We start from the raw sequence: 100,960 nt of genomic DNA, 5'->3' as shown, positions 1-100,960 counted from the left end.
GCAGCCGCTAAAAAAACGGCAACTGCCACAAAAGCAGCACCAGCCAAAAAAGCAACAACTGCCACTAAAGCCGCCGCTCCTGCCAAAAAAGCAGCCGCCACTAAGGCAGCACCCGCCAAGAAAACAACCGCAACAGCCAAAAAAGCCGTTGCCTCTGAAGTGCCAAGCACAGAAACCACCGTTGCAGCCAAGGCAAGTACAAAAACAGCGACAAAAACTGGCACCAAGATAGCCGTCGCCAAAAAAGCACCTGCCGCCAAGAAAGCAGCCGTGAAAAAAACCGCAGCCAGCAAAAAAACGGCTGATGCGGTAGCCAAAACAGGCAGCAACAGCAACTCATCCTGGCCATTCCCAACCGGGAATCGACCATAATCGGTTGAAGTAATTATAAAAGCCGTCTAAATTAAACACTTAGACGGCTTTTTTTTCGGTTTTTTTTATATGATCAATTCAATACTTAGTTTTCTACTCGGCACCTTTTTTTCCCTGTTTGTATCTGCCCTATTGGTCAGGGCATGGATGTTCTGGACCAGACTCCATCCTTTCAATCCCTATGTCATGGTTATTTATAAAGCAACCGACTGGCTGGTTCAACCTGTTCGCAAAATAATCCCAACCAGCAACAAAATAGACTGGACCAGCCTGCTACTGGCATGGGCTTGTTCAACGCTGCACGTTTTTCTTGTTTTCTCGCTCACACCAGCCAATGTAATCATCCAGACTTCGCTGGCAACCCTGCCATTGGTCGGACTGTTCATGACCGTCAAATGGGCGTTAACTTTGGTGTTATGGCTGTGTATTTTGCAGGCCATCCTCTCATGGATCAGTCCTGCTTCTCCTCTGATGCCCGTACTAAGGGTCTTGCTAGACCCAATGCTGAACCCGATTCGCCGTTTTCTGCCCAGCACCGGCGCTTTTGATTTTTCTCCGCTGGTGCTGATCCTGATTACACAGGTGCTGCAAATTGTTTTACAGCACCTGATGCTTGGCTAACATTACAGGGCAGGCAATGCCGTGCCAAATGCACTCATAAGACGGGAAGAAATCTCTTCCCGGCTTAAAAAGTGATTCTGGGGGCCTTGCGAGGCGATCTTGATGGCCCCCATCAAACTGCCCAAACGACAGCAATCTTCCCATCCCCAGCCCAGCGACAGGCCGTACAGCAGCCCGGCACGATGCGAATCCCCACAGCCGGTAGGATCGGTAACCGCTTCTGCCTTCACCGCCTCAATCGAGATTTGTTGGCCATCATGGTACAGGTCTGAACCTTCCGCGCCACGGGTAACCACCACCGCTTCAAGGTGCCCGGCAATTTGCGCCATGCTTTTTTCCAGACGCTGCTCAATCACCGATGCCTCATAGTCATTGACGGTCAGCACATTGGCCAGACCCAGCATACGCTCAAGATCGGCCTTGTCGAATAAGGGCATGGCCTGGCCCAAGTCAAAAATGAAGGGGATTCCAGCCTTGTTCAGGTTCTCGGCATGGGTAAACATACCATCTTTTGAATCCGGCGCCACAATCGCCCATACGGCCTTTTCCCGGCTGATATCGTTTTCAGCCGACTGCATCATGGCACCGGGGTGAAAAGCGGCAATCTGGTTGCCATCCAGGTCGGTTGTAATATGGCATTGGGGTGTGAAGGCATCAGGCAACACCCGGATGGCCCGCGTATCAATGCCCATGTCACGCATGCGCTGCAAATATTCCCGGGCATCTTTGCCAACCGTTGCCACCGGCACCGGATTGCCACCCAGCATGCGCAGGTTATAAGCGATATTTCCTGCACATCCCCCATACTCTTTACGCATGGTAGGCACAAAAAAAGAAACGCTTAATGACTTTATGTGCTCAGCAAGAATGTGATCCTTGAAGTGCCCCTCAAACAGGGTAATGGTATCAAACGCAACTGAACCGCATACCAGTACATCATTACTCATGACAATTAAACCTTATGGATAAACTAAACTAAGTTCGAAACCGGATACAGCCACATTAAAGACGGCAAGCGGCACATTGATGAAAACCTCGGTTCCTGGCTGAAACTTCTGTTCCAGCAAGTTGGGTTGCACATATTCCCGAGGCTCAAGAATTTTGGTAATTTCAATAAGACCCTGCTGGTTTTTCAAATTGATAACCAGCAAAGGCCATACCTGGGCACGGGCATCATTATTGCGCAGGATGAACTGAAGCCGCAAAGCCGTTACACCCTCCTGGGGCTTGGCCGCCAGATCAGGCTTGAGCACCCAGTTTTTAAGTTGCAGGCTGGCCAGGTTTTTATCGGAACCCAACTCACACCCAACAACCTGACAAATCTGCAACAAAGTGGGACGCAGGGAAGGCACCACATTGACCAGCTGATTTCGATATACCACCAGACTTTGCCCAATCAATAGCAGCAGTCCCAGGAAAATGCCAAGAATCCAGAACAAACTGGTATTGCGTCGTTCATAATCCGAAGCCGGATAGCTGTCCGTATCATCAGCACCCATCCGCAAGGGTTCATCATCATAAGTCACAGACGGCTCATGATGAACAATAATGGGATCGTCCTCCTGCCAGGACTGCCGACCTAAAACGGGCTCTTTCGGCTGTTCGTCATAAATGCCGGCATCATGCCCCACGTGAAAATCGGGCTCATCCTGCAAGCGGTGTTCATCGGGCATTTCATCCGGATCCGCCTTGATGTCATCATGATCATTATCAGAATCATCAGGATAAACATGACCGGTTTCCTGCCCCGCCATGACAGGCGCTTCAGGCCATACCGCCTGTTCATGCTCCAGCACCGGAAAGTCATCAACCTCTTCAGGCAACAGGGCCTCCCGGCCATTGAAAACATTCTTGCAGATACCGCAACGAACCAGACCATCCCGCAGGGCAAGCTGGTCTTCAGTAATGTTGAAAATGGTCTCACATTTCGTGCAACGGGTTTTCATCGGAATAATTCCTTGTTTTCATGCCCGCTGGCCATGCAGGCAAACCCAACCTTCATGGCTGCGCCAAACGCTCATTTTGATCCAGGGTTCATAAGCCATGGCCACCTCTTCAGCCTGCCTTTCCAGCACGCCAGACAGCACCAGATGACCGCCAGGGGCAACCCGACCGGCCAGCATGGGTGCCAGAACCTTGAGTGGATTTGACAGGATATTGGCCACGACCACATCAAAGGTACCAGCTGCCAGGCCATCGGGCAGGCAAACGTTTATATCCACCTCATTGGCCTGCGCATTATAACGGGCCGACTGAACCGCCTGTTCGTCAATATCGACACCCACTACCCGTGCCGCCCCCAGTTTTTTTGCCACAATGGCCAAAATCCCCGAGCCGCAGCCGTAATCAAGCACCTGCGTGTTGGCCGGCAGGCAGGCCTCAAGCCACTCGGTACAAAGGCGAGTGGTGGGATGACTGCCGGTTCCAAATGCCAGTCCTGGATCAAGTTCCACCAGAATGTTTTTCTGACTGTTTTCGGGTGCTTCCGGTGGCACGATGGGGTTATCCTTGTGCCAGCTGGGAACAATCCAGATGCGGCCTGCGATCTGGATAGGATCAAACTGCGATTGTGTCAGCCTTACCCAGTCTTCATCGGCCACTTCACGCAATTGGCTCTGGCTGGCGTAATCAATCCCGGTTTGCGTCTGCAATTGCGCCAGAAGGACTTCAGGCTCAATATCATCAGGCAACAGTGCCACAACCCGGTTATGCTTCCAGGCCTGCACGTCGGGCTCGGTACCCGGCTCACCAAACAAGGGTTGTTCCACATCGGTATCCCGATCGGCGTCTTCAACCGACACCGATAAAACACCCTCTTCAAGCAACAGATCCGACAGCTGCTCAGCGTCGTTTTCAGCACACATCAGCACCAGCTCACGCATCATTTTTCCTTATTATGAATTAAGCCGAGAATAAATCTCGGCCTATTTTTTCAAACCAGCATCAGTTTATGATTTACCACGTTCGCTAAGTCTTTCTTCCAGATAATGAATACTGGTTCCACCATCGGCAAAATTCGTATCGCTCATGAGATCACGATGCAATGGGATATTGGTTTGAATACCTTCCACCGCCATTTCCGACAACGCAATTTTCATGCGGGCAATGGCCTGCTCCCGTGTATCGCCATAGGTAATTAATTTGGCAATCATGGAGTCATAGTTGGGAGGTACTTTGTAACCGCTAAACACGTGAGAATCGAGCCTTACGCCAGGACCACCGGGTGTATGCCAGCTGGTGATAAGACCGGGGCATGGCATAAACGTATAAGGATCTTCGGCGTTAATCCGGCATTCAAGCGCATGGCCCCTGAACTGGATGTCTTTTTGTTTCAGTTTGAAGGGCTCTCCGGCAGCAATGAAAATTTGCTGTTGAACCAGATCAACGCCGGTAATGCATTCCGTTACGGTATGCTCAACCTGAATTCGGGTATTCATTTCGATGAAATAGAATTCACCGTTTTCATAAAGAAACTCGAATGTACCTGCTCCCCGATATGAAATACGACGGCAGGCATCGGCACAGCGCTCACCGATTTTTTCAATCAGCTTGCGTGGAATACCCGGTGCGGGGGCTTCCTCGATCACTTTCTGATGTCGACGCTGCATGGAGCAGTCACGCTCACCCAGCCAAATCGCTTCCTTGAAACCATCCGCCAATACCTGAATCTCGATGTGTCGTGGATTCTCGAGGTACTTTTCCATATAGACTTCAGGATTATTGAAAGCAGCCTGGGCCTCGGCCTTGGTCATTTGCACGGCGGTTAACAGGGCGGCTTCGGTGTGCACCACCCGCATGCCGCGTCCGCCACCACCACCGGCAGCCTTGATAATAACCGGATAGCCAATTTCACGGGCCGTTTTCAACACGTATTCGTTATCGTCAGGCAAAGCACCTTCCGAGCCGGGCACGACAGGCACACCCGCTTCAATCATGGCTTTTTTGGCACTGACTTTATCACCCATCATCCGAATGGTTTCAGGACGGGGGCCAATGAAAACAAAACCGCTACGCTCGACGCGCTGGGCAAAATCGGCGTTCTCAGCCAGAAAACCGTAACCGGGGTGAATGGCTTCGGCATCGGTCACTTCGGCAGCCGAAATAATGGCCGGCATGTGCAGATAACTTTGCTGGGGTGACGCGGGACCAATGCAGACTGACTCATCGGCCAGTCGCACGTATTTCGCATCGCGATCAGCTTCAGAGTGCACGACAACGGTTTTTATCCCCAGTTCCCGGCATGCCCGCTGGATTCGCAGTGCAATTTCACCACGATTCGCAATAAGAATTTTTTCAAACATATCAGGCAATCACGAAGAGAGGTTGACCAAATTCAACAGGTTCACCGTTTTCAACCAGGATTTCCTTGATCACCCCGGTTTTGTCCGCTTCAATTTCGTTAAGCAGTTTCATTGCTTCGATAATGCACAATGAGTCACCCTCTTTCACGCTGGTGCCCACTTCAACAAAAGCAGGTGCGTTGGGGTTGGGGGCACGGTAGAATGTGCCTACCATGGGAGCCTTGACAACATGACCGGTTACCACCGGTTCAGCACTGGCAGCAGGGGCTGCGGCTGGTGTGGCTGGCGCTGGTGCGACAGCTACGGTTGGCTCGGGAGCGGCAACGGGTGCAACAGGCTGCACTTGTGAGAATTTGACAATGCGAACTTTACCTTCGCCTTCTGTGATTTCCAATTCAGCGATTCCTGACTCGGCAACAAGGTCGATAAGGGTTTTTAGTTTTCTAAGATCCATAACATTTTCCGGTTGGAGGTGTTTAGTTAATTCAGTCTGCAAGGGTAATGCAAACGTCATTTAAAATAATGTTTTGCCGCATAATACATGGCTGCCGTGTACCCGTAAGCCCCCAACCCACAAATGACTGCGACAGCCTTGTCTGACAGATAAGAGTGGTGACGGAATGCTTCGCGCTGGTGCACATTTGAAATATGCACTTCGATGAACGGAATATTGACTCCGGCCAAAGCGTCGCGAATGGCTACACTGGTATGGGTATAGGCACCGGCATTGATAATAATGAAATCGATATTTCCCATGGCCTGCTGAATGCGATCAACAAGAGCGCCTTCATGGTTGCTTTGATAAAACTCACAGCAGACGTCCAGGCCAGCAGCTGTTTCCGCAAGTTCACGGTTGATGTCACCCAGGGTGTGACTGCCATAAATTTCAGGCTCGCGTGTGCCTAGCAAATTAAGGTTGGGCCCGTTAATGATGAGCAAATTTCGAGTCATTTAGCACATTATACAAACAAATAAACTCGTATTTAACGTCAAATTCACGTTTTTGTCTATTAAATTATCATATTCTTGCATATTCAAAATCAGCTTGAAAGCGTTTTAAGTATTTGTTCAAGCTCATCTTTTTCAACCTGGCCAAGGATTTTATGGCTAAGTTTACCACCTGCATCGAAGATCAGGGTAAACGGCAAACCACCCGTTTTATTACCCAGATTTTTCATTAGGCTGATGCTGCCCATGCCCGCCACCAGCAGGGGATAGGTCACCTTAACCTTTTCTTCGAATTTAAGCATATTGCGTTCGGTATCTGCGGCAAACCCGACAAAATTAACATTGGGATAAGTCTGGTGCAGGGCTTCGAGGTCAGGCATTTCCTTGACACAGGGTGGGCACCAGGTGGCCCAGAAATTCAGCACCAGCGGTTTATTGGTGTACTCCCGCACGGTATGTGACTGCCCCGACATATCAGGGACAGAAAGATCAAACAGTTTATCCAGGGCTTCCTGGGATACATCAGTAATGTCAGAAGAGCTGCCGGCCTTCAGTGCCCAGGCCCGGGCGCCCGACAACAACAGCAGGAGCCCACCTGCCATTTTAAGCATATTTCTACGTTTCATTAAAATCCCGCTTTTAAAACAATGACTGTTTTTAACACAAATCACCACTTGGCTCCATGAGCCACATCACCTTTTAATCTTTTCAACGTTTTTTCAACAAGCTTGGCAGCAGAAAACACTTAAAATACCCACAGGAGATTTTTATGCATATTCATATTCTAGGTATTTGCGGGACCTTCATGGGCGGTCTTGCCCTGATTGCCCGTTCGGCCGGACACAAAGTAACCGGTTGCGACGCCGGGGTTTATCCCCCCATGAGCACCCAATTGCAGGAACAGGGTATTGAGCTGATCGAAGGGTTCGATGCCAGCCAGACCGAACTGAATCCCGATCTGTTCATCATCGGTAACGTGATTAGCCGTGGCAATCCATTAATGGAAGCCATTTTAGACCAGGGCAAGCCATATATATCAGGCCCCCAGTGGCTGGGCGACCATGTCCTTCAGTCACAACACGTTCTTTCTGTGGCTGGCACCCATGGCAAAACCACCACCAGCTCCATGCTGGCCTGGATTCTTGAACACGCGGGCCTGCAGCCCAATTTCCTGATTGGCGGCATTGCCCATGACCTGCAGGTATCCGCCCGGTTCAATCCGGAAAACAAATATTTTGTGATTGAAGCCGATGAATATGACACCGCGTTCTTCGACAAGCGCTCAAAATTCGTGCATTATCACTCTCGCACCGCGGTCCTGAACAACCTGGAATTTGATCACGCCGATATTTTCCCCGACCTGGCCGCTATCGAAACCCAGTTTCATCACCTGGTTCGCACGGTGCCGGGTTCAGGCTGTATTATTTATCCATCCCGGGACGAAGCCCTGCAACGCGTACTGGCACGGGGCTGCTGGTCGGGCACCGACACCTTTGGTCCTGGTGCCCAATGGCAATACACCAACCACGATGCCGCCGGCACCCGTTTTGACGTGCTTTACCAAAACCGGGTTGTGGCGCACATCAACTGGCAGCACAATGGTGTTCATAATATGAACAATGCCCTGGCCGCGATTGCCGCCGCCCATCATGTTGGCATCAGCGCAGAACAATCTGCCCAGGCATTAAACTGTTTTCAGGGCATCCGGCGGCGCATGGAGTTGCGGGCAAGCGTGAATGATATTCACGTGTACGACGATTTTGCCCATCACCCCACAGCGATTGCCACTACCCTGGCAGGCCTGCGCAACCAGGTTGGCCCGCAACGCATCCTGGCCGTGCTCGAACCACGCTCCAACACCATGAAACTGGGCACCATGGCAGCGCGCCTGCCACAAGCCCTGGAACAGGCCGATCGGGTATTCTGTTTTGGTGCCAAAGAAGGCAAGCATGCGCTGGGCTGGGATCCAAAAACCGTTTTTGCCGGCCAGCAAGATCGCGTTGGCACCCATGACAACCTTGAAGCGCTAACCACAGCCGTCCTTCAGCAGGCTCGGCCAGGCGACCATATTCTTATCATGAGCAATGGTGGTTTTGGCGGATTTCACGATAAACTGATTGCCGCCCTGAAACAAAAATTCACTTGATTTTTTAGCGGCCCTTTATTATTTTTCATATGATTCTGTATTTACATGGTTTTCGGTCTTCGTCCCTGTCGGCCAAGTCACAGCTAATGCAACAGGCCATGGCCAACCGTGGACTGAGCCATGCTTTCGCTGGCCCCAACCTGCCTGTTTCGCCCAGACAGGCCATAGAATTGGCCCTTGCCACAGCCCACCAGCTCTGCCAGGGTCGGGACGTGCACCAGCTAACCGTGATTGGTTCGTCCCTGGGCGGATACTATGCAACCTGGCTGGCCAATGAAATGGGCTGCAAAGCGGTTCTTGTCAACCCGTGCATTTATGCCGCGCGTGACCTGTCCACCCAACTCGGCCCCATGACCTGCTTTCACAGCGATGAGCCGTTCGAACTGAAAGCGGAACATATCAAGGAACTGGCGGAACTGTTCGTACCGGCAATCAGGCACCCGGAAAAATTTTTCCTGCTGGCCCGCATGACTGACGAGGTGCTGGACTGGCGAGAAATGCAACATCGCTACGCTGGCGCAAAACAATTAATTATTCCCGGTGGGGATCACGGTTTTTCAGATTTTGAAGAATATATTCCCCAAGTCCTGGACTTTGCCTTAAACAATTAGGAAAAAAACTCAATGTACGTAGTTTTTGAAGACAACGGTCAATTTAAAGCCGAAAAAATCTTGTCTGAAGCCGACACCTCCCTGCAGGTGGAGTCGGCGTCCGGGAAAAGAAGCAAAATAAAACGCAACAACACGATTTTCTTCTTCGACAACCATAACCCGCTCACCCTGCTGGAAGAGGCTGGAAAACTGGCTGAAGACATTGATCTGGAGTTTCTGTGGGAATGTGCTCCTCAACAGGAATTCCAGGTGGAAGAACTGGCCCGTGACTACTTCGGCCATGAACCCGGCATCCTGGAAAAAACCGCCCTGTTGCTGCGCCTTCATGGTGCCCCGGTCTATTTTCATCGCAAAGGCAAGGGCCAATACCGCCCGGCGCCACCCGATATACTGAAAGCGGCACTGGCTGCTCTCGAAAAAAAACAGAAACAGGCCGAACAACAAGCCATCTGGATCGAACAGATCAAGCAGGGTATTGTGCCGGAAGCTTTTAAACCGGTCATTCATACCTTCCTGGCCAAACCCGACAAAAACACGCTTGAATGGAAAGCCTTTAACCAGGCCCTGAACGAAACCGGAGAAACCATCGAGCAGCTGTTGCTCCGACTCCGGGTTTATCCACACCCGCTGGCCATCCATCGTGAGAAATTCCTGGGCCTGAACTTCCCCAAAGGCACGCAATTCAAGGATATTACGCTACCTGCCGTACCCGATTTGCCACTGGCCGATGTTGAACCCTATTCCGTCGACGATCTGTTCACCACCGAGATTGACGATGCTTTCTCGGTACACCAGGAAAATGGCAGCATATACCGCATTGGCATCCATATTGCGGCTCCCGCCCTGATCGTTGAGCGCGACTCGGAACTGGACAAACTGGCCCGCGAGCGGATGTCCACCGTTTACATGCCCGGAGACAAGATCCCGATGCAACCGGAATCGGTCATCAACACCTTTTCACTGGTTGCCGGTAAAACCACGCCCGCCGTATCCCTGTACATCCGGGCCGATATCGAGACCGGAGAAATACTGTCATCAGAAACCCGGCTTGAACAGATTTGCGTACAGGAAAACCTGCGCACCAACCTGATCGACCACCTGATTACCGTCGAGTCCCTGGAAGACGAAAGCCTGCCCATGCCCTATCCGTTCCTGTTCAGACCACTCTGGAAACTGGGGCAGCACCTGAAAAAGGCCCGGGAAGTAATTCGCGGCAAACCTGAAAACAACTCCAGGGTGGAGTACACCTTTGTGCTGGATGGCCCGGCTGATGACCCTCATTCAGTTATCAACCTGGCACCCCGCCGTCGTGATGCACCGCTCGACCTGATTGTGGCCGAGTTCATGCTGCTGGCCAATACCCAATGGGCCGGTTTCCTGAATGGTAACGGCCTGCCCGGCATTTTCAGGTCACAGCAAGCCGGTCGCACCCGCATGTCCACCCATCCGCTTCCCCATGAAACCATTGGCGTTCCTCATTATGCATGGTGCACCTCACCCTTAAGGCGCTACGTCGACCTGATCAACCAGAGCCAGATTATTGCCGCCGCACAACATGGCATCTCGGCCCGTCTGGTGGCGCCTTTCAAACCCAAAGACGCCGACCTGTTCGCCATTATCGGGGCCTTTGAATCGCAATACACCCTGTGGGGAGAATTCCAAAACCGTCTTGAGCGTTTCTGGTGCCTGCGCTGGTTTGAGCAGCAACAAGTTACCCGCGTTGAAGCCACGGTATTGCGCGATAACCTGGTCCGCTTCAACAACGCCCCCTTTGTGACCGAAATCAATGGCATGCCCGAACTTGAACGCGGCAGCATTGTGGAAATCGAATTAATGGGCAACAACCTTCTTGAACTAACCCTGGACTGCCAGTACATCAGACACATTGAACCCGAAGAACCCGTCACTCATGCAACAGAGGCCAACCCGTCATGAACACTCCCTTGCATTTTGCCGTCATGGGCAATCCCATCCAGCACAGTTACTCACCCCTGCTGCATTCGCTCTTTGCCAAACAGGCAGGCCTGGACATCAACTATGAAAAAATGCTGGTTCCCCTTGAGGACTTTGAGTCTGCCGTACACACCTTTTTTGAACAAGGCGGCAAAGGCCTGAACATTACCATCCCCTTCAAGCTCAGGGCCCATGAACTGGCCAGGGGCAATCTGTCCCGGCGTGCCCAATCCGCCGGTTCGGTCAATACGCTCTGGATGGAAGAAGGGCAACTGCACGGCTGCAATACCGACGGCATTGGCATGGTCAACGATATCCGGCGCCAGGGCATTGCCCTTGAAGGTAAAAAAATCCTGCTGCTGGGTGCCGGTGGTGCCGCCCGGGGCGTTATTTTGCCACTGTTAGAATCCGGTTGCCAGCAATTGCAGGTGGTCAACCGTACCGCCGCCAAAGCCACGGAACTGGCCAGGCAATGCCAGACCAACCTGCCTCAATACGCCAACATCTTCAGGGCCGGTGGTTTTGAACACATCCAGGGCCAGTGGGATATTGTCATCAACGCTACCTCCAGCAGCTTGCAGCACCATACCCTGCCACTGCCGGCAGGCCTGTTCACCCAAGACAGCCTGGCCTACGACATGGTTTACACACCCGACAACAACACCCCCTTCCTGCAACAGGCCCGCAAAGATGGCGCCGGAATCACATCGGATGGTCTGGGAATGCTGGTTTACCAGGGCGCGGAAAGCTTCTTTATCTGGAACCATATCCGTGTCAATCCGGTTCCCGTTCTTGAAACCCTGCGTCAACAACTGATTTCGGGCTAATGACTGCATTGCCCCTGCTGCAATCCCTGTTGACCCGGTTACGCCAATATCCGCAAAAAATCCGGCAACAGTCGCTTGCCAGCACCTTGTGTCAACTGGCCGTTGCTGCTGCAGGTCTTGTTATGCTTTACCAGGTCTGGCTGTTCCTGTGGGTATGCTGGTATAGCATCTTCAACCCATGGGGCAGTGCCATAATGAGCCAGCAGGCATCAATCCTTTCCCAAAGAAACCCGCCCGTCGCCATTCGTTATGAGTGGGTCAGTTACGATCAGATTAGCGACAATCTGAAAAAAGCCGTGATTGCCTCTGAAGACGCCAACTTCGTCTCCCATGGCGGTATTGAATGGGACGCCATTGAGCAGGCCTGGCGCTACAATACGGCACAAAGCGAAAAAGGCAGGAATAAAATCCGCGGAGGCTCCACCATTTCCCAGCAACTGGCCAAAAACCTGTTCCTGTCCAATGATCGCAGCTATATCAGAAAAGGCCAGGAACTAATCATTACCTTTATGCTTGAAACGGTCATGTCCAAAGAACGCATTCTGGAACTGTACTTGAACCTGGCCGAATGGGGTACCGGTATTTTTGGTGCACAGGCAGCCAGCCAGCACTATTACAAAACCGATGCCAGCAAGCTCAGCCAAAAACAGGCAGCCCAGCTGGCCGTCTTGTTACCCAATCCCAGGGTTTACGGTGCCAACATTGGCAGCCGCTATGTGCAATCACGCACACGGACTATCCAGGCAAGAATGAAATCGGCAAAAATCCCCGAAACGCAATAAACCGGCTGTTGCCAGAAATTAACATTTTCACGTATTCAGGATGGGTTTGCCACTCATTTAAAAGTTACAATCCAAGGCAGTTGCTTACGATACGAACCCTCAGCATCACAACAATACCCTTATAATTTGTAAATAATTTTATTTTTTCCGCTTACATGCAAACTGCCCGTCGTTATCTTGCCAGTGAAATATACCGAGCCACTACTGCTGTCCTGCTGGTGTTGCTGGGTCTGTTTACTTTTTTTTCCCTCATCGACGAGCTGGATAAAGTCAACGATAATTTTTCCCTGCTGTCCCTTTTATACCTGGAATCCCTGCAAATACCCACCCGGCTGTATGACTTGCTGCCTATCGGGCTGCTAATTGGGGCCACCATGGCCCTGGCCGGCCTGGCGCAACGCAATGAACTGGTTATTTTGCGAGTGTCCGGTGTCAGCAGTGCCAAGCTGCTGCTCATGCTTTGGGTTATTTGCATCCCTATCATGGGCGGCGCCCTGGTGCTATCCGAATTTGCCGCACCGGCGGCCGAAATCAAAACCAGCGAACTCAGCCTGAAGTTCCTGGGCAAGGCCAAAGGTGGACGCATGAGCAGTGGTTACTGGTTTCGCGAACCCGATCCGGAAGGCAATGCCCGGGTCATCAATATTGGTACGCTGTCAGACAACGGCAACGTCCAGGACATCCGCATTATTACCTACGACAAAACCAACGGGCAATTCCTGCATTTCTCCCACGCCCAGAACGGTTTTTTCCAGGACAACACCCTGACCCTGAACGATGTGGCGCAAACCCAAAGCACCGTCAACATTGAAGAAGCCCTGGCCGACCCCAATGACCCGGTCAATGCGGTCGCGAAAATCGTGTCCCTCCCTTCTTTAACCCTGCAAACCACCCTGACGCCAGATCGCCTGCTGGCAGGTGAGTTACAGCCGGAAAAAATGTCCGTCATCTCGCTACTTGATTATATTAGCTACCTTGATGACAACAATTTGCAAACCAACCGGCAATTCGTGGCTTTATGGCGCAAAGGAAGTTATCCCTTTACCTTGCTGGTCATGATGACCATTGCCGCTCCCATCAGCTTCGTTCAAACCCGCAGCGGTGGCGTTGGTGCAAAAGTGTTCATAGGCATTTTGCTGGGTGTGGCGTTTTTCATGTTCAACCAGCTGTCCCTTAACCTAGGCATGTTGAACAACCTTCCCGCCTGGATAACCGCTTTGGCACCCAATCTGCTCGGTCTGGCTGTGGCCCTGATGGCGTTATACTTTATGGAAGCCAAACGAACCACAAAAAACCATACAACCGAAACTGACAAGAAAAAGTCAAAACAACAAGGTTAATCATGAATAAAAACGTTTGGGCTGTTGGTGACTTACAGGGCTGCTGTAAGGCACTTGATGCATTACTGGAACAACCTGAAATCAAAGACGATCCCAACTGTGAATTATGGTTTGCCGGTGACCTGACCAACCGCGGCCCGGAGTCATTGCGCACGCTAAGACGGCTGATTGAACTGGGTGACAGGGCCGTTTGCATCCTGGGCAACCATGACCTGCACTTGCTGGCTGTTTATGCCGGCATCCGGCGACAAAACAAATCAGATACCATCGACGATATCCTGAATGCCAAGGATGCCAGGGACCTGATCAATTGGCTCAGGCACCGCCCGCTGGCCCATTACGATTACGGACACCTGATGGTCCATGCAGGTGTCATGGCCAAGTGGGATCTGGCCACCACCTTGCGCCTGGCCAATGAGGCGGCAGAATCCCTGCGCTCCCGGGACTGGAAAAAAAACCTGCAGAACATGTATGGCAATGAACCCTCTCAATGGAAAGAATCCCTCGAAGGTTCAAAGCGCCTGCGGGTGATTATCAATGCGCTTACCCGCATCCGTTTATGCACCAGCAAAGGCCATATGGATTTTGCATCCAAGGAAGCGCCAGGCAGCGACAAGGGCCTGATCCCCTGGTTCGAGGTTCCCGGTCGTAAAACCGTCGATGACACCATTATTTTTGGCCATTGGTCCACACTGGGATTACTGCTGCGTGAGCACCTGATTGCCCTTGACACCGGCTGCGTATGGGGAGGCAAGTTAACCGCCATCCGTCTTAACGACAGAAAGCTGATACAAATCGCGGCTGTAAATTAACCCCACAATCATAAAGTCCACCTCATAAAAAAACCACTATTCCGCTCAAATTGGAATAGTGGTTTTTTTATTGCATACCCAGGATTTGCTCAGGCCAGCTCTTTTTTCAGTTCCTGAATAATAGCCGTACGAATTTCACCGGCAATTTCAGTCCGTGTGGCCTCTACCGGCACACCAGGCTGATTAAGCGGTTCAAGAAAACGGACATAAACCAGCACACCCCGTGAACTTAGCAAGTGCCAGATATTGTTCACCAGAGTCTGCTCACCCACAAAGGCCACCGCACCACTGCGCCGGCCATGCTGCGTGAAGACAAGCGCCACCGGCTGAATGGGCACCATCGCCCTGAGCGGTGGCTCAAACAGGCTGGTATGCAAGGAACGCATATCCATACCATCGGTGGTTGTCCCTTCAGGGAACAGGCCAACACAGGCCCCGTTGCCGAAAAGCCCAAGAATAGACTTGCTCACCCGGGAAATGGCATGACGCTGGCCCCGTTCGATAAAAATCGTGCCAACCGATGCCACCAGCCAGCCAATCACCGGCCAGCTCCTGATTTCACTTTTTGCAATAAATGAGGTCGTGCGACAACTGTTCAGGATAAAGATATCGATCCATGAAACATGGTTGGCCACCCACATGACCGCGCCTTTCAGGATAGGCTGCCCTTCAACCACAATACGCACGCCACAGACTTTCATCAAATGACGTGACCAGCAACGGGTGATAATGTCGCGTGAGGACTGCTTAAGCAATGGATACAGCAAGGAGGTGGTTACCAGGCCAAACGCCAGCATAAGGATCAGAAAAAAAACCCTTATGCTGAAAAGCATTATTCGCAGAATCAAGCCGACTCCCACACAACCCGTCCACTCACCAGGGTCATTTTGACCTTGGCCGGCAGTTCATAGCCAAAAAATGGCGTATGGCAGCTTTGGCTGAAAATGGTTTCACGGTTGACAACCCAGGCAGCGTCAAGATCCACCAGCGCCAAATCAGCAGGCGCACCAATATCCAGCTGACCGCAAGGTGGCAGTGCAGGCGCACCGGACAACAGAATGGAGGCCGGCTGTGTGGTGATTTTGGCCAATGCGTCCAATACCGGGGTTTTGGTTTCCAGGGCCCATTTATAAACCAGGGAGAATAACAGTTCCACACCGGTCGCACCCTGCTCCGCCTCGGAAAACGGCAGGAGCTTGCCATCATCGTCAACAGGCGTATGATCGGAACAAATGGCATCAATCGTGCCATCGGCCAGGCCCTGACGGATCGCATCACGGTCACGCTGTGAACGTAAAGGTGGATCCAGACGATAATTGCTGTCAAAAAAACCGATGTCCTGGTCGATCAGGTGAATCTGGTTGATAGACACATCACAACTGACCGGCAAGCCTTCGGCCTTGGCCTTGCGTACCAGATCCAGCCCGGCCGCACTTGAAACCCGGCACAAGTGCAAACGCACACCCGTGCTTTTTTGCAACTCGAACAGGGCATGCAAGGCAATGGTTTCAGCCTGCACAGGCACACCTGCCAGTCCCGTACGCGAAGCAAATGGCCCACTGGCGGCTACGCCCCCCTTGGACAAGCCCGCATCGAAGGGATATAGCCACAAGGTATAGTCGAAGGTTTTGGCATACTGCATGGTACGGAACAGCACACCGTAATCAATTAATGGACGCACCGCCTGAGAAAACGCCACACAGCCGGCTTCGGTCAGCTCAGCCATTTCAGTGATGATTTCTCCTTTCAGACCCTGCGTCATGGCACCCAATGGGTATAGATTGGCCTGATTAAGCTGTTTGGCGCGGTGTTTCAGCATTTCCACCAGCCCGGGCTCATCAAGTACCGGATCGGTATCCGGAGGAATGACCAGGCTGGTCACACCACCTGCCAGCGAGGCATGCATCTCGGACTCAAGGGTTGCGCGGTGCTCGAAACCGGGCTCACGCAAACGGACAGACAAATCGACCAGGCCAGGCACGACCGCCAGCCCTTGCGCATCAATAACGCGTTTGGCCTCGAACGAAGGATCCGCCTTGCCAATGCCCACCACGCGTCCGGAAGCAATTGAAATATCACATGTCTGGTCAATGCCGTTTTTGGGATCAAGCAAACGACCGTTTTTAATCAAGATTTTCACTGACTAGCTCCTGCCACAATACTCATAACAGCCATCCGGACTGCAATACCAAAATTCACCTGGTTCAGAATGACCGCCTGATCGCCATCGGCAACAGCAGAATCAATTTCAACCCCTCGGTTCATGGGGCCAGGATGCATGACGATGGCATCAGGTTTGGCATAAGCAAGTTTTTCCCGTGTTAAGCCATAATGCTTGAAATACTCTTGCGAAGAAGGCAATAGTGCCCCTTTCATGCGTTCATTTTGCAGACGCAGCATGATAATCACATCCACGTCTTTCAGACCCTGCTCCATATTCGTGAAGACACGAACCCCCATTTGCTCAAGTCCACCCGGCAACAGGGTTAGTGGGGCAATCGCACGAATTTCTGCCGCTCCCAGTGTAGTGAGTGCATGAATGTCGGAACGGGCCACGCGCGAATGCAAAATGTCACCCACAATGGCGACCGTTAAATTGGAAAAGTCTTTCTTGAAATGACGGATCGTGTACATATCAAGCAGACCCTGGGTGGGGTGTGCATGACGGCCATCACCCGCATTAACCACATGAATATGCGGTTCGACATGCTGGGCGATAAGATAAGGCGCACCGCTGGCTTCGTGCCTGACCACAAAAATATCGGCCTGCATGGCCGTCAAATTACTGATGGTGTCCAGCAGGGACTCGCCTTTGGCCGTAGATGAGGCATTGATATTCAGGTTGAATACATCTGCTGACAAACGCTTTGCCGCAATCTCGAACGTGGTTCTGGTACGTGTTGAGTTTTCAAAGAAAAGATTGAAAACGCTCTTGCCACGCAACAGCGGCACTTTCTTGACTTCCCGTTCCGCCAGGGGAACAAAAGTTTGTGCAGTATCCAGGATGTGAGTCAGAATATCTTTGGGCAATCCCTCTGTACTCAGTAAATGCGTTAACTCTCCGTGTCGATTAAGCTGAGGATTATGCACCGACGTTTTCCTTTTTTAAATCAATATCAAATAATCTTTGTTCATTTTGTGACAACACAAAATTGGTTCCTTTTTCCAGGGGAATCACGCCGCCGCATATATTGGGGGCTACCGGCAGCTCACGGCCACCACGGTCAATAAGTACGGCCAGGGAAATGGAAGCGGGACGCCCGTAATCGAAAAGCTCGTTGATGGCAGCCCTTGTGGTGCGACCGGTATACAAAATATCGTCCACCATGATGATATGCTTGCCATTGACCTCAAAGGGAATGGAGCTGGGCAGAACCTGCGAATGCAGGCCGATTTTATGAAAATCGTCCCGATACAGACTGGTGTTGATCACGCCGGAGGGATTTTTCAGCTTGAGGTCTTTTTGCAACCGTTCCACCAACCAGGCACCCCCCGAATAAATGCCAACCAGGTGCACCAAGTCAGGGTCAAGTTTCCCAAGAAGATCTTCAATGCCCGCTTTCATATGCGCATACAAGTCTTCCGCTCTAGGTAGAGTTAACTCCATTGTTTCTTCCTGTAATTGTCAAAATCATGTTTTGTCATTTTACGCCAGCTTATCCAGATAACGTTGCAAAATAATGGATGCGGCCACCGCATCATCATCATCGTTGTTGCCCAGGTACGACTGGGCCTCCAGACTGGAGCCCCGTTCATCGACCAGCTCAACCTTGACGGCGAATCGCCCGTTAAGCTGGTTGGCAAAACGCCGGCTTTGCAATGAGGCTGGCTGTTCCTGGCCCTCGAGCGTGAGCGGCAGGCCGACTATGACACAATCGGGCTGCCACTCGTTCAGTAGTTGAGCGATTTGCTCGAAACGGGCCTGTTTGGTGGCAGGCCTCAGGATACACAGCGGACGGGCGCTTTTGGTCAGGCTGTTGCCAATGGCAACGCCAATTTTCTTCAGGCCGAAATCAAAGGCCAGAAAAGTCTGCTCAGGCATGCCCGGATTCACCTGACAGGGCAGAAGGCTCAATGCCCAGCAGGGCCAGGGCCGCCACATAACGTTCGGCGGGTGCCTTGTCAAAAATCACCGACATGTCGGCATCGACATTCAGCCAGGCATTATCGGCAATTTCCTGTTCCAGCTGCCCGGCATTCCAACCCGAATAACCCAGTGATATAAACACTTTTTCAGGGCCGGTACCCTTGGCCACATCTTCAAGGACATCGCGTGACGTGGTTAAAGCCATATCACCCAAAACAACGCTTGAACGGTAGTTGCGAACCGGACTGTGCAACACAAAACCCCGGTCTGTCTGGACCGGACCACCATAAAAAACAATCCCTTTGGGGTCCGATTCCTGAACGTCAAGTTCCAGCCTTTCGAGCAAGGTTTTCACGGACAAGTCGGTGGGTCGGTTTAACAGCAGGCCCAGTGCGCCCTGCTCTGAATGCTCGCAAACATAAATAACCCCGCCTTCAAAAAGGTCTGAGTTATGTGAAGGCATGGCCATCAGGAACTGGTTGGCCATGCTCATGAAACCGGGCTCTGTTGGCGCTGGCTGTTCTTCCATGATTGACTCCCTGGATTATTTTGTTCTTACTGTTGATCAGATTTCCATCATCTCGAAATCTTCCTTGCGGGCACCGCATTCGGGACAGACCCAATTTGGCGGTACATCTTCCCATTTGGTACCCGGTGCAATACCCTCTTCGGGCAAGCCGGCTTCTTCGTCATAAACCCAACCACAAATCAAACACATCCAAGTGCGCATAGAGATACTTTCCAACAATAAATATAAATGAAACCTTAATTTTAGTTTGAAATCATTCCCGATATTTGATTTATCGAAAATGGCTACAATCCAATAATCCCAATAGTACAGAAACAAAGCCAGATTGTGTCCAATTCCTTACCCGCAACCGTATTATTTTTCAATGTTTTCGACCCCAGCGGACGGTTCGGTCTGCCCGCCGGAGCGATTACGGCCAACCGCCTGAAATGCCACCCGCTGGCCTCAATCACCGCCCTGGCCGTCCAGGACACCGCTGCCACCGAATCCATCCATCCAGTTGACCCGGAAATATTGAACAACCAGGCCCGCTGCCTGCTGGAAGACTGTGCCATCCAGGCCATCAAGGCCAATGGTTTTTGTTCGACCGAAACCGTCAGCATCATCGCGCAAATCGCTGCCGATTACGACACCGCGCCTTTGGTGGTGGATCTGGGCAAAACCTTTTTCAACACCCTTAACAGCCCTGACCCTGAAGATATTGAAGACATCATCAGCGCGGTCAAGGACTTGTTGCTGCCCCTGGCGCACACCGTGGTACTTGACCACACGTACGCCAATCAATGGGCCGGCGAAGACAACAGCAACACACAAGATCTCATCCCGTTCATCCTTGGGCAAGGTGCCCGCCATTGCCTGTTGCTGGGTCAACCACTTGAGGACAGAAAAAAAACCAACATCCTGTACAGCCCTGAAGGCACGGAGCTTGTGAGCGCTTATTTTCCCGACCGCCACCCCGAAGCCGGAGACATTGCCAGCACGGCCCTTTGCTGTTACCTGGCCAAAGGCATGCCCGTTTTGCAAGCCTCTGAAAAAGCAATACAATACACCCAATCAATACTTGAACAATGCTACCCCTTAGGCATGGGAAAACCCATGCCCAATCAATTTGACCATGACTGAAAAACTGCGTTTCCCCCGAGGGCTGTATGGCATTACCCCCGCCTGGGACGACATTGAAAAACTCTACAAAGCCATTGAACAAGCCTGTGAAGGCGGTATGACGGTACTGCAATGGCGTCGCAAAAACACGCCGTTTGAAACGGCCCTTGAGCAAGCCGCCAAGGTGGCCGACATCTGCCAACAGCACGGCACGCTTTTTTTCATTAATGACGACTGGAAACTGGCCCTGGCGATTGATGCGGACGGCGTTCACCTGGGTCGTGACGACGCAAACCCCGGGTTTGTCCGGCAACAGGCGGCCAGCCACCCACGTCAGACCCCCTTGCTGATTGGCGTGTCCTGCTACAATGAGCTGGACAAGGCCCGGCAGGCCATCGAACAGGACCTGGACTATGTCGCCTTTGGCGCACTGTTTGCCTCACAGGTCAAACCCGAGGCCGAAAAAGCGACCCTTGATCTTTTTCCCGCTGCCAGACTGCTGGTACAAAACCAATCTCCACGCCCCGCCCTGGTGGGTATTGGCGGCATAGACATCCATAATGCCCAAAGCGTCATCCAGGCCGGTGCGGACAGTATTTCCGTCATTTCCGGACTGTTTGAACAAACCGATATCCGCAGTACGGCCCAGGCCCTTTCCAACCTTTTTGAAAACTGAATCTCATGTCACGTAACGAAGAACTCTTTGCCCGCGCCGCACAATCCATTCCTGGCGGTGTCAACTCTCCCGTCCGCGCATTCCGCTCGGTAGGCGGCACCCCCCGCTTCATCAGCAAGGCACGCGATGCTCATATCTGGGATGCCGACGGCAAGCAATACATTGATTACCTGGGCTCATGGGGCCCTGCCATTGTGGGCCATGCCCACCCTGAAGTTGTCAAGGCCGTGCAAGACGCAGCGGTTAACGGTCTTTCGTTTGGCGCGCCCACCGAAGGTGAAACCCTGCTGGCCGAAGCCATCATCAAGCGCCTGCCCTCCATTGAGCAGGTTCGTCTGGTCAGTTCGGGCACCGAGGCCACCATGAGCGCCATTCGCCTGGCCCGTGGTGCCACCGGCCGCGCCAAAATCATTAAATTTGAAGGCTGCTACCATGGTCATGCCGACAGCCTGCTGGTCAAGGCCGGTTCGGGTCTGCTCACCTTTGGCAACCCCACTTCTGCCGGCGTGCCGCCCGAGTTCGTGACACACACCATCGTGCTTGACTACAACGACCTTGATGCCGTTAGTGAAGCCTTCAAACAGCATGGCGATGACATTGCCTGCATTATCGTTGAGCCCATTGCCGGCAACATGAACCTGATCAAGCCGGCCCCCGGCTTCCTGGAAGGCCTGCGTGAATTGTGCACACAATACGGTGCCCTGCTGATTTTTGATGAAGTGATGACCGGTTTTCGGGCTGGCCCACAAGGCGTGCAAGGTTTAAGCGGTGTTACCCCCGACCTGACCACCCTGGCCAAAGTAATTGGCGGTGGCATGCCGGTAGGCGCCTTTGGTGGCCGTGCCGATGTCATGAAACACATTGCCCCATTGGGCGCGGTGTACCAGGCAGGCACGCTTTCCGGCAACCCGGTCTCGGTTGCCGCCGGCCTGGCCACCCTGGACATCCTGGGTCGCCCCGGCTTTTATGAAAACCTGGCGGCGCAAACCCAGAAACTGGTCAATGGCCTAAGCGAGCGCGCCAAGGCCGCCGGTGTCACATTCTGCGCCGATTCGGTAGGCGGCATGTTCGGCCTGTATTTCCGCGAAAGCATTCCCACCAGCTTTGCTGAAGTGTCCGATGCCAATATAGAAGCCTTCAAAGTGTTTTTCCATGCCATGCTGGACCAGGGCGTTCATCTGGCACCGTCCGCGTTTGAGGCGGGCTTTGTATCGGCCAAACACGATGATGCCATCATTGCCCAAACGCTGGATGCGGCGGAAAAGGCTTTTGCGGCTATTTGATTGATGGTTGAATAGTAATAAACTTCTGTTCGGGCTTTTGAGCCTGTACCCCAAAATGACCGCATGGTTTTATGCGGTCATTTTCATTGCTTTGCGTTTTTATTATTCTGGCACTTGCTTTTGGGAAATTACCAACCGCTTTCGGGAGAGCTTTTAATTCCGTTACAAGCAAGCATATTTGAAAAACACATCAAAACTTTATACCACTCACCACATTTTTTTCAGCCCTACCACTTTTTATAGCATCTCCAGTTATTTACGGTTATTATTAAGGGTATTCCATAACCCCAGGGGCAGAAAAGCAGAATGGCTGTCAATCTTCATATTCCCAAAGAAACTGATATTTTTCCTGTCGCAGGCGTAGAAATCGGTGTGACCGAAGCTGGCATCAAAAAAGAAAACCGTAAAGATCTTACTGTTTTCAAATTCAGCCCAGGTACTGCCGTAGCGGGTGTTTTTACCAAAAACCGTTTCCGTGCCGCGCCTGTTCAAATCTGCGAATCTCGTTTGCAAGCCGGTCATGACATCCGTGCATTGCTCATCAACACAGGCAATGCCAACGCAGGCACTGGCGCTGATGGTCTTGAACGTGCGTATGCCACTTGCCATGCCCTGGCCAAAGAACTCGGTGTACTGGAAGAACAAATCCTTCCTTTTTCCACTGGCGTCATTCTTGAGCCCCTGCCTTGCGAAAAAATCATTGCCGCCCTGCCCCAGGCCATCAGTGCCTTGGGTAAAAACGAGTGGATGAAAGCCGCTTACGGCATCATGACCACCGATACCCAGCCAAAAATCTGCTCCAAACAAATCGAGATTGATGGCAGAACCGTGACCTTTACCGGTATCAGCAAAGGCGCTGGCATGATTCGCCCCAACATGGCAACCATGCTGGGCTTCCTGGCAACCGATGCCGATATCGAGCCCCAGCTGCTCAAGTCACTCACCCTGGACATTGCCAATCATTCTTTCAACCGTATCACGGTTGATGGCGACACCTCCACCAATGACTCTTTCATCGTAGCCGCCACCGGTCAAAGTGGCATTCAGGTAGACAACACCAGCAGCCCTCACTACGAAACCATCAAGAACGAACTGACTGCCATGGCTCGCGAGCTGGCACAAAAAATCGTACGCGATGCCGAAGGGGCCACCAAATTCATTACCGTTCGCATTGAAGACGCAGGCAATTCCGAAGAAGCACTTAAAGTTGCTTATGCCATTGCCCACTCACCACTGGTGAAAACCGCGTTTTATGCTTCCGATCCAAACCTGGGCCGCATTCTGGCTGCGGTGGGTTACGCGGGTATCGAAGACCTTGACGTGAACAAAACCCGCTTATGGCTGGGTGATGTGCTGGTAGCCGAAAACGGCGGCCGCTCCCCGGCTTACCAGGAAGAAGATGGCCAACGCGTCATGAACGAAGCCGAAATCCTGGTGCGCATTTCCCTGGGTCGCGGCGATGTGACCGAGACAGTTTACACCTGCGACTTCTCTCATGAGTACGTCACCATTAACGCAGATTACCGTTCCTGATACGACATGACTGTCCCACAAAAACCGGTCACGCCTGTCGTTGACCGGTTTTTTTCTGCCAAACAGCCCACATTACCCTGCCAGGCCTGGCGCGACCTGTACTGGCTGCTGCATACCCAACCCTTGCTGGCACCCGGCTTTGCCTCTTACCCCCCCGCCCGCTTTCCGGATCATTGCCTGCAACACATCATGCAATGGATGTACCAAGAGCAGCAACATCCGATGGCTTTGACGCCCCAAACGGAAACCCGCTTCAGGCGTCTGGGTCTATATGCCGAACACCTTCTGAAACTGGGGCTGGACCACTGCCAGGACACCCGGCTTTTACTGCACCACCACCCTATTCACCTGGAACCGGTTGCCCCGGAAAAAGGCCGTAAAACGCTGGGAGAAGTAGATTACATTTGGCAGGAAAACAAAACCGGAGCCATTCATCACTGGGAACTGGCCGTCAAGCTTTACCTTTACGTGCCCTTATCTGAAGCGCCCGATCTGCCTACTGACGGGCAGGCCAACAAGGAATTGCATCGTTTCGTTGGCACCCAGTTGCACGACACGCTATACAGAAAAACACAACGTCTGTTTAACCACCAATTGCAACTGTCCGCTCATGAGCAAATTACCACCCGGCTGGGCAGGCAGGTGGATGAATGGGGGATTTACCTGAAAGGCTGGCTGTTTTATCCCTTGCAAGGTAGCGATTGGGACAGCTATCTGTTCCCAGGAAAAACCACGCTTGACTGCCTGAATCCGGCTCATAATAAAGGCTGGTGGCTGCGTCTGCCCGATTTCCTGGCCCGCCTTGCCCGCCAGCCCGACAACATTCGCTGGCTTGTCCTGCCCCGGCTGAACTGGTTATCCGAAGCATGGGCGACATCCGGACAAACACTTGATGCCTCGCAGTTACAGCAACAGCTTGGCCTGCATTTCCTTGCCGATGACCACCCTGCCGAACCCCTCCTGCTTGCTGCCCTTCAGGAAGACCCGGCGCATCCCGGACTTTACCGGGAAAACCATCGCGGCTTTGTGACGGGCCATACCTGGGCACGTGCCTGAAAACCACACCCATCCCCCCAGGTACCCAACTTTATTTCATCAAGCAATTGATTTATTTGACTTTTCAGAAGCAAGCAGGATAAAATGCAAGGCTTAGCATAAATTTTGCTATGTTACTTAATTATTTTTGAGGTTAAACCATATGTACGCGGTCATAAAAACCGGTGGCAAACAGTATCGTGTTGCCGAAGGTCAAAAACTTAAGATAGAACAGATACCGGCTGACATTGGGCAAGAAATCTCGCTAGACCAGGTTCTGTCAGTAGGCGAAGGTGAATCAATCAAGGTTGGTACTCCTTTAGTTGCTGGTGCTGTGGTGAAAGCAAAGGTTCTTGCACAGGGTCGTCACGATAAAGTGAAAATTTTCAAAATGCGCCGTCGCAAGCACTATCAGCGTCACCAAGGCCATCGCCAAAATTACACACAAATCGTTATCGAAGCTATCACAGCTTAATTTCGACTTACCTTAATACAGCAGGAGCTAATCATGGCACAAAAGAAAGGCGGCGGCTCAACCCGCAACGGCCGCGACTCAGAATCCAAACGTCTGGGTGTTAAAGCGTACGGTGGTCAGGTAATCCCGGCAGGATCCATCATTGTTCGTCAGCGTGGCACTCGTTTCCACCCCGGAACCAACGTAGGTATCGGCAAAGACCACACTTTATTTGCATTGGTTGATGGCAGCGTACAGTTCTCTGTAAAAGGCGCACTCAACAAGCAAACCGTTTCTGTTATTGCTGCTGAATAAGCGCAGTTTCAAAAACAATCAATGCCGTTCACTCTATCAGGTGAGCGGCATTTTTATTTTTATCCCCTTCCGAAATGCAGCTAACGCAATTTGGATTTAGAATAACTGTTTATAAGCAGAAAAGCGAACCATGAAATTCGTAGACGAAGCCACCATCGAAGTGATCGCAGGAAAAGGCGGCAATGGCGCAGCCAGCTTCCGGCGTGAAAAATTTATTCCCAAAGGCGGCCCCGACGGCGGAGACGGCGGTCGTGGCGGTAGCATTTATGCCATCGCCGACCGCAATATCAATACCCTTATCGATTTTCGCTATGCCCGCCTGCACCGTGCCAAAAACGGTGAAAATGGCCGAGGCTCCGACCAGTACGGTGCAGCCGCACCCGATATTACCTTGCGGGTTCCCGTCGGCACGGTTATTTATGACTATGAAACAGGCGAGCAGCTGTTCGACCTGGATCGCCACGGTGAACAAGTCACCCTGGCAGCGGGCGGCCAGGGCGGCTTGGGTAACCTGCATTTCAAATCCAGCGTCAATCGCGCACCGCGCCAGTTTACCCATGGTACCGAAGGTGAACAGCGCAAACTGAGAATGGAATTGAAGGTACTGGCCGATGTGGGCCTGCTGGGCATGCCCAATGCCGGCAAATCCACCCTTATCACCAAAATTTCCAACGCCAAACCTAAAATTGCCGATTATCCGTTTACCACGCTGCACCCCAACCTGGGTGTGGTGCGCACCTCGGCGGCTCGCAGTTTTGTCGTGGCCGACATTCCCGGTTTAATTGAAGGGGCATCCGAAGGGGCTGGCCTGGGCCACCTGTTCCTGCGCCACCTTACCCGTACCCGGGTATTGCTGCACCTGGTCGATGTTTCCTCCCTTGATCCCGATGTCGATCCCGTCGAAAAAGCCGTGGCCGATGCCAGGGCCATTGTGGAAGAACTGCGCCTGTACGATGCGGAACTGTACAACAAGCCCCGCTGGCTGGTGCTTAACAAACTGGATATGCTTGAAAACCCGGAAGAAATCAAACAACGCTTCTGCCAGGAATTCGGATGGGATGGCCCGGTATTTGCCATTTCAGCCCTTAGCGGCGAAGGCACGCAAGAACTGGTCTGGGCTTTGCAAGAGTACCTCGACAAAGTCAAGGCTCAAGAACATCTCGAGCAGGATAAACAGCAGGAAAACTATACCCCTGAAGATCCGCGCTTTGATGATTCCCGTCATAACCTTTAATCAATCATTTATTTTTTGTTTCTCTCCCGATTCACATCATGAGCACCGTGCCCCAATCTGCCGTTCATTCAGCCCAACGTATTGTCATTAAAGTGGGCTCTTCTCTTGTTACCAATAATGGCAAGGGCCTGGATAACACCGCCATCCGGCAGTGGGCATCGCAAATTGCCGCGCTCAGGAAACAAAACAAGCAAGTGGTTCTGGTATCCAGCGGTTCAGTGGCCGAAGGCATGGCACGCCTTAACTGGCAAACCCGCCCCAAAGCCATGAACGAACTGCAGGCTGCCGCGGCAATCGGACAAATGGGACTGATTCAGGCCTATGAAACCGCATTTCATGAGCACAATCTGTGCGCCGCCCAGATTTTGTTAACCCATGAAGACCTGGCCGATCGCCACCGCTATCTGAATGCCCGTTCCACCCTGTTTACCCTGCTTGATCTGGGGGTCATTCCCATCGTTAACGAAAACGACACCGTGGTTACCGATGAAATCCGCCTGGGCGACAACGATACGCTGGGTGCCCTGGTCACCAATTTAATTGAGGCGGATGTTTTAATTATTTTGACTGACCAAAGCGGCCTGTATGACAGCGACCCACGCAAGAACCCACAGGCCAAACTCATCTCGGTGGCCACGGCAGGCGATCCTGCACTTGAGGAAATGGCCGGTGGCGCCGGCTCCAATATTGGTACCGGTGGCATGGCCACCAAAGTGCTGGCGGCCAAACGTGCAGCCAATAGCGGTGCACATACCGTCATTGCCTCGGGCCGTGAACCTAACGTACTTGAACGCTTAAGTCAGGGAGAATCCATTGGCAGCGAATTGCGTGCCTCGGTGGCGGTACGCTCTGCCCGTAAACAATGGCTGGCCGATCACCTGCGGCTGCGCGGCCAGATCACCCTGGATGAAGGTGCCCTCAAAGCCCTTACCCTGCAAGGAAAAAGCCTGCTGCCCGTGGGCGTTATCCGCGTCAATGGTGAGTTTGAACGGGGCGATGTCGTGGCCTGCATGGATGAAAACAATGTTGAATATGCACGCGGCCTGATCAACTATTCCTCCTCAGACACCCGCCGCATCATGCGCCAGCCCACCCATAAAATTGAAACCATTCTGGGCTCAATGACCGCCGCTGAACTGATGCACCGCAACAATATGGTGGTGCTGCGCAAGTTTGCCAAAGCCTGAGTTCATGCGCCGGTGCCTTCCGGTGCCCACGCTGGAGCATGGGCACCAATATAGCCAACAACCTTATATAACCTTCAGTTTTAAACATCAATGAAATAGTTATTTTTATTTATTAAATATTTCATATAGCATTCATCAGATCCCATCATTGTTTCTTATCGCTCCTGGTTTCTGATGTCTTCTTATTACCCCATCTTCACCAATCTCAACAAGCGCCCCGTCCTGGTTGTCGGTGGTGGCCACGTTGCCGCACGTAAAATTGCTTCCCTGCTCAAAGCCGGCGCCCAGGTGCGCATGGCTGCCCAGGCGCTTTGTGATGAAGTGGCCCAATGGGTCAAGGAAGACCGTATCAGCCATGTTGCAGACTCGTTTCAGGCAGAGCAATTAAATGATGTATTTCTGGTTATTGGTGCCACCGACAATGCAGCACTGAACCGCCAGATCGCCAGCGAAGCCGAGCGGCGCCAGAAACTGGTAAATATTGTGGATACCCAGGAGCTCTGCTCCTTCATCCTGCCCTCCGTCATTGACCGTGCCCCCATTCAAATTGCCATTTCAAGCCAGGGCACTTCTCCTGTCCTGATCCGGCTGCTGCGGGAAAAACTGGAAGCCCTGATTCCCCATCATTTAGGTGAAGTCGCCAGCCTGGCTGGCAAATGGCGCGAGCAGGTCAAAGCGCGCCTGAGCAACATCACGGAACGCCGCCGCTTCTGGGAGAACCTGTTTGCCAGCCGTTTTAACACCCTGATGGCAAACGGACAACCCCAACAGGCCGAAGAAGAACTGGAACAACAGCTGAATGGCCATACCCGCCAGCCCGGTGAAGTCACGCTGGTCGGTGCCGGCCCCGGTGACCCGGAGCTGCTTACCTTAAAAGCGCTGCAAGCCATTCAGCAGGCCGATATCGTATTGTACGATGCCCTGATCAGCGATGAAATCCTGGAACTGGTACGCCGTGATGCGATTCGGGAATCGGTGGGTAAACGGGCAGGCGCGCATTCGGTCGCCCAGGAAGACACCAACCAGCGCCTGATCAAATACGCCAAACAGGGCCTGCGCGTGGTGCGCCTGAAAGGAGGCGACCCGTTTGTCTTTGGCCGTGGAGCCGAAGAACTGGAAGCCCTGCGTGAAGAAAACATTGCTTACCGGGTGATTCCGGGCATTACCGCGGCACTGGGCGCAACCGCCTATGCCGGTATTCCGCTCACACACCGTGATCACGCTCAAACCGCCATGTTCATTACCGGCCACTGCCGCCCCGATGGTGATGAGCTGGAATGGAAAACCCTGGCCCGTGGCAAACAGACATTAGTGATTTACATGGGCACCATCAAGGCCGAGGAAATTTCACACCAGCTGATTGCCCATGGCCGCAAAGAAAACACACCCATTGCCATTATCAGCCATGGTACCCGCAAGAACCAGCAGGTTCAGACCGGTACCCTGGCACAACTGCCTGAACTGGCCAAACAGGCACAAGCCCCCGCCCTTATTGTGGTGGGTGAAACTGCCGGACTTCATTCAAGCTTGAAATGGTTTGGTGATTAGGCGTTCCTGTGCACAGATATGGCTGGGGGACCAGGCTGCGGTAGGCATTCCCACGCAGGAGCATGGGAACGAGCTGCGAGGGGAGACTGGGGTCACCACGCAGGAGCGTGGAGACTAGATGCTAACTTCTTGTTCCCATGCTCCCGCGTGGGAACCATCAGTCTTCCACCGCTTACGCCTGATGATAAATCTCGGCGCCCTTTTTCACGAATTCGATGGATTTTTCCTGCATGCCTTTTTGCAGGGCATCCTTGTCACTGATTCCCTGCTGTTCGGCATATTCACGCACATCCTGGGTGATTTTCATGCTGCAAAAATGCGGTCCGCACATGGAGCAGAAATGCGCCACTTTCATGGAATCTTTGGGCAGGGTTTCATCATGAAAATCCTTGGCCGTATCCGGGTCAAGCCCCAGGTTGAACTGGTCGTCCCAGCGGAACTCAAAACGTGCCTTGGACAGGGCATTGTCCCGAATGGCTGAGCCCGGATGCCCTTTGGCCAAATCAGCGGCATGAGCGGCAATTTTGTAGGTAATAATGCCATCTTTCACATCTTTCTTATTGGGCAGACCCAGGTGTTCTTTAGGGGTTACATAACAAAGCATGGCGGTACCGTACCAGCCAATCAGGGCGGCCCCAATGCCTGAAGTGATGTGATCGTAGCCGGGCGCAATATCGGTAGTGAGCGGGCCCAGCGTATAAAACGGTGCTTCATGGCAATGTTCCAGCTGCATGTCCATGTTTTCACGAATCAGGTGCATCGGTACATGACCGGGACCTTCAATCATGACCTGCACATCGTGCTTCCAGGCCACCTGGGTTAATTCGCCCAGGGTTTTCAGCTCGGCAAATTGGGCTTCGTCGTTGGCATCGTAACCCGAGCCCGGGCGCAAGCCGTCTCCCAGCGAGAAGCTCACATCATAAGCTTTCATGATGTCGCAAATATCTTCAAAATGCTCGTACAGGAAACTTTCCTTGTGATGCGCCAGGCACCATTTGGCCATAATCGAACCACCCCGCGACACAATACCCGTCATGCGATTGGCGGTCATGGGAATGAAAGGCAAACGCACACCGGCATGAATGGTGAAGTAATCCACACCCTGCTCGGCCTGTTCAATCAAGGTGTCCCGGAAAATTTCCCAAGTCAATTCTTCGGCCTTGCCATCGACTTTTTCCAGCGCCTGGTAAATGGGCACGGTGCCAATCGGCACCGGCGAATTGCGGATGATCCACTCGCGGGTTTCATGAATATTTTTACCCGTCGACAAATCCATCACCGTATCGCCACCCCAGCGGATGGCCCAGGTCATTTTCTCCACTTCTTCGTGAATGCCCGACCCCAAGGCCGAGTTGCCAATATTGGCATTGATCTTGACCAGGAAATTGCGGCCAATCACCATCGGTTCAATTTCAGGGTGGTTGATATTGGCCGGAATAATGGCACGGCCACGGGCAATTTCATCGCGCACGAATTCCGGCGTGATGCGCTGGGGAATGGATGCCCCAAACGACTGGCCCGGATGCTGGCGGCTGATGCGTGCGGCCAGTTTTTCCCCTTCGGGCCCACTTTGGCGCAGGCTTTCCAGGTACTGCTCCACCCGCATGTTTTCACGGATGGACACGAACTCCATTTCAGGGGTCACAATCCCTTTGCGCGCATAGTGCATTTGCGTGACGTTTTGCCCGGCCCTGGCGCGTCGTGGCGGGCGCTGCAATTCAAAACGCATGGCGGCCAGCTGCGGGTCTTGCAGGCGCTGCCGCCCGTATTCACTGCTGGGGCCACCCAGCACTTCGGTATCATTGCGCTCTTCAATCCAGGCGTTGCGCAATGCCGGCAAGCCTTTTCGAATATCAATCCGCACGGTGGGATCGGTATAAGGGCCGCTGGTATCGTAAACCGTCAGCGGTGGGTTCTTTTCACCACCAAACATAGTGGGGGTGTCATCTTGCGAGATTTCCCGAAAAGGCACGCGAATATCAGGGCGTGACCCCTGTTCATAAATTTTGCGTGACCGTGGCAATGACTGGACAGCCGCATTGTCAACCTGTGCAGTGGCTGCGGAAAAAATGGGTTTAGCGCTCATGATTGCTCCAAATGAAAAAATTGGAGCCGAATAGGGAATGACTTTCGAGGGATTCGAATGTTGAACTCCCAGCCTCGGCATTATCCGTACTGGTACAAAGGGTCTCTCTCAACCAAGCGAATGCTTAGTACCCCTGTTTGAAGCGTAAATTATACGTAGACGACTGTCTTGTGTCCAGATGATTCTTCAACCACAAAAAACAATCATTTTCCAAAACTAATTAACCGAATTCCATGGGAATAAATCGTATTTACGCAAATCTGTCATAAAATCTTGGCTTGCCTGGTATTTAAATAACCGCCCCAAAACACACCTACTGTTACCTCGAAGGAAAGATCATGTCTTTAATGAAAAAAGCATTGTTTGTCGGCCTGAGCCTGTGTTTTTCTACCGTATCCGCTACCGCCTCGGCCCAGGAAACCACCAAAGTGGTCATTGGCATGTCTGGCTGGACCGGATTTGCCCCCCTGACCCTGGCACAAAAAGCCGGCTTTTTCAAAAAACACGGTTTGGATGTCGACATCAAATTCCTGCCCGTTAAAGACCGTCTGCTGGCCTACGCTTCCGGCTCTTTGCAATGTGTGGCCACCACCATCGACAGCTTCATCGCCTGGAATGCCAACAATGTACCGGTCACCCAAATATTCATGCTGGATGCCTCCCATGGCGCCGATGGCATCGCGGTACGCAATGACGTTAATGACATCAAGGAACTGAAAGGTAAAACCATTGCCGTGGAAACAGCGGGTGCCTCTCCTTACTTTCTGTTGTCTTACATGATGCACAAAAACGGCATCAAAATGTCCGAAATCAAAACCAACACCCTGTCACCACAGGCTGCTGCCCAGGCATTCAATGCAGGTCAGGTTGATGTAGCCATGAGCTACGAACCCTACCTGTCCACCGTTCGTGAAAACGAAAAAGGCGGCAAAATCCTGGCAACAACCGTTGAATACCCTGCGATCATCGACTTTGTCGGCTGCAACCCCACCTGGCTCAAAGACAACCCCAAAGCCGGTTACGCACTTGTTGCCGGCTACTCTGATGCCCTTGAGATGATTAAAAATAATCCTAAGGAAGCCTATACCATCATGGGCGCCGAAGTTAAGCAGTCTGCTGAGCAATTCGAAAAATCCGCTTCATTCCTGACCTGGAAAACCAAGGAAGACAGTCGCGAATACTTCAAAAATGACATTATTCCCTTCATGAAAGAAGCCACCGACATCCTGATTGACACCAAAGTGATCCGCAAGGCGCCAGCAGACCTGAACGCCCTGTTTGATGCGACTTATGTTAATTAACTCATGCCGTCTTAAGTCTTGAATAACGCAGTAATGAAACCAACACAACACAAAATTTTTGAATTCAGGCCGTTGCATCCCGTTCACCCACGCTTCAAGTGGGTGCTGGGTCTGCTCTTTTTCATTGTATTCGTTGCCGTCTGGGCCGCTTTTACCCTGGGGGGATTTGTTTCCCCCACTTTCCTGGCCAGCCCGCTTACCATGCTTGAAGAGGGATACCTGCTTTTCACGGAATACAATTTTATTCATGATATTGGTATGACGGTCATGCGTGTGCTGGTTGGTTTCCTGCTGGCGTGTCTGGTTGCCGTGCCATTGGGAATTGCCATGGGGGCCTTCAAGTTTATCGAAGCGTTCCTGGAGCCCTTTGTTTCCTTCTGTCGCTATCTGCCAGCGTCAGCATTTATTCCCTTGCTGATTTTATGGGCAGGTGTTGATGAAGCACAAAAAATACTGGTGATTTTTATTGGCTCGGTCTTCCAGATTATTCTGATGGTTTCGGTCACGGTCAGTAATGCCCGCAAGGATCTGGTGGAAGCGGCCTATACGCTGGGCGCCAATAACAAGGGAATCATCCGTCGCGTGATACTGCCCGGTGCAGCACCGGAAATTGCAGAAATCCTGCGCTTGGTGCTGGGCTGGGCCTGGACCTATGTGATTGTGGCCGAATTGATCGGTGCCTCGTCCGGTATCGGTCACATGATTACCAATAGTCAATCCCTGATGAACACAGGCCAGATTATTTTTGGCATTATCACCATTGGTGTTATTGGCCTGATTTCCGACTTTGCCTTCAAGGCGGTCAACCGCCATTTATTTGCCTGGAGCAACCTGTAATGAGTCAGCTGGAAATACAAAACATCAGCCGTGTCTTTCCGGGTAAAAAAGGCACACAAACCCAAGCCCTGACCCCGATCAATTTCAACGTCCAGGAAAATGATTTTGTCACTATCCTGGGCCCTTCGGGCTGTGGCAAATCAACCATGCTGCGCATTATTGCCGGGCTTGATCACCCCACCACCGGCCAGGTGCTTCTGGATGGCCAGCGCATTACCGGTCCCGGTGCCGACCGCGGCATGGTGTTTCAAAGCTATACCCTGTTTCCGTGGCTCACGGTAGAACAAAACATTTGTTTTGGCCTGCGTGAAAAAGGCATGACTGCCGCCGAACAAAAGGAACGCAGCAGTTACTTCATTCACCGTGTTGGCCTGAAAGGTTTTGAACAGCACTTTCCCAAACAATTGTCTGGCGGCATGCAGCAACGTACTGCGATTGCCCGTGCCCTGGCCAATGACCCCAAGATTTTGCTGCTGGATGAACCGTTTGGCGCCCTCGACAACCAGACCCGCCTGCTCATGCAGGAGCTGTTGCTGGGCATTTGGGAGTCGGCCCAAAAAACCGTCCTGTTTGTGACTCATGATATTGATGAATCCATTTTCATGGCCAACCGGATTGCCGTTTTCAGTGCCCGCCCCGGACGCATCAAAACCGAAATCAAGGTTAACCTGCCCCACCCCCGACACTACACCGTCAAGACAACACCCGAATTCATGGAGCTGAAAGCACGCCTGACGGAAGAGATCAGGGCCGAAGCGATTGCGGCGGAACAGCGTTAGATTGTTTTTTCCTTAATCGACGAAAGCCTGTCTTTCAAAATTTTCAATTACCCTTTCTGACATTTGCCTCTACAATTGTTTTTTTCCAATTCATTAAAACGTAGAGACAAAGTGTGAAGAAGACAAAGAGCGAGCAACAGCAAGACATCCGTTTGCTGGGAAAAATCCTTGGACAAAGCATTCATGAGTCCGACGGCAAACCCATTTTTGATGTTATTGAAACCGTGCGGCGTTCTGCCGTCAGTTTTCGCAGAGAGGGCAATATCAATGACAGTGAGGTCCTGCTGGACAAAATCACCTCACTGTCTGATGATGAAGCCAATACCCTGTCAAGGGCGTTCAGTTACTTCCTGCACCTGGCGAACCTGGCCGAAGACCGTGACCAGAACAGGCGCCACCGCCGCATTCTGCTGGAAAACAGTGATGAGCTACGCGGCAGTTTCAAGCATACATTGCTTAAGCTTAAAGAACAGGGGGTGTCACTGGAAGCCATCCGGGAGTTCTTTACAAAGGCATGCATTGTTCCGGTCTTGACTGCCCACCCCACCGAGGTCCAGCGCAAAAGCACGCTGGACCTGCACCGCGAGATTGGGCGTTGCCTGGCCCTGTACGACAAGCCGCTTACCGAATACGAACAGGCAGAGCTTGAGACCGAACTGGCCGGTCATATCAAAACCCTGTGGCTGACCCGCATGCTGCGTTTTAACAAGCTGATGGTGGATGATGAAATTGAAAACGCCATTGCCTATTTCAACAACACCTTCCTGACAGCCATCCCCAAGCTATACAGCCGCCTGAATCATTATCTGAAAACGCTGTCAGAGGACGGGGCAAGTGAGACGCCATCCCTGCCTGCCTTCCTTAAAATGGGCTCCTGGATTGGCGGAGACCGTGACGGCAACCCGTTCGTGAATGCCGACACGCTTAAACATGCCGTCCTGCGCCAATCAACCGCCATTTTTGAGTATTACATGACTGAAGTGCATTCGCTGGGTTCCGAACTGTCACTCAGCACCTCGCTGACCCAAGTGACCAAGGCTCTGCAAACGCTGTCCGACCTCAGCCCCGACCAGTCCAAACACCGTCAGGATGAGCCTTATCGCCGGGCCCTGATTTATATTTATGCCCGCCTGGCCGCCACCGCACGCCTGCTGACCGACCAAAGCATTACCATTCGCAGCACCCATGTGGCAGAGCCCTACACCACCCCTGCCGCCTTTGCGGACGATCTTGAAATCATTATCGACTCCCTGAAACAAAACCAGGCAGGTGCTGTGGTGACTTTGCATCTGGACAAACTATTGCAGGCAGTACGGGTTTTCGGTTTTCATCTGGCCACCCTGGATCTGCGCCAAAGCTCGGATGTTCACGAAAGAATCCTGACCGAACTGTACCGTCGCGCCGCCATTACCTTCAAGGGTAAACCGGTTGACTACGCCCGCTTAAGCGAAGAAGAAAAAGTAGAGCTACTGCTGGACGAGCTCAATCAAAGCCGTCCACTGGTTTCCCCCTGGCAAGGTTACAGCGAAGAAACCACCAAGGAATTGGACATCCTGCGTGCGGCCGCCTTTGTCTGCAAGCGTTACGGCAAACAAACCATTCAGCAATATATTGTTTCCCACACAGAAACGCTTAGCGATATGCTCGAAGTCCTGGTCTTGCAGCAGGAAACCGGCCTGATCACGCAGGAACGCGATGAAAACGGCGAACTGCTGCCCCTGTCAGAGGATGACGGCCTGATTGTGGTCCCCCTGTTTGAAACCATTCCCGACCTTCAGGCTGGCGCCGACATCATGGATCGCTGGCTTGGGCTGCCAGCTGTCAAAAACCGTATCCGGCACGCTCAGAACGGTATCCAGGAAGTCATGCTGGGCTACTCTGACAGCAACAAGGACGGGGGTTATCTAACGTCCAACTGGGCCTTGTACAAAACCGAGCTCGAACTGGTCCGGGTTTTTGAAAAACACGATATCCGCCTGCGCCTGTTCCATGGCCGTGGCGGTTCGGTAGGCCGTGGTGGCGGCTCCAGCTTTGATGCCATTCTGGCGCAGGCACCCGGTACGGTTGCCGGGCAAATCCGCCTGACCGAACAGGGCGAAGTCATTCAAAGCAAATACAAGAATGCCGATATTGGCGGCTGGCACCTTGAACTGCTGGTTTGCGCCACCCTGGAAGCCAGTCTCTCGGCCAAGAACAACACCCGGGACAGACACATGGAAAAATTCGCTCATGCGATGGATCATATGTCTGCCATTGCCGAGGCCACCTATCGCCAACTGGTATACGGCACCCCTGAATTCAATGAATATTACTTTGCCGCGACCCCCATTCATGAAATTGCCGGCCTGAATATTGGCTCACGCCCGGCTTCACGCAAAAGCGGCCAACGTATTGAAGACCTGCGCGCCATTCCCTGGAGTTTTTCATGGGCACAATGCCGCCTGATGATTCCCGGCTGGTATGGCGTAGGCACTGCAATCGAAACCTATCTGAATGAAGGCATACCCGGTGCCCCTGAAACCGCCCGGGAACGTCTTGAGCAATTGCAGGAAATGGAACAGCATTGGCCCTTCTTCCGCACCATGCTGTCCAATATGGAAATGGTACTGGCAAAATCAGACTTGAACATTGGCAAGCAATACAGTTCACTGGTCACGCAAACATCAACCCGGGAAAAAATCTTCGGCATGATTGAAACCGAACACGCCAAAACCCTGGCCATGCTCAAGAAAATTACCGGTCGCGAACTGCTGGCTGACAACCCCGAACTGGTGGCTGCCCTGCAAGAACGTTTTGCCTATATCGACCCGCTTAATTACTTGCAGGTTGAAGTCATTAGCCGCCTGCGCCAGGATGAAAAAGACAATGTCAAAGTCAGCAAGTTTGCCAGCGCCCGCAGCCAGCGCACCATCCACCTGACCATTAACGGGATTGCGACCGGCCTGCGAAATTCAGGCTAAGCCATGCTGGAGGTTCCCACGCAGGAGCATGGGAACCAGCAACCAGCAAAACCAGCAACAACACCACTGTTTCCACGAAGCAGGAAAATTCCCCTCTGCGGAGGGGTGGCAGGCAAAGCCTGACGGGGTGGTTCCCCACCCAGAAACAAACAGCCCTTGCCACCGGACACGGGCACAACAGCGCCCCCATCCGGTTACCGTTAAAAAATTAACGACGCTTTAACTGGCTGACATCACGCACGGCACCTCGGTCGGCCGAGGTGGCCATGGCGGCATATGCCTGCAGGGCCTGTGACACATAACGCTCACGGTTTTCCGGTTGCCATGCACGATCACCCTTGGCTTCCATGGCTGCACGGCGACGCGCCAGCTCTTCATCGGAAATGGCCAGATGAATGGTACGGTTTGGAATATCAATCTCGATGATATCACCTTGCTGGACCAGACCGATATTACCGCCCTCAGCCGCCTCGGGAGAGGCATGACCGATCACCAGGCCTGACGAACCGCCTGAAAAGCGGCCATCTGTCAGCAAGGCAGCCTTGGCACCCAGACCTTTGGATTTCAGGTAAGAGGTGGGGTACAGCATTTCCTGCATGCCCGGACCTCCTTTAGGGCCTTCGTAGCGAATAATCACAACATCGCCTTCCTTGACCTGATCACCCAGAATACCGGCTGTTGCATCTTCCTGGCTTTCATAAACAACCGCCTTGCCGGTAAACTTCAAAATACTTTCATCAACACCGGCGGTTTTAACAATACAGCCATTGATGGCCAGGTTGCCATACAGTACTGCCAGACCGCCATCTTGTGAATAGGCATGTTCATGGCTGCGGATACAACCGTTGGCTCGATCAAGATCCAGACTGGGGTACTGTCTATCCTGACTGAAAGCCACTTGGGAGGGTACCCCACCTGGTGAAGCCTTGTAAAACTCTTTGACTTCCTCTGAGGCATGTCCACTATTGACATCCCACTGCTCAATGGCTTTGCCCAGCGTACCGCTGTGTACGTTACCTGCATTGAGGTCAAGTTTACCGGCACGAGCCAGCTCACCCAGAATCGCCATCACACCACCGGCACGATGAACATCTTCCATGTGGTATTTGTTGGTAGCCGGTGCCACCTTGCATAGACAGGGAACCTGACGGGAAATACGGTCAATATCACTCATATTGAAATCAATCTCTGCCTCTTGGGCAGCCGCCAGCAAATGCAGCACGGTATTGGTCGAACCACCCATAGCGACGTCCAGGGCCATGGCGTTTTCATAAGAGGATTTGGTCGCAATATTACGTGGCAGGACAGACGCATCATCCTGCTCGTAATAGCGTTTGCACAGCTCAACAATCAGACTGCCCGCACGCTCAAAAAGGGCACGGCGCTTGGCATGCGTTGCCACAATCGAACCGTTGCCCGGCAAGGACAGGCCCAGCACTTCGGTCAGGCAGTTCATGGAGTTGGCGGTAAACATACCAGAGCATGAACCACAGGTTGGGCAGGCACTACGCTCGGTTTCTTCGGTTTCCGCATCGGATACGGTGGGATCGCCCGCCTTGATCATGGCATCAATCAGGTCAAGCTTGGCAATGACCTTACCGGTTCCTGGCGCCAGAATTTTACCGGCTTCCATGGGGCCACCCGATACGAAGACAACCGGGATATTCAAACGCATGGCAGCCATGAGCATGCCCGGGGTGATTTTGTCGCAGTTGGAAATGCAAACCATGGCATCGGCACAGTGTGCATTCACCATATACTCAACTGAATCGGCAATAAGCTCACGTGAAGGCAGGGAATACAGCATGCCACCATGTCCCATGGCAATCCCGTCATCAACCGCAATCGTATTGAATTCCTTGGCAACACCACCGGCCGCTTCAATTTCACGCGCCACCAGCTGCCCCATATCTTTCAGGTGCACATGCCCTGGCACAAACTGGGTAAACGAGTTGACCACGGCAATAATAGGTTTGCCGAAATCTCCGTCTTTCATCCCTGTGGCTCGCCACAAAGCGCGGGCACCGGCCATATTGCGGCCATGTGTAGAGGTTTTTGAACGATACTGAGGCATACTGATTCCTAAAACTATCTGGGAGGTTACACAACGTGTTGTAAAAAATCTTTCAAACGCTGACTTGGAGGATTAGATAATAATTCAGATGGCGGGCCATCATGAGCTATTTTACCCTGATCGATAAAAATTAAGCGGCTTCCCACCTTGCGAGCGAAGTCCATTTCATGGGTTACCACAATCATGGTCATGCCCTCTTCGGCAAGATCTTTCATCACCTTGAGGACTTCATGGCGCAACTCAGGGTCCAAAGCCGAGGTAGGCTCGTCAAACAGCATCAGCAAGGGGTTGACCGCCAGCGCCCGGGCAATGGCCACGCGCTGCTGCTGCCCGCCAGACAGCTCACCGGGGTAATGATCCATACGCTCGGCCAGGCCGACTTTTTCAAGCAGGGCAATCGCTTTCTCGCGCGCCTGTTTGTTGGACATGCCGCGGGCATGGATGGGCCCAAACATGACATTTTCCAGTGCCGTCAACTGTGGAAACAGGTTGAACTGCTGAAACACCATACCGGCTTCCCGGCGCAGCTCGCGTACCTCGGCAGGCTTGCCCCGCACACTTAACTGACCCACCCTGATATCACCGCCCTGAATGGTTTCCAGCGCATTGATGCAACGCAGAAAGGTGGACTTGCCCGAACCTGAAGGCCCCACCACCACAACCACTTCACCCTTGTTAATGGTCAGGCTGATATCATCAAGAATGGTGTTGTGGCCAAACTTTTTAACGACATGCTCAAAAGTTACCATACTCATAATATTCGCATCCTACGTTCCATGGTTTTCAGGATCAGTGCGATCAAACCGGTCAGAATCAAATATATAACCGCCACCGCCCCCCAGATTTCAACAGCCCTGAAGTTGCTGGCCATGATTTCCTGGCCCTGCCGGGTCAGTTCGGCAACCCCGATCACGATAAACAGGGAAGAGTCTTTCAAACTGATAATACACTGGTTGCCCAGGGCGGGAATCATGCGGCGAAAGGCAATCGGCCCGATAATGCGCAACAGGATTTTGTAAAAGGGCAAACCCATGGACTGCCCCGCCTCGAACAGGCCTTTGGGCACGGATTGCAAGGCACCACGCACGATTTCCGCGATATAGGCGCCAGAGTTGATAATAAGTGTCGCAATGGCTGCACTCATGCCATCAACCCGCACATCCACCATCAGTGGCAAGGCAAAGTAAATAAACATGACCTGTACCACAATCGGGGTACCCCGGACAATCAGGATATAAGCCTGCGCAATCATGGAAACCAGCGGCAGCACAATACCGCTCAGCGGGTGCTGACGGATCACATCGAGTGAGAACCAGCCCGGCACATACGTACGAATGACCCCCGCCAGCGCACCCAGTACGGCACCGCCAAACAAGCCCCAAAAAGTAATTTTGATTGTCACCAGCGTACCTTGCCATAGGCTGGGCAACGCATCCCAAACAACCGACAAATCAAAGTCCATAAGCTTTTCCTTATTATGTGCAAAACGGCAATACACAAAGTAAAAACGGTGATTGCCCATACAGGACAGCAATCACCGTTTCATATTGCCCTATAAACGCTTCAGGCGCCTGCTTGATTACTTGACTTCTTCACCAAACCATTTGGTATAGATTTTTTCGTACTCGCCATTGTCTTTCAGGGTTTTCAGGGCTGCATTGACTTTTTCCACCATGTCACTGCCTTTAGGGAAAGCAATACCATAGAAGTCACCACTTTGCAATGCGCCCGTAACCACTACTTTGCCCTTGCCTGCCGTGTTGGCATAGTACTGGACGTTAGGCGTGTCGTGCACCACGGCATCCACCCGGCCCGTTGCCAGATCAAGGAAGGCGTTGTCAATGTTCGGGAACAGTTTCAGCTTGGCATCGGGCACTTCTTTTTTCAGGTAATCCACGGTTGCCGTACCGGTTTTAACCGCCACTTCTTTACCGGCCAGGTCTGCCGCGGTTTTAATGTTTTCATTGTTGACGGAAGTCAGGATGGCCAGGCCGCTTTCGTAGTAGGGATCGGAAAAGTCGATGACTTGTTTACGCTCGTCCTTGATGGTGATGCCGGCCAGCGCCGCATCGATATTCCTGGTTTGCAAGCCGGGAATAATACCGTTGAAATCCATGGGTTGCAGACGATATTTCAGATTCAGTTCTTTGGCAATGGCATCCCATAAATCGATATCGAAACCGACATACTTGCCGTCCTGTTTGAATTCAAAAGGTACAAAGGCCGTATCAGTAGCAACAACCAGTTCCTTATCTTGTGCATAAGCTGTGGTTGCAGCTGGAATTGCAAAGGTAATGGCAAATCCCAATAATGCTGCTTTCATTTTATTTTTTAACATGACTACTCCTGAAATCGTATGTTTACACTTTCTGTTCTTCATGCTTTGGGAAATGCAGCCCATTGCATACTAAAGAACATTCAATATAACCCGTTTTATAGGATAATGAACAGTTAAAAATAAGGCCTTAAGGTAAACCCGAAAGCCCGTCACATTTATAGCCGTTTTTTACTTCAGTCTTTCCCGAAAAGGTGCTTTCCATGCTGTCTTACATCAATATCCAGGGCTCACCCCACGAAGTTGGCCGTCAGCTGGGTGAATTTGGCGCTCCTGGCGTACACGCCTTCCTGCTAACATCGCCCGACTGGGCTTATATCACTTCTTTCAAACATGACCCTGACCTCATGGAAATGAAAACCCGGGTACAACAGCATTTTCCTGCCATCTGGGAAGAAATCCAGGGATTGGCAAAGGGTTTGGAACTGGATGAAACCGATGTATTCCTGTGGAATTGCCGGGGCGATATCTGGGCCATGAGCAAAGACGGCTGCACCACCGTACAATACCCGCAAACGGCACAACGCACTGAACGGCGCATTTGCCACAATGAAGACGGCTACCCGGAATTTAACGGTTATTGTGCCATGGCCCGATGCCAGGTCAACAATTCACCCGCTTTTACTTCCTTTGTATATCCGGCCTCGATTCCCGGCCACACCTTTGCGGTGACCCAGACAGGTCTGGCCATGGCCGTTAACAACCTGCGTTCCCGCCATGTGGCAGGCGGCATTCCCCGTATGGTGCTTACCCGGGCCCTGTTAAACCAAGCCAGCCTGGAGCAGGCCGTGGAGCTGCTGCAAACGCTTCCGCGAGCCGGCGGTTTTCATATTAGTCTTGCCCACACCAACAGCCCCCATCTGCTCAGTATCGAATTTTTTTCATCCGCCTGCTCGGTCAAGAGCATCACTGCCGATCAGGTACATGCCAATCATGCCATCCATGACGAAACGTTTAATTATCCGCAAATCATTACCGGGTCATCAGGCTGGCGCCAGTTGCGTGGCCAGCAAATGCTGGCTAAGGGGGTCGGCCACCCGCTAGAGATTCTGGCCGATCAAACCCATCCGCAATTTCCGGTTTATCGCAAGCAAATCAATGACAGCGACCACGAAAACACCCTGGCGACCGCTGACATGCAAATTGGCCCACAGGGTGTTCAATGGCAGGTTTACGATGGTGCCTGGCCAACCAAACCGATTTATGTCTTCAAGGACGCTGATCTGGTTTCCAGCAATATTTAGTGAGCCGATCAGCTATTGCGATCGGTGGAAAAGTGACAAAAGCCGATCAGGGCATCTTTATAGGGAGAGTCAGGAAAGGGTTCCAGAGCCCTTAGGGCACGCTCGGCCTCTTCCTGCGCAATCTTGCGAGTGTACGCCAGGGCATCGGTAGCCTGGATGGCTCGGGCAACCTCGGTAAAATCAGCCTCTCCGGTTTCAATGGCTTTATACACCAGGTCGCGCTGCTCGGGTGTACCCACCTGCATGACACGAATAAGGGGCAGGGTTGGTTTGCCTTCACGCAAATCGTCACCCACGTTCTTGCCCAGGGTTTCGGCATCGCCAGAGTAATCCAGCACATCATCAATCAGCTGGAAAGCGGTACCCACGTAACAGCCATATTCGGCAGCCGCCTTTTCCTGCTCAGGGCTGGCACCGGCAATGACCGCACCAGTCTGGGCTGCCGCCTCAAACAGTTTTGCCGTTTTATAACGAACAACCTGTAAATAGCGTTCAACCGACACGTCGGGGTCGTGAACGTTCAGCAACTGCAGGACTTCACCTTCGGCAATAATCGTGGTGGCATTGGACACGATCTGCATCACCCGCATGGAATCGATATCCACCATCATTTCAAATGAGCGGGAATATAAATAGTCGCCCACCAGGACACTGGCCGCATTGCCAAACACCGCATTGGCCGTACTGCGCCCGCGCCGCATGTCAGACTCGTCAACCACGTCATCATGCAGCAAGGTTGAAGTGTGAATGAATTCGATAATGGCAGCCATTAAATGATGGTCGGCCCCTTTATAACCTAACGCATTGGCAATCATCAGAACCATGGCAGGCCGCATACGCTTGCCTCCTGCGCTGATGATATAGTCGCCAATAGTACGGATCATGACGACCTCAGAGTTCAAACGCTGACGAATAACGGCATCGACCGCTTTCATGTCATTGGCAATAGGGCTAACAATCTCGGCTAAGTTCAAGGTAAATCCAACAGATTAAGAAAAAGAATCAATTTAAAAGGCTGTCAAACTGTGTAATTATATTCGACTCACTCAAATATCACAGTGAAAAACCCTATTTCAGTGATAATGTACCTGTTTTTAATGCTTTTTCAAATTACTTTGCAGCAATGACAAACCACGATTTCACCACCCTGATTGCACGCGCCGAACGCGTTCTGGGCCAGCTTGAAGCATGGCTGCCCCCTGCCCCCCCCACCCCTGACTGGAATGCCACCGCCTTCCGGTGGCGCAAAAAAGGCAACACCGCCTGGCTTGATGCCGTCAAACACATCTCGACCATCACCCCTGATGACCTCAAACATATCGACCGGCAAAAAAACATCATCGAGCGCAATACCCTGCATTTCCTTGAAAAAAAACCGGCCAATAACGTCCTCATGACAGGTGCCCGCGGAACCGGCAAAAGCTCCCTGGTCAAGGCCATGCTCGACAAATACGCCAGTCGTGGCCTGCGCCTGATTGAAGTGGACAAATCCGATCTGGGCGATCTGGCCGATATTGTCGACCTGGTAGCCAACCGTCCTGAACGTTTCATCATTTTCTGTGATGACCTTTCCTTTGAAGAAGGCGAGGCCGGTTACAAAGCGCTTAAATCCATTCTGGACGGTTCGATTTCATCATCCGGTGACAACGTGCTGGTATACGCCACCTCAAACCGTCGCCACTTAATGCCTGAATACATGAGCGAAAACCTTGCAGCCAAGCACCAGAGCGATGGCGAAGTCCACCCCGGCGAAACCGTGGAAGAAAAAATTTCGCTGTCTGAACGCTTTGGCCTGTGGCTGTCCTTCTACCCGTTCAAACAAGACGATTACCTGGACATTGTGTACCACTGGCTGCGTGAACTGGGCTGCCCCGAAGAACATATTCAGGCCAGCCGCACCGAGGCCCTGCAATGGACCCTTGAGCGTGGCTCACGTTCCGGCCGCGTCGCCCGTCATTTCGCGCGCGACTGGGCTGCACGCCACATGGATCAATGAACCCGTTAATAAACAATTAAACCCGTTAAGCCAAAATACACAAACATGTCAAAACCACACATCCATGTCGCCGTTGGCGTCATCATCCGTGACAACGGCGAAATACTGCTGGGGCAACGCCCCAAAGGCAAACCCTGGGAAGACTGGTGGGAGTTTCCCGGTGGCAAAATAGAAGCCGGTGAAACCGTACACCAGGCCCTGTGCCGTGAACTGAAAGAAGAACTCGACATCACGGTTGAACATGCCACCCCATGGGTCAACTTCATTTACGAATACCCCAAAACCATCGTCCACCTTGCCTTCTGGAAAGTCACCCGCTGGCAAGGCACACCCACCGGCCAGGAAAACCAGCAACTGGTCTGGACCCTGCCCGACAATGCAGAACAACTGGGCCAGCTGTTACCCGCCTCTTTGCCGCCGCTTAAATGGCTGGGTATCCCCGACCGCTACGCCATCAGCGCTATCGGTTCGGCTACCAACGCACCTGCATGGCTGGAAAAGCTCGATACCCTGCTGGACCGTGGAATCCGTCTGTTCCAACTGCGCGAACCCAACTGGGATGAAGGTCCCAAAGCCGAATCCCTGAAAACGCTCATGCTGGAAATCCACCAGCGCTGCCAGCAAAAAGGCGCCCGCCTGCTCATCAACAGCATCCACCCCAAGGCCTGGTGGCGTCTGGCCGATGGCGTGCAACTAAGGGCCCAGGACGCTCTCCTGCTGGAAGAACGGCCCTTGCCTGAAGATAAACTGGTCGGTGTCTCGGCCCACAACCTGGCCGATCTGCTGTATGCCAACATCATTCAGGCTGACTTCACCGTGCTCGGCCATGTTTTGCCCACCGCCAGCCACCCCAAGCAGCCACCGCTGGGCTGGGAAAGCTTCACGCAACTAAGTGCCGAGGCCGGCCTGCCCGTTTTTGCCATTGGCGGCATGAATGAAACCCTGCTGCCCGTTGCCCAACAAAACGGTGCACATGGGATTGCGGGGATTAGCGGGTGGTGAACAACCAAGTAAAGGCGAAAAAACACCACCGGTGCAGCGACTTCGGCCCGCAGGGGCGTCGGAGCAAACCGGTGGTGTTTTTTCGCCTTCTCAAGAAGAGCGGGGTATGCATTCCCACGCTGGAGCATGGGAACGAGGCCTTCTACTCTCCGTTTTTCTGAAAAAACCGCTCGTCACGGCTGGAGGCCTGGCTGACAAAACTGCCAGGGGCCACATCATGCGTTAACCAGACATTGCCGCCAATCGTGGCACCTTTCCCAATCGTTACGCGGCCAAGAATAGTCGCCCCGGCATAAATCACCACATCATCCTCAACAATCGGATGCCTTGCCAGCCCCTTATGCAGCGACCCGTCCTCTGCCACCGGAAAACTCTTCGCGCCCAACGTGACCGCCTGATACACCCGCACCCGCTCTCCGATAATCGTTGTCTCGCCAATGACTACGCCCGTGCCATGATCAATAAAAAACCCGTCACCAATCTGTGCACCGGGATGAATATCAATACCCGTCTGACTATGTGCCAGCTCGGCAATAATACGCGCCACCAGCTTGGCATCCAGCTTATAAAACTCATGCGCAATCCGGTGATAAATCATCGCCAGAATACCCGGATAACACAGCAGCACCTCATCCACACTGCCAGCGGCCGGATCACCCACATAAGCCGCATTCACATCGGTATCCAACTGGCTGCGAATCCTTGGCAGGGAAATCGAAAACGCTTTCATGATTTCCACCGCACGCTCCTCGAGCGCTTCGGCACTTAAAGTGTCATTACGATACTGATAACGGACTTCCAGCCGAACCTGGGCCAGCAACACATTCAACGCCACCCCAATGGTATAGCCCACATAATAATCTTCGGTTTCCTGCAGCAAATCATTAGGTCCCAAACGCATCGGGAACAGCGCACTGATCAGTGAATCCAGGGCTTCCCTGATCTCACTGGGAGAAGGCAAATGCCGTCCCCCGATCTCATGCTGGCGGTTTTGCGATACCCGCCACTTATGACGCGCCTCACGCAGGCCACAAACAATATCATCCAAGGGAAAAACCTGGGGGTTATCACTTTTGGAATCACACTTGAAAATCGGCATATAACACCCGTCAAAAAGGGTCAACTAAATACCACAGTTTTAACACAAGCAGGGAAAACACCGCAAACAAACCACATCAATACTATGGTGTTAACGACTCACTCCAGCCACCCCCCAACGCCTTGATCAAATCGACCGTCGTATTAAGCCGCTGATTTTCCAACTGCAAAGCCGTGCGTTCCGCCGAATAGGCCGCTGTCTCCACCTGCACCACACTTAAATAATCAATCAGGCCTGCCTCAAACTGGTTGCGGGTTATCTGCAAAGACTCGCGTGAAGCAGCCAATGCCTGCTGCTGAACCTTAATCTCACGATTGAGCACACCCAGGGTACTGATTGCATCTTCCACTTCCTGCAAGGCCGTCAAAACCGTTTGACGGTACCCGGCCACCTCGGCCTGATAAGACGCTTTGGCATAATTGATATTGGCCGCACGCGCCCCCCCGTCCAGCAGGGTCATGGCCAGCGCCGGACCCAATGACCAGAAATTAAGCGGGGAAGAAATCCAGTCTGAAAACGTGGCAGCTTGCAATCCCCCGGACAAATTCAGTTTCAAATCGGGGAACCAGGCTGACTGGGCAACCCCAATATCAGCATTGGCCTGCGCCACCTTGCGCTCGGCAGCCGCCACATCAGGCCGCCTTTGCAGTAAAGTAGCCGGCACACTGACTGGAATAGCTGGCACTTTCACTTCGAAGGCAACAGGCGCTATATTCACGCTGGACGGCAACTGTCCAGTCAGCACGGCAATCGCATTTTCCGTTCGCGCACGTTCGGCTTCAATATCAATAGCCTGCGCACGTGCATTATTCACCTGCGCCATGGCGGCCACCACATCGCCCCGTGCCGACACCCCTTGCGCATAACGGTTCCGGTTCATCCGCAATGAGCGTTCATAGGCCTGCAAAGTCCGTTCCAGCAAGCGTTTGTGCTCATCAATCATGCGCAAATTAAAATAATTCCTGGCCAGTTCCGACTGCATGCTCAGCCTGACATTGGCCAAATCAGCCGCGCTGGCCTGCTGCGCCGCCTCCTGGCCTTGCACCTGCCGGCGAACTTTCCCCCACAAGTCAAGTTCCCAGTTCAGGGATCCGCTTAAATCATATTGCGAGGTTCCCGAGCGATTGCTGCCACCCGAACGGTCATAGCCGGCACCGCTACCCAACACCGGGAAAAAACCCGAACGGGCTTGTGCCGTCAGGGCCCTGGCCGCATCATAACGGGCCACCGCCTGGGCAATACTCTGATTGGACGCATTCAGTTGCTTCATTAAATCATTCAGCACCGGCTCATTGAAGCGCTCCCACCAGTTGCCCTTGGACAAATCATCTCCAGGCCGGGCCTGTACCCAGCCATCCACCTTTTCCGCCTTGTAGGCCAGTCCTGTTTCTTGAACGGGACGCACGTAATCGGGCCCTACCGTACAGGCACTTAACAGGGCCAGTGACAGCATGGTCGCGACCCAACGGAAATACCTGCCTGGAAAACGGGAATCATTGCTCAAAGCTTCACTCATTCTTCAACCTTTAATTGTCAGTATCCGGTGCCACTTCCCCGGTACGTTTTTTCTTTCTGGCAAAGCGCCAGCGCAATTTATCCAGATACAAATAAACCACCGGTGTTGTATACAGGGTTAGCACCTGACTCAGGAACAAACCACCAACAATGGCCACGCCCAGCGGCTGACGCATTTCGACACCGGCCCCGGTTGCCAGTACCAGCGGCAAGGCACCAAACATGGCGGCCAGGGTTGTCATCATGATGGGCCTGAAACGGACAATACAGGCCTCATAAATGGCCTGCTCGGGCGAACACCCCTCCTGACGCTCTTTTTGCAGGGCAAAATCCACCATAATAATGGCGTTTTTCTTCACAATACCAATTAGCAAGAACACCCCGATCAGGGCAATCAGCGTAAACTCCATGCCCACAATCATCAGGGCCAGCAGGGCCCCCACACCCGCCGATGGCAAGGTGGACAGAATGGTAAGGGGATGCATATAACTTTCATACAGAATCCCCAGCACGATATACATCACCACCAGCGCAGCCAGAATCAACAAGGGCTGCTGACTGGTGGTTTGCTGAAACATCTGCGCATTGCCCTCGAAACCGGCCTGGATTTCATTGGTTGGCAAATTCAGACGTTCAACGGCATTTTCAATGGCATTGCTGGCCTGCTCCAAGGTAAAACCGGGTGCCAGGTTAAAAGCAATCGAATCGGAGGCCAGCAACCCCTGATGCTGCACACTTAGTGGGGCATTCGCCGTTTCAAAAGTGGCAAAAGCGGACAAAGGCACCCGATTGCCATCGGCTGTCATCAATTCTATCGTATCCAATACCCCGGCATCCTGGGCATACTGCTGCTCAACCCCCATCACCACGTGATATTGATTGAGCGCACTGTAAATCACAGACACCTGGCGCTGGCTGAACAGATTATTCAGGGAGCCGGCAATCAGATCCATGTCCACACCCAGCCGGGTCGCCATTTCACGGTCAATCACCAATTCAATCCGGCGCCCCCTGTCTTCCACGGCGGCAGTCACCTCGGTAATTTCAGGCAGGGCAGCCATGGCCCTTTGCACTTTAGGCACCCATTCGCGAAGCAATTCAAGATCACCGGACATTAAGGTATAGTCATAAGAGCCCGTTGAACCACCACCAGGCCCACCCATACGGATATCCTGCTGTGGCACCAATGACAACTGGGCTCCCGGAATAACCGGAAACTTGCGACGCAAATTGTTAATCACGTCGTTGGCCGACAATTCCCTTTGCTCAAAAGGCTTAAGCTGAATCATCAGAAAGCTGGAGTTGCTGCCACCCCGCCCGCCGGCATAACCCATTACGGTATCCACATTTGGATCTTTCAGGATTTCCTGGCGGTAAATTTCCAGTTTGGGCACCATGGCCTGAAAAGACGTGCCCTGATCCACCCGGAAAAAACCCATGATCATGCCGGTATCCTGCTGTGGAAAAAAGCCTTTGGGCACAATCACGTACAAGTAGACATTCAGGCCAATCGTCAGCAACAGCATGAGTAAGGTCAGAAACCTGAAACGCAGGGCCCAGGCCAGGGATTTCTTGTAACCGCCCAGCATTGCATCAAAAAAACGGTTCCACTGCCGGGTCAGCCAGCGTTCTTTGCGTACGGCCGGTTTGTTTTTCAGCCATTGCGCACACATCATGGGCGTCAGGGTCAGCGACACCAGCAACGACATGAGAATGGCCACCGACAGCGTGACCGCAAACTCCCGGAACAGGCGTCCCGGCAAACCACCCATCAGCAACAGGGGAATGAACACCGCGATCAGGGAAACACTCATGGTCAGTACGGTAAAACCGACTTCCCTGGCCCCCTGCAAGGCGGCCGTGAAAGGACTCACGCCCCGCTCCAGATGACGGGTAATGTTTTCCAGTACAACAATGGAATCATCCACCACAAACCCGGTTGCCACAATCAGGGCCATCAGGGAAATGGTATTGAGTGAGTACCCCAGAAAATACATGACAATGAAAGTCGCCAGCAAAGACAGAGGCACCGAAATCGCGGGAATCAGGGTAGCCCGGACATTCTGTAAAAACACCAGCACCACCAGGGTCACCAGCAGCACCGACAGAACCAGGGTAAATTCAGCCTCTGCCAGCGTTGCCCGGATACTGGGCGTGCGATCCTGGACAACATCCAGGTCCACCTGTGTAGGCAAAAGCAGGCGCAAGGCCGGCAATTCAGCCTTGACCAGTTCTACCGTTTTAATGATATTGGCCGATTCCTGCCTGCGCAGCAGCATGATAATGGCCTTTTCATCGTTGTAAAAGCCACTGTTGAAGACACTTTCGATGGAATCGTAAACCTTGGCCACGTCTTTCAGGCGTACCGCTGCGCCATCCTGCCAACGTATCACCAGGTTTTCAAAATCCGCCGCCTTGCTCAATTGCCCGTTGGTGCCAATCTGCCAGCGGTATTCTTCATTTTCCAGAAAGCCATTGGGCTTGACCGTATTGGCCGAGGTAATGGCCGAACGGACTTCATCCAGGGCAATGCCGTATGAAGCCAGCACATAAGGATTCAGGTCCACCCGCACGGCAGGCAGGGAACTGCCGCCAATCGTCACCTCGCCAATCCCTTCCACCTGGGCCAGTTTTTGCGCCAGAATGGTTGAGGCCAAATCATAAAGCTGGCCCTGGTCGAGCGTCTCGGACGTTAAGGCCAGTGCCATAATCGGTGAAGAGGACGGGTTTACCTTGCGATAAGTGGGCGGTGAGCGCATGCTGCTGGGCAACAGAGGCTGGGCGGCATTGATGGCGGCCTGCACTTCACGCGCGGCGTCATCAACATTCTTGTCCATGTCAAACTGCAGGAAGATTCGCGTACTACCCTCGGTATTGCGCGAGCTCATCGACATCAAACCGGAAATATTGCCTAGCGAGCGTTCCAGCGGGGTCGCCACGCTAGAGGCCATGTTCTCGGGACTGGCACCCGACAAGGAGGCGCTGACTGAAATCATGGGAAAAGACACTTGCGGCAAGGGAGCGACCGCCAGAAAATAATAGGCAATCGCTCCCATCACGGCAACAGCCAATGCCAGCAAAGAGGTAGCAACAGGACGGGCGATGAAGGGGCTAGACAGGCTCACTGCTTTCATCCCTTGGCGTGACCTCTGCCCGCTTGCCCAACCGGTCAAACATCAGGTAAATAACCGGAGTGGTGAACAGCGTCAGAACCTGGCTGCAAATCAGCCCACCCACCATGGCCAGGCCCAGTGGCTGACGCAATTCGGCACCGGTTCCGGTAGACAGCATCAGTGGAATCGCACCAAAAAGGGCCGCCAGGGTTGTCATGAGAATCGGCCGAAAACGCAACAGCGCCGCCTGGTGAATCGCATCCTGGGGACTCAGGCCCTGATGCCTTTCCGCCTCAAGGGCAAAGTCAATCATCATGATGGCATTCTTCTTGACAATACCAATGAGCAGGATAATGCCGATAATCCCGATCATGTCAAGCTCCCGACCAGTCATGATCAAGGCCAGCAGAGCCCCTACCGCTGCCGATGGCAAGGTGGACAAAATGGTAATGGGATGAATGTAACTTTCATACAGCACACCCAGCACAATATACATGGTAAACACCGCTGCCAGCATTAACCAGAGTGTGCTGGACAGGGACGACTCAAAGGCCTGGGCCGCCCCTTGCAAACGCATTTCCACCGAAAGCGGCATGCCAATCTGCGCCCGGACTTCGTTCACCACATCGACAGCCGAGGAAAGGGAAACGCCTTCGGCCAGATTGAAAGAAACCAGCGCGGCCGGGAACTGATCAATACGCATGACTTCAAGCAGGGTTTGCGAGTCATCAATACGCGCAATCTGAGTCAATTGCACCGGCGTGCCATTGCTGGAAGCCACATAGACATTGGCCAGATCTGCCGGTGATTGCCCATATTCCGGATCCACTTCCAGGACGACCCGGTACTGGGCCGACTGGGTGAAAATAGTGGAAATCTGACGCTGCCCGAACGCATTGTAAAGCGCTTCATCCACCTGGGACATGGACACCCCGTAACGTGCGGCGGCATCCCTGTCCACGATGACATTGGTTTGCAAACCCCCTGCCTGGTAGTTATCGGTGACGCCGGTTAACAGCGGGCTTTTCCTGAGCTGGTCGACAAATTCGGGCACCCATTGCCTGAGCAAGGCCGCATCAATGCTTGAAAGGCTGACCTGATATTGCGTGCGGGCAACCTGGGTATCAATCGTCAGGTCCTGGGCCGGTTGCAGATAAACATTGATGCCGCTTAACGGTGCAAGCCGCTCTTCAAGACGCTGCATGATTGTCGTGATACTGTCACGGTTTTCATTTGCCTTGAGCGAAACCTGCAAACGGCCGGTATTCAGGGTGGTATTGCTGCCATCAATCCCCACGAACGACGACACGGACTCGACATCCGGATCTTGCAGGACAAGCTCAACCACTTCCTGTTGACGTGCGGAGATCTGCTGGAATGAGGACGATTGCGGTGCTTCAGTAATTACCTGAATAAGGCCCGTATCCTGCTGGGGGAAAAACCCTTTGGGAATCCACCAGTATAAAAAAAGGGTCAATAACAGAGTCGCCAAGGCCACCATCAAAGTGGCACCCTGATGCCTGAGCACAATGTTGAGCAAACGATCGTAATAATGGATCAGGCCGTCAATGGCCTTGCCCATTCTGGCGTGAAAAGCGTTGTCCTTATACTCGCTTTCGGGCTTGAGCATACGGGCGCACATCATGGGGGTCAGGGTAAGGGAAATAAGCAGGGAAATCAAAATGGCCACTGCCAGGGTAATGGCAAACTCACTGAACAGCCGGCCAATCACATCTCCCATAAACAGCAGGGGAATCAGCACGGCAATCAAAGACACGGTTAGGGAAATCAGGGTGAATCCAATTTCCTGCGCCCCCCTGAGAGCCGCCTGCATGACTGTTTCGCCTTTTTCAATATGCCGGGCAATGTTCTCGATCATGACAATGGCATCATCCACCACAAAACCCGTGGCAATGGTTAACGCCATCAAGGACAGGTTATTCAGGCTGAAGCCAAGCAGGTACATCACGGCAAAGGTACCCACAATGGACAGGGGCACAACAATGGAAGGAATAATGGTGGCGCTTAAACTGCGCAGGAAGACGTAAGTCACCAGCACCACCAGGCCAATCGCCATCAGCATCTCGGACTGAACATGCGAAATGGACTGGCGAATGGTTTCGGTCCGGTCAGAGGCAATATCCACCGTGATAGAGGCAGGCAACGCCGCTTGCAATTGAGGCAGCAAGGCCTTGATATTGTCCACCACCTCGATCACATTGGCACCGGGCTGGCGCTGGATATTTAACAAAATGGCCTGTTCGTTGCCAATCCAGGCCGCCTGCCGGGTATTTTCCGCATCATTGACCACGCGGGCAACATCGCTTAAGCGCAAGGGTGCTCCATCGCGGTAGGCCAAAATAAGCGCCTCATATTCTTCGGGGGTTTTCAGCTGGCTATTGGTATAAATCGTGGTGGCGCGGCGCGGGCCATCCAGGTTGCCGGTGGGCTGGTTGATATTGGCCCCCGTCACACCACTTCTGACATCTCCCAGGGTCATGCCATTGGCCGCCAGCGCCGTTGGATTGACCTGTATGCGCACGGCCGGTCGCTGTCCACCGGCAATGCTGACCAGCCCCACCCCTGAAATTTGTGACAGTTTTTGCGCCATCCGGGTTTCAACCAGGTCACGGGCTTCATACAAGGGCAAGGTAGGTGAGGTGATTGCCAGCGTCACCACCGGTGAATCGGCCGGGTTTACCTTGTTGTACACCGGTGGCATGGGCATGTCAGCGGGCAACAGATTGGAAGCGGCATTAATCGCAGCCTGCACCTCTTGCTCGGCCACACTCATTTCCAGCGACAGGGAAAACTGCAGGGTAATGACCGAAGCGCCCCCCGAGCTGGAGGAGCTCATTTGAATCAGGCCGGGCATTTGCCCGAACTGTCGCTCAAGCGGTGATGTAACCAGTGACGCCATGGCATCAGGGCCCGCCCCCGGATATAGAGACACCACCTGGATGGTGGGGTAATCGACTTCGGGCAAAGCGGAAATGGCCAGTTGACGGTAAGCGGCTATCCCGGTCAGGAAAAGGGCCACCATCAGCAAGGTAGTGGCTACCGGACGAAGAATGAAAGCGCGTGAGATATTCACTGGATAATCTCTATTTTTGAACCATTACGCAAGCGGTCAACCCCTTCGGTGATAATCTGCTCACCCAAGGCAACGCCTTCCAGGATCTGAGTATAGATGCCATCAGTCACACCCAGCTTGACCGGCACCATTTCCGCGGTATTGTCCTTGCCCACCCTGAATAAAAACGGTCCGTTTGAACTGTTCTGGATCGCATCGGTGGAAATGACCATTGCCTGTGGAACCTGACGGATTTTCAGCCGGGTATTGACAAACTGATTGGGGAACAGCCGCTCGTCTTCATTGGAAAAATTGGCTTTAAGCTTAATCGTACCTGTACTGACATCCACCAGGTTATCCATGGATACCAGCTCTCCAGTCGCCAGCTCCTGGCGGTTATCGCGGTCCATCAGGGTGACTTCCAGCTTTGCTCCCTTGGCATATTGGGTTGCCACCTCGGCAAGATGAATTTCAGGCATGGAGAACACAACCGAAATAGGCTTGACCTGGGTAATACTCACCAGCGCATCTGTTGAATTGGCAGTTACCAGGTTGCCAATATCGACATTTCGCAAACCCAGACGACCGTCAATGGGCGCCAATACCTTGGTGTACTCAAGATTCAGTTTGGCTTCATCCACCGCTGCTTTGTCGCTATAAGCCTGGGCTTCCAGCCGCTGCACCAGCGCAGCCTGCGTATCCACCTGCTGACGGGCGATAGAGTCCTGTTTGAAAAGTGTCTGGTAACGCTTCAGATCCTGCCGCGCATTGGCCAGTTCCGCTGCATTCCGGGCCTGTTGCCCCTGGGCCTGCTGAAGCTGTATCTGGAAAGGACGCGGATCAATCTCAAACAGCAAATCGCCCTGTTTGACTTCCTGCCCTTCGGTAAAGGCAATATTTACAATGGGTCCGCTTACCTGGCTCCTGACCCCTACCGTGTTGAAAGCGGTTACCGTACCCAAGCCGGGTACCCTGACTTCCATATCTTTTTGCTGAACGGTTTCAACCCTGACGGGGGTAACCATCGCACCGCGCGCACCGGCTCCCGGGCCATTACGGGATAAGGGTGGGCCACCGGCACCTTGAGACTGTGTGGTGGCATTGTCACCCGAAGGGTCATTGGAAAAATATTGCCACCCGTAATAGCCGCCAATAACAATCAAGACAAATATTGCCAGCTGCAGACGTTTAGATGTTTTTGGTACATTTTCTTGTGTTTGATTGGCCATTGCTCAACAATTCGTAATTAAAAATCAATAGACGATATTGTGAACCATCTACGCAAGGTCTGGCTACCTTACCCCGAAAATTTGAAATAAATTGCAATACCTAAAACACAGTGAAGATGGACTCAAACGTTGCAAAGCGCAATTTTAAACGCTATTGGGCTGGTGACCAATTCTGTTTTCTGTTCGGGCGAGAACTGATGAAAACGAATCCAGATAATATATTTGTTGGCACTGATTTCAGGGTAAGTGCGAATATGCTCGGGTACCCACACCCGGATTAACTGATAGATCTTACCCCCCAGCATTTCCTGGTAAACACCTCCTTCCTGGGTGTTGGCCTCAACGGGATGACCCGATTCACGCAACGTTTTCAGCACCTGGGCCACACCATCATACAAGGGTATGAAAGGCCTGATCCAGCTCAGCAATGAAGCCTTGCGCTCTTCTTCAGGAAACAGCTGCCAGGCGGAATACGACGGCATGTCCATTTGGGAGGTGCCGCCTGGAATGGCAAAACGGTTTTTCAGGCTCATCAGCCATTCATTTTCGCGGGTTGACTGGCCTATGCGCCCGGTACCCGACAAGGCGGCGGACACACGATCCAGATCGGCAATGGCCTGATTCAGGGCCTCGGTATCGACATCGGGATAATTGCGATAAGCCTCGAGATTGGTTTTCTGTTTGTCGATATCCTGCAAAATGCCCGTACGCACTTCGGCACGATCACACGAATCCATGATTTCAAACAAGACCGACAAAGCCACATGCTGCTGCATGGGATCGGACGCCCCGGCAAATGCAAACAATCGCTTGAACAGATACTCCAGTCGCATGACAGAGCGGATTCTCTCGTTAAATGGATACTCGTATAAAATCAAACTGACTCCTTTCTACATTCAGTCCACACTCGCACTGGCAAGCTTGCGCGCCGACAACAACCATTTTTGATGTAGCGCAAAAGCACGCTCCTGCAATTGCTCATGGGTGATTCCCCTGCCATTAAATATCACTTCGTTGGCAACTGCAAGTCTTTGTTCACGGCTGGCCTGTGCCTTGAGAATATTCATGATCGCCTCGACAGACAATCCACTTCTTTTTTGCACCCGCTGAATCTGCTCAGACTCTTCGCAATCCACCACACAAATAACGTTCAGCAAATCCTTGTATTTATGGAGCGATTCCACCAACAGGGGGATATCGTAAATCACGTATTCGCCCGTGGCATTGGTGGTCTTGCTGAGCATTTCCTGTCTGATGAGGGGATGGATAATCGCTTGCAATGTATGACGCACACTGTCATCTTCGAAAGCCCGCTGCCGCATATAAGCCCTGTCCATGCCCCCCTTGGCATTAATAGCCTGGCTGCCAAAGGCCTCGTGGATGGCGGCAATCGCCTTGCCACCCGGTCCGGTCAGTTCATGAGACAGGGCATCGGCATCAATAATGGTGACATTCCATTGCGCAAACAAACGGCAAACGGTTGATTTTCCGGATCCAATTCCACCGGTTATACCCACCTTGAATTTTTCCATGATGCTTTACATTTTAATAACAGATAAACGGATTTGCCCTGTTACAGGCTGGCAGGCCATAAAAATGTCCCCTTCACGCAAGATGCCGACGTGAAACCGGAAACAAAAAACCCGGCCTGCGTACAATGTACACCAAACCGGGTTGACACGCCATAAACACTTTGGACTTACCGATTTGCCTTAAGCAAGGCGTGACTGAATCGGTCAGAGCGACTCAAGGGTTGTACACCCATAGAGCAGATGAACCAGATTCCTGACCTTCATTTTCCGAAAAATATGCGCCCGATGGGCTTCTATGGTTCTTTCTGTTACACCAAGCATGCCTGCCACGACCTTGTTGGGCAGCCCCTTGCCAAGCAGCTTGAGCACTTCTTTTTCTCGTGGAGTCAGTTGTGCCATTTTTTGCATCATTGTCGAATTTGAGTTGATCATATAACCTCCTTAACTCTTATATAAGACTCAAAAAGATTATATGAACCCCTTGCTCATTTGACACCTACCCTTTTAGGTAGGTACGGGACAATTACAGCTCAATTTCCAGATTATCAATAAGGCGGGTCGCCCCCAGCTTGGCCGCAGCCAATACCACCAAAGGCGTTTTATTGGCAATTTCCTGGGCCGTTGGCACATGCAGGTCAAGTTGCTTTCTGACAGAGACGTAATCCACTTCCCAGCCACGCTGGGTCAGTGTGTTTCGGGCAAACTCATCCAGGGCGGCCGGTTCGGTTTCACCGGCCAGCAACCTGTCTTTGACCTGGTTAAGCGTGGCATACAGGAAAGGGGCCTCGGCACGCTCGGCATCGCTTAAGTAACGATTGCGCGAAGACAGCGCCAGCCCGCTTGGTTCACGCACTGTTTCATGCGCATAAATGGTCACGGGCAACTGGAACTGGCGGCACATGTTACGCACAATCATGAGTTGCTGGTAATCTTTTTTCCCGAACACCGCCACTTTGGGCTGCACACAGGAAAACAGCTTCAGCACCACGGTTGTCACGCCCTCAAAAAAGCCGGGACGAAACTCACCCTCAAGGACATTGCCCAGGTCGGAAGGGGTTTGCACGCGATAGCTTTGCGGTTCCGGATACATTTCCTTGACGGAAGGCGCAAACAGCACATAGACATCACGCCGCTCTTCCAGTTTGGCAATATCCGCCTCAAGGGTACGCGGATATTTGTCAAAGTCCTCGTTGGGGCCAAACTGCAACGGATTCACGAAAATACTGGCAACGACCGGGTCTCCGTGCTGCCGGGCAAGACGCATCAAGGACAAATGCCCTTCGTGCAGGTTTCCCATAGTGGGCACAAAGGAAGCCCGTAGCTGGCCACGCAGCTGATCCCTTAATTCCTCAATGGTGTGAACTACTTTCAATTGTCTTCCTTTCTTATTTATACAAGGTCAATTTATTCAACGGCAATTGTATAGGCAAGCCGTACATAGATGGGCGCATATGGCTCGGCCTGGGTGATTTCCAACAGCGATTCGCGGGCCAGTTCCAGCATCGCGATAAAATGCACCACAATGACGGCGGCCGGTTCGCCTTCATTGACCCTTTCCATGAACAGGTCGGTAAACTCCATGAAGCGGGTATCCGACAATCTGCGCAGAATATGCGTCATGTGGTCACGGACCGACAGCTGCTCCCGGGTAATCTGATGATGGGCATTCAGTTTGGCCCGTTTCATGATATCTTGCCAGGCCAGCCTGAGATCATCGGCGCTGACCTCGGGCAGCATGCGCTCCACACTTAAATCCATCTGCGCATTGGCACGCTCGAAATCGCGCCCCAACAGCGGCAGGGCATCCAGTTTTTGGGCGGCCAGTTTCATTTGCTCATATTCAAGCAAGCGCCGCACCAGCTCGGCACGGGGATCTTCCACTTCTTCGCCATTGTCCGACTTGCGAACCGGCAACAGCATTCTGGACTTGATCTCGATCAGCATGGCTGCCATCAATAAATACTCGCCAGCCAGCTCCAGATTCTGGTTACGGATCTGATCGACATAGCTCAGGTACTGACGGGTGACCTCGGCCATGGGAATGTCAAGCACATTGAAGTTTTGCTTGCGGATCAGGTACAGCAGAAGATCCAGTGGCCCCTCGAAAGCTTCCAGGAATACCTCAAGGGCATCGGGAGGAATGTACAGGTCTTGCGGGATATTGAACAGGGGCTCACCGTACAGACGAGCCAAAGCGACCGTATCCACCACATCGGGGGTACTGTCTATCTCGGGGTCCACCAGTGTATCGATTGCCGCAGAGGCCACTGCCATGGGAATGGCTTAGTTCGTTTGATAGACGTAGGGTTTCTGGGGAACACGGGCGACCTTGAATTGCTTGAGCAGTTCGGCATCCTGCTGCTTGTCCCACAAAAGCGCACGTCCTTCCAGCTGACGCTTTTCAGTGTCGGGGTGTTTGGTTTTATACTCGTTAATAAACCGGGTAATATCTGATTCGTAATGTTGTGCCATGATCACTTACGCAAAAATAAACTAAAACGAAAGTTTACTGCATTTCTAGTGCAAAATCTGGCTTAAAAACAGTTTGGTCCTTTCGTGCACCGGATGATCAAAAAACGCGTCTGGCGTATTTTCTTCCACAATTTGCCCCTCATCCATAAAAACCACCCGGTCGGCCACTTTTCTGGCAAAACCCATTTCATGGGTCACACATAGCATGGTCATACCCGATTCTTCAGCCAGGGTCACCATGACATCCAGCACTTCCTTGACCATTTCAGGGTCAAGCGCCGAGGTGGGCTCATCAAACAGCATGACCTTGGGACTCATGCACAAAGAGCGGGCAATGGCCACCCGCTGCTGTTGGCCGCCCGACAATTGGCCGGGATATTTGTGTGCCTGTTCGGGAATCCGGACCCGTTCAAGATATTTCATGGCCACCGCCTCAGCCTCGGATTTGGGCATTTTCAAGACCCAAATGGGTCCCAGCGTGAGGTTCTCAAGCACGGTTAAATGAGGAAACAGATTAAAGTGCTGGAACACCATGCCCACATTGCGACGTACCTGCTCGATATTTTTCAGGTTATTGCTTAACTCGACACCATCCACAATAATCCGGCCTTCCTGGTGTTCTTCCAGGCGGTTGATGCAGCGAATCAGGGTGGATTTTCCGGAACCTGACGGCCCGCAAATCACAATCCGCTCACCGGGTGCGACCGACAGGTTGATATCCCTGAGCACATGGAATTTTCCGTACCACTTGTTGACATTTTCCATACGGATAATCATATCTGACACACCAGGCTCCTTTTAACGCTTGTATCCCGTATCCAGGCGAGCCTCAAGATTTTTGGCGTAGCGGGACATGGCAAAACAGAAAACAAAATAAATAAGTGAAATAAACAAATAGGCCTCGACGCTGAAGCCCTGCCAGAGCGGATCGGCCAAAGCTGCCTTGGCCGATAGCGTCAGGTCATAAATACCGATGACCACCACCAGCGAGGTATCCTTGAACAGGGCAATAAAAATACTGACCATGGGTGGGATCACGATTTTCAGGGCCTGGGGCAAAACAATTTTGTACATTTGCTGCCAGTAAGTCAGGCCCAGCGACTCGGCACCTTCAATTTGTCCCTTGGGAATGGCCTGCAGGCCACCGCGCACGGTTTCTGCGATATAGGCAGCGGTAAAGAGGATAATGGCAATTTGTGCGCGCAGCAGCTTGTCAATCGTGACTCCTTCAGGCAGGAACAGCGGCAGCATGACCGACGACATGAACAGCAGACTGATCAGGGGCACCCCCCGGATGATTTCAATATACACCACACATAAGGCCTTGATGGCAGGCATGTTTGAACGTCGCCCGAGCGCCAGCAAAACGCCTAAAGGGAAAGCCAGACCAATGCCAAAAGTGGCCAGAATCAAGGTAAGTGGCAAACCACCCCAACGGCTGTTATCAATGGGACTCAAGCCCAGCACTCCGCCCCACATCAGGATGGCAACCGAACCCAGGCCTGCCAGCCATATCAGCAGCAGCCATTTATTCCAGAAAACGCGGATGGCGCTGCAAATGATGATCGCCACCAGAATCACCATGGCCAGCAAGGGGCGCCACTGTTCGTCATAAGGATAGGTGCCAAACAGGATAAGACGGTATTTTTCCCGGATAAAAGCCCAGCAGGCGCCTTCACTTCCCCGGCATTCGGTGCCGCTGCCTGCCGTGAAATTTGCCTTAAGCCAAACCCATTCGATCAGCCAAGGCGCCGTCATTAGCAAAAACCAGAGCGCCAGTGCCGTGATCAGGATACTGAGGGGCGAAGAAAAAAGATTCTTGTGCACCCAGCCAAAAACACCACTTTCATTTTTGGGCGGAGGACGCCTGCCTGGCTGAACGGGGCCGGTCAATGTGTGCTGACTCATTTTAACGCTCCACCAGGGCGATATGCCGGTTATACCAGTTCATGAATACCGAAATGGATAAACTGACCGTGAGATAGGCCGCCATGATGATCAACACGCCTTCAATGGCCTGTCCGGTCTGGTTCAGGGTAGTGTTAACCACCGAAACAATATCGGGATAACCAATGGCAACCGCCAGCGAACTGTTTTTGGTCAGGTTCAGGTAAGTACTGGTCAGAGGAGGAATCATGACACGCAAGGCCTGCGGCAAAATAACCAGCCTCAATACCCGGGCTTTACCCAGCCCGATAGAACTGGCGGCCTCCCACTGTCCGCTCCCGATACTTTGAATACCCGAACGGACAATTTCCGCCACAAATGCAGACGTATAAATAACCAAACCGGCCAGCAAGGCCGACAACTCAGGAGAAATGGACAGGCCGCCGGTAAAATTGAATCCCCTGAGTTCGGGGTATTCCAGCGCCAGCGAAGCACCACCCAGAAAATAGCCAATAAAGGGAAAAACCAGCAACATGAGCAGACCAGTGCTTAAAACCGGAAACGTTTTCCCGGTTTTTTCCTGGTGCCTGCGTGACCGGTAATAAAAAACAAACGTACAGAGCGCGGCCAGAAGCAGGCCATATAATATCCAGCTCAGGGAATCCCCCTGGAGCGCGGGAAACTTGAGCCCCCGATTGGACAGGAAAACGCCCTCAACCGGACGAAGGGCCTGTCGGGGACCGGGCAGGTTTTCGGTAATCAGGACATACCAGAAAAACAGCTGGATCAGCAAGGGCACATTGCGGATGACTTCAACATAAACGGTCGCCAAGCGGCCAACCAGCCAGTTCATTGACAGCCTGGCCACACCGATAATCGTACCCAGCAGAGTGGACAGGACAATCCCCAAAGCGGAGACCTGCAGGGTATTGACAATACCCACCAATATGGCGCGTTTATAGGTGTCGGCCGGTGAATAGGCGATAGAGGATTCGCCAATCGCAAAACCGGCCTCCCGGTCAAGAAAGTCAAACCCGGTTGTAATATTGCGAACGGAAAGATTATGCATGGTGTTGGTAACCAGATACCAGGCCACATACGCCACGATACCCAATACGGCAATCTGGTAAACAATGGCGCGGAATGCAGGATCATTCCATGAAATTTGTATTTTATTTGTTTTTTTGGAAGTCATAAGCATTAACTTTACAAACCAATGCGCCTTTGTAACCCAAACATCGCCTGTTTGTATAGTCTTATGACCTTATAAACTTATAGCCCTCAAGACAGAAACCGGCCTGCCATACATTCACCGACCGGTATTACCCTTTGGCAGACAGACCGGCCGTAAAGAATGCCATCATTGGTATAAAATGCAGGTATTATGTGCATTTGCATTAATGTGCCCGATTCCCTAACCTGAACCAACATGATTGAATTCAAGCACGTTTTCAAGTCCTATGGCCAAAGCGCCAATATTCTGGCTGATATCAACTTCAACATTTCACGCGGTGAGTTTGTTTTTGTGTCCGGCCCGTCAGGTGCGGGCAAATCCACCCTGCTCAAGCTGATTGGCGGACTTGAACCGCCTACCCGCGGATCCATTATGGTTAACGGACAAAGCCTTGACAGCATGCCTGCCAGGGAACGTCCTTATCTGCGCCGTGCGGTTGGCATCATTTTACAGGACACACACCTGCTCTATGACCGCAATGCCTTCGAAAATGTCATGCTACCCCTGGCCGTGATGAACCTTGATTATAAAAAAGCCGCCTCAAGAGCACGCGCCGCGATTGCCAAGGTGGGCCTGTCGGGCAAGGAAAAACTCAATCCCATTGCGCTCTCAGGCGGAGAACAGCAACGCCTGGCAATTGCCCGTGCCATCGTTAACCGCCCTGCCATCCTGATTGCCGACGAACCCACCGCCAACCTGGACCAGGACAATGCCAACCGCATTCTCGAGGTGTTCCGCGATTTCAATCGGGTAGGTGTGACCACCCTGATCGCCTCCCACGACATGCCCTTGCTGCAACGCCATGCCAACCGGACCCTGCTGCTGGAGCCCGGCCGTTTCAAAGACCTGGGGAAACACTGAATGAACACCTGGCTTAGACATCATCTTTACGCTATTCGCATTGCCGCACTCCGTCTGCTGGGCACGCCATTTTCATCACTCACCAATATCATCGTCATCGCCCTGGTATTGACTTTACCCCTGCTGGCAAGTGCCATGCTGGTTTCCATGCAACCCATTGCCCGCAATATATCCGTCAATCCGGCCATTTCCCTGTTCATGAAAGAAGCAACCACGATTGAACAGACCCGTACCGTAGCCAGCCAGCTGAAAAACGAACACAGCCAGTCAATCCTGACACTGGAAGTGGTCGACAAGGCCGATGCCCTGCAATCACTGAAGGCGTCTGAATCCTGGTCAGACGCACTTAAGGTTCTGCCACAAAACCCCTTGCCCCATTCCATTATCATCACCCTTTCCGATGAGGCCAGCCCCACCGAAAAGGCCGAAGAGCTGGCAGAGGTATGGAGCAAGCTGCCCGACGTTGACGTACTGCAATTTGACAGTGCCTGGGTACAAAAACTGGAAGCCATTCTTTCTTTCATACGGATTGTGCTGGGGCTGCTGGCCGCCGGGGTGGCCCTTATCGTCATTACCACCATTTTCAATACCGTCCGCATGCAGGCACTGGTCCAGCGTGATGAAATTGCGGTTGCCCGCCTAGTCGGCGCCACCGAATCCTTTGTGCGGCGTCCCTTCCTGTATTTTGGTGCCATCACGGGCCTGACGGCGGGTTTGCTGGCTGTCGTGCTCACCACCATTACCCTGGGCTTTTTAAATCAGGCCATTACCCTGCTTTCCAACAGCTATGGCATCCCGTTCAGTGTTACCCTGCCCTCCGCTTCATGGCTGGCGCTTACCATTGCGCTGGTCATGCTGATTGCCGCCACTGCGGCCCGCTGGTCGGTAACCCGTCACTCACATTTCTAAACACATGCAATTTGCCGATCTTATCGTTGCCTGGCAGAAAAGCCATGGCAGACACCATCTGCCATGGCAGAACACGCAAGACGCCTATAAAGTATGGTTATCTGAAATCATGCTGCAACAAACCCAGGTAGCCACGGTCATTCCGTACTATGCGCGTTTTCTGGCCGCTTTCCCCACGATCCACAGCCTGGCTGCGGCCTCCCGGGATGAGGTACTGGCGCTATGGGCAGGCCTGGGCTACTATGCCCGCGCCCGGAATTTGCATAAATGCGCCCAAGCCGTCGTGACCCAATGGCAGGGCGAGTTTCCCCGGCAGGCACAAGACATCATGAGCCTGCCCGGCATTGGCAAATCCACCGCCCATGCCATTGCCGCTTTTTGCTTTGGTGCAAAAACGCCCATCATGGATGGCAATGTCAAAAGGATTTTCACCCGTTACTACGGGATTGAAGGACAGACAAACAAACGGGAAATTGAAAACCGCTTATGGGAACAGGCCGAGGAAAACATTAAACAAGCGGATAAAAACCTGGATATGTCCGCCTATACCCAAGGCCAAATGGACCTGGGCGCCACCCTGTGCACCCGCAGCAAACCCAAATGCGAGGCCTGCCCGTTGCAGTCATCCTGTTATGCCTATCGTGAAAACAGGCAGGCAGAACTGCCCACTCCCAAAGCCAAAAAAACCGTTCCGGTGCGCTCGGTCAATATGCTGGTCTTGCAGCACGAGGATCGCATCCTTATTCAGCAGCGCCCCGAACAGGGCATCTGGGGAGGGCTGTGGTCATTACCCGAATTTACTGATGAACAAGCGCTGCAAAGCCTGCAAAACGATTGGCAACAGGCGCGGCAAACCGCCCTTAAAATGGCAGCTTTCGAACACGTATTCACCCATTTCAAACTGCATATACAACCGTACTGGCTTAAATGCAGCCATCTTCCATTAAGGGAAGAAAATGGCAACCCCGGCAGGCATCAGTGGCTGCCCCTGGACCAACTGGAAACCACGGCCTTGCCAGCCCCTATCCTGAAACTGCTGCAAGGCCTGCATCAGTTTTCAGGCACTGTGGATTTACTGGGCTCATAATTTGAAATACTCATTAACAGCCCACAGGCAAAGCCCAGGGTTACCAGGGCCGTTCCACCATAACTCATGAATGGCAGGGGCACCCCGACAATCGGCAAAATACCCATGACCATGCCCATATTCACAAAAACATAAACAAAGAACATCATGGTCAGGGCACCGGCCAGCAAACGGCCAAACTGGGTTCTTGCCTTCAGGGTAATGAAAAAGCCGCGCAACAACAGCAGGGAATACAAAATCAACAACAGTATGCCACCATACAGGCCGAATTCTTCGGCGAACACGGCAAAGATGAAGTCGGTTGTGCGTTCCGGAATGAAGTCCAGATGGGTTTGCGTACCCTGCATGTAACCCTTGCCGTAAATGCCGCCGGAACCAATCGCGATCATCCCCTGAATGGTATGAAAGCCCTTGCCCAGCGGATCGGTACTGGGATCAAGTAAGGTGCACACCCGATGTTTCTGGTACTCATGCAGCACAACCCAGTCAAAACCGGGGGCACAAAGCGTTTGCTCATAGTACAGAATCAGGACCAGTACGGTTACCCCAAAAAAAAACAGAGGGGCCAACAACTTGAACGACAACCCTGCAAAATAAATCACAAAAAAACCGGTCGCAAACACCAGCAAGGCTGTCCCCAGATCGGGCTGCTTGACAATAAGGATAAACGGCAACAGCAGCAATACGCCAGCCGCAAAAAAATCAATCACACGCAGCCTGGCCCTGTGCTTGTCAAAATACCAGGCCAGCATCATGGGAACCACCAACTTCATCATTTCAGAGGGCTGAATAACCGTCACACCCACATTCAGCCAGCGGGTGGCTCCCTTGTTGGTGATGCCAAAGAACTCCACCCCCAGCAAAAGGATTATCCCCAACAGGTAAAATGGAATGGCCATCTTCATCATTTTGGACAGGGGTATCATGGCCACCACCCACATAACGACAAAGGCCACCAGAAAATTGCGCCCCTGACCGGCAAAGCGCCAGTCGGTGCCCCCCACTGCCGAATGCATGACCGTCATGCCCAGGCCGGACAACAAAGCCAGAATCAGCAACAACGGCCAGTCTATGCAACGCAGGGAACCAAGAATCCAATTCATTACCCGGCTCATCGTGCACCTGCCTCATTATTTTGCGTATCTTCCCGGCCATTCCTGTTTATCTCGACAGGTGCCAGAATTTCAGGTGTATGTCCCGGTGCATTGTCATCCGGGTTGGCAGGAATGTCTTCCGGCAGCACCAGATCGGGCGAAACCTCTTCCTGCTGTTCCGTATCATCAAAACTGGGGATGTACTCGGGAATATTGGCCCGTTCAGGTGCCAGCCAGTAATCAAAAACCTTGCGGGCAATCGGTGCGGCCACACTGGAGCCCCAGCCACCATTCTCAACAATCAGGGCCACCGCAATCTGGGGGTTTTCAACCGGCGCGAATCCCATATATAAAGCATGGTCATGCAGGCGTTTGTTAAGCGCTTCAGCCTTGTACTTGGTACCCTTCAAACTAAAAACCTGGGCCGTACCGGTTTTACCGGCTGAGTCATAATTGGTGCCGGCAAAAATCCTTCGGGCCGTGCCTTTGGCATTCACTTCGGCCAATGCCGCCTTGACCAGATCAATGTGTTCCTGCGCCACATCCACCGTGTACTCGGGCTCAGAGACGGTTTGCTCGACCGTTTTCAGGACCGGGTTTTCTATCCAGTTAACCAGATGTGGCTTGGTATACACGCCATTGGCCGCCAATGTGGCCGTCGCCTGCGCAAGCTGGGTAATCGTCAGCGAATTATATCCCTGCCCCACCGAAACCGAAATGGTATCGCCCGGAATCCATTTTTGCTGGGCCGGATTCTTGAATGCTTTTTTCTTCCACTCGCGTGAAGGCAAAATCCCTTTTTTCTCATGCATCAAATCAATGCCGGTTTTCTTGCCAAATCCGAATTGCTCTGCAAAGTCATGCAAGGCATCTACACCAATCAGGGGACCGAGGCTAAAAAAGTACGTATCTGACGACACCACAATGGCTTTATGCATATTGGTTGGCCCATAGGCAGCCCCCCCTGCATTGCGGAACCGCTGGCCACCATACTCAAAATAACCGGGATCGGGAATTTTGGCATTGGGGTCGCGCACACCCAGCTTCAAGGCAGCCAGGGCTACAAAGGGCTTATAAGTGGAACCAATGGGGAAGGTACCGTAAATGGGCCGGTCAATCAGGGGATGGTCGGGAGAGTCTGACAAGCGACGCCAGTTTTCAACATCAATGCCATCCACAAACAAATTGGGATCATAAGAAGGTGCCGATACATAGGCCAGCACCTGCCCGTTACGCGGATCGATGGCCACCAGGGCGCCCCGCTTGGGATCTTTGGGGTCGTTATAAATGCCCTCGACCAGTTTTTGCAAACCCATATCCAGCGACAGGCGCAGATTATCGCCCGGAATGGGGTCGGTTCTTTTCAATACCCGGACCGGTTTGCCGGAAGCGGCAATTTCCACTTCCTCCCAACCTGTTTTTCCGTGCAGCCGCTCTTCGTAGCTGGCTTCAATTCCTTTTTTGCCGATAACCTCGGTACCCCGATAATTACCCTCTAGCCCTTTTTCTTCAAGCTGCTCCTGATCCCGCTCGGAAATCCGGCCAACGTATCCAATCACGTGGGCCGCCGATTCCCCCTCAGGGTACTCCCGTACCCAGCGTGCCTTCAGGCTGACGCCCTTGAACTTGTAGGAATGGGCGGCAAAAGTGGCCGCCTCATCGTCGGTCAGGTTGCTTTTAAGCAGAACCGAGGCAAAACGGTTTGAGCTGCCCAGCCGGCGCTTGAAGCGTCTTAACTCAAGCGGGGACAAGTGAATGATCTGCTCAAGCTGTTCGAGCATTTTAGAAACATCCCCAACCTGCCCGCGCACCATTTCAAGCGTATAGTCTCGATGACTGCGGGCCAGGACGACACCGTTGCGGTCCACGATATCACCCCGACGAGGCGTAATAGGCACAAGCGTAATACGGTTTTTTTCGGCCCTTTCCGACAGCCCCTGGTAGCGCTCAACCTGCAAAACCCACAAGCGGTTAACCAGAATACCAAAACACAACAGTACAAACAGCACCGCCACCACTACCCGGGTAATCAGTTGCCGTCGCTGTACCAGTGCCTGCTTCCTGAATTCAAACATAGATCTTTCCTGCCATAAGGTTAAATGGTTGCATCATCGTCTTCCACCGGACGCAATGGCAGTTTCAGGATAAGATCGGCAGCCAGCCACAACACCCCTGTAATCACACCGGACCAAATCCAGAGCCAACCGGGCCAGACACCGGCAAACCACGCCTGCATCAGGCGACTGGGAATAGGCGCGAGAACAAAAATCGGAAACATGTGAATAAGCTGGCTAATGACCCCGAACCGCATCATTCGTTTACGAATCCTCAAGGTACCGTAAATGATCAACACATAAGTCAGGGCATGTTCACCCAGGATATTCATGTCATGGACATCCATCAGGAAGCCAAAGCAAAAGGCGGCAAGCAGACCCACTCCCCTTACTTCATGCGCACACCAGAATGCCAGGACCAGAATCAGCAAATCAGGAGAGCCCTCCCAGCTGCGCCAGGGGAGCATGGATGCCATCCAGACAAATACAATCGTGCCCCAGCCATACACGGGATTGACCATGTAAGAATAATGGGTGGATTGCAGCGGTTGCAGCGATTTCAGGTTTTTATTCGCCATGAATCAATTTTTGCCGTATTTTTTAGTGGTTGGCGCCTTGGCCAAAATATCAAGCTCATCTTTTCCCGGAACTTCGTCGGTAGGCACCAGCAGAACCAGAAAGTGGCGGTAGCGTTCGGGGTGAGCCGAAGGTTCGGCAATCGCCCGTACAAACCCTTCAGCCGAATTGGCTTCAATGGAAGTCACGGTACCAATCGACAACCCTGCCGGATATATACCGCCAATACCACTGGTTGTCAGGCTGTCACCCACCCTGATATCGGCATCCATGGACAAATACCTGACTTCAAGCTTGCCCCCCTGCCCGGAACCAAACACAATGACCCGCAAGCCATTGCGCAATACCATGGCCGGAATGGAAACTTTTTCATCGGTAATCAGGGCCGCTTCCGATGTCATGGCGGTTACCCTGCGAATTTGCCCCACCACCCCGCCTTCACCAATAACCGGCATGCCGGGCTCTATCCCATGGTTACTGCCTTTGGTAAGCACCATGGTCTGGTTCAGGGGGTTGGGTGCCGTATACAGAATTTCCACGGCCACCGATGGCGTCTGGGCCGTGTTTTTAATACCCAGCAAACGGCGCAACTGAATATTTTCAGCTGCCATCTGTGCCGCATGGGCCGAAATTTGTGCCAGTTCTATGCGTTGATGCTGCAATGCCTCGCTTTCCTGCTTGGCAACGGCCACAATATTGGACCAGTCATTGAATTTGGCGACGACATCACGTGGCCACAAGGCTGCTTTCTGAAATGGATACAGGACAACTGCGGTAGCCTGCCGAATGGGATCAAGTACCCGCCAGCCGGAATCGGTAATCATCAACCCAAAACATAACAAGACAAGAAAAAACAGTCTTACCTCTGCAGCCGGCCCATGTTTGAATAAGCGGATTGATCTGTTCTGCTGCATAAAACAACCGTGGGAAGAAGAACAACAACATGGAGCGGGCCATTCCGGACAGGCATGGCCCGATGAAAAATTCAGTTGCTAGGGGATTCAGTCATTAATAAAGATGGGACCCAGTTTTTCCAGGTGCTCAAGCGCTTCACCGCACCCTTTGACGACGCAGGTAAGGGGATCATCGGCCACAACCACCGGCAGGCCGGTTTCCTCTTGAAGCAATCTGTCCAGGTCTTTCAGCAAGGCACCACCGCCTGTTAATGCAATGCCCTTTTCGGTAATATCGGCACCCAATTCAGGCGGTGTTTGCTCAAGAGCGATTTTAACCGCGGATACAATCTGGTTCAAGGTATCGGACAGGGACTCAAGAATCTCGTTGGATGAAACGGTAAAGCTGCGCGGCACACCTTCAGACAGGTTCCTGCCCTTGACTTCCATCTCACGAACCTCAGTGCCCGGAAAGGCCGAACCAATTTCTTTTTTAATCAGTTCAGCAGTGGGCTCACCAATAAGCATGCCATGATTGCGGCGAATGTAATTGATGATGGCCTCATCAAATTTATCTCCACCCACTCGAACGGAACCCTTGTAAACCATGCCACCCAGCGAAATAATGGCCACTTCGGTTGTACCACCACCGATATCCACAATCATGGAACCGCTGGCATCGGATACGTTAAGACCGGCACCCAGGGCGGCCGCCATGGGCTCTTCGATCAGGTAAACCTGGCTTGCACCGGCACCCATGGCCGCCTCGCGAATGGCGCGACGCTCTACCTGGGTGGATCCGCAAGGCACACACACGATAATACGCGGGCTTGGCGCAAACATGCTGCGGGGATGAATAATGCGGATAAACTGCTTGATCATTTGCTCGGTAACGGTGAAGTCGGCAATCACCCCGTCTTTCATGGGGCGAATGGCTTCAATATTGCCAGGCACTCGTCCCAGCATTTGCTTGGCGGCATGACCAACGGCCTGAATGATTTTACGTCCGTTGGGCCCGCCTTCGTGGCGAATCGCAACAACCGAAGGTTCATCGAGCACAATGCCTTTTCCACGTACGTAAATCAGGGTATTGGCGGTACCCAGGTCAATAGCCATATCTGTAGACAGATAACTTCTTAAAAATCCGAACATTTTTCGCGCAGGTAAAAATTTTTAGAGGAGATAAAAGCGCAGCGACAAGCCCAGCGCACATAACGATTTAGATAACTTATAATGATAACTGAAAATTGCTGCCAACTAACGGATTTAGTGCGCCAACACATTGTTTTCTTTGTAACCTGGTGCTGTTTTCTTTACTGAATTCCACAGTTTTTTATTTTATTTTTGTATACACCCTTTTTTCTTTTTATTTTTTTATATCGCAAGAATTATATGTCACTCTCCCTAGAAGATGTAACGCGTATTTCGCGCCTGGCACGACTGGAACTGACTCCTGAAAAAAAAGAGCAGACCCTGAACGAACTGAATAATATTCTGGGACTTATCGAAAAGCTGCAATCCGTGGATACAACCGGTATCGAGCCTCTTGCCCATCCATTATCCGCACATGAAGACATAACACTCAGATTGCGTGAAGACGTTATTACCGAAACCAGCTCCGAATCCGTACGCGACACCCTGCTGGCCAATGCCCCAGCCACCGAAAACGGCTTATTCCTGGTCCCTAAAGTTATCGAGTAATCATGAGCAATACAACTTCCCCTTACACTTTTTCCAGTATTGCCCAAATGCGCAAGGCACTGGACAGCAAGCAGGTTAGCGCAACCGAACTTGCACAGGCGGCACTTGACCGTGCCCATGCCACCAAACACCTGAATATTTTTCTGGATATCAACCCCGAAGCCACGCTGGCACAAGCCAAAGAAGCCGACCAGCGCATTGCCGAAGGTAAACAACAGTTACTGACCGGCATTCCAATTGCCCACAAAGACGTTTTTGTAACCCGCCAGTGGCGCACCACGGCTGGCAGCAAAATGCTTGAAAACTATACCAGCCCCTTTGATGCCACTGTTGTCGAGCACCTGAACAACGCGGGAACTGTCAACATTGGCAAGCTCAATTGCGATGAATTCGCCATGGGCTCAGGCAATGAAAACTCGGCCTTCGGCCCCTGTCTTAACCCCTGGGATACCAACGCGGTTCCGGGTGGTTCATCGGGTGGCTCAGCCGCCGCGGTGGCCGCCGGTATTGTAATGGCAAGCACCGGCACCGATACCGGCGGTTCGGTTCGCCAGCCATCAGCCATGTGCGGCGTCAGCGGTATCAAGCCCACTTATGGCACGGTATCCCGTTTTGGCATGATCGCTTACGGCTCCAGCCTTGATCAGGCCGGTCCGATTGCCGGCAGCGCCCAGGACCTGGTTGAGCTGCTTGATGTCATCAGCGCTTTCGACGAACGCGACTCCACCAGCATTGAAACCTGCGATGGAACCCCCAACCGCCAGGGAAGGGTCAAGCAGGCCTACCTCGACACCCTGGCCAGCCAGAACGCTCAAGGAAGCCTTCCTCTGAAAGGCTTGCGCATTGGCGTACCCAAAGAGTTTTTTGGCCCGGGCCTGTCTGCCGATGTCGCCAGTGCCATTGAAGCCGCCCTGCAGCAATACGAAGCCCTGGGTGCCGAACGGGTTGAAATTTCCCTGCCTCGCACCGAGCTGTCCATCCCTGCTTACTACGTACTTGCACCGGCCGAGGCCTCCAGCAACCTGTCCCGTTACGATGGCGTGCGCTACGGCTACCGCGCCAAAGAATACAAGGGCCTTGAAGACATGACCAGCCGCTCTCGCTCAGAGGCCTTTGGCCCCGAAGTGCAGCGTCGCATCATGATCGGCACTTATGTTCTGTCACAAGGCTACTACGATGCCTACTACCTGCAGGCGCAACGGATCCGCCGCCTTATTGCCAACGACTTCCAGGCCGCCTTTGCCACGCAATGCGATGTCATCATGGGTCCCGTCAGCCCCAACGTGGCCAAAAACATTGGTGAAAACCGCGATGACCTGACCGCCGACTGGCTGGCCGACATTTTTACCCTGGGGATCAGCATGGCAGGCTTGCCGGCCATGTCCATTCCTTGCGGATTTGGCGGTGCCAATGGCAACCGTCCCATAGGGCTGCAAATTATCGGCAACTACTTCAATGAAGGTCAAATCCTTGCCATTGCAGATCGCTTCCAGCAACACACTGACTGGCATACACGTAAACCGGAAATCAAATAATGAATTGGGAAATTGTCATTGGTCTGGAAACGCATGTACAGCTTTCCACAAAATCCAAAATCTTTTCAGGCAGCAGCACCGCTTTTGGTGCCGCTCCCAACACGCAAGCCAATGTGGTTGACATGGCCCTGCCCGGCAGCCTGCCGGTCATGAACAAATCGGCCGTCGAAAAGGCCATCCGTTTTGGCCTGGCCATTGGTGCCGAAGTCGCACCGCGCTCGGTGTTTGCCCGTAAAAACTACTTCTACCCCGACTTGCCCAAAAACTATCAAATCAGCCAGTACGAACTGCCTGTGGTGGTGGGCGGAAAAATTTCCTACTTTGTCGGAAAAGAAGAAAAAACCCTTAACCTGACCCGGGCCCACCTTGAAGAAGATGCCGGTAAATCCCTGCACGATGACTTCATTGGTCCGCTGGGTGAACTGTCTACCGGGATTGACTTAAACCGCACCGGCACGCCCTTGCTGGAAATCGTGACCGAGCCTGAACTGCGTTCGGCCGCCGAAGCTGTCGCCTATGCAAAAACCCTGCATGGCCTGGTAGTCTGGCTGGGTATTTGCGATGGCAACCTGCAAGAAGGTTCGTTCCGCATCGACGCCAACGTTTCCGTGCGTCCCGTTGGCCAAAAAGAATTCGGTACCCGTGCCGAAATCAAGAACGTCAACTCTTTCCGCTTCCTTGAGCGCGCCATCCTGTACGAGGCCCGCCGCCAGATTGAACTGATCGAGGACGGTGGCACCGTGATCCAGGAAACCCGCCTGTACGATGACGCAAAAGATGAAACCCGCAGCATGCGTACCAAGGAAGATGCCCACGACTACCGCTACTTCCCCGATCCCGACCTGCCACCACTGGTCATTTCACAGGAATGGAAAGACCGTGTGCAGGCCAGCATGCCCGAACTGCCCGCTGCCCGCCGCGAACGCTACTGCAGCGATCTGGGCCTGCCCGCCTATGATGCTGCACAGTTAACCGTTTCCCGCGCCATCTCTGACTACTTTGAAGACACCATCAAGGCACTGCCCGAAGGCCATGCCAAACTGGCTTCCAACTGGATCATGAGTGAACTGTCGGGCGCGCTTAACCGTGATGAGCTGGACATTGAAAACAGCCCCGTCAGCCCCGAACAACTGGCCAAAATGCTGCTTCGCATTATTGACAACACCATTTCCAACAAAATCGCGCGTGATGTATTTGCCGATATGTGGGCCGGTGAGCACAATCGCGATGCCGATGCCATTATCGAGGCAAAAGGCCTGAAACAAATCAGCGACAGTGGAGCCATTGCCACCATGATTGACGAAGTGCTGGCAGCCAACCCTGAAACCATTGAGGAATACAGGGCCGGCAAACAAAAAGCCTTCAACTCTTTAGTGGGTAAAGTCATGAAAGCGGCCAAAGGTAAGGCCAACCCAACCCAGGTGAATGAAATCCTTAAGGAAAAACTGGGTTAAGTTTTTATAGCCATATCCCGCCAAAAACAGCCGTTCATTGTATTAATGAACGGCTGTTTTTTTATCTGCCTGCGGTGAAACCACCCTGTGACAGCGAGAAAAAACACTTAGCTCAAGACGGCAAATAATAATCGTACGCTGCATCCAGCAGCATTCTTACCGTATATTCGGCAAAACTCCTGCGTACCAATACATGCCAGCCACTTGGCACTGGCCTGACGGCAATATCCGCCTTGAAAAAATGCGACTGGGCACACTGCCCCTTGCCAAACACGCTGGCATCAAAATCCAGCGGACAGCCTTTGTTAAGCACATCTGTGGCCATGCTGCCACTTAAATGCAGCAAGGTGTAGCCACTGCTGACATCAAGCACCCGGGCAAACGAACCCGTCAACAAAGCCTGGATTTCATCAACCGGTGCCGGCATATCAACTGGCGCGACTGACTGGGCCAGCCACTCATCGGGCCCCAGCCACCAGATCACATGTCGGTCATTATCCACAACCGTATTGGGCTGCACGGGAAATTGAAGATTAAATGAATTACCCAAAACCCGGACAACATTGGCATCTGCAAGGTCAGCCCGGACATTCAGTAACTCACGAAACGGCAATTCCCTTAAAAGAAACTTATCAGGTGCCTTGCCGGCAGCCTCTTCCAGCAAACCCGGCACATTAATCAATGGTGATTGCATATTCACATCAAGCTGCATGCTGACGGCTCCCTTCTTCATCAAAAAAGACCGGACTGCAAACCTGTGCCTTTATAAAACCGGTTTGCGCCGACCACACAACAACAGTTGACCCCATCAGACTGAAGCCATCCCGGACAACCCCCAGGGCGATTGAGCGGTCCAGGACCGGGCTGTAATAACTGGAAGTCACGTGCCCCAGCATGGGAGCCGGGCGCTGTTCGGTTTCTTCCAGCAAGACTTGCGCGCCTTCGGGCAAAACCTGCTGTGGATCTTCTGCCTTCAGCCCCACAAACTGTTTACGCCCGCTGCCAGCGGTATGACTTCGGCTTAAGGAGCGTTTACCAATGAAGTCCTTGGTTTTGGCCACCAGGCCGTCCATGCCCAGATCGGCAGGCGTCATGGAGCCGTCGGTATCCTGGCCCACAATAATGAAACCCTTTTCAGCCCGCAGGACATGCATGGCTTCAGTACCATAAGGGGTAATCTCAAACTCCTGGCCGGCCTGGATCAGGGTATCCCAAACCGCCCTGCCATAATTGGAAGGCACATTCACTTCATAACAAAGTTCACCTGAAAAACTGATCCGCATGATACGAACCGGAACGTTCATAATGCTGCCTTCACGGAAACTCATGAACGGAAATTGCCCGGCCGCAAAATCAATGTCGCAGCACACTTTTTGCAGTACTTTACGGGCATTGGGCCCGGCCACGGCAAAGGTGGAATAATGATCGGTAAGCGAAGCCAGATGCACCTTCAGCTCGGGCCATTCAGTTTGCAACCATTTTTCCATCCACTGCATCACCCGGGACGCGCCACCAGTGGTCGTGCTCAGCAAATAATGATTCTCGCCCAGACGGATGTTCACCCCATCATCAAAAACCATGCCGTTTTCATCAAGCATCAGCCCATAACGGCATTTGCCTATGCCCAGCTTATTCCAGGCATTGGTATACATACGGTTAAGGAATTCGGCGGCATCCGGGCCCTGGACATCAATCTTGCCCAGGGTGGAGGCATCCAGAATACCCACACCATGACGAACGGCCAGGCATTCACGTCTGACCGCGGCATGCATGTCTTCATCGCCAAGCGCGTAATACAGGGGCCGCTTCCAGTTACCCACGTCCTCGAAGACCGCGCCATGCGCCTCATGCCAGGCATGAATGCAAGTAGTCCGGACCGGCTCAAAAAAATCACCCAGTTCACGCCCGGCCATGGCACCAAACGTAACCGGTGTGTAGTTGGGCCTAAAAGTCGTGGTGCCGGTTTGCGCAATGGTTTGTTGCAGGGCTTCGGCCAGAATAGCCATGCCATTGATATTGCCCAGTTTGCCCTGGTCGGTGCCAAATCCCAATGCCGTATAGCGTTTGACGTGCTCCACCGACTGATAGCCCTCCCGCGCCGCCAGATAAATGTCAGCCGCAGACACATCATTCTGGAAATCGACAAACTGCTTTTCACCCTGGCCTATTTGCGCACGCTCACCAATCAGCCATAAAGGCAAAATGGCGTTTTCCCGGTATTCATCAAGCGCCCAGGCCACAGGCTGCACAGCCGGCAAACCCAACTTGGCAAGGCAATCATTGGCTGCCTGCTGGCCACCGGCCAACGCCTCAGCCAGCAGGAAGTCGCCATTGGCGGCTCCCACGCTGACTTGCTTCTGCACGGCATCACCAGGTACAAAGCAGGCTTTTTCATCGGACCAGGTGGCTTTCCCACCAGACTGGGCAAACAAATGCACAACCGGATTCCAGCCACCGGACACCCCCAGCAGATCGCAGCACAAGGTGGCCACGACCTCACCCAGATGACCTTTCCGGTAAGCAGCCACACTGACTTTTTCAATGTGATGGTCAAACTGTTCGCTAAAGGCCTCCAGGACCACCGACTCAAAAAGAATGGAAATACCCATGGCATGGGCCCGTTGTGGCAAGGTGCCCCCCGACACGGGCCGCGCATCAATCACCGTAACGGCAGCACCATGCTGTTTAAGGGCAATGGCCGCCCGGTATCCTTCATCATTGTTGGTGAAAATCAGGGCCGACTTGCCCGGCAAAATCGCATAGCGGTTGACGTAGCTGACAATGGCCCCCGAAAGCATAATGCCCGGCAAATCATTATTGGCAAAAACCAGGGGCCGTTCGTGAGCCCCTGTCGCCAGAATAACCTGACGGGCCCTGATTTTCAGGATGCGTTCACGCGTTCCCTTGCGTTCAGCCAAAGGCAAGTGATCGGTCAAGCGCTGGCAGGCGGTCAGCAGATTATGATCCTGGTAGCCAAAAGCGGTGGTACGCAAAAAAACCTTCACATTGGGCATGTCGGCCAAATCCTGCATGATGCCATCGACCCATTGCGCGGCCTTCATACCATCAATGTTTTCATCGCCAGACAATAAAGAGCCACCCGCCTGTGCCTGTTCGTCGAGCAGGATGACCCGCGCACCACCCTTGCCAGCGGCCAGGGCTGCGGCAAGCCCTGCTGGCCCCGCCCCCACCACCAGAATATCGGCATGCATGAACTGCTTATCATAGCGATCGGCATCACGAGCCTTGGGTGCCACACCCAAACCCGCGGCATCACGGATTTTTTCTTCGAAACGGGGCCAGTATTTTTTGGGCCACATGAAAGTTTTATAATAAAAACCCGCCGGCAGAAAACGGGAGAATTTTTGCACAACCGCCATTTTGTCCTGCGCCAGACTGGGGCTGACATTCACGCTGGCAGCTTGCAGGTCGTCATATAACGGGATCTCGGTAGCCTTGGCATTGGGCACGGTATAGGCACCGGTTTCAAGCTGAACAATCGCATTGGGCTCTTCAACTCCGGCTGTCATAATGCCGCGTGGCCGGTGGTATTTCCAGCTGCGTGCCACAAAATGCACGCCGTTGGCCAACAGGGCAGAAGCCAGGGTGTCACCCTCGTAACCGTAATAACTTTTTCCATTAAACTGAAAACGGATCTTAAGGTGCCGGTCGATCCGGCCACCTTCCTTAAGCCTGAACGATTGACTCATGCTGCGCCTCCTTCCCGGACCGACTCGGCCACTTCCTGAAAAGCGTAGCTGACCGTATCCCGATACACGGTAAACCAGCGTCGGCAGCCATGTATATGCTGCCACTGCTCGTGCTGCAGACCACGTTTATTTTGACGCATGAAAAGATAGTCGCCCCATGCTTCATCGCTTAACGATTCAGGGTTGACCGGCCGGACAATACCTGCCTCACCACCGGCTGCAAATTCGGATTCGGCCCTTTCTCCACACCACGGGCATTTTATCAACAGCATATCTTCTTCCTTCAGATTTGAACTAGTGGGCCACACCGGCAGCCCCGTGCTCATCAATCAAATGGCCAGTATAAAAACGGTCAATGGAAAACGCCGCGTTCAAAGAATGCGGCGTATCGTTGGCCACGGTATGGGCAAATACCCAGCCCGAGCCCGGTGTCGCCTTGAAGCCACCGGTTCCCCAGCCACAGTTGAAATAAAGTCCCTTGACCGCGGTTTTTGAAATAATCGGGCAAGCGTCGGGCGTGACATCCACAATGCCGCCCCACTGCCGGTTCATGCGCACGCGGCTAAGCACCGGAAACATTTCAACAATCGCCTGCAGCGTACCTTCTATAGTGTGAAAGCTGCCACGTTGTCCATAGCCGGTGTATTGGTCGATGCCGGCACCAATCACCAGGTCGCCCTTGTCGGACTGGCTGATATAGGCATGCACGGCATTGGACATGATGACCGTATTGATAATCGGTTTGATGGATTCAGACACCAGGGCCTGCAGGGGATGGCTTTCGATAGGCAGGCGAATGCCGGCCATCTCGGCCAGCACGCTGGAATTGCCCGCCACGACCACCGCCACTTTTTTGGCCTTGATGAATCCCTTGACCGTATCCACACCGCTTACCGCACCATTTTCACGGCGAATACCGGTTACTCCGCAATTCTGGATGATATCCACCCCGCGGTGATCGGCCGCCCGGGCAAATCCCCAGGCAACGGCATCATGACGGGCTACTCCGCCACGTGGCTGAAAGGAGGCACCCAGTACCGGATAACGGCTGTTAAGATTGATAAGGGGAACCAGCTCCTGTACCTGATGGGGGGTCAGGAACTGGGCATCGATATTGTTAAGTTGATTGGCATTGACCCGACGCTGCGTATCACGGACTTCCTGCAAGGTATGGGCCAGATTCAGCACCCCACGCTGGCTGAACATGACGTTATAGTTCAGGTCCTGGGACAGGTCTTCCCACAGCGACATGGATTTTTCATACAGCAGCGCGGCTTCATCCCATAAATAATTGGAACGCACAATCGTGGTGTTGCGGGCCGTATTGCCACCACCCAACCAGCCTTTTTCCAGCACCGCCACATTGCGTATGCCATGCTCTTTAGCCAGGTAGTATGCCGTTGCCAGGCCATGACCGCCCCCACCCACAATCACGACATCGTATTCTTTTTTAGGTTCGGGACTGCGCCAGGCGCGCTCCCAGTTCCGGTGATAACTTAGTCCATTGCGGACCAGACTGAAAATAGAATATTTCTGACTCATACTTCCTCTTGCAACGGATGGGGTAATAAAGGTTTCTGTAGGTTTTCATTCCCACGCGGGAGCATGGGAATGAGTTAATGCCCTGGACTCCTTGCTCCCACGCAGGAGCATGCGAACGAACAAACGAAACAGCCCACAGCGATTAGTTCACGCCATATTTCGCACGATAGGCCACCACTGCATCTTTATGTTCGGCAAACGCCGGATCCTCATTAAGCAATTGCATGATATCGTTCAAAGAGGCAATGCTGACAACCGGAATGCCATACGTTTGCGACACATCCTGAACCGCTGAATGGGCGGACAGCGCATCATCGGGACCGGCCCTTTCCATCCGGTCAAGCGCAATCAGTACGGCAGCAGGCGTGGCGCCAGCCTTACGGATAATGTCCACCGATTCACGCACCGACGTACCTGCGGTAATCACGTCATCGATAATAACCACTTTGCCCTGCAGAGGCGCACCCACCAATACACCGCCCTCGCCATGATCTTTTGCTTCTTTGCGGTTAAAGGCAAATGGCACATCACGACCCTTCAGGGCAGGATGATTAGCCAAGGCAATAGAAGTAGCCGTCGCCAGTGAAATACCCTTGTAAGCAGGGCCAAACAACATATCGAACTCTACCCCGGAATCAACCAGTGCCTGGGCATAAAACTGAGCCAGTTCACCCACCGATTTTCCAGAGTCAAACAGGCCGGCATTAAAAAAATAAGGACTGAGCCGACCAGATTTGACTTTAAACTGGCCAAACTTCAAAACACCCTGACCCAATGAAAAACGAACAAAATCAAGACGATTCCGAGATGACATAATTAACCTTGCACAAAAACTGATGAATAAAATAATTCTGTCATCTTAGCAATATTCATACCAGTCCTCCACTTTTATTTGTCCATTTTTTCCGAAAAGAAAATTACCGGTCTGATTAGCTCTGCCAAATTACCCCATCAAGTCCGGGTAATGCTTATGACCCAGGCAAGAAACCCCGATTTATTGATGATGTTTTCAGCGCTTAAATGGCACTATTCCATTTGCGGAACAGTGCATTCAGGTTAACCCGATTTATTTCCCTCAAAATCCTGATTAGAATATCCTGGCTCCATGAAAACGGTTTTTTACATACAGCCAAACACTGATTTGCCCAATATCATTCAGGCGCTGCAAGAACCCGCAAAAAAAACCGGCTGGCTATTGTTTTTTACAAGGAACTCATATGAAAATGCCCACTTATTTTATTTCGCACGGCGGCGGCCCCTGGCCTTATATCCGGGAATGGGATGAACAATACAAAGCATTGCGGGAGTCTCTTGAACAACTGCCTGCCCAGCTGCCGGAAAAGCCCAAAGCCATTGTCATGGTTTCAGCACACTGGATTGGCAATGAAATCCTGATCATGGGCAGTGAAAAGCCGGGTATGCTTTACGATTATTACGGCTTCCCCGAACATACTTATCATGTTCACTACAACGCCCCCGGCCACCCGGCTTTAGCCGCCCAAATACAAAACATGTTGACTGAAGCCGGCTTTGAAACCCGCATTGACCTGGATCGCGGTTTTGACCATGGTGCTTTTGTACCTTTGGCCGTTTCTTTTCCCGATGCCGACATTCCGGTGGTGCAAGTCTCTATTAACCATCATTATGACCCGGGCTATCATATTCGCATGGGTCAGGCACTGGCTGCCTTGCGCGATGAAGGGGTACTGATTATTGGCAGTGGCCTAAGCTACCATAACTTGCGCCTGTTGGGCCCGGCCGGTTCGGCCCCTTCGGCAAAATTTGATCAATGGTTGCAGGATACCATTTTGGGAAAAACCCGGGAAGCCCGCAGCCATGCCCTGGAGCAATGGGAACAAGCCCCTGCTGCCCGCCTGGCCCATGCGCAGGAAGACCACCTGATTCCATTAATGGTGGCGGTTGGTTCGGCCGGTGATGATGCCGCCACCTGTGTGTATCATGAAACAAACGCATTTGGTGGCATTACCGCCACCAGCTTTAAATTTGGCTAAACGCCAATAGCCCTTGCCAAAACAAACCGTCATACAGACAATGACGGTTTGTGTTTATGTATTGAACATTTACCTATGATTCCCCAACGCCTGGGTCTTGCCGCTGCCCACTTTGCCGCATTTTTATTCGGTCTGACCGGTGTGCTGGGTGCCCTGATAGACGGTACCCCCACCCTAATTACCTTTGGACGGGCCTTGTTTGCCGCCCTGACTCTGGCTCTAGTGGCATTTTTCCTGCGCATCTCGATTACCAGGAACATTAACCGGCGCACGCTCAGAACGCTGTTCATGGCAGGCCTGTCTCTCACCATTCACTGGGTGACTTTTTTCATTGCCATCAAGACTGGCGGAGTTGCCTTGGCCACCCTGGGTTTTGCCAGCTTTCCGGCATTCATTACCCTGCTTGAATGCCTCTTCCTGAAAGACACGATTGGCAAAAGGGAAAGCTTTTTACTGCTGTTGGTACTGCTCGGACTCTTGCTGGTAACCCCTTCGGCCGATCCCGCCAGTGCCTCTACCATTGGCCTGGCATGGGGAGTTGTTTCCGGCTTTTCCTTTGCCGTGCTGGCTGTCATCAACCGTAAAAGTGCCGTCAACCTGGACCCGGTGCAAGTGGCTTTCTGGCAAAACCTGCTGGTTGCGGCACTTACCCTGCCCTTTGTTTTTGGCGATATCGGCATGCTGGCGCCCAAGGATTATGGCTGGATGGCGGTTCTTGGCATTTTCTGCACGGCCCTGTCCCATTACCTGTTCGTATTCAGCCTGCGCGCTTTAACCGCTCGCACAACAGGACTGATTATTGCCCTTGAACCGGTATATGCTATCGTTGTCGCCTGGATACTGTTTGCAGAGGAACCCACCCTGCGCATGGTCATCGGTGGGGCCCTTATAATAACGGCAGCCGTGTTCCCAAAGAAAACATAGCTTAAACACAGGCATTCATGTTATTACGTGCATCTACCACCAATATTTTCCTGAATCCCGTTCAAAACCGTTTTAAATCATTTATTTAAGTAATCATCAAGGTTTAGATTCGTTCCAGATATTCGAATAGCCTGAAATAAACTCGGCAATTGTTCCATCCTCACGATACACAGAACGACGTACCGCACCGATATTGGCACCATAAACATGAATGCTGACAGAAACCTGATCAGGGTATGCGTTATATACCCTGTGTATATCACCAATGGTAGGAGAAACTGCCTCAACCTGCCCCGGTTTCAGCAAAATCGCCCCACCATCAGGCACTAATTCACCATCTGCCTCTCGCCTGAAACCCTGTGAATATTCTGCTCCACGCAACATACCGATCAGCCCCCAAACAGTGTGGTCATGTATCGGGGTACTTTGCCCCGGTCCCCATACAAAACTGACAATTGAAAACCGCCCGCCCGAATCGGCATGTAATAAAAACTGCTGATACCTGTCTGGATCAGGCTGTGCAAGCAGTTCGGGCAGCCAACTGTCCTCGGCGACCAAATCGGCCAGCAAGGCCCCTCCTTTTTCAAGTATCTGAGCCTCATCACCTGTTTGATCCAGTAATGCAGAAAAGGCACTCACGAAAGTACGTAAAGGTACGATACTACTCATTTTTCAAGTCCTGTAAATTTAAAATATTGTTGGAGAATTCCTGTTGCAATAACAGATGTCTTAACTGTTAAAAAACTGGTTTTCCTTAAACGGTAAACCCAGATGATCCCTAAGTGTCAATCCGGTATATTCCTTGCGGAACAATTGACGTTTTTGAAGCTCAGGCACAACAAGCTCGACAAAATCATCCAGTCCGCCTGGCGTACTACTGAACATGATATTGAAACCATCGCAAGCCTTGTCATAAAACCATTCTTCAAAATCATCGGCAATTGACTGGGCCGTGCCCACCAAGAAACGGTGTCCACCTGCACTCCATTTTGTGTATAGCTGACGCACGGTAGGACGCTCATTCCGGATCCAGTTAACCAACAGTTGCTGGCGGCTTTTATGCGAGTTGGTTACCGGGATAATCTCTGGCAAAGGTACTTCATCATCAAACCCCAATCTGGTCAGATCAAGGCCCAAGCTGGCATAATTCGACAAAGACTGCAAAACAATATCCACATCGCGGGTTTCAAGTAATTGCTCAAATTTGTCTTCAGCCTCTGATTGGGTCCGCCCAATGACAGGCATTACTCCAGGCAAAATCTTGATATTTGAAGCGGGCCTTCCAAGCAATGCTGCTCGTGCCTTGACATCAGCAAAAAAAGCCTGGGCATCTTCCTTGTCCTGGGCTGCGGTATAAAGCATTTCCCCAATCCGGGCCGCCAGATCCTTGCCTGACTCCGATGAACCAGCCTGCGATAAAACCGGCCACCCCTGCAAAGGTCTGGGTGCATTCAATGGCCCTTTCACCCTGAAGAACTCTCCCTCATAATTAAGTACATGCAGCTTGGCAGAATCTGCCCATTGACCCGTTTCCTTGTTACGAAGGAAAGCATCATCTGCCCAACTGTCCCACAAACCCGTCACCACATCAACGAACTCATGGGCCCGTTCATAGCGTTTGGCATGATCCATATGCCTGCTCAAATTGAAGTTCTCTCCACCACCGGTAGAAGTAACTACATTCCAGCCAGCCCGCCCCTTACTCAGATGGTCCAGGGCGGCAAACTTCCTGGCAACGTTATAGGGTTCGTTATAACTGGTACTGACAGAAGCCACCAACCCGATTCGGCTAGTCACCACTGCCAGCGCGGACAACAGTACGACAGGATCCCAGCGGGGAGCCTGTGGACTGCGTGCCACCGTCTCACTGTCTGAGGCGGAAAACACATTGTCATAAAAAAAGACAGCATCAAATTTGGCCGCCTCCAGTTTTTGGGCATAGGAAATGTACTTGGTAAAATCAGTATAAGCATCCGTATCAGCCTGCGGATGCCTCCAGCTATCGCCCTGAACACCGGAACCGGTGAAGTAGGCACCCAAATGGAAAGTTCTCTGTTCTGTATTCATTATCTTTGATATTGTTGTCTGTAAAATTGACAGGCCAACCAAACACAAAGGCCAGCCTGTTTAAACTTAACTATTCAGTGCACAAATCCACCCTTTATATATTTCACGGGTTCGCGCTCCATGCGTAACAGAAGTTCTTGCAATTCATCTACCGATTTTTCCTTCTTTGCGGATGTTTCTCCATCCCGGCACAAAAAATCATCAGTGCTCCAGGCCGTAAACGTACGGGCCCTCAACCAGCCGTCCTGATCCGCCAGAAACTGACTCCCGGGAAGATCCTTTGGCGTAGTTCCCGCTATCAATGCCAGGCTTTGCCACACCGCATCATCTTTCACACGACATTGCACATAAGGATTCTCATGGGTATCCGCTGCCGGCCCCACCAAAACTGTATAAAGACGAGGATCTTCCATGATTTCTTCTTCACCCCCAACGGCAACCAGCCTGACAAACTGATGACGCTGCAGACTACGCATGCGTCCGCTGTCACCATAATTGCACAGCACATCAAAGTCAGGCAACGCCACCGGAATCGGCCATGCACCATTGCGCGCAGCACCTTGCCCAGCTGCCAATGCTTTCAGGTAATCAAGCAATGACCAAGTATCCTCTGCGGTCAATTCCTCAGCAAAACCTGGCATCGTCTGTTGCCCCTGCCCGTCCTGCATGCCATACAACATATGCCACACCAGCTCACCATCTGCCCGCTTGCCCAATAGCTGGCTTGACAAATCCGGCGGCAGGAATGAAAGTTTTTTTGCATCAACACCATGCCCACGTCCATCTGCCCCATGGCAATTCAGGCAATGTCTGGCATAAAGCTGACTGCCCCGCTGTATGCTGTCTGCATTGAAACCGGTAGGAGATTGATGCATGCTGGCAGGCATGGCATTGGTCAGGATCGTTGTTCCCGGCCACGGCACAAAAACCACCAGCAGCACGGCAACCACACCCAAATACCAGCGGGCCCTGCGCCAGAAACATGCCAGAACAAACAAAAGCAATATCAGCAAAACCGCAACGAGACTGATGATCAAATTCCTTGCCAATCCATGATCAATAATCAGGATCTCTCCGGCAATACGATAATCAAATGGCCAGGCTGGCTGGCCAAATTCGGTCTGGCGCCCCGTCAGGGCATGAAATATCCATAAGATACCTTGCTGCAGCCATTGCAAGACTGACAACAAGTCATTAAGCCATTGCGTCATGGGGGGAGCGTTCATGACCCCACCTGCTGTCTGTTGCTACAATTGTCCATCATTACCAGCTGTCATCCAAACCCAAATGCGCCAATGCCTCACGGCGCAGGGCTGCAATTCTCGGATCGCCGCGATGGCGTGGGTAAGGCAAATCCACCCTGATTTCAGCCTTGATACGGGCAGGACGTTCACTGAACACAACAACCCGCTGGGCAAGAAACAGGGCCTCCTCGACATCATGGGTGACCAGCAGAGCCGAAAACCCATTCTTGCGCCACAAATCAACCAGTTCGGTTTGCATCGCCAAACGCGTTAAAGAGTCAAGCTTGCCCAAAGGCTCATCCAGAATGAGCAGGGATGGATCATTCACCAAGGCACGAGCAAAAGCCACTCGCTGGGCCATACCCCCTGAAAGCTGATGAGGATAGCTTTGGGCAAACTCGCCCAGGCCAACACGGTTCAAGGCATCATCAACACGATGGCGGTCCCGCCTGAGCAAGCCCCTCGCCTGCAGTCCCAATGCCACATTGTCCCAGACGGTTCGCCATGGAAACAATGTCGGATCCTGGAACACCACAATCCGTGAAGGATCCGGCCGAACAATAAGCTCATCATCCTGCAGGAGTGTGCCTTGTGTCGCCGGTTCCAGGCCGGCCACCAGACGCAGCAGGGTTGATTTGCCACACCCGCTGGGGCCCAGCAACGCAACAAATTCACCGGCCTGTACCGTCAGGTTGACCTGGTTCAATACGGGCAGTTTGCCCTTTGGTGTATCAAAAACATGACTGACCTGACAGATATCGATTTGTGAACCAATATTTTGCTGGTGGTTTTCCACCTGTTCACGCTGTTCAGCAATGGCTACCATTTCACTGTTCCTTTTTGCCACGACAACACATAATCCCGCACCAGAAACAGCAGGGAAATCAAGCCTGAAAAAAGCAAGGCCATCACAATGAGCGCAGCATACATATTGGTATATGATGCCCAGCCCTGAGCCCAGGTCAGGTACCATCCCAAACCGGATTTAACGCCCATCATTTCTGCCGTCACCAGGACCGAAAAAGAAGCGCTCAACCCCATAAACAGACCAACAAAAACCTGTGGCAAGGCAGCCGGAATGGCAACCCGGAAGATCAAAAACCACTCGGAAGCACCCATAGTGCGGGCAACGTCATAGTAATTCTTGCTGACACTGGCAATCCCCGACCATGTCAATACCGCAACGGGAAACCCGGTTGCCAGCGCCACCAGGAAAATGGCAGCTGAATAACTGGAAGGGAAAAAATAAAAGGTCAGGGGCAATAATGCCGTGGCGGGCAAAGGCCCCAAGACACGCAACACGGGATGAACCCAATAACCAATGCTTTTTGACCAGCCTACCGACACACCGACCAGAAACCCTACCACAGCACCGTAGGCCACGCCTATTGCCAGCAGCTTCAGTGTATTGACGACACTGCCACCCAAACGTTGCCAATCATCGATATATACATCAATCAACGACTGTGGCGGTGCAAAAAACGGTACTGGCAAAAGGCCTGTTTTCGCAGTGAAGTATTCCCACAATCCCAATATCACCGGTACGGCAACAAGCCATGCCCCGTAAGGTCGCAACTCCTGCAGACGGGTGCCACCCGCCCGCTGGGCCCATGAAGTGGAAAACAATAACAGGCCGGCACCAACCAACACACCCGCCACACCCAATTCCTTGGTATACAGCCAGTCGGTAAAACCGACAACGTGATTCGGCACCCCCCAGGTCAAAATGCCGAAAGCGATCCAGGCCAGGCCGGCAAGCAGCCCAGAATGCCATAGCATCGACGGTGCTACAGCACGATCTGCCTGGGCAACATCAGACTCTTGGACCAATACGCCATTTGCAATAAGCTCATTCATATCATCACCCCAAAACATCAACATAGACATGCTGCGCAAGGCGTTTTGTGTCTGTCGAAGGTTTGATTACACCAATACGTTGGAAGTCATCGGCAAAGAATGCAATTTCCTCCTGCAGGTCAAAGCCGGTAGGATGATGGTCAAACGTCAGCGTGTCATACAGCTTGATCAAATCATCTTCTGTAATCTTGGGTGAGTATTTTGCAAAAATACGTGCTGCCTGATTGGGATTTTCCAACATGAAATCACTGGCTTGCACAATGGATCGCGCCAGCGCTGCTGCGGTTGGCTTGTCATTGCGCACCAGCTCTCCACGGACCCCCACCACGCAGCAAACCTTGCGCGCGTACTCCCCGGACAGGTTGGTAGCCAGTTCTACATAGGCACCATTGGTCCGTTTTTCCAGCAAATAAAGATTGGGGTCACCATCGGCAATCGCCTGAATTTCACCCTTGTCCACGGCAATCCCCAGCAAATCGGCGGGATACTGGCGCCAGGTGATATCCTTATCCGGATCAATACCATTTTTTGCCAGCAGAATGGTGAAAAAATGCTTGCCGGGTGCGGCCAGATCACTAACACCCACTGTTTTTCCTTTCAGGTCGCTCAATTGGTTAACGCCTGACGCCTTGTGTCCCAGCAAACGGACACATCCCCCATGCGAGCTGCCCACAATTTTTACATCGAAGCCCGCCTCAAGCGGCTTCAACCAACGATGTATCATGCCAATGGCAGCATCAGCCTTGCCTGTTGCAACCGATTCCAGCAACTGATCGGTAGAGCCGCTGTAATTGAGCAATTCGACATCCAGACCGTTTTTCTCAAAATAGCCCAGCTCTTTGGCAACTACAACTGGCGTCAGGCAAAAGGCATTCTGGTTCCAGGCAAAGACCAGTTTTTTCGGGTTTGACCAAGCTTGGCGGTTGTGTAACAAAACAGGTGTGGCCAGTGCAGTCCCAAGTGTCAGGCCTAAAAACCTGCGCCGGTTGATTTGACTGAATTTATGCATAAATTACTCCTAATCCAAAAAGTCAGGTTCTGCTTCCAGCAAACCTGCGTATAAACTTTCAAATGCGTAACGTGCCCCCTCACTGCCCCCCACTTGCGAATGGGTCAGTCTTGCCGTCTCATGATCAATTGGCTGGGGAGTACCCGCAGCTTCTGCGAGCAATTGGGTATGACACGCATTATCAAGCGCAATGTAATACCAGGCTGCTGCCTCAACCGTTGTACCAACCGTCAAAATGCCGTGATTCTTCAGGATGACACCCTTGCTAGCAGTCTGATCCTGCTTGAAAAGTGCCTGGGCAATCCTCTCTCCTTCACTGATATCCACGACCATGCCGGTAAAGTCATCAAAAAGGACATGATCTTCATAAAAAGAACAGGAATCCTGGGTCAATGGATCCAGCTTACGCCCCAGTGAAGACCAGGCCTTGCCAAAAGTGGAATGGGTGTGGGCGGCAGCCACCAGATTGGGATGTGCCTCATGAATAGCGGCATGAATGGCAAAAGCGGCTTTATTCAAAGGCCGTTGACCTATCACAGTTTCTCCACGACTATTCACTAACAACAAATCGGAAACACGTATACGAGAAAAGTGGACACCTAATGGATTTACCCAAAAATGATCCTGTAACTCAGGATCACGTGCCGTAATATGACCGGCTAATCCCTGGTCAAAACCGTAACGTGCAAATAAGCGGAAAGCGGCTGCCAAACGTGTCTGACGATAGCGCCTTTCTTGTTTAATCGTACGGTTTGACAAATCAGGATCAAACCAAAATTTCTGGATCGGCTCATGATTGAATACCAATCCTTGCCCTGTCGCGGTGGGTTGATCCAAAAGTTCAATTGCATTCATATTGCCTCTCTAGGTGATGAGCAATCGTACTCAAGCGACCGCTTGAGTTAACGATGACTGACGTGCACGAACCCCTTCACGTAACCTTGGGATAAGTTCACGACCATAATCTTTCGCATCCTCAAGAGGATCAAAACCGCGCAACAGGAAAGTCTCTACCCCAAGATCGTAATATTGCAATAGGGCTTGAGCAACTTGCTCAGGGGTTCCCACCAAGGCTGTGGAATTGGAGCGTGCACCGGTCAATTTGGCAATTTCCGTCCACAACAACTGATCCACCCTGGATCCCTGCTCTGCCGCGGCCAGCAAACGTCTTGCTCCCTCACTTTGCTGTGGATCGCCTGGCTCGGTCAATCCCTGCAGAGCACGCAAATGCTTCGCCTGTGCCAGAATCCGGTCTGCCTTCTCCCAGGCTTTTTCTTCGGTCTCCGCCAAAATCGGTCTGAAAGAAACCGAAAAACCAATTTTTCGTCCATTCACAGCTGCCTTGACACTCACACGCTGGGTCAATTCACGCACCTGATCCAGTGACTCCCCCCACAGGGCATAGATATCTGCATGCCGCGCAGCAACATCAAGAGCAACTTCAGAGGCCCCTCCAAAGAAAATGGGCACGTGCGGTTTCTGGGCCGGTTTGACATCAGACCATGCATCTTCAAAACGGTAATACTTTCCCTCATGGCTGAAAGGCGCATTGGCCGTCCACACCTGACGCAGTATGTGCAGATATTCATCCGTGCGCTCATAACGTTCATCGTGATCAAGATAGTCACCGTCCCTGCGCTGCTCATAATCAGACCCGCCAGAAATGAAGTGAACACCGAGACGCCCACCGGTAAATTGGTCCAGGGAAGCAATATCACGGGCCGCATAGGTGGGAGACACAAACCCCGGACGGTGTGCCAGCATGAAATGGATCCGCTCTGTGACACCGGCCGCATAGGCAATCGTATGAGCAGCCGAAGGGCCGGTTGAATGATGTGGTACCAGAATCCGGTCAAACCCAGCCTGCTCATGCGCCTGTGCAAAATCCCGGACATAGTCGCGATCAATGACCGGCCCTGTTGGTGCGTGTATTTCCGATTGTTTTTGACTTTGGATCATTCCAATAATTTGCACACTCATCTGAAGAAACTCCCGAAACTCATTTAGTTATCAATTTATCGATCTGCACAAAACTGCAGTTAGTCCGGGAAGATTACATCCTCTTTATAAAATTTTTAAATACAAAAAATAAATTTTTATATAAATTTTGCATATTTAAACTTATTGGCCGAAGACCTTAATATGGGTCTTTTCCAAAGAATTGCTTCATGTGCAGGCTATAACGATGACGATTTTCAGCAATACAACCAGTACAGCCATAAAGACACCAACGATCATTTCAGATATGGATCTTCTTTCACTGCGTACGACCTTTCAGAAAACAGCGGCCCATTTCGATCAAAGCGGACAATTTCCGCATGAAAACTTTACCACCCTGAAGCAGGCTGGACTGATACAACTGGTCGCACCCGCGCCGTTCGGACATGGAGCAACACTTTCCCAGGCCCGTAAAGTCATTGAGGCAATTGCCTATGCCGAGCCGGCAACGGCACTGGTACTAACCATGACCTACCTAAATCACCGTCAATTGGGCCGTCCCGACAATCAGTGGCCCCAGGTGATACGTGAACGTGTACTGCAAGGCGGCCTGATTAACTCGCTGCGCGTTGAACCTGAACAGGGCTCTCCCTCCAGAGGAGGCTTGCCTGACACCGTTGCACGGAAAAAAGACAATGGATGGCTGCTGAGTGGCCAGAAAATCTACTGTACCGGTTCACCCGCATTGGAGTGGATGGCAGTCTGGGCCAGAACTGATGAAGAAAAACCGCGTACAGGTGTATTTCTGGTACACCGTCCAAGCGTCAGCGAAGGACTGAGTATTGTGAAAAACTGGGATCATCTGGGGTTGCGTGCATCCGGCAGCCATCTGGTGGTTTTTGACAATGTTCATCTTCCAGATAGCCACGCCATCGATTTGCGCCATCCTGAAGAATGGGTAGCGGGTGGTAAGGCACACACTGATTTGGGACAAAACAAAGACCAGCAGGCCTGGATGATTGTCCTGTTGAGTACGCTGTATGATGCCATTGCGCGTGCAGCCCGTGACTGGCTTTTTGATTTTCTACGTAACCGGACACCCAGCAGTCTGGGTGCCCCCTTGTCTACGCTGCCACGAATACAGGAACAGGTAGGCCGTATTGAAACGTTACTGTATACAAATAAAATCGCCTTGGACAATTTGACGGAAAAAACCGATCGGAATAATCCACCAGCGACAAGCGAAAGCGGTCTGGTCAAATACATTGTTACCAATAACGCCATCCAGGCAGTGGAACTGGCACTGTCGCTGACCGGCAATCATGGCCTTAGCCGTAACAACCCACTTGAGCGTCATTACCGGGATGTGTTATGCAGTCGTATCCACACACCACAGAACGACAGCATTCTAAGCACGGCCGGGCGCGCTGCGCTAACTGCCGTTTAGTGCGGTCATGAAATGAGCAACATATTTGCCGAAGTCCCTGACTGGTTCCCTCAAGTTCCCCAACGTATTGTCACATACCAGCCACAACTCAATAACCGGTTTGAAATTGGTCACATTGACCCTGCCAAGCTGATCACTCCACTCATTACCATGCAAAAAAGGTTCCGGAAAAAGCCCCAGTCCCAACCCCTGCGCAATGCTTTGCAGCTGGATACTCCTGCTATAGGAGTCAAGATTGACACGCAAATGCAAACCTTGCATGGCCAGGGCACGCATCAGACCCGCCCGGAAACCACAACCATCCGGGTTCAATACCCAACCCTTGCTATTGCATTGTTCCAACACATACTGGCGCTTGGGCCACTCGTCTTTGCAGCCCATCACGATAAGTTTCGATTTAAACAGTCTTTCCCCATGAATATTTTTGGGCAGGGAAGTACCCGCAGGCAAGAACAGGACAGCGGCATCCAGCTCCCCGCATTCCAGACGTTCAAGCAACAACTGGCCGCTGGAGCCCGTCACGACCTGGGGATAAACATCTGGCCATTTTTTTTGCAACTCGGCCAACACTGGCAGCGTAACCAGTTCTCCAATGCCCTGCGTGAGCCCCAGACGGATATTGCCTGCGGGAGGCAAATCACGGGCCGCCATCTCGCACAAAATGTCAATCTCCCGCAACACTGCCTTGCATTGCTCATGCACGCGTCGGCCCAAAACCGTCGCTCTGGGCGGTTTCGAATTGCGGTCCAACAACTGCACCCCCAGGGCCTCCTCAAAATTCTGCACACGCCTGGTAATTGCCGGTTGTGTCAAACCTAACTCGCGAGCTGCCTGACTGATGGACTGACAGCGCATCACCGCTACAAAGGCATCAATATCATCAATTTTCATGTTTTTCTTAAATATTTATTCATCAACTTAATAAAAAACAATCATATATCGGTTCATAACTGGCTGTCAGCTTGTTAATGAACTTCACAACCCATAAGGAAACTAATAAATGCCAACCCATGACTATCCCGTACTCAGCGCCACCGATGTCCGTGAGAAACTGCTGGCACGCACCGAGATCACACTGATTGATGTGCGAGAAGAAGACCCCTATGCCCAGGAACATCCGCTCTGGGCCAGCAACTTCCCGCTGTCACGACTGGAACTACAAGCCTGGCAACGCATCCCCAGAAAGGATACGACCATTGTGATATACGGTCAGGACGAATTTGAAGACCTTGCTCCCCGTGCTGCCAGGGTACTGTCAAAACTGGGCTACACCAATGTATTCCTTCTGGAAAATGGTCTGGAAGGATGGCAGGCGGCAGGAGGTGAACTGTTCAGGGATGTCAATGTTCCCAGCAAATCCTTTGGGGAACTCGTTGAACACCATCGAGACACGCCATCCCTGCCTGCTGATGAAGTCAAAAAATTGCTGGAAAGCAATACCAATACTATTGTTCTTGACGCACGTCGTTTTGATGAATACCAAACCATGAACATACCAGGTTCAGTGAGCGTTCCTGGTGCTGAATTGGTTCTACGGGCAAGAGCATTGGCCCCCAACCCGACAACACAGATTATCGTTAATTGTGCAGGACGTACAAGAAGCATCATAGGCACCCAATCCCTCATCAATGCTGCTCTTCCCAACCCAGTCGCTGCACTGCGTAACGGTACAATTGGCTGGACGCTTGCCGGTCATGAACTGGAAAAAGGTGCCGACAGAAAATTCCCTGACGATATTGACAAACAGGTACTTGAGGTGGCTCAGTCTGATGCGCGCCGTGTCGCAGATGCTGCCGGTGTCAAACACATTACGCTAGACGCGCTGCAGCAACTGCAGCATACTGGCCGCACCACTTACTTCATTGATGTCCGGACACCTGAGGAATATAAAAATGGGCATTTAGCCGGATTCATCAATGTTCCCGGCGGACAACTGGTACAGGAAACCGATCACACCGCCCCCGTCAGGGGCGCACGGATTGTTCTGGCCGATCTGGATGGCGTACGGGCCAATATGTCCGCGTCCTGGCTGGCACAAATGGGCTGGGAAACCTATGTCATTGAGTCTGCCAATCCGGAGGACTTTTCTGTCAGGGGAGAAACTGTCAACCCCGTACCGGAACCCGGCAAGACACAGGAAATTTCCGTACAGAAACTCCAGGAAATCCTGAGCTCGAACGAACACGAAAACCACGTCATTTTTGACTTTACCACCAGCGCGAATTACATCAAATGCCATATCCCCGGTGCCCGCTTTGCCTTGCGTTCCCACATCGTCAGGCTGATCACTGCCCAGCCAGCAGGCAAAAAATTCATTTTTACATGCGGTTCAAGCCAACTTGCCCGCTTTGCGGCAAATGATGCGCAAACCCATACCTCAAGCCCCATCCTGGTACTGACCGGCGGCACACAGGCCTGGATAGATGCAGGCCTGCCTCTGGAGCATGGTCCCACCCACCTGGACAGTCCTGCCATTGACAGGTACCGGCGTCCCTACGAAGGTACGGATGCTCCAGCCAGTGCCATGCAGGCCTATCTGGACTGGGAATTTGGTCTGGTGGAACAACTGAGACAAGATGGCACCCATTTTTTTAGCGTGCTGTAAATGTGATGGTGTTGCCAGATAGCCAGCAACACCTTCCTGTCAGCCAGCCCATAAATTTTATCCATTAACCATGTCCAGACTCATATTCTGACTGAAATGGTCTTATTGAAAAACTGAAATCAAGAAGAGTTGAAATGAAATTATCAAGTAACATCAAGATACTGCTTGCAGTTATCACCCTTGCACTCACCCCCATCTCGAATGCAGCAACCTACCCTGAAAAGCCTATTCGTCTGGTTGTACCCTATCCAACCGGAGGCAGTGTAGGCGTAGCTGCCAATATCATTCAGGAACCACTTGCCAAGCAGCTGGGTCAAAGCGTCATCATCGAATACAAAGGAGGGGCCGGAGGAACCATTGGAACCGCACAAGTTGCAAAAAGTGATCCTGACGGCTATACCTTATTACTCACGCTGTCCTCACACACCATCAATCCAGCCATTTATGAAACACTGCCCTTTGACACAGAAAAAGACCTGACCCCCGTGTCACTGGTGGCCTCGGCACCACAGGTGCTGGTTGCAAACCCCTCATTCCCCCCATCCACCATTAAAGAATTGATCACGTTTGCCCAGAATTCGGAAACCCCTTTAATTTATGGATCTGCCGGTGTCGGCACACCTAGCCATATTGCTGTTGAGTTATTCAAAAAAAACACAAAAACAGAACTCACTCATGTTCCTTACCGTGGAGGTGGTCCTGCAACCATTGATGTACTTGGTGGACAAATCCCCCTACTCTGGGTTTCTTTGCCGGCCGTAACCCAGCATATTAAATCCGGAAAATTGAAGGCACTTGCCGTATCCACAGCCAAACGCACCCCCGTCCTTCCCGATGTACCCACTGTTTCAGAAACGCTGCCTGGCTTTAATGTGGACTCATGGTACGCCATGTTTGCCCCCGCAAATACGCCTGAGCCCATCATTGAAAAAATCCAGTCCATATTGGCCGATAGCGCGAAAGACAAGTCCATCCAGGAAGCCTTCCTGGCACAGGGGGCCGTAGCCGTAGGCAGTACTGCCGCCGAGCTGGATCATATTGTAAAAACAGAGATCCCGGTATGGAGAGAACTGGCTTCGGAAGCCAATATCAAGATTAACTAAAATACCTTGTGTAACTTGTAAGCTTTATTTATTAACATTACCTGATCCCGTACTGATTAAAGTATGACAATGACACCCTTCATCTCCATTTAACATAAAAGAGAACAACATGATACAACCCTTGAATACTGTCGTTATTAATGGTAGCCTGCATCGCCCATCCCGTACTGGCATACTACTGAATGAAATTGAAAAACAAATATCAAAGCGGGTATCACTTGAAACCGAATTCATCGATCTGGTCGATCTGGTTCCCTATATTGGAACAGCACTTTCCACCGATCATCTGAACGATTATGCCAAACAGACGTTAACCCGCATTGAACAGGCCGATTTTCTGATTGTAGGAACCCCTGTATTCAAGGGCTCCATTCCCGGCCTGTGCAAACATTTGTTTGACCTGGTTGATATGAATGCCATCGCGGGCAAACCTGTTTTGCTGGCTGCTACCGGTGGCAGTACCCGGCATGCGCTGATGATTGACCATCAGCTACGCACCCTGTTCGGTTTCTTCCATGCGCTTAGCCTGCCGGCCGGTGTATACGCCACACAGGAAGACATTCAGGATGGCCTGATTTCAAGCACAGCCCTGAAACAGCGCCTTGACCTGGTCGCTAATCTGGCCACCCCTGTTCTGCAAGGCATCGCACTACAAAAACAGCATAATGCCGAAGAACTGATCCCTGCATAACAATTTTCCAAAAGAGCGAATACTATCCCTGAATCAGCGTATGCGATTGTGCTTACCTGAATACTGTTTGCCCCCCTCTCAGCGCATGATACTGGGTGGGGCCCTTATAATAACGGCAGCCGTGTTCCCTAAAAACACAGATTCAAAACACTGATTCACAAAGGAATTCATTTTGTTACGCGTTACCTCCATCAATGTCAATGGCATTCGTTCCGCCGCCAAAAAAGGACTTATTCCCTGGCTGGAAAAGCATAATGCCGATATTGTCTGCCTGCAGGAAATCAAGGTCAGTGACCCCGACCTGGTTGACGAACTGCGCAACCCGCTTGATTACCGCGGTTTTTTTTGTCATGCAGAAAAAAAAGGGTATAGCGGGGTAGGCATTTACACCCGCCAGGATGTACCGGTGGCAACCGGTATGGGCTGTGACGAATTTGATGCAGAAGGCCGTCTGATCCGTGCCCGTTGGGATGACCTGACCGTGGTCAGCGCCTACCTTCCCTCAGGCTCCAGCAGCGAAGAACGGCAAGCGGCCAAATTCCGTTTCCTGGATAAATTCGGTCCCTGGATTGACGCCATGATGGAAGACCATGTCAAAACCGGTCACAACTACATCATTTGCGGTGACTGGAATATCGCACACAAGGAAATTGACCTGAAAAATTGGAAAGGCAACCTGAAGAACTCGGGTTTTACACCGGAAGAGCGGGCCTGGATTTCAGAAGTCTTTGACCGTCGGGGTTTTGTGGATGTATTCAGAAAACTGAACCCCGAACCCGACCAATACACTTGGTGGAGCAACCGTGGCCAGGCCTGGGCCAAAAACGTGGGGTGGCGGATTGATTACCAAATTGCAACCCCGGGCATTGCCGACAAAGCCGTGGCCACCTCTATTTATAAAGATGAGCGCTTCTCGGACCACGCCCCCCTGACGATTGATTACGATGTGACGCTATAACCCATCCAGGCCCCCGGTGCTTTCACTGGCCGGCCGGATTTTCTGGCCAGTGAAGGCTGCCCAGCCCCAACATGACAGGCAAAAAATACATTGCCAATACGCTAACGGGATGCCACTGGCAAGTCGGCTTCGTCAGTTTCGGGCCCGACTTCATCAGCCTGTTGCGGCTGATCCAGCCGGCTCAGCTCTTTGCGTCGGTACCACAACAGCAGCAAACCGGGCAAGGCAATAAACACCGTAAACACAAAGAATCCGGGCCAGCCAAACGCTTCCACCAGCGGTGGCGTCAGCGGCCCGGCCAAAAACACCCGCCCCACCGAAGACAGGGCCGAGAGCAAGGCAAACTGGGTGGCCGTAAATTGCTGGTGACACAAGGCCATTAACAGGGCAACAAAAGCCGCCGTTCCCAGGCCGCCACACAGGTTTTCCAGACCAACGGCCAGTGCCATCACGGGAATACTTTGCGGTGTAATGGCCACTACCCAATACGCCAGGTTGGAAACCGCCTGCATGATCCCAAAAAACATCAGGGAACGGTACAAACCCAGCTTACCCATGATGGAGCCCCCAACCAAGGCACCCAAAATCGTGGCAATAACCGCCAGGATCTTGTTAACCGACCCCACCACCTCGGGTGAGAAGCCGGCCCCACGAATCAGGAAAGTGGTTGAAAGGGCGCCGGCAAAGGCATCTCCCAATTTATAAAACACGATCAGGGCCAGAATCGACCAGGCTTCAGGGCGTGAAAAAAATTCCTGGAAAGGCACCGTGAAAGCATCATAAATATTGCGAGGGGGCTGTACACGTGTGGCATCAGGTTCGGGAGCCAGCCAGGTCAACACGGCGAACCCGAACATGAGCAGGCCCATGAGCAGATACATATTGGCCCACCCCAGCCAGACCGAAGCAATCACCAGCGCCAGACCGCCGGAAACAATCATCCCGATGCGATAACCCAAGGTACGGATGGCTGCCCCCGCCGCCCGTTCTTCCGGCTGGAGCACTTCGGCACTGTAAGCATCAAAGGCAATATCCTGGGTCGCCGACAAAAATGCCACCGCCGTGGCCAGCAGGGCCAATATAAACAGGTTGTCAGACGGGCTGAACAGGCTCATGCAAGCAATGGTCATACCCAGGGCTACTTGCGCAATCGCCATCCAGCCCCGCCGCCGCCCCATAAAAGGGGGCACAAAACGGTCGATGAACGGCGCCCACAGAAACTTGAACGTATAAGCCGCCCCCACCAGGGTCAGGAAACCGATTTCCTTGAGCGACACATTTTCAACTGTTGCCCAGGCCTGCAAGGTTCCACCGGTCAGCGCCAGTGGCAAACCACTGGCCACCCCCAATAACAGCAAAGGATAAACCCGGCGACTCAGATAGGGTTGGATATAGTTGAAAATAGGCATGCTCCTTGATTGACCGGGTAATGTGTTTGCCTAAAGGGGAAAAAATCTATTCCTTCAACAGGGGTGCCGATTCGAAATGATACACCGCCAGCGTACTGCGCCAGCTTGGCATGAAAGAAATCTCACGGCCCTCGTTAAACGTGGCACGATCCAGTATTTTAATACCCAGCTGGGCGGCCAGCGCCTCAAAGTCATGCAATGTGCATAAATGAATATTGGGTGTGTTGTACCATTGATAAGGCATTTGCCCGGTTACCGGCATACGGCCATTCAAAATAGACCACCCATGGGTCCAGTGTCCGAAGTTGGGAAACGACACAATGCCGTAACGCGCCACCCGTGACATTTCCCGCAGGATATCCTCGGTATTTTTCATGGCCTGCAAGGTTTGTGACAATACCACGGTATCAAACTGCCGATCGTCAAACATGGCCAGGCCATCTTCCAGGTTTTGCTGGATAACCTCTACCCCTTTGCGTACGCAGGTAATGACATGTTCGTCTTCAATCTCAACACCAACACCGGTCACCCCCTTGCTATTCTGAACATGCGCCAGCAAGGCACCGTCACCGCAACCCAGATCAAGAACACGGGACTCTTCGCGGATCCAGCTGGCAATGCGGGCAAGGTCGGGACGGATGTTCCCCTGATTGGGCCTTAATACGGATTTTTTATTCATGCTGTAACCTCCAGATCAAGGGCGCGCACAATGCGCTCGTAATAGGCCCTGACAACGGCGTGATATCTGGGATCGGTCAGCAAAAAGGCATCATGCCCATGCGGAGCATCAATTTCGGCATACGTGACTTTGCTCTGG

94 protein-coding genes and 1 pseudogene (1 of these 95 cut by a window edge) are annotated in these 100,960 nt (G+C 52.4%); 39 read left to right on the top strand and 56 right to left on the bottom strand.

The genetic code is table 11. The features are described 5' to 3' along the window. Positions 1-372, top strand: a pseudogene (locus HCX92_RS14850) (histone); the annotation flags it as partial. 69 nt (positions 373-441) lie between these two features. After that, entirely contained in the window at positions 442-993 is a 552-nt protein-coding gene (locus HCX92_RS03915; protein WP_169293605.1) for a YggT family protein, read from the top strand. A 2-nt stretch (positions 994-995) separates the two neighbouring features. Here HCX92_RS03915 and HCX92_RS03910 read toward each other — a convergent pair whose 3' ends face one another. From HCX92_RS03910 to HCX92_RS03880, 7 genes are all read right to left on the bottom strand, one after another. After that, positions 996-1,940: a carbohydrate kinase family protein gene (locus HCX92_RS03910; RefSeq protein ID WP_169293604.1), complete on the bottom strand. Its 945-nt coding sequence runs from the start codon at positions 1,938-1,940 to the stop codon at positions 996-998. Between the two features lie 12 nt (positions 1,941-1,952). Continuing rightward, complete coding sequence (locus tag HCX92_RS03905) at positions 1,953-2,939, bottom strand: zinc-ribbon and DUF3426 domain-containing protein (protein ID WP_169293603.1); 987 nt, start codon at positions 2,937-2,939, stop codon at positions 1,953-1,955. 18 nt (positions 2,940-2,957) lie between these two features. Then, the gene (prmA, locus tag HCX92_RS03900) at positions 2,958-3,875 is read right to left on the bottom strand and encodes a 50S ribosomal protein L11 methyltransferase (protein WP_169293664.1); all 918 of its coding nucleotides are present in this window, start codon (positions 3,873-3,875) and stop codon (positions 2,958-2,960) included. Positions 3,876-3,941: 66 nt separating this feature from the next. Continuing rightward, positions 3,942-5,294: an acetyl-CoA carboxylase biotin carboxylase subunit gene (accC, locus tag HCX92_RS03895; RefSeq protein ID WP_169293602.1), complete on the bottom strand. Its 1,353-nt coding sequence runs from the start codon at positions 5,292-5,294 to the stop codon at positions 3,942-3,944. A gap of 1 nt (position 5,295) precedes the next feature. Continuing rightward, positions 5,296-5,748: an acetyl-CoA carboxylase biotin carboxyl carrier protein gene (accB, locus tag HCX92_RS03890; protein ID WP_169293601.1), complete on the bottom strand. Its 453-nt coding sequence runs from the start codon at positions 5,746-5,748 to the stop codon at positions 5,296-5,298. 56 nt (positions 5,749-5,804) lie between these two features. Further along, positions 5,805-6,245, bottom strand: a complete 441-nt coding sequence (gene aroQ / locus HCX92_RS03885) for a type II 3-dehydroquinate dehydratase (RefSeq protein WP_169293600.1) — start codon at positions 6,243-6,245, stop codon at positions 5,805-5,807. Positions 6,246-6,334: 89 nt separating this feature from the next. Then, positions 6,335-6,868 (bottom strand): TlpA disulfide reductase family protein, encoded by a 534-nt coding sequence (locus HCX92_RS03880; protein WP_246587274.1) that lies wholly within the window; start codon positions 6,866-6,868, stop codon positions 6,335-6,337. 143 nt (positions 6,869-7,011) lie between these two features. On the opposite strand from HCX92_RS03880, the gene mpl reads away from it, so the two are divergent. The 7 genes from mpl to HCX92_RS03845 all read left to right on the top strand — a co-directional run bounded on the left by mpl (position 7,012) and on the right by HCX92_RS03845 (position 14,713). Beyond that, positions 7,012-8,388, top strand: coding sequence for a UDP-N-acetylmuramate:L-alanyl-gamma-D-glutamyl-meso-diaminopimelate ligase (gene mpl / locus HCX92_RS03875; protein ID WP_169293599.1), 1,377 nt, complete (start codon positions 7,012-7,014; stop codon positions 8,386-8,388). Between the two features lie 29 nt (positions 8,389-8,417). Beyond that, a complete protein-coding gene (locus HCX92_RS03870) occupies positions 8,418-8,999 on the top strand; it encodes a YqiA/YcfP family alpha/beta fold hydrolase (RefSeq protein WP_169293598.1) in 582 nt (193 codons plus the stop codon). A gap of 12 nt (positions 9,000-9,011) precedes the next feature. Next, positions 9,012-10,934, top strand: coding sequence for a ribonuclease catalytic domain-containing protein (locus HCX92_RS03865; RefSeq protein ID WP_169293597.1), 1,923 nt, complete (start codon positions 9,012-9,014; stop codon positions 10,932-10,934). After that, on the top strand, positions 10,931-11,779 hold the full coding sequence (gene aroE, locus HCX92_RS03860) for a shikimate dehydrogenase (RefSeq protein ID WP_169293596.1): 849 nt from the start codon (positions 10,931-10,933) through the stop codon (positions 11,777-11,779). The genes HCX92_RS03865 and aroE overlap by 4 nt, the downstream gene beginning before the upstream one ends. Before the next feature lie 122 nt (positions 11,780-11,901). Beyond that, positions 11,902-12,561, top strand: coding sequence for a monofunctional biosynthetic peptidoglycan transglycosylase (gene mtgA, locus HCX92_RS03855; RefSeq protein ID WP_246587315.1), 660 nt, complete (start codon positions 11,902-11,904; stop codon positions 12,559-12,561). 155 nt (positions 12,562-12,716) lie between these two features. Beyond that, positions 12,717-13,901: an LPS export ABC transporter permease LptG gene (gene lptG, locus HCX92_RS03850; RefSeq protein WP_169293594.1), complete on the top strand. Its 1,185-nt coding sequence runs from the start codon at positions 12,717-12,719 to the stop codon at positions 13,899-13,901. A gap of 2 nt (positions 13,902-13,903) precedes the next feature. Continuing rightward, positions 13,904-14,713, top strand: coding sequence for a symmetrical bis(5'-nucleosyl)-tetraphosphatase (locus HCX92_RS03845; RefSeq protein WP_169293593.1), 810 nt, complete (start codon positions 13,904-13,906; stop codon positions 14,711-14,713). An 89-nt stretch (positions 14,714-14,802) separates the two neighbouring features. Here HCX92_RS03845 and HCX92_RS03840 read toward each other — a convergent pair whose 3' ends face one another. Genes HCX92_RS03840 through HCX92_RS03810 form a run of 7 tightly spaced genes read right to left on the bottom strand, consistent with a single transcriptional unit; the run spans position 14,803 to position 19,530 of the window. Next, positions 14,803-15,555 carry a 1-acyl-sn-glycerol-3-phosphate acyltransferase gene (locus HCX92_RS03840; protein WP_211182269.1) on the bottom strand — a complete coding sequence of 251 codons (753 nt, stop codon included), beginning with the start codon at positions 15,553-15,555 and terminating at the stop codon, positions 14,803-14,805. Between the two features lie 2 nt (positions 15,556-15,557). Continuing rightward, positions 15,558-16,853 carry a dihydroorotase gene (locus HCX92_RS03835; protein WP_169293592.1) on the bottom strand — a complete coding sequence of 432 codons (1,296 nt, stop codon included), beginning with the start codon at positions 16,851-16,853 and terminating at the stop codon, positions 15,558-15,560. After that, positions 16,850-17,803 (bottom strand): aspartate carbamoyltransferase catalytic subunit, encoded by a 954-nt coding sequence (locus HCX92_RS03830; RefSeq protein WP_169293591.1) that lies wholly within the window; start codon positions 17,801-17,803, stop codon positions 16,850-16,852. The genes HCX92_RS03835 and HCX92_RS03830 overlap by 4 nt, the downstream gene beginning before the upstream one ends. Beyond that, positions 17,796-18,320 (bottom strand): bifunctional pyr operon transcriptional regulator/uracil phosphoribosyltransferase PyrR, encoded by a 525-nt coding sequence (pyrR, locus tag HCX92_RS03825; protein ID WP_169293590.1) that lies wholly within the window; start codon positions 18,318-18,320, stop codon positions 17,796-17,798. The genes HCX92_RS03830 and pyrR overlap by 8 nt, the downstream gene beginning before the upstream one ends. Positions 18,321-18,359: 39 nt before the next feature. After that, the gene (gene ruvX / locus HCX92_RS03820) at positions 18,360-18,755 is read right to left on the bottom strand and encodes a Holliday junction resolvase RuvX (RefSeq protein ID WP_169293589.1); all 396 of its coding nucleotides are present in this window, start codon (positions 18,753-18,755) and stop codon (positions 18,360-18,362) included. Beyond that, a complete protein-coding gene (locus HCX92_RS03815; protein WP_169293588.1) occupies positions 18,748-19,329 on the bottom strand; it encodes a YqgE/AlgH family protein in 582 nt (193 codons plus the stop codon). The genes ruvX and HCX92_RS03815 overlap by 8 nt, the downstream gene beginning before the upstream one ends. Positions 19,330-19,365: 36 nt before the next feature. Then, positions 19,366-19,530, bottom strand: a complete 165-nt coding sequence (locus HCX92_RS03810) for a rubredoxin (protein ID WP_169293587.1) — start codon at positions 19,528-19,530, stop codon at positions 19,366-19,368. Positions 19,531-19,656: 126 nt separating this feature from the next. Between HCX92_RS03810 and HCX92_RS03805 the strand changes: the two genes are divergently transcribed. The 10 genes from HCX92_RS03805 (at position 19,657) to cysG (ending at position 29,695) form a co-directional block, all read left to right on the top strand. After that, positions 19,657-20,451: a bifunctional hydroxymethylpyrimidine kinase/phosphomethylpyrimidine kinase gene (locus tag HCX92_RS03805; protein WP_169293586.1), complete on the top strand. Its 795-nt coding sequence runs from the start codon at positions 19,657-19,659 to the stop codon at positions 20,449-20,451. Continuing rightward, a complete protein-coding gene (gene thiE / locus HCX92_RS03800) occupies positions 20,444-21,106 on the top strand; it encodes a thiamine phosphate synthase (RefSeq protein WP_169293585.1) in 663 nt (220 codons plus the stop codon). Before HCX92_RS03805 ends, thiE begins: the two co-directional genes overlap by 8 nt. A gap of 5 nt (positions 21,107-21,111) precedes the next feature. Then, positions 21,112-22,389 carry a glutamate-1-semialdehyde 2,1-aminomutase gene (hemL, locus tag HCX92_RS03795; protein WP_169293584.1) on the top strand — a complete coding sequence of 426 codons (1,278 nt, stop codon included), beginning with the start codon at positions 21,112-21,114 and terminating at the stop codon, positions 22,387-22,389. Positions 22,390-22,695: 306 nt separating this feature from the next. Beyond that, complete coding sequence (argJ, locus tag HCX92_RS03790) at positions 22,696-23,922, top strand: bifunctional glutamate N-acetyltransferase/amino-acid acetyltransferase ArgJ (RefSeq protein WP_169293583.1); 1,227 nt, start codon at positions 22,696-22,698, stop codon at positions 23,920-23,922. Positions 23,923-23,928: 6 nt separating this feature from the next. Continuing rightward, positions 23,929-24,978: a DUF1853 family protein gene (locus HCX92_RS03785; protein ID WP_169293582.1), complete on the top strand. Its 1,050-nt coding sequence runs from the start codon at positions 23,929-23,931 to the stop codon at positions 24,976-24,978. Positions 24,979-25,120: 142 nt separating this feature from the next. Further along, positions 25,121-25,432 (top strand): 50S ribosomal protein L21, encoded by a 312-nt coding sequence (gene rplU / locus HCX92_RS03780; RefSeq protein WP_169293581.1) that lies wholly within the window; start codon positions 25,121-25,123, stop codon positions 25,430-25,432. Between the two features lie 33 nt (positions 25,433-25,465). After that, the gene (rpmA, locus tag HCX92_RS03770) at positions 25,466-25,726 is read left to right on the top strand and encodes a 50S ribosomal protein L27 (RefSeq protein WP_169293580.1); all 261 of its coding nucleotides are present in this window, start codon (positions 25,466-25,468) and stop codon (positions 25,724-25,726) included. A 130-nt stretch (positions 25,727-25,856) separates the two neighbouring features. Then, the gene (gene obgE / locus HCX92_RS03765; RefSeq protein WP_169293579.1) at positions 25,857-26,960 is read left to right on the top strand and encodes a GTPase ObgE; all 1,104 of its coding nucleotides are present in this window, start codon (positions 25,857-25,859) and stop codon (positions 26,958-26,960) included. Between the two features lie 38 nt (positions 26,961-26,998). Next, positions 26,999-28,147 (top strand): glutamate 5-kinase, encoded by a 1,149-nt coding sequence (gene proB / locus HCX92_RS03760; RefSeq protein ID WP_169293578.1) that lies wholly within the window; start codon positions 26,999-27,001, stop codon positions 28,145-28,147. Between the two features lie 174 nt (positions 28,148-28,321). Next, positions 28,322-29,695, top strand: a complete 1,374-nt coding sequence (cysG, locus tag HCX92_RS03755) for a siroheme synthase CysG (RefSeq protein ID WP_169293577.1) — start codon at positions 28,322-28,324, stop codon at positions 29,693-29,695. Positions 29,696-29,867: 172 nt separating this feature from the next. On the opposite strand, the gene thiC is transcribed toward cysG, so the two are convergent. Beyond that, complete coding sequence (thiC, locus tag HCX92_RS03750; RefSeq protein ID WP_169293576.1) at positions 29,868-31,781, bottom strand: phosphomethylpyrimidine synthase ThiC; 1,914 nt, start codon at positions 31,779-31,781, stop codon at positions 29,868-29,870. A gap of 338 nt (positions 31,782-32,119) precedes the next feature. On the opposite strand from thiC, the gene HCX92_RS03745 reads away from it, so the two are divergent. The 4 genes from HCX92_RS03745 (at position 32,120) to ppc (ending at position 37,658) form a co-directional block, all read left to right on the top strand. Then, positions 32,120-33,082 (top strand): ABC transporter substrate-binding protein, encoded by a 963-nt coding sequence (locus HCX92_RS03745; RefSeq protein ID WP_169293575.1) that lies wholly within the window; start codon positions 32,120-32,122, stop codon positions 33,080-33,082. Between the two features lie 33 nt (positions 33,083-33,115). Continuing rightward, the gene (locus HCX92_RS03740) at positions 33,116-33,919 is read left to right on the top strand and encodes an ABC transporter permease (RefSeq protein WP_169293574.1); all 804 of its coding nucleotides are present in this window, start codon (positions 33,116-33,118) and stop codon (positions 33,917-33,919) included. Continuing rightward, positions 33,919-34,698: an ABC transporter ATP-binding protein gene (locus tag HCX92_RS03735; RefSeq protein ID WP_169293573.1), complete on the top strand. Its 780-nt coding sequence runs from the start codon at positions 33,919-33,921 to the stop codon at positions 34,696-34,698. Before HCX92_RS03740 ends, HCX92_RS03735 begins: the two co-directional genes overlap by 1 nt. 113 nt (positions 34,699-34,811) lie before the next feature. Then, a complete protein-coding gene (gene ppc / locus HCX92_RS03730; protein WP_169293572.1) occupies positions 34,812-37,658 on the top strand; it encodes a phosphoenolpyruvate carboxylase in 2,847 nt (948 codons plus the stop codon). 208 nt (positions 37,659-37,866) lie between these two features. Here the strand turns inward: ppc and ilvD are convergent, their stop codons facing one another. The 4 genes from ilvD to glnH all read right to left on the bottom strand — a co-directional run bounded on the left by ilvD (position 37,867) and on the right by glnH (position 42,070). Then, the gene (gene ilvD, locus HCX92_RS03725; protein WP_169293571.1) at positions 37,867-39,732 is read right to left on the bottom strand and encodes a dihydroxy-acid dehydratase; all 1,866 of its coding nucleotides are present in this window, start codon (positions 39,730-39,732) and stop codon (positions 37,867-37,869) included. A gap of 26 nt (positions 39,733-39,758) precedes the next feature. After that, positions 39,759-40,487, bottom strand: a complete 729-nt coding sequence (glnQ, locus tag HCX92_RS03720) for a glutamine ABC transporter ATP-binding protein GlnQ (RefSeq protein ID WP_169293570.1) — start codon at positions 40,485-40,487, stop codon at positions 39,759-39,761. Further along, positions 40,484-41,194 carry a glutamine ABC transporter permease GlnP gene (glnP, locus tag HCX92_RS03715; protein ID WP_169293569.1) on the bottom strand — a complete coding sequence of 237 codons (711 nt, stop codon included), beginning with the start codon at positions 41,192-41,194 and terminating at the stop codon, positions 40,484-40,486. Before glnP ends, glnQ begins: the two co-directional genes overlap by 4 nt. 117 nt (positions 41,195-41,311) lie before the next feature. Beyond that, positions 41,312-42,070: a glutamine ABC transporter substrate-binding protein GlnH gene (gene glnH / locus HCX92_RS03710; protein WP_169293568.1), complete on the bottom strand. Its 759-nt coding sequence runs from the start codon at positions 42,068-42,070 to the stop codon at positions 41,312-41,314. Between the two features lie 200 nt (positions 42,071-42,270). Between glnH and HCX92_RS03705 the strand changes: the two genes are divergently transcribed. Beyond that, a complete protein-coding gene (locus HCX92_RS03705; RefSeq protein ID WP_169293567.1) occupies positions 42,271-43,311 on the top strand; it encodes a C45 family peptidase in 1,041 nt (346 codons plus the stop codon). An 8-nt stretch (positions 43,312-43,319) separates the two neighbouring features. Here the strand turns inward: HCX92_RS03705 and ispB are convergent, their stop codons facing one another. After that, on the bottom strand, positions 43,320-44,285 hold the full coding sequence (gene ispB / locus HCX92_RS03700) for an octaprenyl diphosphate synthase (protein ID WP_169293566.1): 966 nt from the start codon (positions 44,283-44,285) through the stop codon (positions 43,320-43,322). Between the two features lie 149 nt (positions 44,286-44,434). On the opposite strand from ispB, the gene HCX92_RS03695 reads away from it, so the two are divergent. Both HCX92_RS03695 and HCX92_RS03690 read left to right on the top strand, forming a co-directional pair. Further along, entirely contained in the window at positions 44,435-45,307 is an 873-nt protein-coding gene (locus tag HCX92_RS03695; protein ID WP_169293565.1) for an ATP-binding protein, read from the top strand. 45 nt (positions 45,308-45,352) lie between these two features. Further along, positions 45,353-46,309, top strand: a complete 957-nt coding sequence (locus HCX92_RS03690; protein ID WP_169293564.1) for a Nudix family hydrolase — start codon at positions 45,353-45,355, stop codon at positions 46,307-46,309. Positions 46,310-46,451: 142 nt separating this feature from the next. Here HCX92_RS03690 and epsC read toward each other — a convergent pair whose 3' ends face one another. The 14 genes from epsC to HCX92_RS03620 all read right to left on the bottom strand — a co-directional run bounded on the left by epsC (position 46,452) and on the right by HCX92_RS03620 (position 63,424). Next, the gene (gene epsC / locus HCX92_RS03685; RefSeq protein WP_169293563.1) at positions 46,452-47,408 is read right to left on the bottom strand and encodes a serine O-acetyltransferase EpsC; all 957 of its coding nucleotides are present in this window, start codon (positions 47,406-47,408) and stop codon (positions 46,452-46,454) included. A gap of 82 nt (positions 47,409-47,490) precedes the next feature. Then, the gene (locus HCX92_RS03680) at positions 47,491-48,924 is read right to left on the bottom strand and encodes an efflux transporter outer membrane subunit (protein WP_169293562.1); all 1,434 of its coding nucleotides are present in this window, start codon (positions 48,922-48,924) and stop codon (positions 47,491-47,493) included. A gap of 10 nt (positions 48,925-48,934) precedes the next feature. Beyond that, on the bottom strand, positions 48,935-52,048 hold the full coding sequence (locus tag HCX92_RS03675; protein ID WP_169293561.1) for an efflux RND transporter permease subunit: 3,114 nt from the start codon (positions 52,046-52,048) through the stop codon (positions 48,935-48,937). Continuing rightward, positions 52,035-55,130 carry a multidrug efflux RND transporter permease subunit gene (locus tag HCX92_RS03670; RefSeq protein WP_169293560.1) on the bottom strand — a complete coding sequence of 1,032 codons (3,096 nt, stop codon included), beginning with the start codon at positions 55,128-55,130 and terminating at the stop codon, positions 52,035-52,037. The genes HCX92_RS03675 and HCX92_RS03670 overlap by 14 nt, the downstream gene beginning before the upstream one ends. Beyond that, positions 55,127-56,338: an MdtA/MuxA family multidrug efflux RND transporter periplasmic adaptor subunit gene (locus tag HCX92_RS03665; protein WP_169293559.1), complete on the bottom strand. Its 1,212-nt coding sequence runs from the start codon at positions 56,336-56,338 to the stop codon at positions 55,127-55,129. The genes HCX92_RS03670 and HCX92_RS03665 overlap by 4 nt, the downstream gene beginning before the upstream one ends. 122 nt (positions 56,339-56,460) lie before the next feature. Beyond that, positions 56,461-57,216 carry a cell division protein ZapD gene (zapD, locus tag HCX92_RS03660; protein WP_169293558.1) on the bottom strand — a complete coding sequence of 252 codons (756 nt, stop codon included), beginning with the start codon at positions 57,214-57,216 and terminating at the stop codon, positions 56,461-56,463. Positions 57,217-57,234: 18 nt separating this feature from the next. After that, on the bottom strand, positions 57,235-57,870 hold the full coding sequence (gene coaE, locus HCX92_RS03655; protein WP_169293557.1) for a dephospho-CoA kinase: 636 nt from the start codon (positions 57,868-57,870) through the stop codon (positions 57,235-57,237). 204 nt (positions 57,871-58,074) lie between these two features. Further along, positions 58,075-58,302, bottom strand: a complete 228-nt coding sequence (locus tag HCX92_RS03650) for a response regulator transcription factor (RefSeq protein ID WP_169293556.1) — start codon at positions 58,300-58,302, stop codon at positions 58,075-58,077. Between the two features lie 91 nt (positions 58,303-58,393). After that, positions 58,394-59,242 (bottom strand): pantoate--beta-alanine ligase, encoded by an 849-nt coding sequence (gene panC / locus HCX92_RS03645; RefSeq protein WP_169293555.1) that lies wholly within the window; start codon positions 59,240-59,242, stop codon positions 58,394-58,396. Between the two features lie 32 nt (positions 59,243-59,274). Further along, entirely contained in the window at positions 59,275-60,144 is an 870-nt protein-coding gene (locus HCX92_RS03640; protein WP_169293554.1) for a ScpA family protein, read from the bottom strand. A gap of 9 nt (positions 60,145-60,153) precedes the next feature. Continuing rightward, positions 60,154-60,342 (bottom strand): DUF3460 family protein, encoded by a 189-nt coding sequence (locus HCX92_RS03635; protein WP_169293553.1) that lies wholly within the window; start codon positions 60,340-60,342, stop codon positions 60,154-60,156. Positions 60,343-60,387: 45 nt separating this feature from the next. Beyond that, complete coding sequence (locus tag HCX92_RS03630; protein ID WP_169293552.1) at positions 60,388-61,128, bottom strand: amino acid ABC transporter ATP-binding protein; 741 nt, start codon at positions 61,126-61,128, stop codon at positions 60,388-60,390. Positions 61,129-61,140: 12 nt separating this feature from the next. Further along, the gene (locus HCX92_RS03625) at positions 61,141-62,250 is read right to left on the bottom strand and encodes an amino acid ABC transporter permease (RefSeq protein ID WP_169293551.1); all 1,110 of its coding nucleotides are present in this window, start codon (positions 62,248-62,250) and stop codon (positions 61,141-61,143) included. A 1-nt stretch (position 62,251) separates the two neighbouring features. Beyond that, complete coding sequence (locus tag HCX92_RS03620; RefSeq protein ID WP_169293550.1) at positions 62,252-63,424, bottom strand: amino acid ABC transporter permease; 1,173 nt, start codon at positions 63,422-63,424, stop codon at positions 62,252-62,254. Positions 63,425-63,658: 234 nt separating this feature from the next. On the opposite strand from HCX92_RS03620, the gene HCX92_RS03615 reads away from it, so the two are divergent. The 3 genes from HCX92_RS03615 to mutY are packed head-to-tail and all read left to right on the top strand — an operon-like array spanning position 63,659 to position 66,320. After that, positions 63,659-64,324, top strand: coding sequence for a cell division ATP-binding protein FtsE (locus HCX92_RS03615; RefSeq protein WP_169293549.1), 666 nt, complete (start codon positions 63,659-63,661; stop codon positions 64,322-64,324). Beyond that, on the top strand, positions 64,325-65,233 hold the full coding sequence (locus HCX92_RS03610; protein WP_169293548.1) for an ABC transporter permease: 909 nt from the start codon (positions 64,325-64,327) through the stop codon (positions 65,231-65,233). It begins immediately after the preceding gene. Positions 65,234-65,237: 4 nt separating this feature from the next. Then, positions 65,238-66,320: an A/G-specific adenine glycosylase gene (gene mutY / locus HCX92_RS03605; RefSeq protein WP_169293547.1), complete on the top strand. Its 1,083-nt coding sequence runs from the start codon at positions 65,238-65,240 to the stop codon at positions 66,318-66,320. Here mutY and rodA read toward each other — a convergent pair. The 5 genes from rodA to HCX92_RS03580 all read right to left on the bottom strand — a co-directional run bounded on the left by rodA (position 66,284) and on the right by HCX92_RS03580 (position 72,089). Continuing rightward, the gene (gene rodA / locus HCX92_RS03600; RefSeq protein WP_169293546.1) at positions 66,284-67,435 is read right to left on the bottom strand and encodes a rod shape-determining protein RodA; all 1,152 of its coding nucleotides are present in this window, start codon (positions 67,433-67,435) and stop codon (positions 66,284-66,286) included. The genes mutY and rodA overlap by 37 nt on opposite strands. Next, positions 67,432-69,489: a penicillin-binding protein 2 gene (gene mrdA / locus HCX92_RS03595; protein WP_169293545.1), complete on the bottom strand. Its 2,058-nt coding sequence runs from the start codon at positions 69,487-69,489 to the stop codon at positions 67,432-67,434. The genes rodA and mrdA overlap by 4 nt, the downstream gene beginning before the upstream one ends. A 20-nt stretch (positions 69,490-69,509) precedes the next feature. After that, positions 69,510-70,046, bottom strand: a complete 537-nt coding sequence (gene mreD, locus HCX92_RS03590; RefSeq protein WP_211182248.1) for a rod shape-determining protein MreD — start codon at positions 70,044-70,046, stop codon at positions 69,510-69,512. A gap of 3 nt (positions 70,047-70,049) precedes the next feature. Then, complete coding sequence (gene mreC / locus HCX92_RS03585; protein WP_169293544.1) at positions 70,050-70,958, bottom strand: rod shape-determining protein MreC; 909 nt, start codon at positions 70,956-70,958, stop codon at positions 70,050-70,052. An 87-nt stretch (positions 70,959-71,045) separates the two neighbouring features. Further along, positions 71,046-72,089, bottom strand: coding sequence for a rod shape-determining protein (locus tag HCX92_RS03580; protein WP_169293543.1), 1,044 nt, complete (start codon positions 72,087-72,089; stop codon positions 71,046-71,048). Between the two features lie 240 nt (positions 72,090-72,329). Between HCX92_RS03580 and gatC the strand changes: the two genes are divergently transcribed. The 3 genes from gatC to gatB are packed head-to-tail and all read left to right on the top strand — an operon-like array spanning position 72,330 to position 75,627. Continuing rightward, entirely contained in the window at positions 72,330-72,638 is a 309-nt protein-coding gene (gene gatC, locus HCX92_RS03575; RefSeq protein WP_169293542.1) for an Asp-tRNA(Asn)/Glu-tRNA(Gln) amidotransferase subunit GatC, read from the top strand. Positions 72,639-72,640: 2 nt separating this feature from the next. Continuing rightward, positions 72,641-74,173: an Asp-tRNA(Asn)/Glu-tRNA(Gln) amidotransferase subunit GatA gene (gene gatA, locus HCX92_RS03570; RefSeq protein WP_169293541.1), complete on the top strand. Its 1,533-nt coding sequence runs from the start codon at positions 72,641-72,643 to the stop codon at positions 74,171-74,173. Continuing rightward, positions 74,173-75,627, top strand: a complete 1,455-nt coding sequence (gene gatB, locus HCX92_RS03565) for an Asp-tRNA(Asn)/Glu-tRNA(Gln) amidotransferase subunit GatB (RefSeq protein WP_169293540.1) — start codon at positions 74,173-74,175, stop codon at positions 75,625-75,627. The genes gatA and gatB overlap by 1 nt, the downstream gene beginning before the upstream one ends. A gap of 112 nt (positions 75,628-75,739) precedes the next feature. On the opposite strand, the gene HCX92_RS03560 is transcribed toward gatB, so the two are convergent. The 5 genes from HCX92_RS03560 to pyrE form a co-directional block, all read right to left on the bottom strand. Next, entirely contained in the window at positions 75,740-76,321 is a 582-nt protein-coding gene (locus HCX92_RS03560) for a sarcosine oxidase subunit gamma (RefSeq protein WP_211182247.1), read from the bottom strand. 7 nt (positions 76,322-76,328) lie between these two features. Continuing rightward, entirely contained in the window at positions 76,329-79,337 is a 3,009-nt protein-coding gene (locus tag HCX92_RS03555; protein ID WP_169293538.1) for a sarcosine oxidase subunit alpha family protein, read from the bottom strand. After that, complete coding sequence (locus HCX92_RS03550) at positions 79,334-79,609, bottom strand: sarcosine oxidase subunit delta (protein WP_169293537.1); 276 nt, start codon at positions 79,607-79,609, stop codon at positions 79,334-79,336. The genes HCX92_RS03555 and HCX92_RS03550 overlap by 4 nt, the downstream gene beginning before the upstream one ends. A gap of 22 nt (positions 79,610-79,631) precedes the next feature. Next, on the bottom strand, positions 79,632-80,879 hold the full coding sequence (locus HCX92_RS03545; RefSeq protein ID WP_169293536.1) for a sarcosine oxidase subunit beta family protein: 1,248 nt from the start codon (positions 80,877-80,879) through the stop codon (positions 79,632-79,634). Between the two features lie 142 nt (positions 80,880-81,021). Next, the gene (gene pyrE, locus HCX92_RS03540) at positions 81,022-81,693 is read right to left on the bottom strand and encodes an orotate phosphoribosyltransferase (RefSeq protein ID WP_169293535.1); all 672 of its coding nucleotides are present in this window, start codon (positions 81,691-81,693) and stop codon (positions 81,022-81,024) included. Positions 81,694-82,096: 403 nt separating this feature from the next. Between pyrE and HCX92_RS03535 the strand changes: the two genes are divergently transcribed. Both HCX92_RS03535 and HCX92_RS03530 read left to right on the top strand, forming a co-directional pair. Continuing rightward, positions 82,097-82,891 carry a class III extradiol ring-cleavage dioxygenase gene (locus HCX92_RS03535; protein WP_169293534.1) on the top strand — a complete coding sequence of 265 codons (795 nt, stop codon included), beginning with the start codon at positions 82,097-82,099 and terminating at the stop codon, positions 82,889-82,891. A gap of 78 nt (positions 82,892-82,969) precedes the next feature. Further along, on the top strand, positions 82,970-83,815 hold the full coding sequence (locus HCX92_RS03530) for a DMT family transporter (RefSeq protein ID WP_371808387.1): 846 nt from the start codon (positions 82,970-82,972) through the stop codon (positions 83,813-83,815). Between the two features lie 96 nt (positions 83,816-83,911). On the opposite strand, the gene HCX92_RS03525 is transcribed toward HCX92_RS03530, so the two are convergent. From HCX92_RS03525 to HCX92_RS03490, 8 genes are all read right to left on the bottom strand, one after another. Then, on the bottom strand, positions 83,912-84,484 hold the full coding sequence (locus HCX92_RS03525; protein WP_169293532.1) for a cysteine dioxygenase: 573 nt from the start codon (positions 84,482-84,484) through the stop codon (positions 83,912-83,914). Positions 84,485-84,544: 60 nt separating this feature from the next. Continuing rightward, complete coding sequence (locus HCX92_RS03520) at positions 84,545-85,882, bottom strand: LLM class flavin-dependent oxidoreductase (RefSeq protein WP_169293531.1); 1,338 nt, start codon at positions 85,880-85,882, stop codon at positions 84,545-84,547. A 74-nt stretch (positions 85,883-85,956) separates the two neighbouring features. Continuing rightward, positions 85,957-87,108 (bottom strand): cytochrome c, encoded by a 1,152-nt coding sequence (locus HCX92_RS03515; RefSeq protein ID WP_169293530.1) that lies wholly within the window; start codon positions 87,106-87,108, stop codon positions 85,957-85,959. A gap of 37 nt (positions 87,109-87,145) precedes the next feature. Next, positions 87,146-87,952: an ABC transporter ATP-binding protein gene (locus HCX92_RS03510; protein WP_169293529.1), complete on the bottom strand. Its 807-nt coding sequence runs from the start codon at positions 87,950-87,952 to the stop codon at positions 87,146-87,148. Next, a complete protein-coding gene (locus HCX92_RS03505) occupies positions 87,946-88,983 on the bottom strand; it encodes an ABC transporter permease (RefSeq protein ID WP_169293528.1) in 1,038 nt (345 codons plus the stop codon). Before HCX92_RS03505 ends, HCX92_RS03510 begins: the two co-directional genes overlap by 7 nt. 4 nt (positions 88,984-88,987) lie before the next feature. Beyond that, positions 88,988-89,992 carry an ABC transporter substrate-binding protein gene (locus HCX92_RS03500; protein ID WP_169293527.1) on the bottom strand — a complete coding sequence of 335 codons (1,005 nt, stop codon included), beginning with the start codon at positions 89,990-89,992 and terminating at the stop codon, positions 88,988-88,990. Between the two features lie 9 nt (positions 89,993-90,001). Next, the gene (locus tag HCX92_RS03495) at positions 90,002-90,847 is read right to left on the bottom strand and encodes a class II aldolase/adducin family protein (RefSeq protein ID WP_169293526.1); all 846 of its coding nucleotides are present in this window, start codon (positions 90,845-90,847) and stop codon (positions 90,002-90,004) included. A gap of 30 nt (positions 90,848-90,877) precedes the next feature. After that, a complete protein-coding gene (locus HCX92_RS03490; RefSeq protein ID WP_169293525.1) occupies positions 90,878-91,972 on the bottom strand; it encodes an LLM class flavin-dependent oxidoreductase in 1,095 nt (364 codons plus the stop codon). Between the two features lie 265 nt (positions 91,973-92,237). Here HCX92_RS03490 and HCX92_RS03485 point away from each other — a divergent pair, with 265 nt between their 5' ends. Next, positions 92,238-93,377 (top strand): acyl-CoA dehydrogenase family protein, encoded by a 1,140-nt coding sequence (locus HCX92_RS03485; RefSeq protein WP_248289986.1) that lies wholly within the window; start codon positions 92,238-92,240, stop codon positions 93,375-93,377. On the opposite strand, the gene HCX92_RS03480 is transcribed toward HCX92_RS03485, so the two are convergent. Further along, positions 93,363-94,268 (bottom strand): LysR family transcriptional regulator, encoded by a 906-nt coding sequence (locus tag HCX92_RS03480; RefSeq protein ID WP_169293523.1) that lies wholly within the window; start codon positions 94,266-94,268, stop codon positions 93,363-93,365. The two genes, HCX92_RS03485 and HCX92_RS03480, sit on opposite strands and share 15 nt — an antisense overlap. A 109-nt stretch (positions 94,269-94,377) precedes the next feature. On the opposite strand from HCX92_RS03480, the gene HCX92_RS03475 reads away from it, so the two are divergent. The 4 genes from HCX92_RS03475 to HCX92_RS03460 all read left to right on the top strand — a co-directional run bounded on the left by HCX92_RS03475 (position 94,378) and on the right by HCX92_RS03460 (position 98,734). Further along, the gene (locus HCX92_RS03475; RefSeq protein WP_169293522.1) at positions 94,378-95,982 is read left to right on the top strand and encodes a rhodanese-related sulfurtransferase; all 1,605 of its coding nucleotides are present in this window, start codon (positions 94,378-94,380) and stop codon (positions 95,980-95,982) included. A gap of 134 nt (positions 95,983-96,116) precedes the next feature. Next, positions 96,117-97,085: a tripartite tricarboxylate transporter substrate binding protein gene (locus HCX92_RS03470; RefSeq protein WP_169293521.1), complete on the top strand. Its 969-nt coding sequence runs from the start codon at positions 96,117-96,119 to the stop codon at positions 97,083-97,085. Positions 97,086-97,194: 109 nt separating this feature from the next. After that, entirely contained in the window at positions 97,195-97,776 is a 582-nt protein-coding gene (msuE, locus tag HCX92_RS03465) for an FMN reductase (RefSeq protein ID WP_169293520.1), read from the top strand. Between the two features lie 172 nt (positions 97,777-97,948). Continuing rightward, the gene (locus tag HCX92_RS03460; RefSeq protein ID WP_169293519.1) at positions 97,949-98,734 is read left to right on the top strand and encodes an exodeoxyribonuclease III; all 786 of its coding nucleotides are present in this window, start codon (positions 97,949-97,951) and stop codon (positions 98,732-98,734) included. A gap of 101 nt (positions 98,735-98,835) precedes the next feature. On the opposite strand, the gene HCX92_RS03455 is transcribed toward HCX92_RS03460, so the two are convergent. The 3 genes in view from HCX92_RS03455 to HCX92_RS03445 are tightly spaced (at most 46 nt apart) and all read right to left on the bottom strand, a layout consistent with a single transcriptional unit that may run on beyond the window. Then, complete coding sequence (locus tag HCX92_RS03455; RefSeq protein ID WP_169293518.1) at positions 98,836-100,143, bottom strand: MFS transporter; 1,308 nt, start codon at positions 100,141-100,143, stop codon at positions 98,836-98,838. A gap of 46 nt (positions 100,144-100,189) precedes the next feature. Beyond that, positions 100,190-100,822, bottom strand: coding sequence for a methionine biosynthesis protein MetW (gene metW / locus HCX92_RS03450; RefSeq protein WP_169293517.1), 633 nt, complete (start codon positions 100,820-100,822; stop codon positions 100,190-100,192). After that, positions 100,819-100,960, bottom strand: the end of a protein-coding gene (locus HCX92_RS03445) for a homoserine O-acetyltransferase (protein WP_169293516.1). It continues 1,043 nt past the right edge of the window; 142 of the gene's 1,185 nt are visible here — the last part of the coding sequence; its start codon lies off the right edge, out of view — the gene reads right to left on this strand; the stop codon is at positions 100,819-100,821. Before HCX92_RS03445 ends, metW begins: the two co-directional genes overlap by 4 nt.

This window comes from Advenella sp. EE-W14 (genome assembly GCF_012923605.1).
In the GTDB taxonomy this organism is placed as follows: Bacteria; Pseudomonadota; Gammaproteobacteria; order Burkholderiales; family Burkholderiaceae_B; genus Advenella; species Advenella alkanexedens.
The sequence above is the reverse complement of the archived record's forward strand: the minus strand, read 5'-3'. Positions and strand labels throughout refer to the sequence as shown.

Coding starts and splice junctions, on each gene's coding strand:
- aroE (WP_169293596.1), top strand. CDS start 10,931: ATGAACACTCCCTTGCATTTTGCCGTCATGGGCAATCCCATCCAGCAC.
- mreD (WP_211182248.1), bottom strand. CDS start 70,046: ATGGCGAATAAAAACCTGAAATCGCTGCAACCGCTGCAATCCACCCAT.
- HCX92_RS03555 (WP_169293538.1), bottom strand. CDS start 79,337: ATGAGTCAATCGTTCAGGCTTAAGGAAGGTGGCCGGATCGACCGGCAC.
- HCX92_RS03495 (WP_169293526.1), bottom strand. CDS start 90,847: ATGAATGCAATTGAACTTTTGGATCAACCCACCGCGACAGGGCAAGGA.
- HCX92_RS03865 (WP_169293597.1), top strand. CDS start 9,012: ATGTACGTAGTTTTTGAAGACAACGGTCAATTTAAAGCCGAAAAAATC.
- mtgA (WP_246587315.1), top strand. CDS start 11,902: ATGCTTTACCAGGTCTGGCTGTTCCTGTGGGTATGCTGGTATAGCATC.
- HCX92_RS03640 (WP_169293554.1), bottom strand. CDS start 60,144: ATGGCAGTGGCCTCTGCGGCAATCGATACACTGGTGGACCCCGAGATA.
- mpl (WP_169293599.1), top strand. CDS start 7,012: ATGCATATTCATATTCTAGGTATTTGCGGGACCTTCATGGGCGGTCTT.
- HCX92_RS03815 (WP_169293588.1), bottom strand. CDS start 19,329: ATGGAAGAACAGCCAGCGCCAACAGAGCCCGGTTTCATGAGCATGGCC.
- HCX92_RS03690 (WP_169293564.1), top strand. CDS start 45,353: ATGTCAAAACCACACATCCATGTCGCCGTTGGCGTCATCATCCGTGAC.
- coaE (WP_169293557.1), bottom strand. CDS start 57,870: ATGGAAAAATTCAAGGTGGGTATAACCGGTGGAATTGGATCCGGAAAA.
- ilvD (WP_169293571.1), bottom strand. CDS start 39,732: ATGCCTCAGTATCGTTCAAAAACCTCTACACATGGCCGCAATATGGCC.
- HCX92_RS03535 (WP_169293534.1), top strand. CDS start 82,097: ATGAAAATGCCCACTTATTTTATTTCGCACGGCGGCGGCCCCTGGCCT.
- HCX92_RS03745 (WP_169293575.1), top strand. CDS start 32,120: ATGTCTTTAATGAAAAAAGCATTGTTTGTCGGCCTGAGCCTGTGTTTT.
- HCX92_RS03810 (WP_169293587.1), bottom strand. CDS start 19,530: ATGCGCACTTGGATGTGTTTGATTTGTGGTTGGGTTTATGACGAAGAA.
- thiC (WP_169293576.1), bottom strand. CDS start 31,781: ATGAGCGCTAAACCCATTTTTTCCGCAGCCACTGCACAGGTTGACAAT.
- HCX92_RS03615 (WP_169293549.1), top strand. CDS start 63,659: ATGATTGAATTCAAGCACGTTTTCAAGTCCTATGGCCAAAGCGCCAAT.
- HCX92_RS03525 (WP_169293532.1), bottom strand. CDS start 84,484: ATGAGTAGTATCGTACCTTTACGTACTTTCGTGAGTGCCTTTTCTGCA.
- HCX92_RS03515 (WP_169293530.1), bottom strand. CDS start 87,108: ATGAACGCTCCCCCCATGACGCAATGGCTTAATGACTTGTTGTCAGTC.
- HCX92_RS03665 (WP_169293559.1), bottom strand. CDS start 56,338: ATGGCCAATCAAACACAAGAAAATGTACCAAAAACATCTAAACGTCTG.
- gatC (WP_169293542.1), top strand. CDS start 72,330: ATGTCACTCTCCCTAGAAGATGTAACGCGTATTTCGCGCCTGGCACGA.
- gatA (WP_169293541.1), top strand. CDS start 72,641: ATGAGCAATACAACTTCCCCTTACACTTTTTCCAGTATTGCCCAAATG.
- glnP (WP_169293569.1), bottom strand. CDS start 41,194: ATGGACTTTGATTTGTCGGTTGTTTGGGATGCGTTGCCCAGCCTATGG.
- msuE (WP_169293520.1), top strand. CDS start 97,195: ATGATACAACCCTTGAATACTGTCGTTATTAATGGTAGCCTGCATCGC.
- accB (WP_169293601.1), bottom strand. CDS start 5,748: ATGGATCTTAGAAAACTAAAAACCCTTATCGACCTTGTTGCCGAGTCA.
- HCX92_RS03705 (WP_169293567.1), top strand. CDS start 42,271: ATGCTGTCTTACATCAATATCCAGGGCTCACCCCACGAAGTTGGCCGT.
- mreC (WP_169293544.1), bottom strand. CDS start 70,958: ATGCAGCAGAACAGATCAATCCGCTTATTCAAACATGGGCCGGCTGCA.
- glnH (WP_169293568.1), bottom strand. CDS start 42,070: ATGTTAAAAAATAAAATGAAAGCAGCATTATTGGGATTTGCCATTACC.
- prmA (WP_169293664.1), bottom strand. CDS start 3,875: ATGCGTGAGCTGGTGCTGATGTGTGCTGAAAACGACGCTGAGCAGCTG.
- HCX92_RS03880 (WP_246587274.1), bottom strand. CDS start 6,868: ATGAAACGTAGAAATATGCTTAAAATGGCAGGTGGGCTCCTGCTGTTG.
- HCX92_RS03480 (WP_169293523.1), bottom strand. CDS start 94,268: ATGAAAATTGATGATATTGATGCCTTTGTAGCGGTGATGCGCTGTCAG.
- HCX92_RS03560 (WP_211182247.1), bottom strand. CDS start 76,321: ATGCAATCACCATTGATTAATGTGCCGGGTTTGCTGGAAGAGGCTGCC.
- ruvX (WP_169293589.1), bottom strand. CDS start 18,755: ATGCCTGAGCAGACTTTTCTGGCCTTTGATTTCGGCCTGAAGAAAATT.
- HCX92_RS03625 (WP_169293551.1), bottom strand. CDS start 62,250: ATGAGTCAGCACACATTGACCGGCCCCGTTCAGCCAGGCAGGCGTCCT.
- HCX92_RS03620 (WP_169293550.1), bottom strand. CDS start 63,424: ATGACTTCCAAAAAAACAAATAAAATACAAATTTCATGGAATGATCCT.
- pyrR (WP_169293590.1), bottom strand. CDS start 18,320: ATGGAGTTAACTCTACCTAGAGCGGAAGACTTGTATGCGCATATGAAA.
- proB (WP_169293578.1), top strand. CDS start 26,999: ATGAGCACCGTGCCCCAATCTGCCGTTCATTCAGCCCAACGTATTGTC.
- HCX92_RS03550 (WP_169293537.1), bottom strand. CDS start 79,609: ATGCTGTTGATAAAATGCCCGTGGTGTGGAGAAAGGGCCGAATCCGAA.
- pyrE (WP_169293535.1), bottom strand. CDS start 81,693: ATGTCATCTCGGAATCGTCTTGATTTTGTTCGTTTTTCATTGGGTCAG.
- epsC (WP_169293563.1), bottom strand. CDS start 47,408: ATGCCGATTTTCAAGTGTGATTCCAAAAGTGATAACCCCCAGGTTTTT.
- mrdA (WP_169293545.1), bottom strand. CDS start 69,489: ATGTTTGAATTCAGGAAGCAGGCACTGGTACAGCGACGGCAACTGATT.
- HCX92_RS03635 (WP_169293553.1), bottom strand. CDS start 60,342: ATGGCACAACATTACGAATCAGATATTACCCGGTTTATTAACGAGTAT.
- HCX92_RS03910 (WP_169293604.1), bottom strand. CDS start 1,940: ATGAGTAATGATGTACTGGTATGCGGTTCAGTTGCGTTTGATACCATT.
- HCX92_RS03505 (WP_169293528.1), bottom strand. CDS start 88,983: ATGAATGAGCTTATTGCAAATGGCGTATTGGTCCAAGAGTCTGATGTT.
- HCX92_RS03490 (WP_169293525.1), bottom strand. CDS start 91,972: ATGAGTGTGCAAATTATTGGAATGATCCAAAGTCAAAAACAATCGGAA.
- glnQ (WP_169293570.1), bottom strand. CDS start 40,487: ATGAGTATGGTAACTTTTGAGCATGTCGTTAAAAAGTTTGGCCACAAC.
- rodA (WP_169293546.1), bottom strand. CDS start 67,435: ATGAGCCGGGTAATGAATTGGATTCTTGGTTCCCTGCGTTGCATAGAC.
- rpmA (WP_169293580.1), top strand. CDS start 25,466: ATGGCACAAAAGAAAGGCGGCGGCTCAACCCGCAACGGCCGCGACTCA.
- HCX92_RS03650 (WP_169293556.1), bottom strand. CDS start 58,302: ATGATCAACTCAAATTCGACAATGATGCAAAAAATGGCACAACTGACT.
- thiE (WP_169293585.1), top strand. CDS start 20,444: ATGACTGAAAAACTGCGTTTCCCCCGAGGGCTGTATGGCATTACCCCC.
- HCX92_RS03695 (WP_169293565.1), top strand. CDS start 44,435: ATGACAAACCACGATTTCACCACCCTGATTGCACGCGCCGAACGCGTT.
- HCX92_RS03520 (WP_169293531.1), bottom strand. CDS start 85,882: ATGAATACAGAACAGAGAACTTTCCATTTGGGTGCCTACTTCACCGGT.
- lptG (WP_169293594.1), top strand. CDS start 12,717: ATGCAAACTGCCCGTCGTTATCTTGCCAGTGAAATATACCGAGCCACT.
- HCX92_RS03845 (WP_169293593.1), top strand. CDS start 13,904: ATGAATAAAAACGTTTGGGCTGTTGGTGACTTACAGGGCTGCTGTAAG.
- obgE (WP_169293579.1), top strand. CDS start 25,857: ATGAAATTCGTAGACGAAGCCACCATCGAAGTGATCGCAGGAAAAGGC.
- rplU (WP_169293581.1), top strand. CDS start 25,121: ATGTACGCGGTCATAAAAACCGGTGGCAAACAGTATCGTGTTGCCGAA.
- argJ (WP_169293583.1), top strand. CDS start 22,696: ATGGCTGTCAATCTTCATATTCCCAAAGAAACTGATATTTTTCCTGTC.
- hemL (WP_169293584.1), top strand. CDS start 21,112: ATGTCACGTAACGAAGAACTCTTTGCCCGCGCCGCACAATCCATTCCT.
- HCX92_RS03580 (WP_169293543.1), bottom strand. CDS start 72,089: ATGTTCGGATTTTTAAGAAGTTATCTGTCTACAGATATGGCTATTGAC.
- HCX92_RS03470 (WP_169293521.1), top strand. CDS start 96,117: ATGAAATTATCAAGTAACATCAAGATACTGCTTGCAGTTATCACCCTT.
- HCX92_RS03680 (WP_169293562.1), bottom strand. CDS start 48,924: ATGAGTGAAGCTTTGAGCAATGATTCCCGTTTTCCAGGCAGGTATTTC.
- HCX92_RS03500 (WP_169293527.1), bottom strand. CDS start 89,992: ATGCATAAATTCAGTCAAATCAACCGGCGCAGGTTTTTAGGCCTGACA.
- cysG (WP_169293577.1), top strand. CDS start 28,322: ATGTCTTCTTATTACCCCATCTTCACCAATCTCAACAAGCGCCCCGTC.
- gatB (WP_169293540.1), top strand. CDS start 74,173: ATGAATTGGGAAATTGTCATTGGTCTGGAAACGCATGTACAGCTTTCC.
- mutY (WP_169293547.1), top strand. CDS start 65,238: ATGCAATTTGCCGATCTTATCGTTGCCTGGCAGAAAAGCCATGGCAGA.
- HCX92_RS03735 (WP_169293573.1), top strand. CDS start 33,919: ATGAGTCAGCTGGAAATACAAAACATCAGCCGTGTCTTTCCGGGTAAA.
- accC (WP_169293602.1), bottom strand. CDS start 5,294: ATGTTTGAAAAAATTCTTATTGCGAATCGTGGTGAAATTGCACTGCGA.
- HCX92_RS03610 (WP_169293548.1), top strand. CDS start 64,325: ATGAACACCTGGCTTAGACATCATCTTTACGCTATTCGCATTGCCGCA.
- aroQ (WP_169293600.1), bottom strand. CDS start 6,245: ATGACTCGAAATTTGCTCATCATTAACGGGCCCAACCTTAATTTGCTA.
- HCX92_RS03785 (WP_169293582.1), top strand. CDS start 23,929: ATGACTGTCCCACAAAAACCGGTCACGCCTGTCGTTGACCGGTTTTTT.
- HCX92_RS03905 (WP_169293603.1), bottom strand. CDS start 2,939: ATGAAAACCCGTTGCACGAAATGTGAGACCATTTTCAACATTACTGAA.
- HCX92_RS03485 (WP_248289986.1), top strand. CDS start 92,238: ATGGATCTTCTTTCACTGCGTACGACCTTTCAGAAAACAGCGGCCCAT.
- HCX92_RS03545 (WP_169293536.1), bottom strand. CDS start 80,879: ATGAGTCAGAAATATTCTATTTTCAGTCTGGTCCGCAATGGACTAAGT.
- metW (WP_169293517.1), bottom strand. CDS start 100,822: ATGAATAAAAAATCCGTATTAAGGCCCAATCAGGGGAACATCCGTCCC.
- HCX92_RS03915 (WP_169293605.1), top strand. CDS start 442: ATGATCAATTCAATACTTAGTTTTCTACTCGGCACCTTTTTTTCCCTG.
- HCX92_RS03740 (WP_169293574.1), top strand. CDS start 33,116: ATGAAACCAACACAACACAAAATTTTTGAATTCAGGCCGTTGCATCCC.
- HCX92_RS03510 (WP_169293529.1), bottom strand. CDS start 87,952: ATGGTAGCCATTGCTGAACAGCGTGAACAGGTGGAAAACCACCAGCAA.
- HCX92_RS03455 (WP_169293518.1), bottom strand. CDS start 100,143: ATGCCTATTTTCAACTATATCCAACCCTATCTGAGTCGCCGGGTTTAT.
- HCX92_RS03870 (WP_169293598.1), top strand. CDS start 8,418: ATGATTCTGTATTTACATGGTTTTCGGTCTTCGTCCCTGTCGGCCAAG.
- HCX92_RS03475 (WP_169293522.1), top strand. CDS start 94,378: ATGCCAACCCATGACTATCCCGTACTCAGCGCCACCGATGTCCGTGAG.